Below are 115343 nucleotides of genomic sequence, written 5' to 3'. Positions count from 1 at the left end.
TTCTTCGAGCGGCGGGTCTCGGCGTACCAGGTCGGGGTGACCGGCACCGTCCGGTTCGACGACGACTTCTGACCCACCGGTACGCGCGCGGCCTGCCGCCCGGGTGCCGTGCGCGGGTCACTCGTAGCGGACCAGGTCGGCGGCCTCGGCCCGGGCCAGCCGGCCGGCGGCCAACAGACCGGCGAGCGCGCCGGCCAGGGTGGTCGCCGGCACGATCGCCGCGAGCAGCCCGGCGGAGGGAAGTTCGGCGAGACCGGGGCCGGCGCCGATGCCGACCATCACCCGGTCGGTGAGCAGCCGGAACACCAGCAGGCCGAACGGGAGGCCGACGAGCGCCGCGGCGAGGCCGAGCGCGGCACCACCGGTCGCGGACTGGGCGAGGGTCTGCCGGACGGTGAACCCGACCGCGCGGAGCACGCCGAGGGTCCGGGCCCGCTCCCGGGCGCCGGTCAGCAGCGCGGCGGCCAGGTTGGCCAGGCTGACCAGCAGGACGAGGAGGGCCAGCAGCCGCATCGCCACGGTGAACGTACCGAGGTCACCGGGATCGGTGGATCGGGCGTGCACCGTGACGGCGGGGCCGAGCCGGTCTCGCAGCGCGGCGGCCAGCGCCTCCGGGGTACCGGTCGGAGCGGCGGAGACCAGGTACGCGTCCGGGGCCACCCCCGGCAGCATCTCGGCCCGGTACATCAGCAGTTCTCCGGTGTCCTCGGTCTCGCTGTACCAGCCGACGACGGTCAACCGCAGTGCCGTGTCGCCGGCTCTGATCTCGATCGTGTCGCCGAGTTGGAGCCCGAACCGGCGCAGCAGGCCGTATCCGGCGATCGCCTCGCCGGGCGCCCGCAACGGCCGGCCCTCCCGGACCAGGAAGCGGGCGTCGGCGGGATTCCCACCGATCGCCCGGGACAGGAATGTCTGGTCGCCGAGGATGCTGCGCCGGTCGACCTGGCTGTACCAGCCGGCCACGCCCGGCGTACCGGCCAGCGCGGCGGCCACGGTGGCCGGATCGGTGCCGTCCGCCACCACGACGGCGTCGTACGGGTCACCGCTCCGGGCCGGCTCGGCGATCATCCGGTCCACGGTGGCGGTGAAGCCGACCCCGACGACCACCGCCGCCACCGCGACCGCCAGGGCGGCGGCGGTCAACGCCGAGCGCCCGGGACGGCTGAGTACGGCGCCGAGGCCGTACCGGTGGGCGGGGCCGAGCCGGAGCCGGTCGAGCATCCGGGTGGTCCGGGCCGGGGCAGAGCCGCGCGGTGGGGCGTCGCGCAGCACGCCGGAGACGGGTTGCCGGACCGCCCGCCAGGCCGGCAGTACGGTGGCGGCGGCGAGCACCGTGCCGACCAGCAGGGCGGAGCCGGCCAGCGACAGCGGGGTGATCCGCAGGCCCGGCCGGCCGAGTGCGCCGTCGAGACCGATCTGGAGGAACGGGGCGAGCAGGGTGCCGGCCACCCAGCCGGCGAGTACGCCCACCGCGCCGAGCAGCAGTGCCTCGGTGACCAGTCCGCTGATCACCTGTCCGGTGGTGTACCCGACCGCCTGGAGCAGCGCTATCTCCCGCCGCCGGGCCAGTAGCCGGGCGGTGGCGGTGCCGGCCACCACGAAGGCGGCGGCGAGCAGGACGAAGATGCCGAAGCCGGCCAGCGAGGCGCCGAAGATCCGGTCCCGGACCAGGATGTCGTCCCTGGTGTCCGGCCAGGGCTGCACTGCCCGGACCCCGGCCCGGGCACCGATCCTGGCGGCCACCGCGTCGGCCTGGTCGGGGTCGACCAGCCGGGCGACCAGCAGCGCGCCTGACCCGACCGCCCCGGACCGACCGGCCCCGGGCGCCCCGGCCGGCGCACCGGCGGCCGGCGGTGTCGATTCGGCGGCCGGCGGTGTCGGGGTGGCGGCCGGTGTCGGTACGGGCGTGGCCGGGGCAGCCAGGCTGGTCAGGGTGGCCGGATCGACGAAGAGCCGGATCGGGTCGCAGTCCGGATAGAAGCAGTCGGTCAGGTCGACCGCCGTGCCGACCACGGTCAGCGTCGCCGGCCGACCGCCGACGGTCAGCCGGATCCGGTCACCGGGGCCGATGCCGGCCTCGGTCGCGGCCGCCTGGTCGAGGACCACCTCCCCGACGACCCCGGTCGCGGGCCACCCGCCGGTACGCAGCAGCGGCCGGCCCGTCGGGGAGGTGTCGCCGGCGAGGGCGGTGATCCGGGCGTCGACCGGGTCCCGGCCGAGCGCGACCGCCGCGTCGAGGTACGGGCTCACCGGGGAGGTGGCCGCGAACGCCGAGTCCCGGCGTACCGCCTCCAGCGCCTCTGGCGTGCCGTAGACGACCAGGTCCGGGCGGCCGGCGTCGCGGTAGATCCGGTCCACCTCCGCACCGCCCTGTCCCTGCACCGACAGCCCGGCGACCACGCCCGTGGTGGCCAGCGCGGCGACCAGCACGGTGGCGATCGCGGTGGCCCGGGTGCCGGCACGCAGCCCCGAGCGGGCGAGCCGGAGGATGGCGGACACTCAGCCCTCCAGGTTGATCAGGTTGCCGAAGGCCGGCCGCCCGCCCGGGCCGGTCAGGTCCCGCTCGTCGACGATCTGCCCGTCGAGCATCGTGACCACCCGGTCGGCGGTCGCGGCGACCCGGTGGTCGTGGGTGACCAGCACGATGCTCTGACCCTCCTCGTGACGGCGGCGGAGCAGGTCGAGCACGGTTTCGGCGGCGGCCGAGTCCAACGCTCCGGTCGGCTCGTCGGCCAACAGCACGTCGGGGCGGTGCACCACGGCCCGCGCCAGGGCCACCCGCTGCTGCTGGCCGCCGGAGAGTTCGGCCGGCGCGGCGTCGGCCACCTCGGCGACGCCCAACTCGTCGAGCACCTCCAGCGCCCGGTGTCGGGCGTCGCGCCGCCCGGTGCCCTGGAGCACCAGCGGCAGTTCCACGTTGCCGGCGACCGTCATCGTCGGCACCAGGTTGAGGAACTGGAAGACGAAGCCGACGTGCCGGCGGCGCAGCAGGGCCCGCGCGCTCTCCGAACCGGTGTCCATCCGCCGGCCGGCCAGCCACACCTCGCCCCGGTCGGGACGGTCGAGCCCGCCGAGCAGGTGCAGCAGGGTGGACTTGCCGCAGCCGCTGGGCCCGGTCACCGCGACCCAGTCGCCGGCCGCCACCTCGATCGAGACGTCCCGCAGCGCGGCGAGGTCCCGTACGCCGCCGTGGTAGGTGCGTACCAGGCCGCGGGCGTGCAGCAGCGGGTCACTCATCGCCGTTCCCCTTCCAGGAGGTCTTGAGCTCGATCTGCGCCAGTTGCTGCTGGCACGCTTCCAGCCAGCGAAGCTCGGCCTGTAGGTGCAGCGCGGACGCCTGCACCAGCAGGCCGCTGACGCTGCCGGCGGCGGTACGGGACGCCTGCTGGTCGAGTGCCCGGAGCGCCTCCAGGCAGCGTTGCCGGTGGTTGGTGATGACCGTCCGGGGATCCACGTCGGGCAGCAGGGGCGCGGCCAGCCGGGCGGCGACCAGCCGGAGCAGCACGTCCGGCTTGACCAGTGGGGGATCGGAACGGGCGGAGAGCCACTCGTGCAGTACCGCCGTGCCGGGCTCGGTGAGTCGGTAGACCTTGCGGTCCCGTCGGTCGCCGCCGGACTCGGCGGTGTGTGCGACCAGCCCGTCCCGTTCCAGCCGGCCGAGGGTCACGTAGATCTGACCGATGTTCACCTCGCCGCCCGCGTCGGCGAAGAGTTCGTCGTAGCGTCGACGCAGCTCGTAGCCGTGGGCCGGGCCGGCGGCGAGCAGCCCGAGCAGAAGGTGTTTCATCCACCGACCTCCGATACCTAGCGGCTAGAGCTTAACGGTTAGGCATCGACGGTCAAGGACGCCACCCGGTCGGACGCGGCCCGCCGGAGTGGAGGGTCGGCGATAATTCCGTCGACCCGGCGCAGGCGGGGAGAGGGGGCCGGATGACGGGGACGGGTGCCGGAGGTCGACACCCCGGAGATTCACCATCCGGACAGCCGTGGCCCGACTGCTGGTCGCCCGGACGGGGTTGGATTCCAGGTCGATCCAGGAGCGGAGCCGCGCCCGGCGGCACGGCCCCGCCTCGACCGACGGGAGACGACATTGGCACGTACCCTTTCCACGCTCGGCCTGGCCGGCGCGTTGCTGGCGACCGCCGTGGCGCTGCCGGCCAGCCAGGCCGCCGCGCACGACGACCGGTCGAGGCCGGTGGCCGGTGACCGGCCGCTGGTGATCGCACACCGCGGCGCCAGCGGCTACCGTCCGGAGCACACCCTGGAGGCCTACCGGCTGGCGATCCGGATGGGCGCCGACTTCATCGAGCCCGACCTCGTCTCCACCCGGGACGGGGTACTGGTGGCCCGGCACGAGAACGAGATCTCCGGAACCACCGACGTCGCCGCCCGACCGGAGTTCGCCGCCCGGAAGACCACCAGGACCATCGACGGTACGGCGGTGACCGGCTGGTTCACCGAGGATTTCACCCTGGCCGAACTGAAGACGCTGCGGGCCAAGGAGCGGCTGCCGCAGGTGCGGGTGACCAACACCGCGTTCGACGGTCAGTTGCCGGTGCCGACCCTGCAGGAGGTCATCGACCTGGCCCGGAGCGAGAGCCGCCGGTTGGGCCGGAGCATCGGCATCTACCCGGAGACCAAGCACCCCAGCTACTTCCAGTCGATCGGGCTGCCGCTGGAGGAGCCGCTGGTGCGGGTACTCGGGCAGAACGGCATGACCGACAAGAAGGATCCGGTGATCATCCAGTCCTTCGAGACGGCCAACCTGCGCAAGCTGAACAAGCTGACCGACGTACGGCTGGTCCAGTTGCTGGACGCGGCCGGCCGGCCGTACGACTTCACGGTGGCCGGTGACCCGCGTAGCTATCTCGACCTGGTGGAGCCGGCCAACCTGCGCTGGATCGACAGTTACGCCGACGGCCTCGGGGTGCACAAGAACCTGCTGGTGCCCCGGGACGCGACCGGCAGGCTGCTCGCCCCGACCAGCCTGGTCCGGGACGCGCACCGGGCCGGCCTGGTGGTGCACGCCTGGACGTTCCGGGCCGAGAACCAGTTCCTGCCGGCCGACTTCCGGATCGGCACGGACCCGAACGCCCGCGGCGACATCATCGCCGAGTACGAACTCTGCTACGGCCTCGGCCTGGACGGGGTCTTCAGCGACCACCCGGACACCGCCGTAGCGGCCCGGGCCGGGCTGGCCTGACCGGAGGAGCGCCGCGAGCCGTACGGCGCCGGTGGGTGGCTGCCCCGGGCGGGGTCGTCGCCCACCGGTCCGCCGTTATGCCCGGGCATAGGCCGCCGGTCGTGGTATGACTGCCGAGTGACGGGGCAGATCGGGACAAGGCGGACGATCCGTGGCGGCCGGTGACCGACGCGGACACCTCGGCGACTCCAGAAGTCAGGGGCGGGCCACCTTCCTGGAGCTCTTCCTCGATCTGGTGTACGTCTTCGCGCTCACCCGGCTCTCCCAACGACTGACCGACGACTTCACGGTCAGCCGCCGGACCCTGGCCTCCGAACTGGGACAGACCCTCCTCGTCCTCCTCGCCCTCTGGCAGGTCTGGCTGCTCACCGCCTGGACGACGAGCCGGTTCGACCCTCGCCGGATCGAGATCCAGCTCGTGGTCATCGCCTCGATGTTCGGTGCCATGATCATGGCGGTGTCGTTGCCGCAGGCCTTCGGCGAGCGCGGCGTGATCTTCGCCAGTACCTACGTCGCGATCCAGATGAGTCGCCCGCTCCTGCTGGTGATGGCGCTGCGCGGGCATCCCCGCATCGCGGAGGCGATCCGGATCCTCTGCTGGTCGACGATCGCCTCGGTGGGCTGGATCGCCGGGGCGCTCAGCGGCGGCACCGGCCGGGGGATCTGCTGGACGGCGGCGGTGGTCGTGGAGTTCCTCGGTGCCGCGCTGCGCTGGCGGACACCCGGGGTGGGCCCCAGCAACGCCGGCAACTGGGTCGTCAGCGCGGAGCACCTGGCCGAGCGCTACCAGCAGGTGCTGCTCATCGCACTCGGCGAGGCGATCCTGGTCAGCGGTTTCGTGCTCAGCCCCGTCGGCTTCGCCGTCGAACGTACCGCGCTCTTCGTGGCGACCTTCATCACCACCGTGCTGTTCTGGCGGATCTACTTCTACCAACCCGGGCCCGCGCTCGCCGAGGCGATCTACCGGAGCCGTGACCAGCTCCGGTTCACCCGGGTCGCCGGATACACCCACCTGGTCATGGTCTGTGGGATCATCGCCACCGCTGTCGGCTACGGCCTGCTCATCCACGAACCGTACGCCGAGCACGACATGGCCTGGATCGGGATCATCTTCGGGGGCCCGGTGCTCTTCCTCGCCGGGCGGATGTGGGACGAGCGCGAGGCGCACCGGAAGATCGCGGCGACCCGCTGGTACTCCCTGCTGGCGTTCGCCCTGCTGACCCCGGTCGCCCTCGTACTGCCCCTGCTCGCCGCGCCGTTCCTCGCCACCGCGGTCATGGCCGGGGTCGTGGTTGCCGACGCGCTGCGCGACCCGGGGCAGTTCGCGATCGAGCCGAATCCTCCGCTCTGACCACGAGCGCGCCCCGGGGAAAGTCCAGCAGAAAGTCCAGCAGAAAGTCCAGGAGAAGGAGTCGACCATGGCGGACGAGGCACCTGACTACTTCCGTCCCGAGGGCGGGGCGGTGCTCTCCACCCTGCTGATCGTCCGGGACGTCGACCGGTCCCGGGAGTACTACCAGCGGGTGCTCGGCGCCACCTGCGTGCGGGAGCGCGAGCCCTGCGTCCTGCGATTCCACAACAGCTATCTGGTGCTCAACACCGAGGGTGGCCCGACCGACGACAAGCCGACGGTCAACGCGCAGGCTCCGGCCGACTCGAACACGCTCGGCTGCGCGATGAACATCCGGGTGACCGACGTCCGGCGGGTCTACGCCGAGTGGTCGTCCCGGGGCGGCGAGTTCCTCACCGAGCCGAAGGACCACGGCGTCGAGATCCGCTGCTATCTCCGGGACCCGGACGGCTACCTGATCGAGGTCGGTCAGGGCACCGGCATCCTGGCCGAACAGGACCGGGCGTCCCGCTGACCGCTCGGCCGGCCGCCGTGTCCGGCGGCGGTCGCGCACGGTCGACGGTAGGCACGGCGGTCAGCTCCACCTGGCAGGATCGTCGTCAGCCGACGGACGGGAGGACCGATGCTGCTGCCGGCGCTGGGTGGGGTGCTGCCGGACCGTCCGGACGCGGTCCGGGTCGACGGCGAGACGGCCTCGTGGGAGGAACTGCGCACTGCCGCCGCCGGGGTCGCCGGCCGGCTGGTCGGGGCACCGGCCGTCGCCGTGTACGCCACCGCCTCGCTCTCCGGCGTGGTCGGGGTGCTCGGCGGGCTGATGGCCGGCGTACCGGTGGTGCCGGTGCCGGCCGACGCCGGACCGGTGGAACTGGCGCACCTCCTCACCGACTCCGGAGCCGCGCTGCTGCTGGCCGAGACCCCGCCGCCGTACCCGGTGCCGGTGCCGGTCGAGCCGGTCCGCACGGCGGGACACGCACTCCCCGACGACCTCCCCGAACCACCGGGCACGGCCACCGCGCTGATCCTCTACACCAGTGGCACCACCGGGGCGCCCAAGGGCGTCCTGCTGACCCGGGACGCGATCGCGCACGACCTGGACGCCCTAGCCCAGGCGTGGGCGTGGACCCCGGACGACGTCCTGGTGCACGGGCTGCCGCTGTACCACGTACACGGGCTGGTGCTCGGGGTGCTGGGGGCGCTGCGGGTCGGCTGCCGGCTGGTGCACACCGGCCGACCCCACCCCGACCGGTACGCGGCGGCCGGCGGGACGCTGCTGTTCGGCGTACCGACGGTCTGGTCGCGGATCGCGGACGATCCCGGGTCGGCCCGGGCCCTGTCCGGCGCGCGGCTGCTGGTCTCCGGGAGCGCGCCGCTGCCCGAGCCGGTCTTCGCCCGGCTGGCCGAATTGACCGGGCACCGGCCGATCGAGCGGTACGGCATGACCGAGACCTTGATCACGGTCAGCACCAGGGCCGACGGCGACCGCCGGCCCGGACACGTCGGGTTGCCGCTGCCGGGCGTGCAGACCCGGCTGGTCGACGATGCCGGTGCCGTGCTGCCGGCCGACGGGGAGAGCATCGGGGAACTCCAGGTGCGCGGTCCGACCCTCTTCGCCGGCTATCTCGGGCTGCCGGAGGTGACCGCGGCCTCGTACACCCCGGGCGGCTGGTTCCGCACGGGTGACGTGGCGACGGTGGCGCCGGACGGCCAGCACCGGATCGTCGGCCGGGCCAGCATCGACCTGATCAAGAGCGGCGGGTACCGGATCGGTGCCGGCGAGGTGGAGAACATGCTGCTCACCCACCCCGGGGTCCGGGAGGCGGCGGTGGTCGGCGCCCCGCACCCGGACCTGGGCCAGGAGGTGGTGGCGTACGTGGTCGGCGACGGCGTGACCGCCGAGGCGCTGATCGACTTCGTCGCCACCGGGCTGTCCCGGCACAAGCGGCCCCGCCGGGTGCACCTGGTGGACGCGCTGCCGCGCAACGCGATGGGCAAGGTGCAGAAGCGGCAGTTGCTGGCCTGACCGGACCGGTAGCCGGGCTCCGCCGATCCGCCCGGATCCGGTCTCGGCGGGCCCGGGCCAGCCGGCCGCCGCGCGGATCTTGATCCACTCGCCGGGCCCGGACGGGGCGCGGGTAGCGTGGTCGGGGGCACACCGCCGAGGAGGCGGTCGCCGGCCAGCCGGTGCGGGGTGCCATGGTGACGACAGGCTCGTCGGGAGATCCGACGGCGTCGTAGCGGACCGGAGGAGCGCGCGTGCAGACCCGCACTGATCTCGTCGAGGACCTGATGGGGCGCTTCCCGCACATCCCGCGCGAGGCGATCCTCAAGGAGGACCTGCTGCGCGGCGGCATGGCGTTCGACGACTCGGCGCTGACCGACAACGAGAACGGCGAGGTCAAGCCGAAGTCGTACTTCATCTTCTCCTTCGACCACCGGACCCTGCCCGAGCTGGGTTCGGCGGCGCTGCGCCGGCCACCGGAGGAGATCGTCCTGACCGGCGGCCCGTACGAGCTGCGCCGCACCGTGGTCTCGGTGCGGGTCAACCCCGACTCGCCGTACCGGGTCAAGGACGGCGGCGACGGGGTGCTCCGGCTCTACCTGGACGACCGGCCGATCGCCGACGTCGGGCTGCCACCGATGCCGGAGTACTACCGGCACACTCTCGCCGGCGGCAAGTCGGTGATGGAGGTCGCCCCGACCATCCAGTGGGGCTACCTGATCTACCTGACGGTCTTCCGGGTCTGCCAGTACTTCGGCGCCAAGGAGGAGTGCCAGTACTGCGACATCAACCACAACTGGCGCCAGCACAAGGCGGCCGGCCGGCCGTACACCGGGGTGAAGCCGGTGGACGAGGTGCTGGAGGCGATGGAGATCATCGACCGGCACGACACCCTCGGCGCCTCGAAGGCGTACACCCTGACCGGGGGGAGCGTCACCTCCAAGGTCGACGGGCTGGCCGAGGCCGACTTCTACGGCCGGTACGCCAAGGCGATCGAGGAACGGTTCCCGGGCCGCTGGATCGGCAAGGTCGTCGCCCAGGCCCTGCCGAAGGCGGACGTGCAGCGGTTCCACGACTACGGGATCCGGATCTACCACCCGAACTACGAGGTCTGGGACAAGCGGCTCTTCGAGCTCTACTGCCCCGGCAAGGAGCGGTACGTCGGTCGCGAGGAGTGGCACCGCCGGATCCTCGACTCCGCCGAGATCTTCGGGCCGCGCAACGTCATCCCGAACTTCGTGGCCGGGATCGAGATGGCCGAGCCGTTCGGCTTCACCACCGTCGACGAGGCGATCGAGTCGACCACCGAGGGGTTGCAGTTCTTCATGTCCCGGGGCATCACCCCCCGGTTCACCACCTGGTGCCCGGAGCCGACCACCCCGCTCGGCCGGACGAACCCGCAGGGCGCGCCGCTGGAATACCACATCCGGCTGCTGGAGGCGTACCGGGCGACGATGGAGGCGAACGGCCTGAGCAGCCCGCCCGGTTACGGCCCGCCCGGGGCCGGCAACGCGGTCTTCTCGGTCAGCTCCTTCATGGACACCCTGCCGCCGAACTGACCCGCCGACCCGGCCGCCCGCCGGCCCGGGTACCTTGCCGGCTGTGGGCGGCGACCGTGCCGGCGGTGCCGGCGGTCCCGGCTCTGACGGCGGGACGACGACGGCAGCACGCTCGTGGCGATGCGGCCGGTGCGGCTCGCCCCGGCCGGCGACGGCCGGCTGCCACCGGCCCGGGAGCGGTCATTCCGAGGTGTTGGTGGTCGAGGGCACCCCGTCGGTACAGGTGATGGTCATCTGCACCTGACGGTTGCCGTGCCGGAACCTGACCATCGTGGCCGCCGCCGGCCCCGGCTCGACCTCGTCGGTCCGGTAGGGGCGGTTCGGTGTCCACGACAGCAGCCAGGCGCCGCCGTCGGTGCAGGTCGCCTGCACCGATCCGCCGTCCGAGGTCAGCGTCCTCCCGTCCGGCGCCGAGGTCGACGACGGCGGCGACTCCGGGGTCGACGGCGCCGGCTCGCCCGGTCCGGTCGGTGTCTCGCCGACCGGACCACCACTGACCGGCCCCCCACCCGGCTGCCCGCCGGGAGGAAACCCGGTCACCGGACCGGGCACGGCGCTGGGCGATGTCCCCGGGCCGCCGGCGAGTGGCGTCAGCGGCCCCGGTCCCGGCGGGGGAGTGCCGGACCCGCCACCGGTACGCCCCGGCCCGCCGGTGTCCACGGTCGGCCGGTCGCTCGGACCGGGCTCTCCGGCGCCGCTGCGCCCGCCCACCCCCGAGCCGAGCGGATCGGCGATCCAGAGCAGCAGCGCGGTGACGGCGACCGCCGCCGCCCCGGTGGCCAGCACTCCGGCGCGGAACTGGGCGCCCCGGCCGCCGGAGGCGCGGGGCACCAGCACGGTCGAGGGTTCGCCGTCGACCGCGGCCGGGGCCAGCGAGTGGGCGAGTTCGTCGTCGACGATCCGCACCCCGGCGGCCCGGGCGAGCACGGCGGCGACCTCGCGAGCCGCCGGACGTTGTTCCGGGTCCTTGTCGAGGCAGCGTCGACACAGTTCGGCGACCTTCGCCGGTACGTCCGGCAGCGGCGGCAGCGGCGCCGGTTCGACGTACACGTGCGCCCGCAGCATCTGGGTCGCGGTCTCCACGCTCCACGGCGGGCGTCCCGCCAGCAGGCGGTAGAGCAGCACCCCGACGCCGTACACGTCCGAGGCGGGCACGACGGCGTCGCCGCTGATCCGTTCCGGGGCGAGATATCCGGGGGTACCGAGGAGTTCGTCACCCCACTCGTCCGCGTCGCCCGGTCCCACCGCGGCGGCGATGCCGAAGTCGACGACCTTCGCCCCGGACGGGGTCACCATCACGTTGCCGGGCTTGATGTCGCGGTGCACCAGGCCACGGTCGTGCGCGGCGGCCAGTGCCGCCGCCACCTCGGCACAGATCCGGAAGACGACCTTCGGCGGCAGCGGCCCGGCCGCGAGACGCTGTTCGAGGGTGCCGCCCTCGACGAGTTCCATCACCACGTACGGCACGCAGGTCAGGCCGGTGACCGATTCGCCGAAGTCGTACACCTGGGCGATGTTGGGGTGCGACAGTGCGGCTGCCGCCCGCGCCTCGTGCCGGATCCGGCGTCTGGACAACGGGTCCCGGGCGTGCGGGCCGGCCAGTAGCTTGACCGCGACCGGGCGTCCGAGCACGTCGTCACGGGCCCGCCAGACCACCGCCATGCCGCCCCGGCCGAGCTGCTCTTCGAGCCGGTAGCGGCCGCCGAGTACCTGCTGCGCCTCCACGGGGACAGTCTGCTCTGTGCGGCGAGTGCCCGCCCGGCCCACACGCCGGTTCATGGCGGTGATTGTCCTCGATCGGGCAGCAACTCGACCGAACGGTCGAGGGTGGAACCGGGCGGTGGGCGACGGGGCGGACGCGATCGTCCGAGCGGCGTGTCGACGACGTCCGGGTACGACGTCTCCGGGCGCTATTCGGGTAGGTGGACCGGGACGCTGGTGACCACCACCCCGGGTACGTCCCGCAGCGCGCGACGCAGCCGCAGCTCGGTGCGGGTGTGCAGCAGTTGGTGCCACAGGTGCCGGACCACGATCTCCGGTACCACCACGGTCAGGGTGACCTCCGGACGGACCGAGTGCAGGGCCTCGACGTACTGGGCCAGTGGTGCGATCACGGTCCGGTACGGCGAGATGATCGTCTCCAGTCGCAGGTGGTCGCCCCAGGTCTCCCACTGTCGGCGGAACCGGTCGGCCTCCTCCTGCTCCGGGCTCAGGTGCACCGCGAAGGCCGGCTGCCCGAGCGACGTCGCGTACGCCAGCGCCCGCAGCGCCGCCAGGTTCAGCCGGGCCACCGGTACGACCACCAGGTGTCGTACCTCGCCCGGAGTCAGGTCGACCCGCAGGTCGCCCGGTCCACTTGTCTCGGCCACCTCGTTCGGCCGGCGGACCTGCTCCGCCCCGCCGAGCCGCTCGGCCTCGGTCCCGCCGTCCGGTCGGGCCGTTCCGGAGCCGGTGCCGGGAGTCGTGGCCGGCAGGGTCAGCGCCTGCCGCATCGCGTCGTAGTGCCACCGGATGTGCAGGCAGAGCAGCACCAGCAGCGGTACGGCGACCACCACCACCCAGGCGCCCTCGACGAACTTGGTGATCGCGGCGGTCACCAGGACCAGGGTGCAGAGCAGCGCGCCGGTCGCGTTCAACGCCGCCCGCCAGCGCCAGCCCGGTTCACGGCCTCGGCGCCAGTGCACCACCATGCCGCTCTGCGAGAGGGTGAAGGCCAGGAAGACCCCGACGGCGTAGAGCGGGATCAGCGACTGGGTGTAGCCGCCGAACGCCACGAAGATCAGGGCCGCCGCCACGGCCAGTGCGATGATCCCGTTGCTGAACGCGAGCCGGTCTCCCATGTGCAGGAACCGCCGGGGCGCGTAGCTGTCCCGGGCCATGAAGAAGAGCAGCCGGGGAAAGTCGTTGAACGCGGTGTTCGCGGCGAGCAGCAGGACCAGGGTGGTGGCGGCCTGGATCAGCGCGTACCACGGTCCGGTGCGGAAGGTCTCCCGGGCGAGTTGGGAGAGCAGCGTCTCGTCGGCCCGGGGGACCAGCCCGTTGAGGTGGATCAGGAGGGTCAGTCCGGCGAAGAGCACCACCAGGATGGCGACCATCCAGGTCAGCGTCGTCCGCGCCTGGCGCCACTCGACCGGCCGGAACGCCGGCACCGCGTCGGCGACCGCCTCGATCCCGGTCATCGAGGCCGCACCGGAGGCGAAGGCCCGGAGCACCACCAGCAGGCCGAGCCCCTCCACCGCGCCCACCGGCGGCGGTGGGACCGGTTCGAAGCCCCGGCCCGCCGCCCGGGCCACGCCGACGACGAAGAGCAGGCCGATGGCGGCGATGAAGAGGTACGTCGGCGCGGCGAAGATCTTCCCGGCCGCCCGTACCCCGCGCAGGTTGCCGGCGAGCAGTCCGGCGATCACCAGCAGGCCGAAGGGGACCGTGAACGGGGTCAGTCCGGGCAGCGCCGAGGTGATCGCCTGCACCCCGGCCGCCACCGAGACCGAGACGGTCAGCACGTAGTCGAGGATCAGCCCGGCCGCGGCGGTGAGCCCGAACCGGGGACCGAGGCTGTCGGAGGCCACCAGGTAGGAGCCGGCGCCGTGCGGGTAGGCGTAGACCGTCTGCCGGTACGACGTGCCGACCGTGATCATCAGTATCACCAGCGCGGCGGCGATCGGCAGGGAGAGCCCGAGCGCGCCGCTGCCGGCCAGCACCAGGATGGCGAGCATCGCCTCCGGCCCGTACGCCACCGAGGAGAGCAGGTCGGAGGAGAGCACCGGGAGCGCGATCAGCTTCCGCATCCGCTCCTGGAGCACCGCCGCGCTGGCCAGCGGCGGTCCGAGCAGGGCACGCCGGAGGGTGCCACCGACCCGACCGAACCGGGTGTCGGTGGTGCTCGCCGAGCCGGTCGCGGTCAACTGCCCCCGTCGCTCGGTCCGGAACATCTCGATCCGGCCCAGCCGGTGGAAGCGACTCGGCGCGGGCGGGTGCCGGTACTGCTCCAGGCTCGGATCCAGCGGCAGTACGGCGTCCCGGGGTGGGCGGCCCCGCAGGTCCGCCCGCCACCGCTGGCCGACCTGGTGCAGGGCGGCCAGTTCGGTCTCGTTCAGCGGCGGAAACTCGGCCGACGGGCTGAAGGTGATCGTCGGGTGCTCGGGCGGTGTGCCGCCGTCCCCGTTCCGCTCCTGCCGCCCCGCCATGCTCCGCCTCGTCCTGCCGCCTCCGCCTCGCACTGTCACCGATCCGGCTGGCCCACGGCACCAAAATGGCGATACTCGGCCGGAAAGTACGAGGCCCGCCGAGCTGGCCGGGACCGGCCGACAACGCGGTACGGCAACCCGACCTGGCGGCTATACGACAGTCGCTCCCGCCGGCCCCGGACCACGAGGACGGTCCCGGCACGAAGGCGGGACGCGGCTGCCGTGCCGCCGTCCCGGGCGGGTGACCCCTCCGGGGAGGTCATCGGGCCGATGCGCGCCCGTCCGTCGACCCGGGCCTGCGCTGACCTGCGACCCGGTAGTACCGGTCGGACGGGCCGTGCCCGCCCCGGATCCCGGCCACTACGCTGTTGCACCGGTCAGTAGCATCGAGCCATGCCACACCAACCCCAACTCGCGGAGTCCGACTCCACCGAGGTCATCGCGGTGACTCCCGACGGGAGGTCCCCGGGCGCACCGGCTCCGAAGCGGCGGCGACGCACCAGGCGGATAGTCCTCATCACCCTGCTGGTGTTGGCATTGCTGGGCGGCGGCGGCGCGGTCGCCGCCGGTCTCTACGTCCATTCGCTGGAGTCCGGCATCGAGCGGGTCGAGGCGTTCGACGCGGTCCCGGAGGAGTCCCGGCCGGTCAAGGTGGCGAAGGACGCCAAGAACATCCTGATCCTCGGCAGTGACACCCGTGACCCGTCCAACACCGGCGGATCGCGCAGCGACACCATCATCCTCGCCCACCTGCCGGCGGACCGGTCGAGCGCCCAGCTCGTCTCGATCCCCCGGGACACCTGGGTCAACGTGCCGAAGTCCAAGGACGGCAAGCACGGCGGCCGGGATGCCAAAATCAACGCGGCCTACGCCTGGGGCGGCATCCCGCTGATGGTGCAGACGGTCGAGAAGTTCACCGGGGTCCGCGTCGACCACGTGGCCCTCGTCGACTTCGCCGGCTTCAAGGAGATCGTCGACGCGCTGGGCGGCGTGCAGATCACCGTCGAGGAGAGCTTCACCTCGACGCACTCGCTGCTGCCGAGCGGACGCCGCGAGTTCAAGAAGGGTACCCAGGTGATGGACGGTGCGCAGGCGCTGGACTACGCTCGGGAACGTTACGCGTTCAAGGACGGTGACTTCGCCCGGATCCGGCACCAGCAGCAGGTCATCCGGGCCATCCTGGACAAGGCTGCCTCCGGCGGCACGCTGGCCAACCCGGCCAAGCTGAACTCCTTCGTCCGGGCCTCCGCCGACGCGGTCTCGGTCGACAAGACCCTCTCGATGCTCGACATGGGCATGGAGTTGCGGCATCTGCGCAGCGGCAACCTCACCTTCGTGACGAGTCCGACCCAGGGCACCGGGCAGGTCGGCAGCGAGAGCGTCGTCTTCGCCGACCGGGACAAGGCCAAGAAGTTCTACGAAGCGGTCCGCCGGGACGCGGTGCCGGAGATTCTGAACAACGCCAAGAAGTAGTCCGTACGCCAGCCGCCGTGTCTCGCAATCCACACCGGACCGGTGACCGGGAGCCAGCCCCGGTCACCACTGTGGCGCCGACGCGCCGTCGGGACACGGCCTCGACGGCGCGCACCGCCGGGTCGCCACCGGCCCGGTCGCGCCGGTCGGCGCACGGGCGGCCCTGGAAACACGCGCGGCCGGGCCGTATCCTGCTGGCGACTTCGCACGGCCTCGGGATCCCGCGACCGTGTACCGGGGGAGGTCATGGAGATGACGAGATGGCCGGCAGTGCAGCCCGGCACGGCGATGAAACGTGCCCTCAGCCACGACGCCGGTCGGCTGGCGCCGCAGCCGGTGGAGCCGTCCCGACCGGTCGAGGCTGACCACCGGACGATCCCGCGCCCTCGTGCGGCGGACGAGCCCATGGAGAGGCTTCAGCCCGGACTCGACACCACCGCCGTGCTTCCCTACGCCGGCTCGGCCACCTCGAAGCGGACCCGCAGCCTCCGGGCCTGGATGGTGACCGCTCCGGTCGACCTGGTCGCCCTGCTGGTCCCGCTGCTGCTGACGGACCGTTACTGGCGGGGGACGTTGTTCGCCGCCGGTCTCACGGTGACCATCTTCGCGGCCGGTGGGCTCTATCGCGGCCGCCGCCACATGAGCATCCTCGACGAACTGCCCACCCTCTGCGGCCGGCTGCTCGCCTCGGCCGGCACCGTGGCGATCATCGCGGCGATGCGGCACGGCTCGGTGGAGTACGTCGCGGGCTTCATGCGGGGCATCGCCCTCTCCGCCGGACTGGTCATCGTGGGGCGCACGATCACCCGCCGCGCGGTGGTGCTCGCCCGTCAGCGCCGCTGGGTGGAGCACAACGCCATCATCATCGGCAGCGGCCCCATCTCAGTGGAGTTGGCCCGCCTGCTCCGGCGCAACCCGCGGTACGGTCTCCGGTTCGCCGGGTGCGTCGACTCCACCCACCGCCACCTCCCGGGGTCGGCGCCGCTGATCGGCACCCTCGAGGACCTTGAGGATCGGATCGCGTTGACGGAGTGTGACGTCCTGATCATCGCCGATCCGGAGTGTCCGGAACCGGCGTTGATGGAGCTGTTGAGCCGCCCAGCGAGCGCCGGTTGCGACCTCTGGGCGGTGCAGCGGCTCTGGGGGTCGCGTTCACCCGGCGGGATGCCCGACCACATCGGAGCGATCCCGGTCGTGCAGATCCGGTACACCACCCTCTCCGGGCCGCGCTGGGCGGTGAAGCGTGCCTCCGACCTCGTGCTCGCCTCGGTGGCGATCGTCGTGCTCAGCCCGGTCATCCTGTTCTGCGCGATGCTGACGTTCCTCGAAGGCGGCCGGGGCATCTTCTTCCGGCAGGAGCGGATCGGGCAGTACGGCAAACCGTTCAAGGTCATCAAGTTCCGCACGATGCGTCCCCGGGACGAGCACGAGTCACAGACCAACTGGTCCATCGCGGACGACCGCCGGGTCGGCCCGATCGGCCGGTTCATGCGCCGCACGTCCCTGGACGAGCTGCCCCAGCTCTGGAACATCCTGCGCGGCGACATGACCGTCGTCGGGCCCCGCCCGGAGCGTCCGTACTTCGTGGAGAAGTTCTCCGCCGAACACCCCGACTACGCGATGCGGCACCGGGTGCCGGTCGGTCTGACCGGTCTGGCCCAGGTCAGCGGCTTGCGTGGTGACACCCCGATCTCCGACCGGGCCCGGTTCGACAACTACTACATCGAGAACTGGTCGCTCTGGCTCGACACCAAGGTGCTGGTACGGACGATCGCCGAGGTGTTCCGCGGCGGTGGTCGCTGAGCCGTCAGTGCCGGCCCGTCACGCCGCGGCCCGGAGCAGCGGCAACCATCTGCCCTGGAAGCCGTCGAGATAGCGCTCGGGTTCGGCGTCCAACACCGACTCGAGCAGGGTGCCGACGACGGTACGCAGGTCCAGGTCCGACTTGAGGTCGCCGTCGTCGAGATCGGCCAGGCTCGGCTGCTCGCCGTAGAATCCGCCGGCCACCCGGTGACCGAGCACGAAGACCGGGCCGGCGGTGCCGTGGTCGGTACCGTCCGAGGCGTTCGCCCGGACCCGCCGGCCGAACTCGCTGTAGACGACCACCGTCACCTGCCGGCCCGCATCGGTCCGGGACATCCGGGCGACGAAACCCGAGAGCGCGTCGTCGAGCCGCTTCAGCAGGCTCTCGTGGGCGCCGATCTCGTCGGCGTGGGTGTCGAAGCCGTCCAGGCTCACCGAATAGACCCGGGTCGGTACGCCGGCCTCGACACACCGCGCCACCAGCCCGAGCTGGGTACCGAGTGAACTCGTCCGGCCGGTGCCGGTGGTGAGGAGTTCGAGTTCCTGGCCGGCCGGATCTCTCGGCGCCTGCTCCGCCTCCCGGATCAGGTGCTCCACGTGCAGCAGGTCCGCGTAGGCGGACGCGGCCCGGCCGCGCAGTGCCGACTCGCCCGACTCGGACCGGCCCAACGCGGCGATCATCTCCGGCGTTATCCCGTTCGGCAGCTTGAGGCCGGCCGGGCTGACGCAGGCACCGGCCCGGCTCTCCCCGGCCAGCAGGGGCGGCAGTACGGGTTCGAAGCTCACCGCCGTCTCCGGCGGGGCCGAGGTGCCGTCCAGCCAGCGTCCCACCCAGCCGGTCGGCACCGGGCTGGTCGGCGAGGCGGTCTGCCAGATGTCCATCGACCGGAAGTGGCTGCGGTCCGGGCGGGGATATCCGACACCGAGGACGATGGCGAGCCGCTTCTCGTCCCAGAGCTTCTTCAGCCCTCGCATTCTCGGATTGAGCCCCAGCCGGTCATCGAGGTGCAGGACCTCGGCCGGATCGTAGGCCAGCTCGGGCCGGGCCGAGTGGTACGCGGGATCCGCGTACGGCACGACCGTGTTGAGACCGTCGTTTCCGCCGTAGAGGGTGACCACCACGAGCTTGCCGTCGGTGGCGGCCCGGGCGCTGTCCGCCGTGCGGAGCAGTTCGACCAGGCCGAGCGTGCCGGCACCGGCGGCCAGCGCACCGGCACCGACCACTCCCGAGGTGAGCAGGAACCGCCGCCGCGTCTGTATGTCCATCATCTCAGGCCACCAGGTATTCCGGGCTCACGAGGCCGAGGGTCAGCAGCCGGCGCGGATCGCCGGCCGCGTCGCGCAGCACCGCGTAGGTCCGGTTGGACCAGGTGTCGACGCAGAGCAGGTATGCCAGGTTCTCCGGGGTCAGTCGGTCGACCGCGGCCCGTTCGGCGATCTTGCCGGCGAGCCGGAGCCGGACCTGGGCCGCGGCGGAGGTCAGCCAGGCGCCACCGGCCCGCCAGCCGCCGACGTTGGGCGGTGCGAACGGGAGCTGACCCAGGTCTTCCAGGATCTTGAGCAGCTCGTCGTGGGTCTCCGTCGGCAGCGCCGCCGGCCGCAGCCCGAGCTGCCGCAGGGCGCCGATGAACCACTCGATCGGCTGCTTGACCATCTCGCCGTTGGTCGCCTGGAACGCGTCGTCGGAGAACATCACCTTGAGCATCGCCATCGGGATCGGGAACGCGGCGACCATCTTGTCCCGCAGCGCGTCCGGCAGCGGACGTGTCGACGACCCGTAGCGGAACCAGAGCCGGGCGGCGATGAACCGTGGGCAGGCCTCCTGAGCCAGCAGCAGGTCGATCAGGGTGGCCGCGGTGAAGTCCAGTGTCGAGCCGAGGATCGTCTTGCTGCCACCGTCGTGCTCTTCAGGGTTGAAGATGGAGCGTTCCTGGGCGAGGCTGTAACGCCACCCGGTCAGCGCCCGGCCCGCCTCCTTGACGTCCTTCTCGGTGTACTGGCCGATCCCGAGCATGAACAGCTCGAACAGCTCGCGGGCGAGGTTCTCGTTCGGCGCCCGCCGGGTGTTGCGGTTGCCGTCCAGATAGAGCGAGAGCGCCGCGTCGACCACCATCTGCCGGGCCATCGTCACGAAGTCCGTCGACTGCCGGAAGGTGCGGTGCTGCACCATCATCAGCTGTGGGCTGCGGACCTTCTTGATCGAGGTGGCCCAGTGGCCGTGCCAGAAGAAAATCAGTTTCTCCACCGCCTGGTGGCTGGCGACCGTCATCCGGTCCACCCACCACCGGGTGATCTGCTCGGTCTCGATCTCCCGGCGACGCTCGAAGGTGACCTTCTGCTCCGGGGTGGGGTCACGCTGTCCCGCGTACGGATCCCGGGCCAGCACGGGTATCGGGGCACTGGTCGCGCCGACGTCCGGGCCGGCGGGGGAGAGCAGGGCGGCCAACGTCGCCTTGTAACCGGCCTGCTTCGCCGCGGACAACTCGCTGGCGGTGGGACCGAAACCGGCCCGACGCAGCAGGAGCGCGACGACGTCGGTCATGTAGCAAACATAGGGGACGGACTCCGGTCAGGAAAACCCGGGCCGCGACCCGGCCGGGACGGCCCGCCGACCGTTCGGCAGGCCCAACAGCGCCAGGGAGTAGCCGACCATGCCCAGCGTCGACCCGACGAGATAGCCGGTCGCTCCCCACCGATGCGTCATCAGCGGCGCCGCGACCACGGTGAGGCCGAGCATGACGTACCGGGCGCGGAGCAGGACGTCGAACTCGCCCCGGACGAACCTGCTCAGCGAGCAGCCGTAGGAGAAGCCGAGCGCCGCCTTCTCCGCGCCCGCGGCCACCAGCGCGGCGCCGACCGGGATGAAGGCCAGGGCGGGCACGATCCGCCGGCCGAGAAGCACCGCCAGACCGAGCAGCACCGCACCGAGGGCCATCAGGGCCAGCGACAGCAGACCGTCGCGGAGATCCTGCCAGAGCGTCCTGGCGCTGTCGTCGCGCCGCCGGTAGATGAGCACCCGCCGGAAGGTGATCGCGACGAACGCCAGCGGAGCGAGTACCTGTTGCAGGACCCGGATCACGCCGAGCGTGGCAGCCGTACTGACGAACGCGGTGACCTGGATGGCCAGCACCGGCGTCACGCCGACCACGAAGGCGTCCAGCGAGGCGGCTCCCATGACCGCCCGACGGGACCGGATCCACCGCGGCAGGCCGCGCAGGGCCGGCCGGCGGTCGGGCTGCCGGGCGGCGACGAGGAGGAAGACGGCGTTCACCACCGCCCAGGAGAGGCAGATGCCGAGCGGCGAGCGCAGGACCGCGAAGCAGAGCGACGCCGCCACCTGGACGGCCAGCCAGAGCGCCGACTCCAGGAACGCCGGCCGGGCGGCACCGGCGGCCACCGCTGCCGAGCGGCCGATGTCGAGCGCGATCACGAACGGGATGCCGGCCGCGTAGCCGAGGGCCAGCTCCACCGGTACGTCGGGGACGGCGAGACTGGACAGAAACGCGACGACGGCGCCGAGCAGGCCGCCGGCCAGCGCGGCCGCCACCGACCACCGGCAGGTTGCCCGATCCGCCGGCCGGCCCTCGTGCGCGGTGGCCAGCAGCGTCGCTTCGGCGAGGGTACGTTGCAGGACGCCGCAGGTGAGCTGGAAGACCAGCATCGCCGGTGCGACGGCGCCGACCGCCGCCAGTCCGCCCGCGTAGCCGAGGGAGAGGCTGAAGACCAGGCTGGTGGCCATCAGCCCGAGCTGGCCCATGGTGAGGGCCGGCGTGGACCAGGACCGTCCGCCGGAGCGGGCGGTTCCGCCGGTCGTCGTCGCCGTGCCCGTCACGCGGGTTCCTCCTCCCGGGTCCCGGACCAGTCCTCCAGGGCCCGTGCGACGGCGGTCACCACGCCCTGCTCCAACCGGATCGCCGCGCCCTGACCGGGCAGGTTCGCCGGTTCCGTCTTCCCGGCGAGCAGCTCGTCGAGGGTACGGGCGGCAGCCTCCGGGTCCGCGAAGTCGGCGAAGGCGTACCGTCCACCCGAGACCGCGGCCGCCTCGGGCAGGCCGCCGACCCGGGAGACGAGCATGGGCCGGCCGTGGCTGCCGACCTCCACCACCACCCGGCCGAACGGTTCCATCCAGCTGGACGGGATCAGCGCCGCGTCGATCCGGGCGCAGAACGCCGTGACGTCCAGTTGACCGGCGAAGTCCACCTCGACCTGCTGCGCGGTGGCGAGGTCCGCCAACCGTCGCAGGTAGTCCGGCTGCCCCTCACCGGCGACGAGCATGGTGACCGCCGCGCCGGTGTTCCGCCGGTACGCGGCGGCGGTGCGGATCGCCGCCTCGACGCCCTTCACCGGGTCGACCCGGCCGAGATAGCCGAGGACCCGACGCGTCGGGTCGGGCCGGTACGCCTCCGGCGCGACCGTCGCCGCACCGACCAGCGGATAGGCCACCAGACTGCTTCCCGGGCTGGTCAGTCCGGCCCGTTGCAGCTCGTCTCGGACGAAGCCGGAGACGCAGACGGCGACCGTCCCGGGTGGCGTGGCCCGGCGCATCACCGCCGTCTTGACCCGACAGTCGGCGCAGATGTCGGCGCAGTTCGCGCTGCCCCGACGGCGTGAGCGGCGCCAGCAGGTGTCGCTCAGGTCGTGGTACGACCGCACCAGCCGGACCCCGCTCGACCGGGCCCAGCGCAGCAGCCACGGGCCGGTACGGGAGATATTCGTCGCCACCACCACGTCGGGCCGGTACGCCCGCAGCGCGCGGATCTGCCCGGACGCGACCGCCGGCAGCAGCCACGCCGTCAGCAGTTCCAGTGCCCGCCGGAGCGTCGAGTCGGCGTGTACCCGCCGGGCGTACGGCCGCCGCACGGCGTGCACGACGAGTGGCCCGTCGCGGTACACCTCGTCCGTCGGCGCCGGTACGAAGACCGTGACCTCGGCGGTCCGGGCGAGTTCCAGCGCGGCGGACCGGGCCGACCGCTCCGCCCCGCCGACCAGGTTCGGCCACCACCAGTCGGCGAGGACGGCGACTCTGGGACGGTTCATCTCGGCACCTGCACCGGGTCGACCGGCCCGGTCGACGCTGCCGCCGGCTCCGCTGGCTCGGTCGATGCTGCCGCCGGCTCTCTCGACGCGGGTGCCGGCTCGCGTGACCCCGCTGCGGCGGGGGCCTCGTCCGGCCGGGTGAGGCCCCAGATCCGGCCGCGCCAGCCGAGTACTCCGGCCAGCAGCACCACGAACGCGGCGCCGACGAACGGGATCTGCGCGCCGAGCGGCCCGCGCAACAGCCCGATCTGGCAGGCGGCGAAGATGACGGCGAGCGCGACCGGCAGGTGCGCGGGCGAGGAGTTCAGGGCCCGGTCGAGTCGCCGGGCGAGCTTGCCGTAGCAGAAGAACAGCACCACCACGCCGACCAGGCTGAACTCGACGAAGACCTCGGCCCAGAACGGCAGGGCCAGGTTCTGGAACTCGTAACCCCGGCTGTCCGCGACGACGTTCCCGGCGGGAATCGCCTTGCCCTCCCACAGCGACCTCGGCACCCAGAAGAAGAGCGCCGAGATCAGGTGGTGGCCCCAGGTGTGGCCCTGGCTGTCGACATAGAAGGCGGCGTTGACGGTCTGCTGGAACCCGTCGAAGTCCCAGGTGTAGTAGGCGTCCAGGCCCAGTCGCAGGTTGCCGCGCGACCGGTCGTTGCGGAACAGGTTGGCCAGGGGATAGAGGACGGCGAGCCCGAGCAGCATCCCGACCGAGAACAACGTCCGCCAGCGTTGCCGCCGGAGCCTGACCAGCGCCAGGCCGGCGGCGAGCATCACACTGAACGACGAGAACCGGTTCGCGGTCAGCGGATTGTTGTAGACGAGGTTCAACGCGACCGCGACGGCCGTGGCGAGGGCCAGGATCAGCCGTGCTCTCGCGTCGGCGTAGCCGCGGTTACGCCAGCAGAGCAGGCAGAGGATCAGCGCGACCACGCTGGTCGCGGCCGGCAGCGTGCTGAACAGCCCGAGGAGCGCGAGGTCCCCGCCGCCGCGCAGACCCGCCTGCTCGATGGCGCGTTGCAGGTCGTCGCGGCTGGTGAACCGGACCGCCAGCCCGCCGGTGCGGGGCAGGCAGACCACCGCCATCACCAGGGCCAGCCCGGTCAGCACGATCGCCTTCTCGACGGTGACCCGGAGCCGGCCCGACGAGATCTGCCGGGGCTCGGGCAGCCGGCGGGCGTAACCGGCCCAGTAGGCGGTGACGGCCAGGATGAGGATCACCTGAGCCGTCACGTAGTGCTGGTAGAGCGGCAGGTCGGGCCAGGGGAGCCGGCGGTCCCGGATCTGCAACAGCGGCGCGAAGCCGACCCACACCCCGACGAACGCCCAGAAGGTCACCGCCACGGGTGCGAAGGACTCGGCGACGGTGGCGTGGTAGAGCGCGGCCAGGCAGATCCCCACCACGACCAGGCCGAGCGCCCCGGCCACGGTGGGCCGGGGGAGCACGGTGGTGACGCCGAGGAGCACGACCAGCGCGGCCCCGGCGGCCGAGGCGACGACCGGGGCGGTACGCCAGCGGGCGGCGCGGAGGGCCACGCCGGAGTCGGTGTCCCGGTCAGCGCGCTTCATCGGTGACCCACGACGTCACGTTGGTCGCGAACACGTCCGCCGAGAAGGCGGTGGCGCGGGCGGTGATCCGGGACGGGTCCAGCTCGTCGAGACGGTGCAGCGCGTCGGCGTACCGGCGCGGGTCGGGGGAGTCGAGCAGGAAGCCCGTCTCCCCGTCGACGACGGTCTCCAGCAGACCGCCGCGCCGGACGCCGAGTACCGGCGTGGCGCAGGCCATCGCCTCGACCGGGATGATGCCGAAGTCCTCGTGCGCGGGGAAGAGGAGTGCCCGGGCACCCCAGTACAGTTCGCGGAGCCGTTCCTGGGACGGGCGGTGCGCGAAGCTGACCGGTACCCGTACCCGGGCGGCGGCCCGCCGCAGCGACTCCTCCGCCGGCCCGGAACCGGCGATGACCAGCGGCAGGCCGGCGGCGTCGGCGATCTCGATCATCAGATCGAAGTTCTTGTACGGAATCCACCGCCCCACCCCGAGCAGGTAGTCGCGGTTCTGCCGGCGCTGCGGCTCGGGCGCGTCCCGGTAGTAGTCCACGTCGACCGGTGGGTTGATCACTCGGGCGTCCCGCCGCCAGAACCGCTGGATGCGCGAGCGCACCTCGGCCGAGTTCGCGGCGTAACTGTGCACGTGGCGGCTGAGTCGCCGGTCGGTACGGCGCAATGCGGTACGGGGCAGCGCGAGGAGCCCGCCGGAGCCGCGCCCGTCGAAGTCGGGACTCCACAGGTAGCGGGCCGGCGAATGCACGTAGCTCAGGTAGCGGGTGTCCCGGTCCTGCCGCAGCTTCACGGTGTGCGCGAACGCGTGGCTGGACGAGATGACGACGTCGAACCGTTCCCGGGTCAGGGTACGCCAGGTGAGCGGCATCACCGGCAGGGCCAGCGCCTTCGCCCGGCGCAGCGGCGTACGGGCGAGCCAGGACTCCCGGAACTCGAGCCCACGCCGGGCGTCCCGGTCCCGCCAGAGGACGAAACCGGTGGCGTGCGGGAGTATCCCGTGTAGCGAGAGGAAGACGTTCTCCGAGCCGCCCGTCGCGCCGAACCACTCGTGTACCAGTGCGACGGAGCGTCCCGCCAACGGTGTGGTCCGGGCTCCTGATGTCTCCGCAGATGACGCCGCGATCTCCGTTCCTCCCCTCGAACCCCCGGGCACGGCCGCGCAGCCGTCGGCGAGCCGTCCGGGGCACATCCCGGCACCGGTCGCGCCGGCGTCGTGGCCGTAGCCGTGGTGCGGCGCTGGCGTGGCCGTGCGGCGAGCCGCGCCAGATAGTAGTACAGGCGCTCACTGCGGCACGGGCCTCACCGGTACCGGTCCGGTTCCACTCCGTCCGGTACCGGCGACTCTCGCGGTCGCTAGCCCGTAGTTCCGACGGTCGCGGTCGTCGACGACCCGGCGGATGTGGGTTCGTCGCCAGGCGGTTCGTCGGCAGGCGGGTCGGAGGCCGCCGACTGCGATGCCGGCGGCTCGGCGGGCGGCGGCTCGGCGGGCGGCGGGGCGTCGGGCGGCGGGGCGTCGGGCGGCGGGGCGTCGGCGGGGCTCGGGGAGCCGGGTGGAGCATCCCCTTCCGGCGGCGCGGTCGACCCGGCGGTCGAGCGGACGGTCGAACCTGCTGTCGAGGCTCTGCCCCGGGCGAACCGCCGGACGCGGCCGGCGGCGACGACGAGCAGGACTCCGACCGCCGCCGAGAGCAGATAGCGAAGCCACTGCGCGGAATTCTCGACCGCGTCCCCGTCGACATCGAGCCGGTGCTGTGCCCGTTCCCGGTACGTCTGCGCGGAGCTGTGCGAGGGCGCCACTCGGAGGAGGTCGTCGAACCGGCGGATCGCCGTCGAGAACTGTCCCGCGAAGTAGGCGTGCAGCGCCTCCCGGTAGGCGCGGTCGACCTCACTCAACCGGTTCGCGACTCCGGTACCGGCGAGCAGTTCGGCGACAGCCGTCGCGGGGACGAACCGCCGGGTCCGGCCATCGGCGGCCGACGGGTCGCTGTCGGCGATGGCGAGGAGTCGACCCTCGGCGTCCAGCACCGGGCTGCCCCGGAAACTCGGCCCGAGGCCCTCGCCGGCCAGCCGATCCGGCGCAGCGGCGGCGACCTCGACCGGTCGGGCCCGCTGCCGGTACTCGTCGGAGCCGGTGTCGGGCTCGTCCGGACCGTATCCCAGGATCACGACCTGGCTGCCCGGTTTCGGGTCGGCACCGGCGTGCACCTCGATCGCCGACAGGCCCGTCCGGGACATCTTCACCAGAGCGAGGCTCCGCTCCACGCCCAGCAGGGTGGTCCGGATCGCTGGCGTGGCGGTGCTGCCCGGCCGGGCGACGCCGAGCTGTCCCCAGAGGGTCGACGAGGGTTCCTGGCCGGGGCGCAGACCGGTGAAGGTGGCCGTCTCGCCGATGCTCCGGACGAAACCATCCACCCCGTCGGCGGGCAGTCGCGCGGATTCGACGAGGGTCTGTGCCAGCGCGTACCGGGCGTCGGTCAGCAGTTCCCGCTCGTCGGGCCGTACGCAACCGCTGGCGGTGACGACGTGCCCGTCCGGGTTAACGATCACGCCACTGCACCGGCGGTGTACGGTCACCCGCTCCTGGCGGCTCGTGCCGTCCGGTTCGGTGTACCGCAGATAGCCGGTGAACGTCGCCTCCAGATAGGCGGTGCTCCGGCCGGCCACCGCGGTTGCCGGCTCGTTCGGGGTGAGCCCCGGCGCCGCGCTCGCGGGTGGACCGGCCATGGCGACCGTGACGAGCGCGACCGCCGCCGCCGATGCCATCGCCGCCCTGCTCGGCCGAGCCGACCCGGGGACGCTAACCCGGGGGATTCGCCGCCGCCCCGACCAGCCGCGCCGGCCGGCGTCGGTGTCCCGGTGAGACGAGGTCTGCTCTGCGCCGCGATGGACGTCTCTGCTCACTGCCGGCCCGAATCCGTTCTCGGCTGCGCACGGGTGCGATTCGAAGATCGTCGATCTTCAATTCAGAAGATCAGCGTATCACGGAGGTAGTTCGCCACCCGACGGATCTGGCCGGCGCCGTCCACCGGCGAGGTCATCCGGAGCACGATCTGGCGGTCGACATCGGCACCGGTGCGGTAGTACCCGATCAGCACCAGGCCGTAGCGTCGCTCCGGCGTCCCCTCAAGATGGAACGACTCGGCGTAGAGGGCGGACCCTCCGGCCCGGTTCCATTGCAGCCCCCAGGCCTCCTCGGCCAGGCGCATCCGGTACCGGGAGTCCCCGTCGCACGGCGAGCAGGACCGGACCACCAACTCGCCGCCGATCTCCGGCCCCGAGCCCGGCGGTACGCCGCAGTTGTACTTCGCGTACCCCTCGGCCTGTCCGGCCGGGGTGCACTGCCAGGCCTGCGGAGTCTTGAGCGGGAAGCCGAGCCCTTCGAGTTCGAGGGTGTGGAAGGGGAAACTCGGACTGAACTTCGGCCAGTCCGCCGGCCACTTCACCTCCTTCGGCGGCTCCTTGCCCGGAGCGACCGGCGGGGCGGTCGGGATCGCCACGGCGGACGGGGTGGGGCTGACCGACTCCGGGGCAGCGGTCGGGCGCGGCTCGGGATCGTCGCCGTTGGCGGCCAGGGCGAAGATCGTCCCACCGCCGGCCAGGAGCAGCACGACGAGTGCCGCGATGCCGATCCAGAGCCGGTTGCGGCGCGGTTTCGGTTCGGAGGGAACGATGTGCCGCACCGGCGAATAGAGCGGGTCGGGTCCGGGCGTGCTCGGCGACAGGTCGGCCGGATACGCCTGCGGCATCTCGGGGAGCGGCTGCGGCGGCCCGGAGACGGAGTCCGGCGGTACCGAGACCTGGTAGGGCGGCGCGGAGTTCTGGTACGGCGGTGCCGAACTCTGGTACGGCGGCGCGGAACTCTGCTGCGGCGACGCCGAACTCTGGTACGGCGGATGGGAGGTCTGGTCCGGCGGCGCGGAGGTCTGGTGTGGCGGCGCGGACGTCTGGTGCGGCGGCGCGGAGGTCTGGTGTGGTGGTGCCGACGTCTGGTGCGGCGGCGCCGACGTCGGGGCGGCGTTCACCGGTGGCGTCGACTGTGGTGGCCCGGCCTGCCAGGGGGTGGGAGGCGGCACGCCCGGGGTGAGCCGGGTGGTGGGGCTGGCCAGTTCGTCGTCGGTCGTCGCGGCGCCCGCCGTCGAGCCGGTGGCGTTCGGCGCGACGGCGGCGGTCTTCACGGTCGGCGACTCGCCGTCCCCGAGCTGCTCCTGAGCGGGTCGGCACTCCATGCCCAGCGCCGCGAACAGCCGCTCGGCGCCGTCGGCCTCGCTGGCGGCGTAGGCGACCCAGGGCGCGGGGGCGGCGAACTCGGCGTGCACGTAACGGGGGCCGCCCGAGCCGGGCTGCGCCAGTGCGTGCGCGGTGCCGACGAAGGCGTCCCGCCAGCGCTGGTCACTCGCGACGGCGGCGTCCAGCACAGCCACCGTGTACGAGTTGCCCTGCCCGTCGATGGCGGACCAGACGCTGCCGACCTGGCAGAGGCTGACCGCCTCGATGAACTGGTACGGACCCACTGGCTGCATCCCAACCCACTTCCGCTTCGCCCTGTGCGGATCCTAGCGAGGCGAGACCAGTGCGCCCGAGGCCCCTCCACAGGGGGTCGGTGGTCGTGTAGTGCCCGCCGCAGTCGTCCGGTGATAGTACATGAGTACTGACTCAGCGTGTTCGGCGCGACGGGGACGAAGTGGACAGTGCCGGGACGAGCGGTATGCCCGGTCCGGTCCCGGGGCGGATCGGGTCGTCAGCGGATCGGGTCGTCAGCGGCCCATCGCGGCCAGCAGCTCGCCGCAGGCCCGTTCGGCGACCCGGCACGCCTCGGCGCAGATCCGGCAGTGCTCGTGCATCTTGGCGTGCCGCTCGCACTCCTCGGCACAGGAGCGGCAGGCGGTCGCGCACGCCTCGAGCAGGCTGCGGCTGAGGTTCGCGTCGTAACCGGTGTGCCGGGACAGTACCCGCGCGGTGGCGGAGCAGACGTCGGCGCAGTCGAGGTCGGTCCGGATGCACTTGACGAGCTGGGCGACGTCCGCCTCGCTCAGGCAGGCGTCCGCGCACGAGGTGCAGGCCTGGGCGCAGGCGAGCAGCGCGTCGATCGACCGGGCCAGCAGGTCGCGATCGAGGTTGATCTCTCCGGGGTAGGTGGCCAGCATGGGCCGGGTGGCGGCAGTCATCTCCGCGTCTCCTCGCCTCGGCGGTCGGCTCCGCGTTCGTGGGCCGTCCACCCGCCGATACCCGGTGCCACCCGGGTTCATTCGGGCCGCGACCGGCCGAGCCTGCGGCCTCGCTCGGTTGCCCGGTCACCACGTCGGCCGCCCCGCCTAGAATCGGGACCGGACCGCGATGTTCCGTGCCGAGCTGTCGAGCAGACCCCGCGGAGGACCGGATATGGACGTCGCAAGCGGTGCTGACGACGACAGACCGCCCGGACCCGCCCCGGAGGGCGGCGCACCGTTCCTGATGAGCGCCTGCCTGGCCGGTACCCGGTGCGCCTACGACGGCGGCGCCGCGAAGGAGGAGGTCGCGCCCGCCGCCGACGCGCGGGTCCGGCTGGTCTGCCCGGAGGTGATGGGCGGGCTGCCGACCCCGCGCGACCGTGCGGAGATCGTCGGCGGGGACGGCTTCGACGTCCTGGACGGCCGTGCCCGGGTGTTGACCCACCGGGGCGAGGACGTGACCGAGGAGTACCTGGCGGGTGCCCGGCGGACCCTGCGGATCGCCCGGGCCACCGGAGCGGCAGGGGCGGTGCTTCAGGACTACAGCCCCTCCTGCGGCTGCCGGCAGATCAGTGACGGGACGTTCCGGCGCAACCGGGTGGAGGGCCAGGGCGTCACGGCGGCCCTGTTGCTGCGCAACGGGTTCCGGGTCGTGGCACACCACGAGTACGACGCCTCGGCGCCGTTCCCGCCCGACCCGGCGACATCCGGGGGCTGAGCGCCGAGGTCCCGGGGACTGAGCGCCGGTCCCGGAGGCTGAACGCCGAGGTCCCGGAGGCTGGGCCGTCGAAGCCATTGACACCGACCGTTCGCCGTACCGGACCGACCGCTCGACGCCTCGGCGCACGACCTGCGGATTCCGCGTCTCCCGTTACTGAAGCGTTACGGTGTACGGTTTGACTGCTCCAATGTTAGCGGTAACACTCGGCTCGCGACGTGATCGCGACCAGACCGTCGGGGCTGGCAGGAGCCATGCCCCAAGTAGGAGAGGTGGACATGCCGCCGGCCACGCATCCGCAGATCTGGTTCCTCACCGGCAGCCAGCACCTGTACGGTCCGGAGACCCTCGACCAGGTCGCGTCCCAGTCGCAGCAGATTCTGCGTACGCTCACCGGCTCGGGTCAGATCGTCGCGGACATCGTCTGGAAACCCGTCCTCACCGAGGCGTCGGCGATCCGCGCGATCCTGCTGGAGGCGAACGCCGACCCCGGCTGCCTCGGCGTGATCGCCTGGATGCACACCTTCTCGCCGGCCAAGATGTGGATCACCGGCCTGGACGCGCTGCGCAAGCCCCTGCTGCACCTGCACACCCAGCTCAACGAGGCGCTGCCCTGGGAGTCCATCGACATGGACTTCATGAACCTCAACCAGGCCGCGCACGGTGACCGGGAGTTCGGCTTCATCCAGACGCGACTCGGACTGGCCCGCAAGACCGTCGCCGGGCACGCCTCCGACCCGACCGTGGTGACCCGGATCGACGAGTGGGCCCGCGCCGCGCTCGGCTTCGCGCACCTGCGTAACCTCCGGTTGGCCCGGTTCGGCGACAACATGCGTGACGTAGCCGTCACCGAGGGCGACAAGGTGGAGGCGGAGCTTCGCTTCGGCGTCTCGGTGAACACCTACGGGGTCAACGAGCTTGTCGAGGTGGTGGACCGGGTCGCCGACCAGGAGGTCGAGCGCCTGGTCGGCGAGTACGCCGACACCTACCGGCTCGCCCCGGAACTGGCCAAGGACGGCGACCGGCACGAGTCGCTGCGGTACGCGGCCCGGATCGAGGCCGGCCTGCGGGAGTTCCTCGTCGACGGCGGGTTCGGGGCGTTCACCACGAACTTCCAGGATCTCGGCGGGCTACGGCAACTTCCCGGACTCGCCGTACAGCGGCTGATGGCCGACGGCTACGGTTTCGGCGGCGAGGGCGACTGGAAGACCTCGACCCTGCTCGCCGCGGTCAAGGCGATGGGTGTCGGATCGCCCCGGGGAACCTCGTTCATGGAGGACTACACCTACCACTTCGGGCCGGGTGAACCGAAGATCCTCGGCGCGCACATGCTCGAGGTCTGCCCGAGCATCGCTGGCGCGCGCCCGTCCTGCGAGATCCACCCGCTCGGCATCGGTGGCCGCGAGGACCCGGTCCGGCTCGTCTTCGACGCCACCACCGGTCCCGGCGTGGTGATCGGGATGGCCGACCTCGGCGAGCGGTTCCGCCTCGTCGCCAACGAGATCGAGGTGGTGCCGCCGGACGAGCCGATGCCCCGGCTCCCGGTCGCCCGGGCGGTGTGGAAGCCCGCGCCGTCGCTGAGTACCTCGGCCGAGTCGTGGCTCACCGCCGGGGGACCGCACCACACGGTGCTGACCCAGGCGGTGGGTTCGGCCACGCTGCGCGACTTCGCGGACATGTTGCACACCGAGCTGGTGCTGATCGACGAGCGGACCACGACCACCGACTTCCGGGACCGGCTGCGCTGGAACCAGGCATACCACCGACTCGCCCAGGGTCTGCCCGGCCGGGGCTGACCCGCACCCCCACGCCCAGTAGCTCTGAGGTGTAAGGAAGGGCCCCTTCCTATACAGAATGCGATAAGAAGGGGCCCTTCCTTGCATCCGCAGGAAATGGAGGACCAGATGAAATTCGTTCGGCTCGCGGCGGTGGCCGGCGCCGCCACGCTCGCCGTCGCGCTCACCGCGTGCGGATCGAGCACCAAGACCGTGGACCAGGAGGCCGGCTCCAGCGACAACGCCGGGGCGCTCGTCGGGGTCACCATGCCGACGAAGTCCTCCGAGCGGTGGATCCACGACGGCAACAACGTCAAGGCGGGCCTGGAGAAGCTCGGCTTCAAGGTCGACCTCCAGTACGCCCAGGACGACATCCCCACCCAGGTGGCCCAGATCGAGAACCAGATCACCAAGGGCGCCAAGGTGCTGATCATCGCCTCGATCGACGGCACCGCCATCACCACCCAGTTGCAGAACGCGGCGGACAACAAGATCCCGGTCATCGCGTACGACCGGCTGATCCGCAACAGCCCGAACGTCGACTACTACGCCACCTTCGACAACTTCAAGGTCGGGGTGCAGCAGGCGACCTCGCTGCTGGTCGGGCTGAAGCTGAAGAACGAGGACGGCAGCGACGGCACCGCCAAGGGTCCGTTCAACATCGAACTCTTCGCCGGCTCGCCCGACGACAACAACGCCACCTTCTTCTTCAACGGCGCGATGTCGGTGCTCCAGCCGTACATCGACAAGGGCACCCTGGTGGTCAAGAGCGGGCAGAAGGACTTCAAGACCGTCGCGATCCTGCGCTGGGACGCTGGCACCGCGCAGCGTCGGATGGAGGACCTGCTGACCAAGACGTACAGCGGCGGGGTCAAGGTCGACGGGGTGCTCTCGCCGTACGACGGGCTGTCGATCGGCATCCTGTCGGCGCTGAAGAGCAACGGCTACGGCACCGCCGGGCAGCCGTACCCGATCGTGACCGGGCAGGACGCCGAGGTCGCCTCGGTGAAGTCCATCATCGCCGGCGAGCAGTACTCGACCATCTACAAGGACACCCGGCAGCTCGCCGAGGTGGCGGTCAAGATGGCCGACGCGGTGCTCAAGGGGAGCAAGCCCGAGGTCAACAACGAGAAGGACTACGACAACGGCAACAAGGTCGTGCCCTCCTTCCTGCTCGACCCGGTGATCGTCAACAAGGCCAACTACAAGGCGACGCTGATCGACACCGGCTACTACAAGCCGGAACAGATCCAGTAGTACGGTCGCGGCGGTCGCCCCGGGTAGATCCCCGCGAGGCGGCCGCCGCACCATGCCGGCCCGACGCCGGCGACCCCGGTCCACCCACCGACCCAGGAGGCGATCCGTTGGCATGACCGACGACATTCTGCGGATGCGGGACATCACCAAGACCTTTCCCGGGGTACGCGCGCTGCACGAGGTCAGCCTCTCGGTGCGCCGGGGTGAGATCCACGCGATCTGCGGCGAGAACGGCGCCGGGAAGTCCACCCTGATGAAGGTGCTCTCCGGGGTCTACCCGCACGGCTCGTACTCCGGGGAGATCTCCTTCGACGGCGAGCCCTGCGAGTTCGCCGACATCCGGGACAGCGAGCGGCGCGGGATCGTCATCATCCACCAGGAGCTGGCGCTCTGTCCGCAGCTCTCGATCGCCGAGAACATCTTCCTCGGCAACGAGCGGGCCAGTCGTGGACTGATCGACTGGAACCGGACCAACCACGAGGCCGCCGCGCTGCTGGCCCGGGTGGGGCTCTACGAGAACCCGGTGACCCAGGTCAGCGACATCGGCGTGGGCAAGCAGCAGCTCGTCGAGATCGCCAAGGCGCTGGCCAAGCGGGTCCGGCTGCTCATCCTCGACGAGCCCACCGCGGCGCTCAACGACCGGGACTCGGCGCACCTGCTCGACCTGCTGCGCGGCCTGCGCGACCAGGGCATCACCTGCGTGATCATCTCGCACAAGCTGAACGAGATCGCGGCGATCGCCGACCGGATCACCATCCTGCGGGACGGCCGGACGATCGAGACCCTGGACCCCGCCACCGACGTGGTGACCGAGGACCGGATCATCTCCGGGATGGTCGGCCGGGACCTCGACCACCGCTTCCCGCCGCGCGAGCCGCGGATCGGCAGCGAGGTGCTGCGGATCGAGGACTGGACGGTGCACAGCCCCAACCAGCACGGCCGGGTGGTGGTCTCGAACGCCAACCTCACGCTGCGGCGCGGCGAGATCGTCGGGCTGGCCGGGCTGATGGGCGCCGGCCGTACCGAGCTGGCGATGAGCGTCTTCGGGCGCTCGTACGGGACGGACATCTCCGGCCGGCTGGTCAAGGACGGTCGGGAGATCACCGTACGGTCGGTGCGGGACGCGATCCGGCACGGCATCGCGTACGCGACCGAGGACCGCAAGCGGTACGGCCTCAACCTGATCGAGGACATCAAGCGGAACGTCTCGGCCGCCGGGCTGAGCCGGCTGGCCAGGCGCGGCTGGGTCGACGACCACCGGGAGTTCCAGGTCGCCGACGGGTTCCGGGCCAGCATGAACATCAAGGCGCCGAGCGTGCTGAGTGTGACCGGCAAGCTCAGCGGCGGCAACCAGCAGAAGGTCGTACTGTCGAAGTGGATCTTCACCAATCCCGACGTGCTGATCCTCGACGAGCCGACCCGGGGCATCGACGTCGGCGCCAAGTACGAGATCTACTCGATCATCAACCGGCTCGCCGACGAGGGTAAGGCCATCCTGGTCATCTCGTCGGAGCTGCCCGAACTGCTCGGCCTCTGCGACCGCATCTACACCCTCTCCGCCGGCCGGGTCACCGCCGAGGTGCCCCGCGCGGAGGCGACCCAGGAACACCTGATGCGGTACATGACCAAGGGCCAGGCCGACCACGGCGACGCCCGCACCACCTCGGACGACCCGGGCCCGGCGGACGCCGCCGGCCGTCCGAGCGGACCGACGAACGGACAGGAGTAGACCTCGATGAGCGCCACCGCACCCACCAACGCCGATGTCGCGGTGAGCGGACCCGGTCTCGGTGAACCGTCCGCCCCGGCCGGCGGTCCCGGTCGCCGGCTCTCAATCAACCTGCGGCAGAGCGGCATCTACGTCGCCTTCGCGTTGATCGTGCTGCTCTTCTCGGTGCTGACCGACGGGGCCCTGCTCCAGCCGCAGAACATCTCCAACATCGTCGTGCAGAACTCGTACGTGCTGATCCTGGCGATCGGCATGATCCTGATCATCATCGCCGGGCACATCGACCTCTCCGCCGGCTCGGTGGTGGCGGTCACCGGGGCGGTCGCGGCCGTGCTGATGGTCGAACACGACGTACCATGGCCGCTGGCCCTGCTGATCACCCTCGTCGTCGGCGGGCTGATCGGTGCCTGGCAGGGATTCTGGATCGCCTACTTCGGCATCCCGGCCTTCATCGTGACCCTGGCCGGCATGCTGCTCTTCCGGGCGCTCACCCTGACCGTCCTCGGCAACCAGGGCATCGGGCCGTTCCCGGACCCGGTGCGTACCCTCGCGAACGGCTTCACCGAGGGCTACCTGGGCAACGTCGGGCTCGGCCCGCTGGGCGGCGCCGACCTGTTCAGCCTGCTGGTCGGGATCGCCGCGATGGCCGGCATCGTACTGGTGCAGTGGCGCGGCCGGATGGCCCGGCTCGGCTACCAGCAGACCGTCGAGCCGCTGCCGATCTTCGTCCTCAAGCTCGCCCTGGCCGGCGTCGTGGTGATGACGGTGATCGTGCAGCTGGCCCGGTTCAAGAACCTGCCCTGGGTGCTGATCCTGCTCGCCGGCCTGATCCTGGCGTACTCGCTGCTGACCAACCGGGCCGTCTTCGGCCGGCAGATCTACGCCGTCGGCGGCAACCTCCAGGCCGCGACCCTGAGCGGTGTCAAGGTCAAGTCGGTGATCTTCTGGATCTTCGTCAACATGGGCGTACTCTCCGCGCTCGCCGGGATCATCTTCGCCGGCCGGCTCAACCAGGCCGGGCCGACCGCCGGCAACGCCTTCGAACTCGACGCCATCGCGGCGGCGTTCATCGGCGGTGCGGCCGTACAGGGCGGCGTCGGCAAGGTGGTCGGGGCGATCACCGGTGGTCTGATCATGGGCGTCATCAACAACGGCATGTCGCTGATGGGCGCGCCGAGCGAGCGGGTGATGCTGGTCAAGGGCGCCGTGCTGCTCGCGGCGGTGGCCTTCGACGTCTGGACCAAGCGGCGCGCCGGAGCCGCCCGGTAACTCGCCCAGCACGACCGGCCATCCGCGACGGTGCCGGCCCGGCGAGCCGTACGGACCTGAACCTCGTTGGCGCATACGGTAGATATCCGGACGAATTCGGGTCAGGTTCGTGTCGAGGCGCCGGGCGCCCCGCTGCGGCCCCGAACCCGGCGCAGAGTCAGGAGGCAGGTCCATGGTCGATCCGGTATGCGCCCCGGCGACCGGGCCGGACCGGCGCGTCCCGGCGGTCGGCCGCGCCGGCTGAAATGGACTGGGCGGGATGGGCACTCTTCGGGGTGGTGGCCACCGCCGCGCTCACCGCGGCGATGACCGCCGCGCAGCTCGCCGGGCTCACCCGCGTCGACCTGCCGCTGATCCTCGGCACCCTGGTCACCGAGGACCCCGACCGGGCCCGGGTGGCCGGCTTCTTCATCCACCTGCTGGCCGGTCAGGGCTTCGCGCTCGGCTATGCCGGGACGTTCGCCCTGCTCGGCCGGGCCACCTGGTGGATCGGCGCGCTGCTCGGCATGGTGCACGTCGGGATCGCGCTGACGGTGCTGCTGCCGCTGCTGCCCGGCGTACATCCCCGGATGGCCTCGCCCCGGGCCGGCCCGGCCAGTACGGCGGTACTGGAGCCGCCCGGCCTGCTCGCCCTGAACTACGGGATGCAGACACCGGTGGTCACGGTCGCCGTGCACCTCCTCTACGGGGCCGTCCTCGGGCTGCTCCTCCAGGCCCGATGAGCCCGGCCGGCGCCGCCGAGCCACCACCGCCGATCGCGGACTACGGGCTGCTCGGCGACACCCGCACGGCGGCCCTGGTCTCCAGCGCCGGTGCGATCGACTGGATGTGCGTACCCCGCTTCGACGGCCCGCCCCTGTTCGGCCGGCTCGTCGGCGGCCCGGCGGCGGGCACGTACCGGATCGGCCCCGCCCGAGCGGCCGAACCGGTCGAGCGGCGGTACCGGCGGGACACGACCACCCTGCGGACCACCTGGGCGATCGGCGGGCGACGCCTCACCCTCACCGAGGGGATGGTCGCCGAGGTCACCGGTCGACTGCTGCCGACGACCCTGCTGGTCCGGCGACTCCAGGCCGAGGGAGGCCCCGCCGACGCCGTCGTCGAGTTCGATCCTCGGCTCGGTGCCGGCCACCGGCCGCCCCGGGTACGCCGGCACGGGACGGTCTCCGTCTGCGAGTGGAATGCGCTCGCGGTGTCGCTGAACGGCGCTCCCGGGCCGGTCGTCGAACCCGGCCGACCGACCCCGATCACCGTCCACCCGGGCCGGCCGGTCACCTTCGTACTGGTGGTGGCGCACCGGGAACCACTGATCCAGGTGGGTCCGGAGGCGGCCTGGGAGCTGCTGCGCGCCGACGAGGCGTACTGGCGGGCATGGGTCGCCGACCTCGACCTCGACCTGCCGTTCCGGGACGTCGTGGTGCGCAGCCTGCTCACCCTGCGCCTGTTGACCTATTCGCCGTCGCACGCTCCGGTCGCGGCGCCGACCACCTCGCTGCCGGAGCAGCCCGGCGGGGCACGGAACTGGGACTACCGCTACGTCTGGCCCCGGGACGCCAGCATCGGAATCGCCGCCTTTCTCGGGGTCGGCAAGCCCGACCAGGCCCGTGGTTTCCTCGCCTGGCTGTTGCGGGCGAGCCGGTTGCAGCGGCCGCGCCTGCCGGCACTGTTCACACTCGACGGCCTGCGGGTACCGGTCGAGCGGCGACTCGGCGGCTGGCCCGGCTACGCCGACAGCACCCCGGTACGCGTCGGCAACGGTGCCGCCCACCAGCACCAACTCGACGGCTACGGCTGGGTCGTCGACGCAGCCTGGGTGTACGCACAGGCCGGACACCGCCTCGACGGGGAGACCTGGCGGACGGTACGCGGCTTCGCCGACGTGGTCGCCCGGCGGTGGCCGGAACCCGACGCCGGCATCTGGGAGCTGCGCCACCCCACCCAGCAGGTGCACTCCAAGCTGATGGGTTGGCTCGCGCTGGACCGGGCGCTGCGGATCGCCCAGACCCATCCGCTCCCGGACCGGCAGCGGCGACGCTGGCGCGACGCCCGGCAGGCGATCGTCGACGACGTGCGGGTGCACGGCGTCGACCCCGACCGGGGCAACTACGTCCGCGGCTACGGATCCCGGGAGGTCGACGCGGCGCTGCTGGTACTGCCGCTGCTCGGCATCGAGGATCCCGACTCGCCCCGGGTGGAGCGCACCATCGCGGCGATCCGGAGCGACCTGGGCGCCGGCGGCGCCCTGCTCTACCGCTACCCGCCCGGCCGGGACGGCCTGCCCGGCTCCGAGGCGGCCTTCCTGCCCTGCTCCTTCTGGCTGGTCCAGGCGCTCGCTGGCACCGGGCGGCGGGCCGAGGCGGTCGAGCTGTTCCGAGCACTCCTCGACCGGGCGAGCCCGTTGGGTCTCTACGCCGAGGAGATGGACCCGGTGACCGGTGCCCACCTCGGCAACTATCCGCAGACCCTCACCCACGCCGCGCTCGTGCAGGCCGTACTCGCGATCCGGTCGGCACCGGTCCGCTAGCCGGTCGGTCCGGGAGCGCGGGGCCGGGTGGCCGGCACGCACGAGCGGGGACCTGGCGGAGGTGCGCGGCTTTCGTACGATTCCCAGCGTCCGGCGACCCCTCGTCCTCGATCGGAAGGTAGGCCGTGGACTCGTCTCTCGCGCTCCTCGTCGGCGCCACCGCCGTCTGTGCCGGCGCCGTCGGCTACCTGGTCCAGCCGCGCGCCCTCGGGCCACGCCGCGCCGTCGTGGCCGCCGTGGGCGTGGCGGTCGGCGTCACCGCGAGCTTCCTGCTGATGCTCTACCTCGCCAGCCTGGCGCTTCCGGCGGTGGTGGGATTCGTCGCCCTCTTCACCGCCGCCGTCGGCTATCCGGTCTTCCGGCGCGACCTCGGTCCCCGCCGGGCCGGTGTGGCCGCCGCAGGCTCGGCGGCCGTCGTCACCGCGAGCTTCCTCTTCGTGGTCTACCTCGCCGTGATCGCCTTCATCGCCGCCATCGGCGTCTACCTGTTGCTCCGGGACCGGGTCCGGATCGCTCCGGCACTGATCATGACAGGTACCACCCTCGGCGGGCTGCTCGCCGCCTCCGCGCTCGTCTTCTGGGTCAGCTTCACGTACGTCATGTGACACCGCTTCGCACCGTCCGAGGGATCAACTGCCCGGAAGGTCGGTACGCCGCTCTCGGCCGACATCCCGGCACCGCTGAAGCCGACGAGCCGACGAGCCGACGAGCCCGGGCGAACAGCCCGGCGGCGTCGGGCGGCAGGACCCGCTCCGTCCGGTAGATCCTGCCACCGGCAGAGCGGATCGGCGCCCGTCCGTGCGCCACCACCCCGGGCGCGCCGGGCCGCTCCCTTCACCGTGCCCGCTCCTGCACCGCCTCCCGGTAGAGCCGCAACAGCGCCCGCCCGTGCGCCGCCCAGGACCGGGGAGCGACACCGGCCGCCGCCGGGGGTGGGCCGGCGGCAACCGACTCGTCGATCGCCCGGGCGGTCGCGGCCACGTCGTCCGGGTCGACCAGCCGCGCCGCCGCGCCGAGCAGCTCGCGGTAGGTGGGAATGTCGGCGGCGACCACCGGCGCCCCGGCAGCCAGCGCCTCCAGCGGCGGGAACCCGAAGCCCTCGCTCGCCGAGAGGCTGACCACGGCGCCGGCCCGCCGGTAGAGCGCCTGCAACACGCCGTCGTCGACCGCGCCGAGCAGCACCGCGTCGGCGCCGACGGCATGCTCGGCAACCTGCTCGGCGCCGGTAGCGCCGGGCGCGAAGTCGCCGCCGACCAGGACCAGCGGTACGCCGCGACGCCGGCTGGCCGTCCGGGCGTACGCGTCCAGCACGGCGCCGATCCGCTTGTGCGCCCGAGCCAGCCCGACGTAGAGGACGAACTCGGGCAGCGACGGTACCGCCCCGTCCGGCGGTGCCGGTGCGGCCAGCAGATGGTCGCTGCCCCACGAGCTGACCCGCAGTGGTGCGTCCGCCCGTACGTTGGCGCGGAACTGCCCGGCGACCGTCTCGGTCGGTACCACGATCCGGGCCGCCGTCGCCGCGAGGTGCGCCATCATCAGGCCGTAGTACTCCTCGTGTGCGGAGGCGGGTCGCGCCCGGGCGGCCGGTGCCGGCGGGGTCAGGGTGCGCAGTTCCGCCGCCGCCCGGCGCAGCGCCGCGAGGTCGGCGGCACCGAACCGCGCGGCGAACGCCGGATCCGAGTAGCAGAGGCCGGGATCGAGCAGCCGGACGACGTCGTGCACGGTCACCACCAGCGGGATGCCGGGATCGGGCCACGGGATCCGGTAGTCGAACAGGTGGATCACTTCCGCGTCGACCCGGCGGGCGGCGTCGAGCAGCTCGTCCGCCTCCGCCGAGCCGTACCGGGGTGTTCCGGTCGGCGCCAGGACGTCGAGCCGGATCCGATCCGCGGACCGCAGCGCCGCGACCGTGCAGCGGGTGTAGCGCCCGATGCCGTCGGGGGCGTCGATCCGCCCGTCCACCAGCACCCGGATCACCGCTGCCACCTCACTGGACATGGTGTCGACATCTATGACCGCCTATCCTTCCATGACATGGGGCCGGATCGCGCCAGCACCGCCCGCCCGGTGAGCGCCGCCGGCTCTCCGGTGCTCGTCACGGGCGGGGCCGGCTTTCTGGGCATCGCCGTGGTCCGCCGGCTGCGTGCCGCCGGCCAGTCGGTCGCGATCCTCGACGACGGCAGCGCGGGCACGCTGCGCCGGCTGCACGTGTTCGCCGACGACGCCGAGGTGGTGCACCACCGGACGAGCGTCTGCGACGCCGACGCGGTGGCCGAGCTGCACCGTGCGGTGCGGCCGTGGGCCGTGGTCCACCTGGCGGCGAAGCATTTCATACCGGACTGCGAACGCGATCCGGAGGAGACCGCGCGGGTGAACGTCGCCGGTACGGCCAGCCTGCTCGCCGCCTGGCGGACCCACCGCCCGCAGCGGTTCGTCTTCGCCTCCTCCGCGGCCGTCTACGCCGACTCCACCGGGCCGCTCTCCGAGCGATCCCGGTGTGCGCCGTGCACCGCCTACGGGCAGACCAAGCTCGCCGGGGAGCGGATGGTGCACCGGGACGCGGCCCGGCGCGGAGTGGCCGCGCTCTCGGTGCGGCTGTTCAACCTCTACGGGCCGGGCCCGACCGCCGACCATCTGGTCCCGACGACGATCGCCCAGGCCCGGGCCGGTGGCGTGCTGCACCTGGGGGACCTGCGGACCGTACGCGACTACGTCTTCGTCGAGGACGCCGCCGACGCGGTCGTGGCGCTGCTCGCCCGGGGCGCCACCGGTCGGGTGAACGTCGGCACCGGGCGGGGCACCGCCGGCCGGGAGGTGGTGGCGGGGATTCTGGAGGTGCTCGGTCTGGCCGGCACGGTCGCGCTCGATCCGGCCCGTACCCGGGTCTCGGACAGCCCGGCCGTGGTCGCCGACATCCGCCGGCTCCGCGCGCTGCTGCCGGCGTGGCGACCGGTTCCGCTCCGCGAGGGCCTGGCGCGTACGGTACGGCTGCCAGCGGTCGAGCCTCGGCACGGCGCTGTCAGCGGTGCGTACCGGACGGCATCGGATCCGGCGGCGGCAGCCAGCTCAGCAGCTCCGGCCGACGGGTCCGCAACTGCGCCGCCAGCCGTTGCGCGGCCACCGACCGGCGCTGGTTGAGCAGGTCGAACCGGCGTCGGGCCAGCATCAGCGGCAGCAGCCGGTCGAGCTGCTCGTGGTCGACCCCCGCACCGTAACCGGCGACCGCCGACTCGACGGTGCCGCCGAGACCGAGGTCGACCGCGATGCACCAGGCCAGGTCGAGCATCGGCGGGCCGACCTGGATGGCGCCCGGGTCGAGCACGGCTCGCAGCCGGCCACCGGTGAACAGCACGTTGTGTCCGACCGCCATGTCGCCGTGGATCGCCGTCATCGGCGCTCCTCGGCAGGCCCGGTCGAGTGCCGCCACCAGGCGCAGTGCGCACGCGGGGTCGCGCAGCCGGATCTCGCCGAAGAACATCGCGGCGGTGCCCGGGGCGTCCAGCCGACGCCCCACGGCCGGTGCACGGTCGTGCCAGCGGCGCATCGCCGCGCAGACCAGGCGCTGGCGTCGGGGCAGCAGCGGACCGCCGCCGCCGTGCGACCCCGGTACCCGCTCCAGCACCGTCCACCACCGGCGTTCGCCGCCGGCCAGGATCTCGCCGTGGTCGAGCAGGGCGGGTGCCGGAATGCCGGCGGCGACGCGTACCCGCTCGTAGCCGAGGCAGACCGCCAGCGTCTCGTGCCGACGGTGCTGCACCTTGATCACGGTACGGCGCCCCGGCACCACCGCCGCGCCGGCAGCTTCCGGTTCCGGACCGTCGTAGGCCTGGCTTCGTGCCGCCGCCCGGACCAGCGCGTCGACCACCTCGCCGGGCAGTTCGCCGGCCGACGGCGTCGCGGCGTCGCTCAGGTCGAGCGGTCCGCAGCGCGCCGTGCCCGTCCTCCGCTCGCCCGCGCCCGCCCGCGGCTCGTCCACGTGCGGGTCGCCAGCCTGCCGCTCGTCCACCTGCCGCTCGTCCACCTGCCGCTCGTCCACCCGCTGCTCATCCACCTTGTTCGGCCGCTGCACGCCGGGCCCGGAGCATGCGCAGCGGTCCGCGCCAGCGTTCCCGGGCCAGCTTGGCCGAGTCGTACCATCCGACCGCCGCGAAGTCGTGCAGCTCGTCGTCCCCGAGCCACAGGCCCGCGACCGCCGCCCACACCGGTGGGGCGAGCTGGTCGGCCCGGGCGTCGGCGGCGAGCGCGGCCGCCGCGGTCCGGGCCAGCTCCGGGCGGTCGGTCGCGAGCGCCGCGAGTACCGTGATCGCGTCGACCGGCAGCAGTTGGCCGACCACCCCGGACTCCTCGGTCAGCCGGTGGGCGCGGGCGAGCAGCTCGTCCACCTCCGCGCAGTCGCCCCGGGCGGCGGCCGCGACCGCCGCCGCGAGGTCGCACTGGGCGAGCCCGATCAGGTCACCCAGCGACTGGTTGAGTTCCCGGGCCTCCGGCAGCATCGACGCCGCGAGTTCCGGGTCGGTCCACATGGTGGCCAGGGCCAGGTGCCGGGCGGCCCGCGCCCCCCACAGCGGCGCGCCGGTGGCCCGGGCCTGGTCGAGGGCCTGCCGGAAGAAGCCGGCCGAGCGGGTGAAGTCCCCGCCGTGCTGGTAGACGTGGCCGAGCAGGTCCCAGGTCCGGGCATCCTCCAGCGGCTGGCCGGCCGACGGGGGCGCGTAGCCGAGCACCTCGGCCAGCCGGCTGCGGCGCAGCGCCACCCCGGCCCGACCCCACGCACCGGCGCTGCGCAGCAGCGGACCGGCCTGCTCGAGGGAGGCGAAGAACGCGTCGCCCTCCGCGTGGTGGCCGGTCGACTGGGTCAGCGAACCGAGTTCGTAGGCGACGTACGCGTCGTAGGGGTGCTGCCACGGCTCCTGCGCCAGCGTCTTGAGGCGCTGGTATCTGGGGCGGGCGTCGACCTGGGCGGTGGACGCCAGCCGGGCCGCCTCGACCAGCCGGCGCAGTGCCGGCGCGGCACCGTCGGCCGGCGGCAGCGCGGCCAGCACCTGCCAGTGTCCGAGCTGGCTGAGGGTGTAGGTGAGGTCACCCAGTCGGTCGGGGAGCAGCTCGTGCTCGACCGCCGCCTGTAGGACCAGCAGCATCGCCGCCACCGCGCACTGGCTGCGGTGGGCGGAGACGACGGTGTCGCCGTCGTCGGGGCGCCAGACCTCCAGGCCCAGTTCGGTGACCCGGGCCGTCGCCCGGGCCGCCCGCTCGGCGCGCTCGGCGCCGACCCAGCCGTCGTCGGTGTACTCGTCGCAGGCGTTGATGCTCTGCCGGAGGGTCTGGTGGATCCGGTACTCCGGCCAGGTGCCCGCCGCGTGCCGGACGAAGCTGTTGGTGAGGAACCGGTGGATCGTCGCCATCGCCACGTCCGGCAGTACCGCGCGGAGGATGTCGGCGTCGAACGCCGCCAGCAGTGCCGAGGCGCGCAGCAGGTTGCGTTCGGCGGGGGAGAGGTCGCGCATGATCCGCAGGACCAGTTCGGGCAGCGGGCCGCCGAACTGGGCCGGGTCCGGGCGCTCACCGCGCAGCGCCGCGCTGCGGTACTGGCTGACCGACAGTTCCAGGTAGAGCGGGGAGCCCGCCGAGGCGTCGACGATGCGGCGGCGTACCGCCTCGTCGATCGCCGGTTCCCCGTCGGCGACCGTCAGCCGCTCCCGCAGGAAGGTGTCGGCGTAGTCGGGGGTGAGCCCGGCGAGGGCGTGCTGGTCGCTGCGCCCGTCCGCCCCGGCGAGGCGCGGCCAGCGCTGGGTGCCGCCGTAGGTCAGGGTGACCGCGCGGACCGGGTCGTGCCAGCGCAGCGGGCGCCGGCTGGTCACCACGAAGAGCACGTTGGGCATGAGGTAGACCATCCGGGCGAGCAGGTCCTCCAGCAGCCCCTTCTCCCTGGGCAGCCCCTGGACGGCCTCGAAGGTGTCCAGGTGGCAGACGGCCAGCGCCGGCCGTCTGGCCCGGATCCGCTCGATGTCCCAGGCGAGCAGGATCGGCAGGTAGCCGAGCATCCGGTCCGGGTCGTTCTCCTTGAGGATGAGGGCGAAGGGCGGGAACTCGCGCTGGAGCCGGCGTACCTCGGTGGCCTCGCGTAACCGGCGTACCAGTCCGGAGGCCATCCGGTAGCCGACCTCCACCACGGCCACCGAGCCGAGCAGTTCGTCGACGACGCCGGCGATCTGCTGCGCCGTCTGCTCCCGGTCCTCCTGGCCGAGGAAGCCGCTGCGTTCCACGAAATCGGTCAGGCTGACGCCGGGGTGCTTGAGTTCCCAGTAGACCGACAGGCCGGTGTCGAAGGCGGTGAACGGCCGGCCGAGCCTGCCCAGCGCCGCGCGGACCCGCAGGACGACGGTCTCGAAGCCGAGGTTGCTGCCGTCGGCGAAGTCGAAGCTGGCCACCACCCGCCGCTTCGGCAGCTCCGGCGCGGACGAGCCGGTCAGCTCGGCGCAGAACTGGTTGACCAGTGTGGTCTTGCCGATGCCACCCTGGCCGTGAACCACGATCACGTTCTGCGCGGGGCGGCCGAAATCGAGCAGGTCCGCCGTGGCGAGCGGCTCGGCGGCCAGGTCCCGGGCCCGGTTCAACAGCATCCGGGTGTAGTCCTCCCGGTCGGTGAACACCTCGTTGCGACGGTAGGGTCCGGCGGCACCGAAAACGAAGTAGTCGTCTAGGTCCACTTCGTCATGTAATCATCTGACTACATCGGTCGACATCAACTGATCCGGTGGAGACGCGGGCGCGGGGGAGGTGGCATGACGCGAGTCCTTGTCGATGTTCGCGCCAACCAGCAGACCGGCATCGCCCGCTACGGCACCAACCTGCTGCGCGAGCTGGCCGTGTCGGCCGGCACCGGCGGTACGCCACGGCTGACCGCCTTCGTCGACCCGGTGCAGGTCACGGCGGCGCAGGAGGCGATCGGGACGGCACCGGTACGGCTGGTCGTGGCCACCGAGTCGGACGGCTTCGTACGCCGCAGCGCCGAACTGCGCGGGCTGCTGGAGACGGGCGGGTTCGACCTCTACCACACCACTCACTACACGGTGGATCGGCACTGTCCGATTCCGTACAGCTTCACCGTGCACGACCTGACCCGGCTGCGCTTCCCCGAGCACGACTACGGCCGGGAACAGTTCGTCCGGCACTTCGGCGCCGCGCAGTGGACGGCGCTGCGGGCCGAACTCGCCGCGCTGACCGACTGGGACGACGGGCGCGGCGGCCCGTTCCAGCGCTACTTCCGGGCGCTGAACCGGGTCCTCGCGGCGGGTGCCACCCGGATCGCGGCGGTGTCCCGGGCGACCGGTCACGACCTGGTGCAGTTGCTCGGTGTCCCGGCCGACATGATCGACCTGGTGCCGTGCGCGGTACGCGCGGAGACGTTCCACCGGCGCCCCGTCGCCGAGGTGGCCGCCGTACGCGCCGAGTACGCCCTCTCCGGCCCGTACTGCCTCTACGTCGGGCTCGCCGGACCGATCAAACGGTTCGACTGGCTGCTCGCCCGATGGCTGGACGCCGTGCCCCGGTTCCCGACCGGTGCCCGGCTCGTCGTGGTCGGCGGGTACGCCGAGGCGCGCGCGGAGGTGGCGGCCCTGCTCCGCGACACGCCTGCGGCGGGCTCGGTGGTCTTCACCGGCAGGGTCCACGACGACACCCTGGCCGCGCTCTACTCCGGCGCTGCCGCCCTGCTGGTCGCCTCCCGTAACGAGGGCAACCACCTCGGCCCGCTGGAGGCGCTGGCCTGCGGTTGCGAGGTGATCTGCACCGACATCCCACCGCTGCGCGAGACGGTCGACGGGCATGCGCACTTCTACCCGTTGACCGACTCCGCCCGGCTGACGGGACTGGTCGACGCCGCGCTGCGCGGTACGCTGCCCCCGGCCGCCGCCGGCTTCACGGTGCCGCGCTGGTCCGACTCGGGCCGGGCGCTGGTCGACTCGATGCGCCGATCGCTGGGCGAACGTGCCGTCGGCGAGCCGTACCGTGAGTCGGCACCCGGACCGTTTCAGCTCGGCAACCTCGGGTAGCTTTGATCACAATCACGACCTGTACATCCCGGTCTACCCGTGACCAGGTCCAGCGGGGTCACGGCTGGGCCGAGAAGGAGCTGCGGAATGCGCGTGACCATGACGCTGTCGCTCCCGCGGCATCCGTCCTCGGTGACCCGCGCCCGTCATGTCCTCACCACCCTGCTGAGCCTGACCGACGCGGCCGAGGAGGCCTGCGGGCACCTCGCCGTGCTGATCAGCGAGGCGTGCGCCAACGCGGTGATGCACGCCGAGCCGGAGAGCACGGTCGACGTCACCATCGTCATCGACGACCACGCCTGCCTGATCGAGGTCGGCAACCGTGGCACCACCCCGGACCACGCGGGGCTGCACGCCGGTCTACCCGACCCGCTCACGGTCGGCGGCCGTGGACTGCCCCTGATCACCGCGCTCGCCGACACCGCCGTCTTCGTCCCCGGCCCACCCGATCGGGTGCTGCTGCGCATCACCAAACACCTCACCGCGGTACCGGCACCACCGCTGGCCTGATCGACTGCCCCGGCCGGCGGCGCGAACGTCGCCGCCGGCTGGGTCGCTGCGGGGTTGGCCTATTGACATTCGATAGGTAGCGAGTGATAGTCGATGCATGCTTGCCGAACATCGAGCGGTCGCCCCACTCCGAGTCCTCCTGGTGTTGCTGTTCGGAGTGCTGGTCATGTTCCAGACCTTCTCGCTGCCCGGACAGTTCGCGTACATGGCCGAGGAGTCCCCGGAACTCGCGTACCTGAGGTGGCCGATGACCGCCATCTCGATCTTCTGGGTGCTCTGCGTCCAGGTGGTGATCGTGGCCACCTGGAAGTTGCTCACCATGGTCAAGAACGACCGCATCTTCAGCGAGGCGTCCCTGGCCTGGGTGGATGCGATCCTCTGGGCCATCGCCGCCGCCTGGATCGTCCTCGTCGGGGTGCTCCTCTACGTCGGTTTCAAGTCGGACGACCCCGGGCTACCTCTGCTGCTCTTCCTGATGTCGATCGGTGTGGCCGTGCTCGGGCTGCTGATGGTCGTGATGCGTGCCCTGCTGCGGCAGGCCACCACGCTGCGGACCGACATGGAAGCGGTGATCTGATGCCCATCGTCGTGCGCATCGACGTCGAACTGGCCAAGCGCAAGATGAGCGTGGGTGAGTTCGCCGAGCGGGTCGGCCTCACCCCGGCGAACGTGGCCGTGCTGAAGAACGGCCGCGCCAAGGCTGTCCGGTTCAGCACCCTGGAGGCCATGTGCCGGGTGCTCGGCTGCCAGCCCGGTGACCTGCTCGAGTGGGTCGAGGAATGAGCCGTCCTGCCGCGCCCCACGCGCCACGCACCGACCACGTCGACCCGCTCGCCGCCGGGATCGGCGGAGGGTCCGACCCTGGAACGGAGAACCCATGAAGTACGTCCTCGTCGTCGTCGCCCTGCTCGTCGTCGCCCTCGGCGTCGCCGCCGTGCTGTACGGAGGAGCCGACGACTCGCCCGGCCTCCAGCTCATCGGCGTGCTGCTCGTCGTCGGCACGATCGCCTACGGCGTGCGGGTCGCCCGGCGCAGCAGGTAGCGTACGACCGCCTCACCGGTCAGCCCGGCGGCCGCCCGGCGCCGTGCCGGAGGCCGGTGCCCACCAGTGCGGCCAGCTCGTCCTCGCGGCCGGTCAACAGGTCGAAGTCGTGGAAGGTCCGCAGCGCCCCCGGACCCATGGTGCGGAGGGCACGCGCGACCAGCGGAGTCTCCAGGCGTGCTGCCAGCCGCGCGGCGGTGGCCGGCCAGGTGCCGCGGAGTACCGTTCCCATCGCCACCGCCGTCTGCCAGAGCGCGTAGAGGTGCCGGTCGCCGATCTCGGCGCGCACCGTGTCGCCGGCCGGGATCTCGTCGACGGCGGCCTGGTAGGCGCCGGTCAGCCCGGCCTCGTCCCAGCCCTCGGCGGCGAGTACCCGGCCGGTGGGCAGCCGGGTCGAGTAGGAGCCGTCCGTGGTGTCGATCGTGGTGGCGGTGCCGTCGGTCCAGGCCAGGAAGGGCAGCATCGCCGGCACGTCCAGTACCGGTCCGCGCAGTGGCGCGGTCTCGTCGGCCGGCCCGGGACCGTCCGGAAGGAGGCAGGCGGAGAGCCGCACGCCGTGGCCGTGGTTGCCGATCAGGCTGGACCGGTCGTCGTGCTCGACAAGGTTGGGCACGGTCACCAGGCACGGCACCCCGGCCCGGCGGAGGAACTCCAGCGCCAGTTCGTCGTCGGCGCTGCCGGTCTCGGGCTGGGTCGAGAGGAAGGCCGCGAACTCGCGCGCCGTGTCGGCCGGTAGCGCCAGTGCCTGGGTCGGCACGTACGGATTCACCATCGGAACCCAGGAGGCACCGGTCAGCGCCGCGAACCGGACCAGCGAGGCGGTCCGCGAGCCCCACTCGACGAAGTAGCTGACCGCCGCCCGGGGCTGTCGGGCCAGGCTCTGCCGTGCGGCGGCCACGAAGCCGGCCGGCAGCCGGACGTCGTCCTGCACCACGAGATGGTGGGTGGCCTCCGGCGATACCGCGGCGTAGGCCAGCCGGGCACTGCGGACCGTGCTCGGCGGCCCGTCCGGGTCCGGGTCGACGGCGAGCGCGGCATCCAGCGGGGCGAGACCGGCCGCGACCGCGCGGGCCTGCGGTAGCCGCCTCGGGTGTGTCATCACGGCGGCCGACAGGACGGGCTCCTCGGCGACCGACAGGGCGAGCGCCTCGGCGGTGGGCCCGGGGGACTTCCGATCATCGACGGCCATGTGACCGGAGCTTAACGCATGGACGGACGTCGAACGGGGTACATAGACTCGCATAGATCGTCTCGGTGTTGCCGCCGACGCCGGTCAGGCAGTCGCGCGGGTGTCACGGGGGAGCGTGAGACGGGTGTGCGACGCACCATGGCTGTGCCCACCGGCGGTGGGCCGATGAGCCCGAAGGTCCTACAGATCTCGGTGCCGCGCGGCGGCTCCAACGCGGTCGCCCGGATGATGGGCCAGAGCCCGGACGTTGCTGCGGTACTCCGGTCGCGGCTGCTGGAGGACGGGCGGGACGGGTTGTTCCGGGCCCTGCGCGAGGTCGAGCGGGAGGCGCCGGGCCGGTTGCCGTACGTCAAGGAACAGGCCGCCTTCCTGCCCGAGCATCCGGACGAGCTCTTCGCCCCGTACGACCGGTTCCTGGTCGTGGTCCGGGACCCGGTGCAACAGGTCGCCTCGGAGCTGCTCGCCGTGCTCGGCAACCGGGAACTGCTCCGCGACAAGCTGGTCGAACGTACCGGCGTCCCGGTCGGACGGCGGGAGACGGCCCGGTTGCTCGACCGGTACGCGGTCGCCGCCTGCGCCGACTTTCCGATCGTCCGGTCCGGGGTGCGCGGCTGCTGGCAGGACGTACTGGCCTACCTGCGGCGTACCCGCGACTTCCGCCCGGTGCACCGGCTGATCGACGATCTCTACGACGTGCAGCCGCACCGGCAGGGCTGCGCCTCGGACACCGAGTGGTTCAACCGGGCCATCTTCCGGGTCGGCGTGCTCTGCTGGCTGCGCGCGGTCGACCTCGTCTCCGCGTTGACGGCGGCGGGCGTCCGCCGGCTGGCCGTGGTCGACTTCGGCGACCTGCAGAACCGGCCGCGACGGATCGCCGAGGTGTGCGACCGGCTGGCGGTCCGCTTCGACGAGCGGATGGTGACCGGACCGTGGCAGCCGCCGGGCCGCTGGTTCGAGGAGGGCCTGGACCGCGACGAGGGACGCCGGTGGGTCGGCCGCGCCTGGACGGCGACCCGCCTCTACGCGTCCCGCCCGGTGCCGTGCGATCCCCGGTCGCTGCCGCCGGTCGCCCGGGACGCGGTCTCGTCCAGTATGGAGAGTTACCGCGCCCTGTTGAGCCATCCGGCCTGCCTCTCCCCGGAGGACCCGGTCGCCTGGGGCGGTGCGGCGGCGGCGCCGGCAGGTCGGGGCACGGCGCGGCGATGACGGTGAGCGGATCGCCGGTACCCCCGCACGCCGCGCCGGTGAACGCGGTGCTGCGGCGGATCCGGGGCTGGACCTGCCTGGCCGGCCTGCTCACACCCGAGCTGGCGGCCCGGCTGCGCGACCACGGCGAGGTCGCGGAGCTGCTGGCGGGTGCGCGCGGCGAGGCGGTCGTCCGGGTACCCGACGCGCGCGTCGCCGCCGACCTGTTCGTGCTGCTCGACCAGCTTGCCCTGTACGGCGGCCGGCAGCTTTTCGTGACGCCCCGGGGCGACTGGGAATACCGGCTCAGCGACGCCTCGACGGTGGCCCCGGCGCTGCCCCGGTCGCTCGTGCACGATCTCGCGGACCAGGTCGTGCCGGGGCGGGTGGTTCCCTACCAGCCCTGGCCGGGGCGGATCGACCGGATCGCCGTGATCACCCACGACCGCCCCGACACCCTCGCCGGCTGCCTGGCCGCCCTGCACGACAACCTGCGCCGCTTCGGCCGGCAGCACGTCGACGTGGTGGTCTACGACGACTCCGGTCCGGCGCACCGGCCCCGGGTCCGGTCGGTGGTGCGGGAGGCCGGCTCGGCGGGCCTGCGGATCCGCTACGTGGGGCCGGCGGAGAAGCACGCCGTGCGGGCGGCGTTCGAGCGGAGCCTTGCCGACGGGGATGTCGACCGGCCCGTCCTGGACCGGCTGCTCGGCGCCTGGCGGGCCGACGGGAGCTGGGCGGGCTCCGCCGCCGAGCAGCGGAACTGGGCGATCCTCTCCGCCGCTGGCCGGCGGGTACTGGTCTGCGACGACGACGTACGGCCGGCGGCGCTCGACGTTCCGCTCCCCGCCCAGCGCGTCGCCGCCGAGACCGTGGTGCGGGACGTCGAGCCAACCGCCCGGCCGGACGCCGGGACGGCCACGACCGGCGAGCGGGATGCCCGACTGCCGGCCGGGCGACTGCTCGCCGGGCACCTGACCGGCCGGTCGACCCGGGCGGCGCTGCGGCCGTACCCCACCGACCTGCTGGGCATCCTGGAGGAGACCGAACCGACCCTGGTGTCGGCCGCGTACACCGGGCATCCGGACCGGCGCAGCGCCCTGCTGCTGGAACGGTTCTTCGTGGCCTCGGAGCGCAGCATCGACGTCTGCGACAGCGATCCGCCGGTGCGGCACGTCCGGCAGGCGGCGCTCGCCGGTGGGCCCCGGAAGTTCCGGGGTGGCGCGTTCGTGACCAGCGGCACCGACCAGGGGGTCGAGTTCGCGGTCCGGCACGGGCGCAACGAGGACTTCGCCCTCGCGCTCAGCCTGGTCGTCAGCACCGGGGGACGGCTGCGGCCGCGCGAGTCCGGTGCGGCCTTCCTGCTGCACGAACGGGGACCACGGCACTCCGGCCCGTTCCTGGCGCACCGGGAGGAGCGGGAGGGCGACCTGGTCAACGGGTTGCTCGGCGACCTGCGGCGCGGGTACGCCGAGACCGCACCGGACCGCTTCGACCCGGATGCCTTCCGCCGCTACGGCCTGGCCCGGCTCGACGAGAACCTGCCCGACGCGACCGCGCGGCTCGCCGCCGAGCTGTTCCGGGACGGGTTGGCGTACCGGGGGCGGGCCGTGGCGCACCTGCGGTTCCTCTCCACCGTCGAGTCCCGGATCGGCGGGCCGGCGGCCGGGCGGGCGCTGGCCAGGCTCCGGTCCCGCTGGTACGCCGACCAGGCCACCCCGGCCGCCGCGCTGCTGCGCGCCGCCGCCCGGCTCCTGCGGGAGCGCCGCCCGCTGCCGGCACCGGTGCTCAGCGCCTGCGTGCAGGTACTCGTCCCGGAGGGAATCATCGCGTTCATGGACGTCAGGTCGACCCGGCGACGACTGCGTACGCTGACCGCCGAGGAGCGGGCCGCCGCGATCGCCGTACTCGAGCGGGAGGCCGGCTGGTCCGGCGGCGGCTGGGCCGCTCCGCTCCTCGCGGACGCTCCGGTGACGGCGGCCGAACTCGCCGCCCGGGTCACCGCGAAGGCGGCCCGGACCCGTCGGCTGATCAGCGAGATCGACAGCGAACTCGGGTTGGCACCGGTGCCCGCCGACCGACCACCCGACGAGCGGAGCCGGGCCGCTGCGGTTACCCGGTTCGCCGACGCCGTGCACACGCGGGTACGCGACGAGGTGCGGCTGTTCCTCCGGGCGCTGCCGTACGCCTACCGGTTGCGCTCGGCGTTGCCGGCGCTGGACGGGGTGACCCGGTGAGCTGGCGGGCGGAGGCGGTCCGGCCGCGTCTGCTGCTCCTCGGCGAGCTGCGGTCGGCCGGCCCGGGTCTGGTCGGCGCCCTGATCGGCGTCAACCTGGCCCTCGGGGTGCTGCCGGTGGCGTTCGTCGTCGCCAGCAGCGTCATGGTGGGTCGGCTTCCGGCGGCGATCGACGCCGGCTCGGGTTCACCGGCCGCGGCCCGCCTGCTCTCGGCGTTCGCGGTGGCGGCGGTCCTGTTCCTGGCCCAGCAGGCCCTCACGCCGGTGCAGGTCGCGCTCGGCGAACTCGTCCGGCTGCGGGTGGACGGTGCCGTGCACGACCGGGTCATCGGTACGGCGCTCGGCGGCGCCGGGATCGCCCGGATGGAGGATCCGGCGGCGTTGGACGCGCTCGCGGACGCGGCCCGCCGGCTGGAGAGCAACTGGGAGACCCCGGGCATGGGCTGCGCCGGGCTGCTCGCCCTGCTGGCCCGGTACGTCCGGCTGGCCGGATTCGCCCTGCTCGTCGGCGCCGTGGTCGGCTGGCTCCCGGCGGTGCTGCTGGCGCTCACCACGCTGCTGTTCCGGTACGGACAGCGCGGCGGCCTGCGGAAGTACTCACAGGTGTGGGTGGCGGTGACCCCGCTGATCCGCCGGGGGCGTTACCTGCGCGGGCTCGTCCTCGGGCCGGGTGCCGCCAAGGAGCTGCGGGTGTTCGGGCTCGGCACCTGGCTGGCCGAACGCTACGAGCGCACCTACCGGGACTGGCTGGCACCGGTGTGGCGGGCCCGCCGCCGGGTCTACCTGTGGCCCTATCTCGGGTACACGGCGGTCGGTCTGGTGATCGGCGTCGGGGTCTTCACGGCCATCGCGGACGCCGCCACCGCCGGGATCACCCTCACCGAGCTGGCCCTCGCCCTCCAGGCGACGGTCGCGGCGCTGCTGCTCGGCGAGTACTACCCCGAGGCGGACTCGCCGAGCCAGTTCGGCATGCTCGTCGCCAGTGCCGTGGCGCGGTTCGAACACGCGATGCGGCCGACCGCCCTCCCGCCCGTCGCCGCCCCGACCGCGCCCGCCCGCGCCCGCGCCGACCGCCCTCGCACCGACGGGCCGGATCGCGCCGACCGGCCGGATCGCGCCGACCGGATCGATCCGGCCGACCTGCCGGAGCCGACGGTCCGGTTCGACCACGTCACCTTCCGCTACCCGGGTGGCGGTCACGACATCCTCGCCGACCTGGACCTGACGTTGCCGGCGGGCCGCTGCACCGCCCTGGTGGGCCTCAACGGAGCCGGCAAGACCACCCTGGTGAAGCTGCTCGCCCGACTGCACGAACCGACCGCCGGGACCGTCCGGTTCGGCGGCGTCGACATCCGCGACTTCGACGTCGCGGGCTGGCGCCGGCAGCTCAGCGTCGTCTTCCAGGACTTCGTCCGGTACGAGCTGTCGATCGCCGACAACGTCGCCTTCGGTGCCGTACACGCACCGCGCGACCCGGACCGGATCCGGCGGGCCCTGCACCGGGCCGATCTCGCCGAGCTGCTCGACGGGCTCCCCACCGGCCTGGAGACGCCGCTGTCCCGCACCTACCCGGACGGCGTCGACCTGTCCGGCGGACAGTGGCAGCGCGTAGCGATCGCCCGCGCCCTTTACGGCGTGGAGTGCGGGGCCCGGCTGCTCGTCCTCGACGAGCCGACCGCCGCGCTCGACGTGCGGGCCGAGGCGGCGTTCTTCTCCCGGTTCGTGGCGCTGACCCGAGGGGTGACCTCGCTGCTCATCTCGCACCGCTTCTCCAGCGTGCGGCACGCCGACCACATCGTGGTCCTGGCCGACGGCCGGGTGGTGGAGGAGGGCGACCACGAGACGCTGGTCGCCGCCGGTGGCCGGTACGCCGAGCTGTTCCACCTTCAGGCCGAACGCTTCGCCGCCGAGCCCAGCGCGACGGCACCGGACGGCGGTGACCGGTGATGACCGAGACGGTGCGCGGCTGCCTCGAACTCGTCCGGCTCTCCTGGCGGCAGCGGCCGGCCAAGCTGATCCTGGCGGTACTCCTCAAACTGGCCGAGGCCGCCGCGTTGCCGCTGGTCGCCGCCGCGCTCGGGACGCTGACCGACGCGGCGCTGCGCGGCGACCGGCCGACCGCCGTACTCGCCGGCTGCGCCGCGGCGGCCGGGACGGTCGCGGCGCTCACCCTGGGCCACTTCGCGCACATCGCCTACTTCGAACTCGGCGAGGTCAACCTGCTCACCAAGGACCGCCAGCTCATCGACGTGGTCACCGGCTCCCCGTCGATCGAGCACCACGAGCGCCCCGACTACGCGGACCGGATGCAGACGCTCACCCAGGAGTTGCAGCGGGTCGGCTGGCGCAGCATGGAATCGCTGCTGTCGGGGCTCGGCACCGCAGTCGCGGTGGCCATCACCGCCGTACTGCTCGCCCGGCTCCATCCGGCGCTGCTCCTGCTGCCGCTGGCCGCCGTACCGCCGATGCTGCTCGGGCAGCGGGCGGAGATCCTGCTGTCCCGGGCCCGGGACGCCACGGCCGAGACCTCCCGCCGCGCGCGGCACCTCTTCGACCTCGCCACGGACCCGCGCTCCGCCAAGGAACTGCGGGTCTCCGGGATGACCGCCGAGATCCGGCGCCGGCACCGCACGCTGTGGCGGGCCACCATCCGCGAGCTGTGGCCGGCCGAGATCAGGGCGGCACTGCTGCGCACGGCCGGCCAGTCCTGCTTCGCCCTCGGGTACGCCGGTGCCGCGCTGCTGGTGCTGCGCGACGCGGCGGCCGGGCGGCGCAGCGTCGGGGACGTGGTCCTCGTCATCGCGCTGGCGGCGCTGGTCAACCAGCAGGTGAGCGCGATGGTGGGCCTGCTGCGGGACCTGCAACGGGTGGCGCTGGCCCTGGCCGGCTTCCGCTGGCTGCGGGAGCTGACCGCCCGGGCGCCCCGGCCGGTGCCGGACGCCGCCGTACCGGAGCGGCTGCGGCACGGGATCCGGCTGCGCGAGGTCGGGTTCGACTATCCGGGCACCGGGCGTACCGTCGCCGACGGCGTGGACGTGCTGCTGCCGGCCGGCTCGACGGTGGCCCTGGTCGGTGAGAACGGCGCCGGCAAGACGACCCTGGTCAAGCTGCTCAGCCGGATGTACGAGCCGGACCGTGGCCGGATCGAGGCGGACGGCGTCGACATCTCCCGGTTCCCGCTCGACGACTGGCGGGCCCGGATCGCGGTGGGCTTCCAGGACTTCGTCCGGTTCGAACTCGCGGCCCGGCAGGCGGTCGGCGTCGGGGACCTGCCCCGAATCGACTCCGACGAGGCCGTGCTCGCGGCACTGGACCGGGCCGAGGGTGCGGATCTGGTGGACGAACTGGACCGGGGACTGGACACCCCGCTCGGCGGTTCGCACCGCGACGGGCGGGAGCTGTCCGGAGGACAGTGGCAGAAGATCGCGCTGGGCCGGGCGATGATGCGGCCGACACCACTGCTGCTGGTTCTCGACGAACCGACCGCGGCGCTGGACGCCGAGGCCGAACACCGGCTCTTCGCCCGCTACGCCGCCAGCGCCGGCCGGGCCGCCGCGAAGACCGGAGCCGTCACGGTGCTGGTCTCGCACCGGTTCTCCACGGTGCGGATGGCCGACCTCATCCTGGTGCTGTCGGCCGGTCGGCTGGTCGAGGCGGGCGACCACGACGCGCTGATGGCGGCCGGTGGCCTCTACGCCGAGTTGTACACCATCCAGGAACGCTCCTACCGCTAGGAGCCGGGGGATCACCGGCGCAACAGGTCGGCGGCGGCGATCCGGACCAGGGCCCGTGGGCCGAGCAGGGTCAGCAGGTTGCGCGGAGAACGGAACCGGGACATCGGAACGGCCCCGGAGAGTACCCCGAGGAACTGGTCAACGGCGGCCGGGCGTTCGCTGAGCGCGACGAAGAGTTCCCGGTCCACCGCGCGGGGCGGCCGGAAGGAGGCCAGGTCGAGGGTGAGGTCGTACATCGGGAGGGCGGCGGCGTCCCGACGGGCCCGGTACCCGGCGAGTTCGGCGTCGAGGCGGTCGCCGCTGTCCAGGCCGGCGGCGACCGCCTCGACCAGCAGTTCGACGTCCCGGAAGGCGTTGCCGATGCCCTGACCGGTGATCGGGTCCATCACCAGGCCCGCGTCGCCGACCAGTGCCCAGCCCGGACCGTGCGGCACCCGGAACGCGTTCGGCACGTCCGGCGTCAGCCGGAAGCGTTCGGCCCGCTCGCCGGCCCGGACCCGGGCGCCGAGATCGCCGCAGTCGTCCAGGGTGGCAAGGTAGTGGCTCTCGACGTCGGCCCGGAACGCCGGGAAGTCGGTGGCCCGGCCGGCGACGTAGGCGATCGTCAGGCCGTCGTTTGTGGGAAAGACCGCCACGGTACGGCCGGGGCGCTGGTAGAACTCTCCGCCGGCCAGGGCGACCCCCGACCAGTACGTGTAACAGGCGAACGTACTCGCCGGTCGCTCCCGGTAGGCGGCTGCCCGCACCCTGGCGGCGACCATGGAACGCTTGCCGTCGGCACCGATCACCAGTGCCGCGGTCTCGGTCACCGGGGTACCGCCACGCTGCCGTCCGCGTACCCCCACCACCCGGTCCCGGTCCCGGACGAGTTCGTCGACGTCGAACCCCTCGCGCACCTCGACACCTGCCTCGCGGGCCGCGTCGACCAGCAGCGCGTCCAGCAGGGTGCGGCGCGGGCTGTAGAGCGCGTCGACGCCCTGGTAGCCGGGATAGCGGCCGGCGAGTACGACGTCACCGGTGTCGAGCCGGATCTCCCGGGAGGCCGGAGTGCCGGCCGCCGCCAGCCGTTCCAGCAGGCCCCACCGGTGCAACCGGGCGACCCCTGGCACCTGGACCTGGTGCGTCGAGAGGGTGTCGCTGGGGAACCGCGCCCGGTCGACCGCCAGCACCCGCAGGCCCCGGCGGCCCAGCAACATGGCGGTCGCCGCACCGGCCACCCGGCTGCCGACGACGATGACGTCGTACCCCCGTGCCGGCACTGGGTGTCACCTTCCGCGAGATGGTGGGCGGCCGGAGCGGGGCGCCGGCCGATGGACCGGCTCACCGGGACGGGCGCTGCCCCGGCTCCAGCTCAGAGATCCGGGCGACGTTCCCGACCTCGTCGGGGTCGGGTCGGGGTGCGGCAAAGAACGCCTGGGCGACCTCGACGGCGACGTCCGGGGCGAGTCGCTTCAGGCTCAGCGCGAGCACGTTCGCGTCGTTCCAGAGCCGCGCGCCGGTCGCGATCCAGGGCTCCCAGGCGAGTGCCGCCCTGATCCCGGGAATCTTGTTCGCCGCGATCGCGGTGCCGGTGCCCGTCCAGCACATCACGACGCCGAAGTCCGCCCGTCCCTCGGTCACCGCCCGGCCCACCTCGGCGCCGATCGTGGGCCACGGGGCGTCGCCACCGACCCGAACCACCTCTCCGAGCCCGGAAAGGTAGTCCAGCACCGCTCTGGTCACCTCGTTCTCGTCGTCGGCGCCGAAGGCGATTCGCATCCGCTCAGCATAGGACCGCGGCACCGTGAGCGGGTGCCCGGCGATGACCGGACAGGGCGGCGGGGCCGGCGGCGCACTGAACCGCCCGGAAGCGGGGGGCACCGGCCGGCGGAAGGTTTCTGCTAGGTGGCCAGCGGGCACTGCTTGCCGGTCAACGTCACGCGAAGGAGATTCAGTATGGAGATCGGCGGCATCCTCAGCGCGCTCATCATCGGTCTGCTCATCGGCGCCCTCGGCCGACTCGTCCTACCCGGCAGGCAGAACATTCCGATCTGGCTCACCCTGGTCATCGGCATCCTCGCCGCCCTGCTCGGCACGGTCTTCGCCGCCGCCTTCGGCGTCGCCGAAACCCCCGGCATCGACTGGATCGAACTCGTCCTCCAGGTCGGTCTCGCCGCCGTCGGCGTCAGCCTGGCCGCGGGTCTCTACCGGCGCCGCGTGTAACACGCGGCAGTCGCGGTGCGCCTCCCAGGACGGTCGGTCCACCGTCAACGACGGACCACTGCCGGTGCCCGGGACCGGGTGCGCTGGATCAGTACGACGCAGGCCAGTACCAGCAGTGCGGCCCCGATGGAGGCCGGGGTGACGGTCTCGCCGAGCAGCAGTGCCGACCAGGCGAGGGTGAGCACCGGCTGGGCTAGCTGGAGCTGGCCGACCTGCGCGATGCCGCCCCGGGCCAGGCCCGCGTACCAGGCGAAGAAGCCGAGGAACATGGAGACCAGCGTGAGGTAGCCGAAGGCCGACCAGTTCACGGCGTCGGCGTTCGGGGGATCGGCCACGGCGGCGACGACCGTGACGGGGCCGGTGACGGGCAGCGAGAGCAGCAGGGCCCAGCAGATCGTGCGGGCGCCGCCCAGCTCGCGGGCGAGCGCGCCGCCCTCGGCGTAACCGAGGCCGCAGAGCACGACCGCGGCGAGCAGGAGAAGGTCGGCCAGGGAGAGGGCGCCGTGCACCGCACCGCTGGCGGCGAGGAACGCCAGCACCGCCAGCAGCCCGGCGGTGCTGGCGAGCCAGAAGAGCGGCGGGGGACGCTCGCCGGCCCGCAGTACCGCGAAGACGGCGGTCATGGCGGGCAGCACCGTGATGACGACCGCGCCGTGCGCGGAGGTCTGGGTGACCAGCGCCAGCGACGTGCAGAGCGGGAAGCCGACGACGACGCCGAGGGCGACGACCGACAGCCGCCGCCACTGGTCGGGGGTGGGGCGCGGCGCGGCGATGATTCGCAGGTACGCCCAGGCCAGCAGCGCCGCGCCGACCGCCCGGCCGAAGGCGACGAACCACGGGTCGAGCTGACCCACCGCGACCCTGGTGGCCGGCAGCGACATGCTGAAGGCGAGCACCCCCAGGGCACCGAGGGCGAGGCCGACCAGCCGCTCCGCCGTTATCGTGCCGGTGGTAGTAACGCTACTCTGTCCTCTCATGAATTACGGTAACGCTGCCGAGCGGGTTATCCAAGATCTGCGCCAGCTCGTGACTGTCGCGGCCCCCGGCAGCCGGCTGCCCTCGGTACGCGAGCTGACCGCCCGGCACCAGGCCTCGCCGGTCACCGTCGCCCAGGCGATCCGGCAGCTGGTGGCGGAGGGGCTGGTCGAGGCGCGATCCGGCCGGGGGACCTTCGTCGCCGAACCGCCGCAGCGGCGGGCCGCCCCCGACCTCTCCTGGCAGACCGTCGCGCTCGGCCCCCGCCGGCCGGGTGAGGCGGAGATGCAGGCGCTACTGGCGTTACCGCCGGCAGGCGCGATCCCGCTCTCCGGCGGCTACCTCGACGCGGACCTTCAGCCCACCGCCGCGCTCGGCGCCGCGCTCACCCGCGCCGCCCGGCAGCCCGCCTCCTGGCAGCGCGGACCGGCGCAGGGGCGTGCGGACCTGCGCGCCTGGTTCGCCCGGGAGGCCGGGGGTGGGCTGCACGCCGACGACATGGTGATCTGCCCCGGGGGGCAGGCGGCGCTGTCGACGGCGCTGCGCGCACTCGGCACGCCCGGCGACACCCTGCTCGTCGAGTCGCCGACCTACCTGGGCGCGCTGGCCACCGCCCGGGCGGCCGGCCTGCGGGTGGTGCCGGTACCCGCCGACGTCGACGGCGTACGTCCCGACCACCTCGCCGCGGCTTTCGCCCGTACCGGTGCCCGGCTGTTCTACTGCCAGCCGCTGCACGCCAACCCGCACGGGGCGACACTGGCGGCGCACCGCCGAACCCGGGTCGCCGAGGCGGTACGCGACGCGGGAGCGTTCCTGATCGAGGACGACTACGCCCGCGACCTCACCATCGACGGGGAGAGCCCACCGCCACTGGCCGCCGACGATCCCGACGGACACATGGTCTACCTGCGCTCACTGACCAAGTCGACGGCTCCCGGACTGCGTGTCGCCGCCATCGGCGCCCGTGGCCCGGCCGGCACCCGGCTGCGTACGGCCCGGTTGCGTGACGACCTCTTCGTCGCCGGCCCGCTGCAACAGGCCACAGTGGAGTTCGTCAGTGCCCCCGTCTGGGTACGGCACCGCCGCGCCCTGCGTACCGCCTTGCGGATCCGCCGGGAGGCGCTGTTGAGCGCGCTCCGTCGGCATCTGCCGGAACTCGCCGAGCAGCCCGTCCCGCGTGGCGGCATGCACCTGTGGACCCGGCTGCCCGAGGGCACCGACGACGTCGCGCTGGCCGTCGCCGCGGCCGCCGAGGGGGTCGTCGTCTTTCCCGGCCGCCCCTGGTATGCCGCCGAACCCCCGGCCGCGCACCTGCGCCTCAGCTACGCCGCCGCCCCGCCCGAGCTGATGGACGAGGCCGTCCGCCGCCTGGCCCGCGCCTTCCGATCCTCCTGACCGCCCCCTCCGCCGGGTCCTGCCGGTGCGGGCCGTCGACCTTCCCGGCGTCGCCCCCGCACCGCAGTCGCGTCCCGGTCGCGGCGGTGCCGTCCTCACCCGTCCAGTTGAAAGTGCCAGACGACCACGCTGGGTGTGTCGTCGACGGCGGCAGCCGCCGCTGCCGGCACGATCGGCAGCAGCGACCAGGGCCAGGTGTCCCACGGCCCGGTCACGACCTCGGTGGCGGGTCCGGGGTCGCCGGCATCGACCCGGATGCGCGGCTCCGCACAGCGGCGTACCCGAAGGCCGAGCGGCAGCGCCGCCTCGAGGTAGTCACTGGCCCGGTGCCGGTACGCCGGCAGCAGGCCGGGTTCCCCGGTGCCGGAACGCGTCCGCGGGACCGAGCCCAGCGCCACCCGTTCCTGGTGGGCGTCGGAGATCACGAGGTGTCCGCCGGCGCGGAGGACCCGGGCGAATTCCGCGAACACCGGTCCCAGATCGGGCAGGTGGGTGAGTGCCAGGGCACAGACGACGAGGTCGACGTGGTCGTCCGGCAGCGGCAGCCGGCGCAGGTCGGCAAGCTGGAACGCCGCCTCGGGGACCCGTTCGCGGGCCCGGGCGAGCATTTCGGCGGAGCTGTCCACCCCGAGCACCCGGTGCCCCTTGCCGGCCAGATAGCCGGTGTGCCGGCCGGTGCCGCAGCCGGCGTCCAACGCGGTGCCGGGCGGCAGTGCGTCGAGGATCTCCCGCACGATCGGTTCCTCGACCTCGAACAGCCCGTTGCCCGGCCGGTCGTAGGTCGCCGACCAGACTCGGTACCCGTCGACCGTGTCGACCCGGGATGCGCCGACGCCCTCGGCGGCGAGGTCGGGGCTGTCGAGCAGGTGGCGGATCTCGCGGATGCGCGCCTCGGTGAACTCGCGGTCGTACTCCCCGGCGAACGCCCGAAGCAGGGCGACACCTTCCAACCCGAGCAGGTACGCCAGGGGGCGCTGGTAGATCATCGGGGCAGCCCGATCCCGCCGGGCCGGCGCGTCCACCTCGCAGTGTCGACAGGGGAGCCCAGCCGCCGACGGTCACGTCGCCGTGCCGTCCGGAACACCGTCCCGCCCATCAGGCCGGCCGGGTCTCGCGGAGGAAGTCCAGGATCAGCGCGGTCGTCTCGGCGGGGCGTTCCAGGCTGGGCAGGTGGCCGGCCCAGGCGAGTTCGAGGTGCCGGGCGTCGGGCAGCAGCGTGGGCAGCCGGGCGGCGATCTGCCGGAAGTCCGGCAGGTCGTACCGGCCGGAGAGGGCGAGACAGGGTGCGGTGATCTTAGCGAGGTCGGGTTCGCCGAGATCGAGGCGCGGGAAGTCCTCGGCGGCGGCGAGTTGGACGTCGAAGGCGTGCCGCTGCATCTCGCGTACCCGATTCCGGGTCGCCTCGTCGGCCTCGGGGCCCAGCCAGGTCCGGACGTTGAGTTCGACGGCCCCGGTGACGTCGCCGGCCTCGATCAGTTCGTCCTCCTGTCGGCCGAACTCGCGCAGTTCGGGGCCGGGCACGTGGCCCGGCATGCCGGCGCAGAGCAGTGCCAGCCTGGCCACCCGGTCCGGCCATCGGGCGGCCAGCTCCAACCCGACCCGGCCGCCGAACGAGGCGCCGACCAGTGCGACCCGGTCGACCCGCAGCGCGTCCAGCAGGTCGCGGACGTCCTGGGCCTCGGCGTAGGGGCGGTCCGGCACCGGGGTCTCGCCGAAGCCCCGGAAGTCGCAGCGGATCACCTGGTAGCCGGCGTCGAGCAGGGCGGCCCACTGCGGGTCCCACATCCGCCGGTCGCAGACGGAGGAGTGCAGCAGCAGGACGGCGGGGCCGTTTCCGGCGACATCGTGTGCGAGCGTCATCGCGGCCACCCTAGGCCCGGCCCGTACGGCCCACCATCGAATATCGCGGGTTGGCGGCCGCTGCCGGCGCGGGGAATTACGCCATCCCACCGGCGTGGCGGGGACGGACTGGATAGGCTGACCGAGGCCGGCAAATTCGACAATTCGTGCAATTGTCGCCGGAGGGCGTTACTGCCGCCGGTCGACGCGGCCGCCGTGCCCGGCGGGCGAACCACGGGGAAGGGGAGAGTCGGGTGCCCTATCTGACTGTCGGCGTGGAGAACTCCGCGCCCATCGATCTGCACTACGAGGATCACGGCGCCGGGCAGCCGGTGGTGCTCATCCACGGCTTCCCGCTCAGCGCCGCGGCCTGGGAGAAGCAGATCAACCCACTGCTCAACGCCGGTTACCGGACCATCACCTACGACCGGCGGGGATTCGGCACGTCGAGCCAGCCGGCGATGGGCTACGACTACGACACCTTCGCCGCCGACCTGAGCATCCTGATGAACGAGTTGGACCTCACCGACACCATCCTGGTCGGCCACTCGATGGGTACCGGCGAGGTGACCCGGTACATCTCCAACTACGGCTCCGCCCGGGTGAACCGGGCGGTCTTCATCTCGCCGATCCCGCCATTCCTGCTCAAGACCGAGGACAACCCGGAAGGCGTCGACCAGAGCCTCTTCGACGGATTCATGCAGAGCGTGATCACCGACCGGGCCAAATACCAGACGTCGTTCCTGCACGACTTCTACAACCTCGACGAGAACCTCGGCAAACGGGTCAGCGACGAGGTGGTCCGAATGAACTGGAACGTCGCGGTGAGCGCCTCGCCGATCGGCACCCTGGCCTCCATCCCCGCCTGGCTGACCGACTTCCGGCAGGACCTGCCCCGGATCGACGTACCGGCACTGATCATCCAGGGCGACGCGGACCGGATCCTGCCGTACCCGGTGACCGGGCAGCGGATGCACGCGGCGATGCCCAACAGCCAGCTCGTCACCCTGAAGGGCGCCCCGCACGGCATTCCGTGGACCCACGCCGACGAGATCAACCAGGCGCTGCTGGACTTTATCCGGACCCCGGTCGACGCGCTCCTCTGACCAGGTCCGGCCCGACCGGCGGCAGGCCGTCGGCCGGCCGGGTCGACCGTCCGGCGCCACCCGAGCGCCGGACGGTCCGCGTCACGCCTCGGGTGCGATGAGTCGGTGGTCGTCCGCGTCCCGCACCAGGATCGCCTCGACCGGGCAGGACTCGGCCGCGTCGACCACCAGGTCGGCCGGGTCGACGGTCTCGGCCAGCGGGGTGGAGAGCCCGTCGACGAGCCGGAAATGGTCGGGCGCCATGCCGGCGCAGATCCCGGCGCCGATGCAGCGGTGCGGGTCGACGCTGACCCGCCAGGCGCCGCTCACCAGGCCACCGGAAGGGCGAGCGGTCCGCGTACCAGCAGGCCGCTCTTCCACGGCACCTCCGGCTCGGGCACCGCCAGCCGCAGCCCGGGCAGGCGAGCGACCAGGGTGCCGATCGCCACCTGCAACTCCATCCGGGCGAGCTGCGCGCCGACGCAGTGGTGCACACCGTGGCCGAAGCCGACGTGCGGATTGACCTCCCGGCCCAGGTCGAGCCGGTCCGGGTCGGCGAAGACCGTACCGTCCCGGTTGGCCGAGCCGATCGCCGGCAGTACCGGCTCGCCGGCCCGGACGAGCACCCCGCCCAGCTCGATGTCCTCCGTTGCGTACCGGGGGAAGGCGGAGGCGGCGCCGAGCGGCACGTAGCGCATCAGCTCCTCGACGGCGGTCGGGATCAGCGCAGGATCGGAGCGGAGTCGGGCCAGTTCCGAGGGGTTCTGCAACAGCACGTAGACGAAGTTCGGGATCTGGGTCACCGTCGTCTCGTGCCCGGCCGCGAGCAGGCCGGCGGCGAGCTGCACCAGCTCCTGTTCGGTGAGCCGGTCCTCGTTCTCGTCCCGGGCCCGCACCATCGCGCCGAGCAGGTCGTCGATCGGCTCGCGACGGCGGACCGCGACCAGGGCGCCGATGTAGCCCCAGAGGCTCTCCAGATATTCCTGGATCTTCTCCGGGCTCAGCGAGGTCGTCGAGACGATCGCCTCCGACCAGGTGTGGAAGCTGTCCCGGTCGGCGAACGGGACACCGAGCAGCTCGCAGATGACCTGGATCGGCAGCGGGGTGGCGAAGTGCTCGACCAGGTCGGCCGGGGGACCGGCCTCGACCATCTGGTCGACCAGCCCGTCGGCGATCTCCTGGGCGCGGCTGCGCAGCAGTTCCACCCGGCGGGCGGTGAACGCCTTCGCCACCAGCCGGCGCAGCCGGGTGTGGTCGGGTGGGTCCATGCCGAGCATGCCGAGATCCGGTTGCCGGGGCATGGTCCGGGGCTGGTCGCGTCCGACCCCGGCGGCCCGGCTGAACCGGGCGTCGCCGAGCACGACCCGGACGTCGGAGTAACGGGTGGCGAGCCAGGTCTCCTCGCCGAAGGGCAGTTGCACCCGGATCAGCGGCTCGTCGCGGCGCAGCCGGGCGTAGTGCGGGTCGAGGTTGAGCCGGTCGGGGGCGGCGAACGGGTAGGGGCGGGCGGTCACCTGCCGGCTGTCCGTCATCTCGGATCCCTCCGTCGAGCGGGCGCGGTCGGCGCGACGATCGGCTTGACCGTGGTGATCCGATCGGGTCATCGGCGCCGGGTAAGGCACTGATGGCGGATAGTAGCGAATTACGCTGATCAATTCCATTGGTCACATTGGACGGTGTCAGGCGTTGAGGTACGCCAACACCGCCAGTACCCGCCGGTTGTCGTCCTCCGACGGCGGCATGCCCAGCTTGCTGAAGATGCTGTTGATGTGCTTGCTGACCGCCTTCTCGGTGACGAAGAGCCGGCCCGCGATCGCCGCGTTGGACCGGCCCTCCGCCATCAGGCCGAGCACCTCCCGCTCCCGGGGGGTGAGCGCGTGCAGCGGCTCGACGCCGGAGCGGTTGGCCAGCAGTTCGGCGATGACCTCCGGGTCCATCACCGTGCCACCGGTGGCCACCCGCCGGACCGCGTCGACGAACTGGCCCACGTTGGAGACCCGGTCCTTGAGCAGATAGCCGATGGCACCGCTGCGGTCGGCCAGGAGTTCCCGGGCGTAGAGCTGCTCGACATGTTGCGAGAGCACGAGTACGGGCAGGCCCGGAATCCGGGCACGGGCCTCGATCGCCGCCTGGAGCCCCTCGTCGGTGAAGGTCGGCGGCAGCCGTACGTCGACCACCGCCACGTCCGGGCGGTGCTCGACCAGCGCCGGCAACAGCGCCGGACCGTTGTCGACCGCGGCGACGACCTCGAAGTCGAACGCCTGGAGCAGCCGGGTCAATCCGTCCCTGAGCAGGGCGAGGTCCTCGGCGATGACAACTCGCACGGCAGCTCCATGGTCACGGTCGTGGGCCCGCCGGGCGGACTGGCCACGAACATCGTGCCATCAAAGGCGGCGAGCCGGCGCTCGATCCCCCGCAGGCCGGTCCCGCCGGCCGGGTCGGCCCCGCCGGCACCGTCGTCACCGACCACCAAGACCAGCCGACCGTCAGCGTGCCGCAGCCGTACCCAGGCATTGCCCGCGGCGCTGTGCTTGACGACGTTGGCCAGCAGCTCGGCGGCGGTGAAGTAGACCGCCGACTCGACCGGGGCCAGCGGCCGGCCCGGGAGTTCGACGTCGACCTCGACCGGCAGCGGCAGTTTCAGCGCGAGCGCCCGGATCGCACCGGCCAGCCCGCGTTCGGCGAGTACCGGCGGATGGATGCCCCGGACCAGGTCCCGCAGCTCGCCCAGGGCCTGCCCGCTGGCCTGGCGGGCCTCGGCCATCAGCCGCCGGGCCGCCGCCGGATCGCGGCTGATCAGCTCCTCGGCCAGCCCGATGCTCATGCCCAACGCCACCAGCCGGGCCTGGGCCCCGTCGTGCAGGTCCCGCTCGATCCGACGCAGCTCGGCGGCCTGCGCGTCGACGGCCTGCGACCGGCTCTCGGTGAGCTGCCGGACCCGCCGGTGCAGCGCCGCCGACCGGGTCGGCGCCAGCAGCGCCCGGATGAAGGTGGCGTGCAGCCGGTGCACCTGTTCACCGGCGACACCGCCGAAGAGCAGGATCAGGGCGCCCTGCGGCAGCGCCAGCAGGGACTTGCCGAGGGTGTCGGCCGGCCAGACCGCGCCGTAGCCGTACCAGGCGTCGAGGGCCCAGAGCAGCACCGGCACTCCGAGCAGCCCCTCCAGGCCGTAGACCACCAGGCAGACCGGCAACAGCCCGAGCACCAGCCCGACCGGTATCGAAGCGAGCAGCCAGAGCAGGTCCCGCCAGGTGGCCGGGTCGGTCACCACCCACCGGTACCGGGCCCAGACGGTCATCCGCCCCGGCGCCGGCCGGTACGGGCTCGGCACCTCCCGGCCGGTCCACCGCCCCGCGATCCTGCGGTTCAGCCCGGCGACCTGGCGTACCACGGCGGTCACCGCGGGAAAGGCGATGAGGCCCACTCCCAGCACCGTGAAGACGAGGGCGAGCACCGAGAGCACCACCAGGACGATGTTGGCGCTGACCGAGAGTACGGCCAGCAGCAGCGCCTCGCCGCCCTGGGTGAGCCGGCGCCGGAGCCGGAGCCACGGTGGTGGCCGGGTGCTGGTCGCGGGGTCCATGCCGCCATTCTGGTCGACCCGCCCGATCCCGATCTGTGGTGCTACGACCACCACCTTCCGGGACGTGCCACCCCTGCCGGCGGCCGGCGGCCCGGAGGTTGAAGAGCCGGGCGTACGCCCCCGCCCGGTCGAACGCGTCACGTCGGTGGCTGCCACCGGGCCCGCCGACGGTGCTCCACCCGACCGGGTTCGTCGCCGGCCGGCGCCCGGGGCGAGTTACCGGACGGGTTTGACCAGGGCGACGATGTCCTCGGCCGCGGTCGTCAACATGCCCAGGACCAGGCCGGTGATGCCGGCGATCACCGCGTACGCCGGATCGAGGGCGGCCCCCGTCGACAGTCCGAGCACGCCCAGCGCCGCCACGCAGATCAGGGTCAGGTTCCGCGCCAGGTGTGGGATGCCCAGCGGGGTGCTGGAGGCACCGAAACACCGGCAGGGGGCGCGGTTGCCCCTGGCCAGGGCCAGTCCGATCACGACGGTGAAGGTGCCGAGCAGACCGATCGCGAGCGCGAAGCCGAGGAGGCCCACCACACGCAGCGGCACCAGAAGCAGCGCGGCGGCGAGCGCCTCCGCCGTCACCGTCGCGACCGCCGCCGGCCGTACCGCACCCTCCGGCAGTTGCCTCAACGCGCGCAGCGACCGGACGAAGTCCCGCCAGGCGGCCCTGGTCACGACCTTGTTGGCGACGGCCACCACGAACACCGCGGCGACGAGTACTCGGCAGCCCACCTCCAGATACCGCACAACGGGGAACCTATCGGCTCGGTCGTCGTACGCCAACCGCCGCGACCCGCCCACACCGGCGACGGGTCAGGTGCCCGGCCTTCGGAACTCAGCCCGTGCGGCGCTGCCGGGACGCCTCGTAGAGGGCGACGGTGCCCGCGGTCGCGGCGTTGAGCGAACTCGCCGATCCGGTGATCGGGATCCGGAGCATCCGGTCGCAGGACTGCCGCCATGCGGCGCTGAGCCCGGAGGTCTCGTTGCCGACCAGCAGCACGGTGGGGCCGGTGAGGTCGTGCTCGGCGATCTCGACCTCGCCGGCCTCGTCGGTGCCGACGATCTGCACCGGCAGCCCGCGCTCGCGCAGCGCGGCCACCCAGTCGAGTACGTCCCGGTGCGAACCGGTGCGGACCACCGGCAGCGCGAAGAGCGAGCCGGTGCTGGCCCGGACCGCTCTCGGGTCGTACGGGTCGGCGGCGTGCCCGACCACCACCAGCCCGGCGGCGCCGAACGCGTCGGCGGAGCGGACCAGGGTGCCGATGTTGCCCGGTGCGGTCGGCCGGTCGAAGACCACCACCAGTGCGTCGGGCCCGACCGGGATCCGGTCGAGCCGATCGGCCGGCAGACCCACCACGGCGACCAGTTCCGGCTGCTCCTCGTCCTTGCCGCCGAGTTCCCGCAGCAGGTCGGGCGCGACCGCGACCCGGCTGCCGGTGGTCTGGTCGAGCAGGTCCCGGGCCCACCGGGACAGCGGCACGCCCTCCGGGTGCAGCAGCGCGTGCACCGGCCAGCCCCGCCGCACCGCCACGGTGATCGGCCGGACACCCTGCACGAGGAACTCGCCGGCCCGCTGCCGCTTCGTCCGGTTGGTCAGCAGGGCCGACCACTGCTGGAAGCTGGCGTTGCGGGTGGTGACCCGCAACGTCCGGGGCACCCGGGTGGAGCCGCCGACACTGTCCGTACGCACCGCACGACGATACCGCCGACCGGATCCGGTGCCGCCGCTGGCCGGCCGGGCCGCCGGCCCGGCTACTTCGTCGCCCCGCTGGTGAAGCCGTTGTAGATGAAGCGTTGCAGCAGCAGGAAGACGATCAGCGTCGGGACGATCACCAGGATGACCCCGGCCGAGATGACCTCCCACTGCGCCCCGAACGGCCCCTTGAAGCGGAACAGCGAGGTGGAGATGACCCCGAGGTCGCGGTCGGGCATGTAGAGGAACGGGATGTAGAACTCGTTGTACATGGTGATCCCCTTGATGATCACGACAGTCGCGATCGCCGGCTTCAGCAGGGGAAGGATGATCCGGAGATAGATCGTGAAGTGGTTGGCGCCTTCGAGGGCGGCGGACTCGTCCAGCTCCCGGGGTATCCCCCGGAGGAACTGCTGGAAGATGTAGATCGAGATGATGTCGGTGCCGAGGAAGAGCAGGATCGCCGACCACCTGGTGTTGAACAGGCCGAGACCGTTCACCACCTGGAAGGTCGCCACCTGGGTGGTCACCCCGGGCACCAGGGTGGCCAGCAGGAACAGCATGATGATGGTCTTGCGGAACCGGAACTCGAACCGGTCCAGGGCGTACGCCGCCATCGAGCCGATCAGCACGGTACCGGCCAGCGACACGGCCAGGATGACCGAGGTGTTGACGAAGGCCCGCGCCATCCCGCCCTGGGTGAACGCCGTGACGTAGTTGTCGAGGTTGAACCAGTTGCCGGGCGGGTCGAACGGCGCCCCGTTGATGAACTCGTCGTTGGTCTTCAGCGAGGCCATCAGCAGGACCAGCAGCGGCGCCACTACCACCAGGGAGGCGACGACCAGGGAGACGTACTTGAGGGTCAGCGCGACCCGGGCGCCGAGCGTACTGCCGGCCCCGGCCCGTCGCCGGGGTGGCGTGCCGGGGGAGCGGAGGGCGGTCAGGCTCACGTCAGGTTCACCTTCTCGTCGGGCACGATCCGGCGCTGGATCCAGGTGAGCAGCAGGATGATCACGAGGAGTACCACGGCCATCGCCGAGGCCAGCCCGACCTTGTAGTACTTGAACGCCATGTCGACGGTCTGGATCACGAACGTCTCGCTGCCGTTCGCGCCGCCGGTCATGATGTACGGGATCTCGAAGACCGAGAGCGACCCGGAGATCGCCAGGATGGACGAGAGTCCGACGATCGGTCGGATGCCGGGCAGGATCAGGTAGCGGAACTGGTGCCACCGGTTCGCCCCGTCGATCTCCGCCGCCTCGTAGAGCTGGGCCGGGATCGACTGGATCGCGCCGAGGAAGAGTACGAAGTTCAGCCCGAGGTAGCGCCAGACCGACGTACCGGCGAGCGAATAGTTGATCACGTCGGGGTCGCCGAGCCACTGCTGCGACAGGTCGCCGAGGCCGAAGACCCGCAGTGCCGAGTCGAGGGTGCCGCCGGGCTGGAAGAAGTAGAGGAAGACCATCGCGATGGCGACGCCGTTGATCAGGTACGGGAAGAAGATGATTCCCTTGAAGAGGTTGCGGAACCTGACGTTGAAGCTCAGCACGGTGGCGAAGTAGAGCGCCAGCGCGATCTGCAGCACCGACGCGCCGATGTAGTAGAGGCTGACCCGGAGTACCTCGAATAGTTCGGGACGGGTCGCGATCTCGACGTAGTTGCCGGCACCCACGAACTCCCTGGTCGGGCTCAGGCCGTTCCAGGAGGTGACGCTGTAGCCGAACATGTTGACGACCGGCACGTAGGTGAAGACCGCGAGCAGCGCCACCGGCACGAGCAGGAAGAGGTAGGGGGTGAGGGTCTTCCGTCGGCGCGGCACCGGCCGGCGCGGGCCGATGGGTCCGAGCCGCTGCCGGAGCGGCGTGCCGGCCGACCCGGAGAACCGGCTCGCGGTGTTCGTCGGAGTTGCCATGGGAACGCAAACCTTCCGGGTGGAGCCGGACCGTACGTCGTCGTGCCGGTGGCCCGGGGCGACCGGGTGACACCGTCACCCGCCCGCCCCGGGTGGTACGCGGAACAGAGGGCAGCGCTACCGGACCTTCGACCTCGTCTCCGCCCACTTCTTGTTCAGGTCGGCGAAGATCTGCTCCTTGGTCTCCTTCTTCGCGCCACGGGCCGCGTCGACGATCCGCTGCCGGTACGTGCCGTCCCAGAGCGCGATCTCGGCGGCATTGCCGATCTTGTCGGCCAGCCCCTCCTCGCCCTTCGGCGCCGGGTTGTACTCGATGAACTCGGTGCCCGCGGCGGTCAGGTCGGCCAGGGTGCCCGGCATCGCCTGGCTGATCACCGGCGAGATGCCGCCCTGGTCGACCGCGTAGTTGGACTCCTCGGCGAACCAGTCGACCCAGGCCCGCGCGGTCGCCTTGTTCTTCGAGTTGATGTTGATGCCGTTGTCGTAGTCGCCGCTGATGACGGTGTGGAACCTGCCGTCGACCTGGGTCGGGAACGGCAGGTAGCCGATGTCCGCCTTGTCGGTCGCCGCACCCTGCATCTGCACGATCGACCAGGAGCCGAGCATCATCGTGGCGACCTTGCCGGTGCCGAGCATGCCCTTGGACTGCTCCCAGTTGGTGGTGGTCGGGTCCGGCTCGGTCAGCCCGCGCTGCACGGCGTCGAAGAGCAGCGAGTCCATGATGTGGTGTTCCTTGCCGGGTGCCCACGGCGCGTCGTCCTTGGCCAGCTTGATCGCCGCGTCCGGGTCGCCGCTGATCCCGCCGCGGTTGCCCTCCCACTGGCCGAGCGGCCACTTGTCCTTGTAGTTGGTGTAGAGCGGGATCGCGTCGGTCTTCTCCTTGATCGCGGCCAGCGCGCCGAGGAACTCCTCCGGCGTCTTCGGCGGCGCGGTGATCCCCGCCTGCTGCCAGACCTTCTTGTTGTAGACGAAGCCCTGCGCGTTGCCGGTGATGGTGAGGCCGTAGACCTTGTCGTCGAGGCGCTGCTCGGTGCGGACGAAGCGGTATTTCTTCTCCAGGTCGGCCACGGTGCCGAGCGGCTCGAAGAAGGTCGGCAGCAGGTCGGTGGTGACCGAGTTCGGGATGAGGAGCACGTCGCCGTACTCCTTGGTGTTCATCCGGATCCGGACCTCGCCCTCGTAGTCCGTGATCGCCTCGAACTTCACCGTGGTGCCGGGGTACTTCGCCTCGAACTTCTTCTTGTAGTCCTGGAAGACCGTGTCGACGATGTCGGTGCGCTGGGTCAGCACCGTGATCTCACCGGTGACGGCGCCGTCGGTGCCGCTCCCGTCGTCGCCCCCGCCGCAGCCCGTCGCCAGGGCCAGCGCGAGCACGAGGGCGGCGCCGGCCAATCCGTGTTTTCTCATATGCGCGTCCCACCTTTCGGTGTCCACATTGACATTGCGCGATGCGTAGTGGCGCGCCTCGGGGAGGGTGGGATAGGCGTCGCGACTTGCAGGGAACGTACACGCGGGTTACAGCGGTGTCAACGACGTCACAACCCCTTGCCGGAGCTGAACCGTTAAGCGGGTAAACCGGTTCAGGCGGAACGTCGGGTGTGCACCCGGTGACCAGGAGCGGAATGCCGGGGACGCCGGTCTGCGCGGTGCCGCAGCGTCGCCCGTGAACCGGTTTAGGACCGGCCGGTCCGCCGGCTCGCCCGACGGCCCGGAGAGTGCCGCCGCGGATACCCGTACTCAGCGACGGCCGACGCTATGTCTTTGCCGGTAACGGCGACGACGACAAGACGCCCGTTCGGCTGGCTAATGTGCAGTGTCGGTGTCGGCGTACCCGTCCCGGAAGTGATGCCGAATGATTCGTCGAATCGTCCGGCGGGCCGCGATGTGGACGCTTGCGTCAGCCGGCACCGGGACGGTTCGGCGGGCCGGTTCGGCGGGCGCGGCGACGGCCGGGCGCACCCGGCGGGTGGTCGGCTGCCGAGCCGCTACCGGCCCCGCCGCTCGCGCCAGGCGTCGACGACCCGCTCGACGTCGAAGGTCGGCAGCACCACCGGCGGCCCGTCGACCAGGCCGCGCCGGGCCAGCACGATCCGTTCGTTGAGCGCGGTCACGACGGCCCGGACCGCCGACTCCGAGGACTCCCGGGCCAGCCGCTGCGGCAACTCCTCGGCCTCCTTGCGGATCTTCAGCGAGACCGGCCCGATGTCGGTCAGGTTCTCCCGGCGTACCCAGTCCCGGATCCACCAGTTCTCGTCATAGGTGTCGCCGTGTCCCGGTAGCGGCTTGCCGGCCCCGGGGAGGTTGTCGAACTCGCCGCGCTCCTGTGCCTCGCGGATCTGGCGTTCGATCCGAGACTCGTACCTGCTCGGCATCGATCGTCCTCCTCGTCCGCCCCGCCGGCCTGCGCGGATGTCTCCGGTACCGATTCTAGGCCGACGTCGCGCGGCGCCCCTCGCTGTGGCGGCGCTCAGCAACGTGGTCGAGGCGGCTCCGCCCGTGTCATGCTGCACCCACCGGCGGCGCGGACGTCGTCGGCGGGGCCGGAGCACCGGCCGAGGCGAGCTGAGGAGTTCCCGCTGTGGCAGCCAGCGAAGCGGCACCCGCGGTACCGGTCGTGCCCGCCCGGCGGTTGCTGCGACCCCTGGTGTTCGGCCTGACCCTGACCGCCGTCCTGGCGCTGCTGTTCGGCGTGCCCTGGTGGACGCTGGTCGCCGCCGGGGCGCACTGGCCCACCGGAGTCTTCGCCGCCGGCACGGTGCTCTTCGCGGTGGCCCTGGCCGCGTTCCCGGTGCTGATGTACCTCGGGCACGGCCGGGGGCGGGACTGGGCGGCCCGGACCGGCGACACGCTGCTCGGCGTGGTCTGGGTGCTCTTCGTCTGGGCGGTGCTCGGCAACCTGCTGCGGGCCGGGCTGGCGGCCGGCGGCGTCGCCGATCCCGCCCGCTCCCGGATCACCGCCGGAGCGGTCGCGGCCGTCTCGGTGGTGCTGCTGGCCTGGGGGTATGTCGAGGCCATGCGACTGCCCCGGATCCGCCGCGTCGACGTGCCGATCGGTCGACTCGGCGCCGGGCTGGACGGTCTGCGGGTCGTCCTGCTGACCGACACCCACTACGGGCCGATCGACCGGGCCGGCTGGTCGGCCCGGGTCGTGGCGGCCGTCAACGAACTCGACCCGGACCTGGTCTGCCACACCGGTGACATCGCCGACGGCACCGTCGCGCAACGCCGGGCCCAGGCCGCGCCGCTCGGCGAGGTGCGCGCCCGGCTCGCCCGGACGTACGTGACCGGCAACCACGAGTACTTCGGCGAGGCGCAGGGCTGGCTCGACCACATGCGGGACCTCGGGTGGGAGCCGCTGCACAACCGGCACGTGGTCGTCGAGCGGAACGGCTCCCGGCTGGTGGTGGCCGGGGTCGACGACGCCACCGCCGGATCGTCGGGACGTCCCGGACACCGCCCCGACCACGCCGCCGCACTGGCCGGCGCCGATCCGGACCTGCCGGTGGTGCTCCTCGCCCACCAGCCGAAGCAGGTCGGCGCGGCGGTGGCGCACGGCGTCGACCTGCAACTGTCCGGACACACCCACGGCGGGCAGATCTGGCCGTTCAACCTCCTGGTCCGGCTGGACCAGCCGACCGTGCAGGGGCTGACCCGGCACGGTGAGCGGACCCGGCTCTACACCAGCCGCGGCACCGGGTTCTGGGGTCCGCCACTGCGGATCTTCGCGCCGAGCGAGATCACCCTGCTGACGCTGCGCCGCGGCTGAGCCGCCGAGGGCCCGGCATGAGGGGTGGCTCCCCGGGGTAGGAGTCGCGCTGACCGATCTCGATCGTTCCGGAGGTGCCCTCGTGCCCAGTCGCATCACCCAGTGGACCCTCGACGTGCGCGACGTCGACCTGATGGCCCGGTTCTGGTCCGAGGCGCTGGGCTATCGGATCGAGCCCCGTGAGGACGGCAGCGCGAAGCTCTGGCCGCCGGACGAGGCGCCGGTCACGGCACCGAGCATCTGGTTGCAGCCCAGCGCGCCGGAGAAGGTCGGCAAGAACCGGTTGCACGTCGACCTCGGGATGGATCGGGGCGATCCGGCCGAGGAGGTGGAGCGGTTGATTACTCTCGGTGCGCGTCGGGTTGACGTGGGGCAGCGTGGGACGGAACCGTTCGTCGTACTCGCCGATCCGGAGGGGAACGAGTTCTGCCTGCTGGACCGTCCCACCCGCCGCGCCTGAGGTGGGTGTCCGTCCGGGGGCCGCCGAATTGCCCAGACATTGACGCTGGTGTATTTTCCCTGGCAGGATCCGACCGGTTTGGGCGGGCCCGGCGGAGGGAGCGGTCATGTCCGCATTCGGTACATCCACCCTACGGCGGGGACTCTCCGTGTTCGCACTGGCGGTGGTCTGCGCCTGGAGCCTCGCACCGCAGCAGCCGGTCTCCGCCGCCGAAGAGTCGGCGCCCACCAGCTCCGCCGACTCCGGTGACACGCTGTATGCGACCCTGCTGCCCGCCGTCGGGGAGGCCGACACCCCGCAGCTCGCCGTACGCTGGCAGGGCCGCCCCGGTGCGGCGCTGAGCGTCTCCCAGCACGCCGCCGGACGGGACACCCCGCTGATGGCCGGCCGGCCGCTCGACACCGGGGCGAACCTGGTCCCGCTGCCGCTGCCCGCCGAGGCGGCCGGCGCCCTCCGGCTGCGGGTCCGGGACGCCGCCGGGAAGCTGCTGCACACCTCCACCCGGGACCTCGACGCGCTCCGCCGGACCTCCGGCTTCGGCTGGTCGACCGGTGACGCCCGGGCGGCCGCCGCTCCCGGCCTGTACGCCGGCGGCACCTTCACCCGGGCCGGCGGCGCCGCCGTCGACCACCTCGCCACCTGGAACGGCTCCGCCTGGTCCCGGCCGGGCGGCGGATCGGGCGCCGGACCGGACGGTTCGGTCACCGCACTGGTCGTCTACGACGGCGACCTGATCGCCGGCGGCAGCTTCCTGAACGCCGGTGGGGTACGGGTGAACGGCATCGCCCGTTGGGACGGCACCGCCTGGGCCCCGTTGACCGGCTCGTCCGGCACCGGCGTGATGACCAACTCGCTGGACTTCGTCGACGCGCTGGCCGTCTTCGACGGGGACCTGATCGTCGGCGGGCAGTTCCTCCGGGCCGGCGGGGTCACCGTCAACCACATCGCCCGGTGGGACGGCGCCGAGTGGCGGGCGCTGGCCGGACCCGGCGGCACCGGTGTGGACGTACCCTCGGTCTGGGACCTGGCCGTGCACGACGGCGCGCTGATCGTCGGCGGCGGGTTCAGCCAGGCCGGCGGCACGGCGGCGAACGGGATCGCCCGGTGGAGCGGCGGTGCGTGGTCGACCCTCGGCACCGGCTTCAACGGCGACGTGCTGGCGCTGGCCGTGCACGACGGCGCGCTGGTGGCCACCGGCGGGTTCACCCAGGCCGGCGGCACCGCCGCGAACTACGTGGCCGAATGGACCGGCAGCGCCTGGGTCGCGCTCGGCGCCGGGCTCAACGCCGAGGGGCGGGCACTGGCCGTCTTCGGCGCGGAGCTGGTCGTCGGCGGCACCTTCACCCAGGCGGGCGGGGCGGCGGCGAACTACGTCGCCCGGTGGGACGGTTCCCGGTGGGCCGCGTTGGGTGGCGGCACCGAGGACATCGTGCTCGCGCTGGCCGTGCAGGGTGGCCGACTCGTCGCCGGTGGGTTCTTCGCCCGGGCCGGCGGGGTGGCGGTGAACCACGTCGCCGCCTGGAACGGCAGCGCCTGGTCCGCCCTGGGCGGCTCGGCCGGGGTCGGCACCGACGCCGGGGTGTACGCGCTGCACACCGTCGTCTGACGGCCGGTCGACGGGTTCCGGCACCCCGTCAGCGGCGCGCGGCTACGCTCTCCGGCACCCCGTCGACGTACGCGTCGACGAGTTGCCGCTCGGCGGTCCGCAGGTAGTCGTCGAGTACCGCGTGCGCCCGTTCCACCTCGCCGTCGCGGATCAGCTCCAGCAGCTCCCGGTGCCGCTCCAGATAGGGCTGGTGGAAGGTCTGCGGCGCGGCCATCACGTGGAACGCCAGCCGGATCTCGGCCAGCGCCTGCCGCATGATCTCCTCGATCCGGGGGCTGCCGGCCAGGCCGGCGATCGCCTGGTGGAACTGCATGTTGGCGGTGCCGACGTCGAACCACCGCTGCTGCGCCGCCGCCTCCTCGCCCTCGACCAGCGCGGCCTCGATCGCGTCCATCGCCTCGGCCGGGCTGTTGGGGGCGTTGCTGACGGCCGCGCACTCCAGCACGCGGCGGACCCGGTAGATGTCCACCACGTCCTGCACGTCGAGCACCCGGACGAAGACTCCCCGGTTGAGTTCGTGCACGACGAGCCGCTCGTGCATCAGTAGCCGGAACGACTCCCGCAGGGTGTTGCGGGAGACCCCGAGCGCCGCCCCGATCATCTCCTCGGAGAGCCGGGTGCCCGGTAGCAGGGCTCCCTCGGTGATCCGCGCCCGCAGTATCTCCGCCACCCGCTGCGCGGTGCTCGCCCGGGTGATCAACGAGCGGTCGTCCTGGAGCTTCGCCAGCCACGTCACGCGGTCATTGTCCTTCATACCGTCGGGCCCACAATCGAGAGAAGGTCCATGCTACGACGAGGTTACAAGTCAACATGACCATTGACGGATTGTTCAACAGTCTGCCAACCTGAACCCACGGCTACACCACGTCCCGCAGGAGGTGCGATGTCGGTCATCCTCGATCTCAACAGTGACCTCGGCGAAGGCTTCGGCGTCTGGGAGTTGGGCGACGACATGGCACTGCTCTCCGTTGTGACCAGCGCGAACGTCGCCTGCGGCTTCCACGGTGGCGATCCGACGATCATGCGCCGGGTCTGCGCCGAGGCGATCAGCCGGGACGTCTCCATCGGCGCCCACGTCGGCTACCGCGACCTGGCCGGCTTCGGCCGCCGCGCCATCGACATGGAACCCGACCGGCTCTCCGACGACGTGCTCTACCAACTCGCCGCGCTCGACGGCATCGCGCGCAGCGAGGGCGGCCGGGTCCGGTACGTCAAGCCGCACGGCGCGCTCTACAACCGCACCGTCACCGACCAGGCGCAGGCAGCAGCCGTGGTCACCGCCGTCTCCGCGTACGACCCGAGTCTGCCGATCCTCGGCCTGCCCGGGTCACAACTGCTGCGCCAGGCCGCCGAGGTGGGACTGAAGGCCGTCCGGGAGGCGTTCGCCGACCGCGGTTACCGGTCCGACGGCAGCCTGGCGAAACGCGGCAGCCCCGGTGCGCTGGTCACCGATCCGGACGCCGTCGCCCGGCGCTGCGTGAAGATGGCCACCACCGGACAGGTGGCCGCGGTCGACGGCGCCCCGGTCTCGGTACGCGCCCGGTCGATCTGCGTGCACGGCGACACCCCGGGCGCCGTGCAGTTGGCCCGCCAGGTGCGCACCGCCCTACAGGAGGCGGGCGTCAGCCTCGCCTCGTTCGTCTGATCCTCCGGGAAACACCGGCACCACCGCTGGACCGGCGACCGCGGCCGGGCTGCCACCCGGCCGACGGTCACCGGCTCTGCGCACCTCAACGGCTGCCGCCCGATGCCACGGGCGGCCGCTCTCCACCCCCCAGTGATGCGCCGACTCCGCCCTCCGGATGGCCTCCAAGCACGGAAGCGGCGCGCTATCGAGGAAAGGCCGAAGATCACCTTGGATGTGCAGAAGTTGACTGAGAGTGTACGTGGCCGGCTGAAGCTGCTCACCGCCACCGGCATCGGTGCCGCCCTGCTGCTGATGCCGGGCACCGCCGTGGCCCAGCCGGCCGGGCCCGCCGGACCGGCGGGGGAGTGCTACGACCGCACCCTCCCGACGACGTACGAGGAGACCCGGATCGACACCCCGGCCCAGCCGGGCGGCGTACAGGTGCCGAACACGCTGATCGAGGTCGGCGGCTTCACCCCGTTCGTCACCCGGCTCACCGCCGAGCTGTGCGGGGCACGGTCGGTCGGCCAGGCCGACAAGCTGCTCCGGTCCCGTGGCGCCGAACTGTGGCGTACCGCCGTCGAACGGGCCCAGGGCAAGCGCTGGATGGGCAGCATCGAACGGTACGACGACCGCCCGCTCTACTGGTCGCGGCTGACCGCCATCCGCGACCTCCGACAGTGGACGCCCCGGTTCCGGCTCACCGACACCGCCCGGGCGGCCCTGCTGAAGACCTTCGAGTACGCCTCCCGGGGCATCTCCTCGACCGACTTCTCGACCAGCCGTTCGGTGACCCGGGTGCTGGTCAGCGGCTTCGACCCGTACCAGCTCAACGGGGAGATCCGCCGCTCCAACCCGTCCGGCGCCTCCGCGCTGCAACTGGACGGGCAGGAATACCGGGTCGGCGACCGGACGGTGCAGATCCAGGCGGTCTCGCTGCCGGTGACCTGGAGCGGCTTCGACCTCGGCTACGTCGAGGACGCCTTCGGACCACACCTGACCCGGAACAGCCGGGAACGCGCCGACCTGATCATGACGATCAGCCAGGGCGGCCGGGCCCGGATGGCCATCGAACAGTGGGCCGGCGCCTGGCGCGGCGGCAGCCCGGACAACAACAACGAGGGCACCCCCGAACTCGTCCCGCAGGTGACGAACTGGCCGCAGCCGGCCACCAACCCGGAGTTCATCGAGACGACCCTGCCGTACCAGCAGATGATCGACGCCGGCACGACGCCCTGGCCGACGGCGCTCAACCCGCGGATCTGCGAGTGGACCGGCAACACCCGGCCGGACCCGACCAGGGTCTCCTGCCACGACAACGGCCCCTCCCCGGACGCGCAGGCCCAGGCCGGCGGCGGCGGGAACTACCTCTCCAACGAGAGCATGTACCGGTCGAACCGGCTCCGGCTCGCCCTCGGCGCCACCGACGTCCCCGGCGGACACCTGCACATCTCCTCGCTCGTCTACCCGCAGAACCCGCTGGACATCATCGACCCGCCGTTCGCCTCCGACCGCGCGCAGACCATCGAACAGACCGTCGCCCTGGTCAAGGCCGCGGGCGCGGCCGTCTCCGGAGTCGGCGACCGGGCCCGGGGGGCCGGCAACCCCCGGGCCCGGCCGACACACCCGCATCCCGAAGACCCCGTTGCGCGCCCCGAGAAGGACGGCGCCGGGCCTTCGCCATCGTCTTCGCGTAGAAAGGCCTGACCATGCGCAGGATCACCAGCGGCGCGGCCGCTCTCGTCCTCGCCGCCGCGCTCGCCGGCTGTGGCGGATCCGACGGCGCCGGTAGCACCGACGAGGTCAAGCTCGCCGGTCTCTGGCCGCTCAGCGGTCCCAACGCCACCCAGGGCACCGACGTGCTGCACGGCGCCGAACTGGCCGTGGACGTCGTCAACAACGACCATCCCGGCCTGGACCTGCCGCTCGGACCCGGCAAGGGACTGCCCGGGCTGGGCGGTGCCCCGGTGAAGCTGATCACCGGTGACACCCAGGGCAAGCCCGAGGTCGGCGCCGGAGAGGTCGACCGGCTGGTCACCGGCGAGAAGGTCGCCGCCGTGATCGGCTCGTACCAGTCCGGCGTGACGCTGACCGCGAGCCAGCGGGCCGAGCGGCTCGGCGTACCGTTCGTCAACGAGGCCTCCTCGTCGGTGGCGCTCACCGAGCGGGGCCTGAAGTGGTTCTTCCGGACCGGGCCGACCGACGAGACCTTCGCCCGGTCGATGTTCGACTACCTCAAGGCCCGGCAGGCGGCCGGCGCCCAGATCCGTTCGGTCGGCGTCTTCCACAGCAACGACCAGTTCGGCAACGACGGCGCCGGGGTGACCGAGAAGGTCGCCGCCGAGGCCGGCCTGCCGGTCACCGTCAACGTCGGGTTCGACCCGACCGCGGCCGACCTCGGCTCGCAGGTGGCGCAGGTGCGGAGCAAGGGTCCGGACGTGCTCTTCGTGCTCGCCTACACCGACGCGGCGATCAAGCTGATGAAGACGCTGGACCAGTTGGACTACTACCCGCCGGCGCTGCTCGCCTACGGCACCGGGTTCGCCGACCCGGCCTTCGCCACCGGGCTCGGCGCGCTGGCCGACGGCGCCTCCACCCGGGCGGCCTGGTCCGGTGAGATCGCCGAGAAGCGGCCGGCCGCCAAGACCGTGGCGGACCTGTTCCAGCAGCGGTACGGCGCCCCGATGACCGAGAACTCGGCGCGGGCCTTCACCGCCGTACTGACGCTGGCGCAGGCGATCGACACCGCCAAGTCGGTCGAGCCGGCGAAGATCCGCGACGCGCTGCGCGGACTGGACGTCCCCGGCGAGAAGACGATCATGCCCTGGACCGGGATCAAGTTCGACGACAAGGGACAGAACACCGGTGCCGCCGGAGTGGTCGAGCAGATGATCGAGGGGAAGTACCGGGTCGTCTTCCCGGCCGACCTCTCCTCGGTCCAGCCGATCTGGCCGATGAACCAGGCCCGGCGATGAGCCGGCGGACCGGCGGGCACCCGAGGGGGGCCGCGCCATGACCGACCTGCTCCAGTCCGTGGTCAACGGGCTGCTCATCGGCGCGGTCTTCGCACTGGTCGCGGTCGGCCTGACCCTCATCTACGGCGTGATGGACGTGATCAACTTCGCGCACGGCGAGATGGTCATGCTCGGCATGTACGCCTCGTTCTTCGCCTGGTCGCTGCTCGGCCTCGACCCGCTGCTCTCCATCCCGCTCGCCGGGGTGTCGATCGCGCTCACCGGCGCGCTGATGTACTTCGGCGCGGTCGGCCGGGTGCTCGGCAAGTCCCCGCTGGCCCAGGTGATCGTCACCTTCGGACTACAGGTCTTCCTGCGCGGGCTGGCCCAGTTCCTCTGGACCCCGAACACCCGGACCGTACCCCGGCCCTGGGCCGCCGGGCTGCGCTGGGAGATCGGCCCGGTGGTGATCGGCGGACCGCAGGTCATCATGGCCGTCGGCGCGCTGCTCGCCACCGGCGCGGTCGCGTACTTCATGAACCGGACCCGGCTCGGCGGCGCCGTACGGGCCGCCGGGGAGGACCCTGCGGCGGCGTCGCTGATGGGCATCGACCCCCGCAAGATGTACGCGCTCTGCTGGGTGATCGCCGGCCTGGCCACCGGCGTCGCCGGAGCGCTGCTGATGAACTCCTACTCCGCCTCGCCGACCGCCGGGGTGAGCTTCGTGCTGATGGCCTTCGTGGTGGTCGCCTTCGGCGGCTTCGGCAGCATCACCGGGGCGGCCCTGGCCGGCCTGCTCGTCGGCGTCGCCCAGGGTGTCGTCGGGCTGTACGCCCCGAGCTACACCCTGGCCGCCGCGCTGGCCCTCTACCTGGTGGTCGTGCTGGTACGGCCGCAGGGACTGCTGGGGACGAGATGACCAACCCGATCGAGGGGGGACGATGAGCGCCCCGACCGTACTGCGCCAGCCGGCACCCGCCCGGCTCGGCACCCCACCGGCCCGGCGGCTGCCGGCCTGGGGGACCGCCGGGCTGATCCTGGCGGTGCTGGCCGGGTACCCGCTGGTCTTCGCGGACTCGGCGGCACACAACATCGGCATCCTGGCGCTGACCTTCGGGATCGCGGCGACCGGCTGGAACCTGCTCGGCGGCTACACCGGGCAGATCTCCTTCGGGCACGCGCTCTACTTCGGCACCGGCGCCTACACCACCGCGCTGCTGGTCCGGCAGGGCTGGTCGCCGTGGCTGGCGATCGCGCTGTCGCTGCCGCTGGCCGCGCTGCTCGCCGCCGCCGTCGGCTGGCCCTGCTTCCGGCTGCGGCACCACTACTACTCCATCGCCACGATCGCGGTCGCCGAGATCGTCTTCATCCTGGTCACCAACCTGCCCGGGCTCGGCCAGGCGAACGGCTGGGAGCTGCCGGTGGTCGAGCCCTCGCTGGCCAACCTCCAGTTCTCGCTGCTGGACAAGCGACCGTACTACTACGTGGCGCTCGGCTTCTTCTGCCTCGCCGCGCTGGCGGTCTGGCTCTTCCTGCGCGGCCGGGCCGGCAACTACGTACGGGCGATCCGGGACGACCAGGAGGCCGCGGCGGCGGTCGGAATCGACGTACACCGCTACAAGCTCGCCGCCGCCGCGCTCTCCGGCGCGATCACCGCGCTGGCCGGCGGCTACTACGTGATGTACGTGCTCTTCGTCGACCCGCCCTCCGGGCTCGGCCTGGACCTGTCGGTGTCGTTCACCCTGATGGCGGTGCTCGGCGGGGTCGGCCGGTTCTGGGGGCCGCTGCTCGGCGCCTGGGTGCTGGTCTTCGTCCAGGACGTCACCCGGCAGGAGTTCTCCGGCAGCGGCCGCTCGATCGACCTGCTGCTCTACGGCGCGCTGATCGTGCTCGTCTCGATCACCGAGCCGGGCGGCCTGCTCGCCATCGGGCAGCGGCTCTGGGCGCCGGTCGCCCGGCGGCTGTCCCGCAAGCCTGCCGGAAAAGCCGGTTCGGAACCGGCCGGATCTGCTGAGGTGAAGGCATGACCGCGCGCGAGGAGGCCAGGACCGGGACGCTGCTGAGGATCGACAACCTCTCCTGCCGGTTCGGCGGCCTCTGGGCCAACCGCGACGTCAGCTTCGACGTGGCGCAGGGGGCGATCGTCGGGCTGATCGGGCCGAACGGCGCCGGCAAGAGCACGCTCTTCTCGATGGTGGCCGGCGCCCAGCGGCCCACCTCCGGCCGGTTGGAGTTCGACGGCCGGGACGTCACCGGCTGGGCACCGCACCGCGCGGCCCGGGCCGGGGTGGGACGGACCTTCCAGTTGATGCGGGTGTTCGGCTCGATGAGCGTGCTGGACAACCTCACCACGGCAGCGTTCGCCCGGCATCCCCGACTGCGGGACGCCCGGCGCCGGGCCGGCGAGGTCGCCGAGCTGACCGGGCTCGGCCCGGTGCTCGACTCGCCGGCCGGGTCGCTCACCGCCGCGTGGAAGAAGCGGCTGGAGATGGGGCGGGCGCTGGCCACCGAGCCGAAGCTGCTCCTCCTCGACGAGGTGCTCTCCGGGCTGACCCCGACCGAGGCGCGCGAGGCGGTCGAGATCGTCCGGAGCATCAACCGGGGCGGCGTCACCATCCTGATGGTGGAACACGTAATGGAGGTCATCATGCCGCTCTGCCACCGGGTGGTGGTGCTGCACTACGGGCAGAAGATCAGCGAGGGTACCCCGGAGCAGGTCGCGCACGACCCGACGGTGGTCGAGGCGTACCTGGGGAAGGCGCTGTAGATGCTGACCGTACGGGATCTGCACGTGGACTACGCCGGGGTCGTCGCGCTGCGCGGCGTCGACCTGCGGGTCGAGGCGGGCGAACTGGTGGCGCTGGTCGGCGCGAACGGGGCCGGCAAGAGCACCCTGCTGGCGGCGGTCTCCGGGCTGCACCGACCGGTACGCGGCAGCGTGACCTTCCTGGACGAGGACGTGAGCGGGCTGCCGGCGTACCGGATCGCGCGCCGGGGCGCGGTGCTGGTGCCGGAGGGGCGGCGGCTCTTCGGCCACCAGACGGTGTTGCAGAACCTGCTGCTCGGCGGCTACCACCGCAGCGCGACAGAGCGGGAGGCGGACCTGACCCGGGTCTACGAACTCTTCCCGGTCCTCGCCGAGCGGTCCGGCCAGCGCGCCGGCACGCTCTCCGGCGGCGAGCAGCAGATGGTGGCGCTCGGCCGGGCGTTGATGAGCCGGCCGAAGCTGCTGATGCTGGACGAGCCCTCGCTCGGCATCTCACCGAAGTTCACCAAGATGATCTTCGAGGTGCTGGCCGAGATCCGCCGCGACGGCACCACCATGCTGCTGGTCGAGCAGAACCTGCGGGCCGCGCTGGAACTGGCCGACCGGGCGTACGTGTTGCAGACCGGCGAGGTGGTGATGGCCGGCCCGGCCGACGAGCTGGCCGCCTCCGACGAGGTACGCCGCTCGTACCTCGGGCTGTGAGCCGGTACGACGGGGCGGACGCGACGGTGCGGATCATTCCGGTGGGGCTGCGCGCACTCCTGGTCGAGGTGACCGAGCCGGCGCAGACCGCCGCGCTGGTGGCACAGCTGCACCGGTGGCGGGACCGGGGTGAACTGGCCGGCGTGCAGGACGTCGTACCCGGAGAACTCACCGTGCTCGTCGACGGGCTGGACGATCCGGCGGAGCTGACCCGGCGGCTCGCCGGCTGGCGACCGGGCAGGGCCCGCCCGCCGGACGGGCCGCTGGTCGAGATACCGGTCCGGTACGACGGCGCCGACCTGGCCGAGGTGGCCCGGCACTGGGGAGTCGCCGAGGAGGAGGTGGGGCGGATCCACAGCGCACCGGAATACCGGGTCGCGTTCTGCGGCTTCGCCCCCGGCTTCGGTTACCTGACCGGCCTGCCGGAGCGCTACCACCTGCCCCGGCGTGCGGTGCCGCGGACCCGGGTGCCGGCCGGCTCGGTCGCACTGGCCGGTGGCTACGCCGGGATCTATCCCCGGGACTCGCCCGGCGGCTGGCAACTGCTCGGCAGCACCGACCTGGTCCTCTTCGACCCGGACCGGGACCCGGTCGCGCTGCTCACCCCGGGCGCCCGGGTCCGGTTCCGGGACGTCGACGCCGTCGACACCGACGCCGCCGGCGGGCGGGGCGGGCGGACCGGCCGGGGCGGTGTGCGGGCGCGGCACGGCGCCGGGCGCGGCGAGGCGCCGGCATGACCGAGGGCCGCTTCGTCGAGGTGGTCAGGTCCGGCGTGCTCAGCACCGTGCAGGACCTCGGCCGACCCGGGCACGCGCATCTCGGGGTACCCCGCTCCGGCGCCCTCGACCTGCCGGCGCACCTGCTGGCGAACCGGCTGGTCGGCAACCCGCCCGAGGCGGCGACGATCGAGACCACCGTCACCGGCGTCTCCGTGCGACTCGGCCGGGCCGGCACCGTCGCGGTGACCGGAGCCTGGGCGCCGGTCACCGTGGACGGCCGGCCGGCGAGCTGGTCGGCGCCGGTCTCGGTGCCGGCCGGGGCCCGCGTCGAGGTTCGCGCCGCCCGGCGCGGCCTGCGCTGCTATCTCGCCTTCGCCGGTGGGATCGCGGTACCGCCGGTCCTCGGCAGCCGCTCGACCGACCTGCTCTCCGGGCTCGGCCCCGCGCCGCTGGCCGCCGGGGACCGGCTGCCGCTCGGCGAGCCGCCCGGGCCGCCCGCCCCGGTCGATGTCGCCCCGACCGGGACCCTCGCCGAGGAGTTGACCCTGCGGGTCCTGCTCGGCCCCCGAGCGGACTGGTTCACCGACGACGCGGTACGCATCCTCGGCAGCGAGCGTTACCGGGTCTCCACGCTGAGCAACCGGATAGGCGTACGCCTCGAAGGGCCGGCGCTACCCCGTCGGATCGGCGGGGAGCTGCGCAGCGAGGGGGTGGTGCTCGGCGCGGTGCAGGTACCCTCGGCCGGCTCGCCGGTGATCTTCCTGGCCGACCATCCGACCATGGGCGGCTACCCGGTGATCGGGGTACTGCACCCGGACGACCTCCCGCAGGTCGCCCAGGCCGCCCCCGGCAAGCCGGTACGGTTCCGGGTCGTCGAGCCCGGCCGCCGCCCGTCGGAACAGCCGTAGGAGGGCGCCACCCCTTACCTCGGCCCCGCAGAAACGATCATGCTTGGATGGTGGGAGAGGCCGGGCGCGCCCCGGCGGAGAGGAGCAGACGATGACCGTGGCCACCCGTCCCGGCTTCCACCTGGCGATCCCGGTCGACGACCTGGCGCGGGCCCGCGCCTTCTACGGCGGGGTGCTCGGCCTCGCCGAGGGACGGTCCGCGCAGGCGTGGGTCGACTGGGACTTCTACGGCCACCAGGTGGTGACGCACGTCGTACCGGCGGCCCGGCAGGCCGACGCGGGACGCAACCCGGTGGACGGGCACGACGTACCGGTGCCGCACTTCGGGCTCATCCTCCCGATCGACGACTTCCACGCCCTCGCGGACCGGATCCGGGCCGCCGGTGCCGAGTTCGTGATCGAGCCGTACCTGCGGTTCGCGGGCGAGCCGGGCGAGCAGTGGACGATGTTCTTCCGCGATCCGGCCGGCAACGCCCTGGAGTTCAAGGCGTTCCGGGACGAGTCCCAGATCTTCGCCAAGTGAGGCGTAAACCGCTGGACGGCGTGCCGCCACCGGCCTAGCGTCTGCCGCGTCCGTGCGATGCCTACGTGTGAAGAGGTGCATTTCATGAGGGTCCAGCCCGCCCCGACCACCAACTCCGGGACGACCGCACCAACCCCCATGACCTCTTCACACGTTAGGAAACTCAGAAGTGGACCTACCACGTAGCTTCACCATCCGGGAGAGCAGCCACCGCATCCACAACCCGTTCGACAGCCGCAAGCTCGCCACCCTGGGTGCGGCACTGCGACTCCCGCCCGGCGCCCGGCTGCTCGACCTCGCCTGCGGCTCGGGCGAGATGCTCTGCACCTGGGCCCGCGACCACGGCGTCGTCGGCACCGGGGTGGACATCAGCACGGTGTTTCTCGGCCGGGCCGAGACCCGGGCCGCCGAACTCGGCGTCGCCGACCGGGTCGGGTTCGTGCACGGCGACGCGTCCGGGTACGTCGCCGACACCCCGGTCGACGTCGCCGCCTGCGTCGGCGCGACCTGGATCGGCGGTGGGGTAGCCGGCACGGTCGCACTCCTGCGGCGCAGTCTCCGCCCCGGCGGGATGATGCTGATCGGCGAGCCGTACTGGCGGCGCGAGCCGGTCGACCAGGCCTGCGTCGAGGCCTGCCACGCGACCAGTCGGGACGACTTCCTGTCGCTGCCCGAGACGGTCGAACGGTTCGCCGCGCTCGGTGCCGACGTGGTGGAGATGGTCCTCGCCGACCAGGACGGCTGGGATCGCTACGTCGCGGCGCAGTGGCTCAACCTCCGGCGCTGGCTCGACGAGAACCCGGACGACGAACTGCACGCCGAACTGCGCGCGGAACTCGACACGGCGCCCGTCCAGCACGTCAGCTACCTGCGGGAGTACCTCGGCTGGGGCGTCTTCGTGCTGGTCGACCGCTGAGTCCGGGCGGGCCGTGCTCCGCTCGGCGGGGCACGGCCCGTCGGTCGGGCGCCACGCCCGGGCACCGTTGCGGGTACGACAGATATTGACCGTCCGGTACGTACCGGGGTTACATGATTCGGTGACCTCGTTCGAGGTGGTCAGCATGGGGCGGGTGGGGGTGGACATCTATCCACTCCAGACCAACGCCCGGCTGCCCGACGTCGAGACGTTCGGAAAGTTTCTCGGCGGCAGCGCCACCAACGTCGCGGTGGCGGCGGCCCGGCACGGCCGGCGGGTGGCCCTGGTCACCCGGACCGGTGCCGACCCCTTCGGCGAATACGTGCACCGCGCGCTGCGCGACTTCGGGGTGGACGACCGCTGGGTGAGCCCGGTCGCCGGGCTGCCGACCCCGGTCACCTTCTGCGAGATCTTCCCGCCCGACGATTTCCCGATCTACTTCTACCGCTACCCGAAGGCGCCGGACCTGGAGATCCGCCCGGAGGAACTGGACCTGCCCGCGATCCGGGCGGCCGGGGTCTTCTGGTTCACCGGCACCGGCCTCTGCGAGCTGCCGAGCCGGGACGCGCACTTCGCCGCCCTCGGCGCCCGGGGGCGGGCCGCGAACACCGTCTTCGACCTGGACTACCGGCCGGGTTTCTGGTCCTCCCGGGAGGAGGCCCGGGCGGCGTACGAGTCGGCGCTGCGGTACGCCACCGTCGCGGTCGGCAACCTCGACGAGTGCCGCACCGCCGTGGGGGAGCGGGAGCCGCACGCCGCGGCCGAGGCGCTGCTGGCCCGGGGCGTACGGCTGGCGGTGGTGAAGCGGGGACCGGCCGGTGTGCTCGCCCGGACCGCCGACGAGGTGGTGGAGGTACCGCCGGTGCCGATCGAGGTGGTGAACGGACTCGGCGCCGGGGACGCCTTCGGCGGGGCGCTCTGCCACGGGCTGCTCGCCGGGTGGCCGCTGGACCGGACCGTCCGGTTCGCCAACGCGGCCGGCGCGCTCGTGGCGTCCCGGCTCGCCTGCTCCGCCGCGATGCCGACCAGCGCCGAGGTCGACGAGATACTCGCCGGACCCCGGCACCCGGTCGGCTGACCGGTCAGGGCTCGGCGCGCAGCCCGGCCGGGTCCGCGAGCCGCTCCCGGAACGAGGCCGTCGTGTTCAGCAGCGGGAAGGGTTCCGCCGGCACGTCGACGCCGAGGAACTCGCAGAGCGGCTCCCAGCCCTGCGCCACGTCGAACTCGCCGAGCCGGTCGGCCGGTACGGTGGCCCGCACCTCCGCGAGGTGCTCCGCGTAGACCTTGAGGGCGTGCTCCCGGTCCTCGAACCGGCCGCCGAAGGTGCCCTGCCAGATCAGCGTCTCCGTCAGCCTCGGCTGGTCCAGCAACTCCGGACGGGTCTCGAACGCCTGCCGCAGCCCCGGCGGCGCCGACTCCACGTCGAGGGTCCGGGACTGGTAGATGGTGCTGCGGACGCTGTCGTACCAGCGTTCCGGGTCGCGTACGGTCAGCAGCACCTTCGCCTCGGGGTAGACGTCGATCAGCTCTCGCCAGAAGTACACGCTCGGCCAGTCCACGGTGGAGTGGTAGCCGTCGAGCAGCCGTGACCAGTCCACCGGCCCGCCCTGGGCGGCCCGTAGCCAGTCACCGATCGTCTCCGGATGTTCGAACAACTCCGCCATGTGGTGGCACGGGCCGAAGCCGAGCAGTTCCAGCGCCTCCTTCGTCGACCTGGTGCCGGTACGCCCGAAGCCCACCCCGATGACCCGCAACTCGCCGCCTCCCTCTCCCTATCGTCCGGTCCCAGTCAACAGGGTCGGCCGGCCGGGCGGAACAACCGGCGCCGCGCGATTTCAGGGTGCCGGCCGGTCGGCCAGCTCGGCGGGATCGAGACCGAGGGTCGCGAGCAGACCCGCGTGCCGGACGCTGTCGACCCGGCCCGGCAACTCCCGGTCGATCCAGTCGGCCCTGACGTCCTGGCCGCGACTGCGCAGCCATTCGACGATTTTCACTTTGTCGATTTCCATCGGTCCCTCTCCTCGCACGCGATTCCGGTCGGCTGCCGTAGGTCATTGGCCGGATCCTCGCCGGCCCCGCCGATGGCCTGCCGTGCAGCCTGATCGCCTGGGTGGCGACTCCGACGTTCCGTCGCGTCGGGGCGCGCGTCGGTCGACGGGCCAACCCCAAACAGTACGCGGTGCCGGAGCGTCCACGGGCGGCACGGATCCGCCGACGGTGGGGCACCGGTTCCGGCGAGCACACCACACCGCGCCCGGGCGCGTACCCCCGATCGACGCGAATCCCGAATTCACCGGCTCGTTCTCCGGCGGGCGGGGAATTCCGACATCGTGCGCGTAGGGGAAATTGATTCAGGGCTAGACTGAAACTGTTCTTGGACCCCGGCGCTACGGGTTTACGGACTCCGCGTACCACCGCCGAGATGAGGGTCCAGCGATGACAGGGTCTGCCAGCCCGGTGTGGCCGACCGGACGCCCGAACGGCACCGATTCCGCTCCCTGAGTCGTATACCGTCCGTCGACTCGCTGAGCGCGTTGCCAGCCGTCGGCGGAAGCCCGTCTCGCCGGCCGTTCCGTCTCGGCAGTTCCCGCCATCGCGACTGCCGACCACCGGCGGCCCACAGCACCGGCCCGGATGCAGCACGCCAGCCGCCCGGGCCGGACGGTACGGGATCCTGGGCCCCGGTTCGAGGCCCAGGATCCCGCCACCTTCGTCGAACCGCACCCGCGCCGGGGCAGCGACCGCGCGGCGACGCCGGCATCCCGGCGGCGGGACGACGGCACCACGTCTGCCGGGCGCGCAAGACGCCCGGCCACTCCGGGCCGGTGCCGGGACGACCGTCCGGGTACCGGCCGAACGCCCCTCCGCCCACCCCCCGGTCCAGGAAGGATCACTGATCATGCTCACCGCAGACCAACGCGCCACGAGGATCCCGTCGGCGCCGCCCTCGCAGCCCCGCCTGTCACTTCCCCCGGCCCGCGCCAACGGGGCGGTTCTGGACGGTGCCTGGTGGCCCCGGTCCTGGGATCCGCTGGCCGAACTCCCCGGACTTGTGGTGACTCTCTCCGCCCGCTACGGACGGATCCGCAACGTGGTACTCAACAGTGGCGCCTGGGACGGGCGGTTCCGCCGGTTCGTGGCCGGCGACGACGTGGTCCGAGCGGGCTGGTTCAGCTCGCTGGACGCCGCCCTGCTGATCGCCACCACCGAGGGCGGAGACCAGATCGACCTGCTCGTCGTACCGCCCTCCACCACGGCGGCGGCGGCCGAGCGGGCGATGACCATGGCGGCCGACCCGGCCAACACCCTGCGGGCACCGGCCATCATCGCCGCCGACGGGAGTGCCCGAATGGAGAGCACCGGGCAGCCAGCCCGGTGACCCGCCGCGCGGACCACGACGGGTACCCCATCGAGCCCGTCACCGCCTGACGACCGGCGTCGCCGTCCCGGCTGTCCGGTCGGTCGTCCGCATCGCGATGTCGAGCGGCGGCCGTCGGCTCCGTCCGTCCACGAGAACGTTCCACAGGACGGAGACGACGATGAGCAAAGTGTTCTTCACGGTGGGCATGTCCCTGGACGGCTATTTTGCCGGTCCGAACGCCGGGCCGGGCAACCCGCTCGGCGACGGCGGTGCCCGGATCCACCAATGGGTCTACCGGACCGCGACCTTCCGGGAGCGGCTGCGGTTCGGCGGCGGGGGCGGCGAGACCGGCCGCGACGACGACCTGGTCCGGAACACCTTCGCCCGGACCGGGGCCAACGTGATGGGCCGGCGGATGTTCGACGAGGGCGAGGTCGCCTGGCCCGAGGAGGCGCCGTTCCGCTGCCCGGTCCTCGTGGTCACCAACCGGGCCCGCGACCCCTGGGTGCGTCCGGGCGGCACCACCTTCACCTTCGTGACCGACGGCATCGAGAGCGCCCTGGCGCAGGCCCGGACGGCGGCCGGGGAGCGGGACGTCCGGATCTCCGGAGGTGCCGACCTGATCCGGCAGTACCTGGCCGCCGGGCTGGTCGACGAGTTCGACATCGACCTGGCGCCGGTGCTGCTCGGCGGCGGCGTCCGGCTCTTCGACGGCCTCCCCGGCGCGGCAGGGCTCCGGCTCCGGGCCACCGAGGCGGTCGCCCACCTGCGCTACCGCCTCGCCAACTGACCTCGGATCCGGACACCGGAAGGAGTACGACGAGACGACGAAGACCGGCACCCTGGACGTACCGGGGGCGACGCTGTACCACGAGGTGCGCGGCGGCGGTCCGGTGCTGCTGCTGATCTGTGGCGGGGTGTACGACGCCGCCGGCTACACCGCCCCGGCCGAGCTGCTCGCCGACCGGTACACGGTACCGGCTGCTCACGGCGGACTGAGTCGGGCCGGGCGCCGTGCGGGAGCGCCCGACGTGGCAGGCTGTCCGAGTTCGTCACGTGACCGTCCCGGATCCGACCAGCGACCCCAGAACGGACCGGAGCATGGAGATCATTCAGAGGCCGGACCCGCCGACCGGACTGCGCCGCCGGTTGTGGCGGCTGCCGATCTGGCTCTACCGGATGCGGCTCGGCCGGCTGCTGGGTGATCGGGTCATGCTGCTCAGCCACGTCGGCCGGGTCTCCGGCACCTGGCGGCAGGCGGTCATCGAGGTCGTCGAACACGATGGGCACGGCTACGTGGCCGCCTCCGGTTTCGGCCCGCGCGCGGACTGGTACCGGAACGTCATGAAGACCCCGGCGGCCACCGTCCAGGTCGGCAACCGGAGGATCGAGGTGACCGCCACGCCGATCCCCGCCGACGACGGTGCGGAGATCATGGCCAGGTACGCGCCCCGTCACCCGGCAGCCGCGCGAAGGCTGTGCCGGATCATGGGGTTCGGGGTGGACGGGAGCGTCTCGGACTATCGCGAGGTGGGCAGGCGGATTCCCTTCGTGCGGTTCACGCCGCGAGGCTGACCCGCCCGCACCCCCTGCGCCCCGTCAGGACCACCCGTCCCCGGCCGGGTCGGTCAGCAGCTCCGTCGCGCCGGCCCGGTCCGCCAGCCGGGCACAGCCGGCCGGGTCGCGTTCGCCGTCGGCTACCACGACGTCGTAGCGGAGGTGCAATTCCGTGCCGGGTGCGAACGGGTACTCCCGGTCGAAGAACGGGGCCGGGCCGAGGCAGGCGTACGGCTCGGTGCGGACGAACCACCGGGTGGGTGCGCCCGGATTCGTCGGATCGTCCCGGAACACCAGCGTCGACGCGAGGGTCTCGGCCGGCCCGAGACCGTCGTGTCGGCCGACGAAGCCGAGCCACGGCCCCCGCCAGCCCATCAGCTCGTCCGCGCCGGTCCCGGCCGGGGTCACCACCCGGCCGCCCCGGAACGAACGCGGCCCCTGCCAGAGCAGTCCGCCGTAGCCGGCGTTCTCCCGCCCCTGGGTGGTCGGGCTGCCGATCGTGATCACCGTGTCGCCGTCGTTGCGGAGTACGGTCTCGAACCGCAGCCGCCACGCGCTCTGGTTGGCCCAGACCGCCACGGCCAGCCGCCGCCGTTCCGAGACGACCCGCCGGCCGTCGCGGGCCACCCAGCGCAGCCGTTCGACCAGGCGTACGGCGTCGGGGTCGCAGCGCAGCACCGGGAAGTCGAGGTGTTCGACCATCCCGATGTTGTCGAGCCTGCGGTATCCCTGGCCGCGCAGATAGGTCGACCCGCCCCAGAAGTTGTCCGGCCCGAAGTTGGAGATGCCGAAGCAGAGTCCCTTGTGCCAGAGGTGGTCGTGCGGCCGGTAGAGACTGACGACGTTGCCGGCGAGGGTCCGCAGCGGGTGGAAGTAGGGTCGCGGCGCCTCCTCCCGGGGCTCCTGCGGGCGGTAGACGTAGTGGAACAGCTCCGCGCCGCGCCAGCCGACCCGTACCGACCGGGCGACGTCGTGGCTGACGGCCAGCCCGTTTCCCGCAGCACCGGCCGCCACGCCGTGCTCCGGGACGCCCCCGGCGGGCAGCGGCGGACGGGCCGACGGCACGGGTACGGCCGGCGGTGGCGTTGCCGCGGCCGGCACCAGTGGACCACCGTTCACCATCGCGGACCGTCCCCCTGCATCCGCCGGTAGAACGGCGAGTCCTCGCCCAGCTCGTCCGGGCGGACCGGCCGGCGGGTGAACGCCGACGCGTAGACCCCGGCGACCAGTCGCATGGTCCGCCGGGTCTCCGTCGAGGTGACCGGTGGCGGACTGCCGGCCCGCAGGCTCCGGAGCACCTCGGCGAACTGCGCCCCGTGGCTGCTGCGCACCCCGGCAGCACCGGTCCGCCAGGCCGCAAGGACCTCGTCGGCGTACTCCGGTGCCGGGGTGATCCGCCAGTCGTCGTCGCCGTAGCCGTACAGGTGGGTCAGCTCGACCGTGGCCCGCTCGAAGTCGAACCGCAGGTAGCTCTCCTCGCGGATCGACAGCAGGCTGTTCACGACGCTGGCCACCGCCCCGTTGGCGAAGCTGACGTGGGCCATGCTCAGATCCTCGGTCTCGGACCGCCGGGCCTGCTGTCGGGCCAGGGCGGAGACCTCGGTCCAGTCGCCGAGGATCGCGCAGAGCAGATCCATCTGGTGGATGCCGTGCCCCATCGTCGGACCGCCGCCCTCGGTGTCCCAACGCCCCCGCCACTGCACGTCGAAGTAGGACTGCGGGCGGAACCAGGTGGTGTGGCAGACCGCCATCAGCGGCCGGCCCAGGACTCCGGCGTCGAGCAGGGCGCGCAGCCGCAGCGCGCCGGTGCCGAACCGGTGCTGGAAGACGGTGGCCAGCGCCGCTCCGTGTCGCCGCTCCGCCTCGACCAGCTCGTCCAGCTCGCCGAGGTTCAGCGTCGGCGGCTTCTCGACCAGCACGTTGGCGCCGGCCCGCAGGCAGGCGAGGGCCAGCTCGTGGTGCGCGCCGGGCGGGGTGCAGACGTGCACCAGCTCGGGCCGCTCCTTCTCCAGCAGGCTGGCCAGGTCGGGATGCCGGGCCGGTACGTCGTACCGGTCGCAGAACGCCGACAGCCGGCCGCCGTCGGTGTCGACGGCGCCGACGAGGCGTACCTCGTCGCCGAGCTGCCGCAGCGCCTCGGCGTGCAGTCGGGCGATGTTCCCGGTCCCGACCACGGCGGCGCGGATGGGTTCCACAGGTGCTCCTTAGCGAGGTGGTGCCAGGGGTACTCAGTCGCGCCGGGCGCGGAGCGGGTCGTACGGGGAGAGGAAGCCGCACATCCCCAGGGTCGTCTGCTCGGGTTGGACGATCCGGGTGACGGTGGCGTCGGCGAGGTGGCTGTGGTCGCCGCGCCGCAGCGCGTCGAGTTGTTCCCCGGTCTGCCGGCTCGCCGCCGCCGGCCCCTGCTCCCAGCGCTCCTGCCAGGCGTCGAGCTGTGGGCGTACCAGGGCGGCGGCGGCCGCGTAGAAGTCGTCGAGCGCGGCGGTGTCCCCGGCCGCGCACCGGCGGCGGAGTTCGGCGAACCCCTCGATGGCGAGGTCGCGGCGGGCCCGGGCCCGTGCTGCGGTGGGCGGGTCGGAGCCGTCCGGCCCGGTCAGCGAGACCGCCCGCCGGTACGTCGCCGGATCGGCGAGCTGTTCCGGCGGCAGCGTGAGTACGGCGTCGCCGGCCTCCGGCAGTCCACTGTTCTGCATGATCACGACGACCTGGAGGGCGCCGTCGTCGTTGACCGCCCGGTGGATGGTGCCCGGGGTGAACCAGAGCACGTCGCCGGGGGCCAGCGGTGATTCCTCGAAGCCCCGCCGGGTCAGGGTCTGCAACCGGCCCCGGCCGCCGACCACCACGTAGCACTCGGTGCAGCAGAGGTGCACGTGCGGGGTGCCGCCGTGCAGGCCGTCGTCGGTCTGCCAGGGATAGACCCGCAGGTTGGTGATGCCGACGGCGCCGGGAAAGGGCGGTGGCGTGCTGTCCTCGCCGGTCACGGCGCGTGTTCCGCGGCGAACGCCTCGATCTCGGTCCGCTGCCAGGCACGGTCGGCGAAGACCACCCGGTGGGCGAGCCGGAGGCTGTCGTCGGGCGCGAGCACCACCTCCTCGTCGAAGGCGGGGGAGGGGTTGACGGCCGGGAACGGGGTGTTGCGGACGAACCACTTGATCGGTACGGCCGCGCTGGAGGTACCGGCGAAGACGAGTACGGTGCCGCCGCCGTCGACCTCGTCGTGCTGCCCGGTGTACGCCAGCCAGGGGGATCGCCGGCCCATGCTCTCCGGCCCGCCACCACCGTCAGCGGTGATGATCTCGCCATCGGTCCAGCCGCGCGGTCCCCGCCAGAAGAATCCCGTGTAGCCGGCGTTCGGCCGGCCGTGCGTGGTCGGACTGCCGACCCGCAGCTCCGCGCCCCGGATGTTGCGCAGTTCGGTGCGGAAGTCGAGCATCCAGGTGCCGCGCGCGGGGTTCACCCCGTGGATCCGCAGTTGCCGTCGCTCGGCGACCCAGTGTTCGTCGGTCGAGGTGATCCAGGTCAGCGACTCCCGCAGGGTCAGCTCGGTCGGGGTGACGTCGACCAGGTCGAAGCTGTCGTGCCGCATCCGGCCTACGTTGTCGCGTACGAGGTAGCCCTGGCCGTGCACGTACGAGTTGCCGCCCCAGAAGTTCTGCCCGGACAGGTGCGAGATCGTCATCTGGAGGCCCTTGTGCCACCGGTGGTCGTTCGGCCGGTACGCCGAGACGAGGGCGCCGTCGAGCGTGCGCAGCGGGTGCAGGTAGGGCTTGGGTGCCTCGAAGGCCGGCACCGGGGCGTCGTACACGTAGGTCGCGATGTCCACGCCGTCCGCGTTGACGACGATCTGGTGGCCGTGTTCGTGGGTGACGGTGATCCGGCCGGTGGTGTTCCCCGCGGAGGTCATGGAAGCGACGGTGCCTTTCGTGGCGTGGCGGTAACCGCTTTCCCGAGCTAACCGCCTTCCACCTGCAACGTCAAGATCCAACACGATCTGAAAGACTTTCGGCCGTCGTGTCGCCGTGCGGGCCACTGCGACCGGCGCCGTCGGACGGGTGGTGTGACGGGGAACCGGTCCCCCGCACCGGGGGAGGGGCTGTTCGGTCGCGCCGTCACCACTGTGGACCGGGTCGGGCCGGGGCGACGGTAGGGTGCGGATGCCGGGCGGGTCACCGGCCCGGACGCCACACCGACACCTTCTCGGGGCCGCCACCATGACCAAACGATCGTCCGGAACCGTCACGCTGATGGACGTGGCACAGGAGGCCGGGGTCTCGGTGGCGACCGCGTCCCGGGTGCTCAACGGCAACGGCAGCCGCCAGGTGCGGGCGGACCTGATGGACCGGGTGCTCGCCGCCGCCACCGCGCTGAACTACTCGGCGAACGCGCCGGCCCAGGCGATGGCCCGGGGGCGGACGAACCTGGTCGGGCTGCTGGTGCACGACATCGCCGACCCGTTCTTCTCGTCCATCGCGGCCGGCGTGATGCACGCCGCCGAGCGGCACGGCAGCATCGTGACGATGTACAGCACGACCGGCCGGGCCGAGCGGGAACTCGACTACCTGGCGACCCTGCGCGGCCAGCGGCCCCAGGCGGTCATCCTGGCCGGCAGCCGGACCGCCGACCGGGCGCTGCGGGAGCGGCTCGGGGCACGGTTGCGCAGCCTTGAGGAGGCGGGCGCCCGGGTCGCCCTGATCAGCCAGCACGTCCTGCCGATCGACACGGTGCTGCTGGAGAACCGGGACGGGGCCCGGCTGCTCGCCCGGCGGCTGGTCGAGCTGGGGCACCGGCGGTTCGCCGTACTCGCCGGGCCGCGGCATCTGCTCACCGCCCGGGACCGGCTCGCCGGGTTCCAGGCCGGGCTCGCCGACGCCGGCATCGCGCTGCCCAGGGCGCAGGTGGCGTACGGCGACTTCACCCGGGACGGCGGTTACCTCACCATGCGGGACCTGCTCGCCCACGACCTGCGGGCCAGTTGCGTCTTCGCGGTCAACGACGTGATGGCGGTCGGCGCCATCTCGGCGCTGCGCGACCACGGGGTGCCGCTGCCCGGCGGAATGGCGGTGGCCGGCTTCGACGACATCGTCACGCTCCGGGATGTCACACCGTCGCTCACCACGGTACGGCTGCCGCTGGAGGAGGTCGGCGCCGCCGCCCTGGAACTCGCGATGCAGCCCCGGGCCGAGCGGCCCCGGCTGCGCCGGATCCGGGCCGAGGTGGTCATCCGGGACAGCACGCCCGCGCTGCCCTGACCGTTCCGACCGGCGGCGCGGATTGGTCGGGACCGGGAGGCCCGGTCAGAGTCGCCGCCACCAGGTCTGCTCCACCAGGTCCTGACCGAAGCTGTGGTGCGGGGCCTGGTCGCGCAGCTCGAAGCCGGCCTTCTCGTAGATCCGCCGGGCGTCGGCGAGTACGTCGTTGGTCCAGAGCATGATCTCCCGGTAGCCGGCCCGGCGGGCGAAGCGCAGGCACTCGTCGACCAGCCGGCTGCCGATGCCCAGCCCCCGGGCCTCCGGCTCGACGAGCAGCAGGCGCAACTGGGCCACCTCGTCGTCCCGGCGGACGCAGAAGACGGAGCCCACCGGCGCGCCGTCCAGCTCGGCGATCCAGGCCTCCTCGCGGCGGGGGTCGCGGCCGTCGACGTAATCGGCGACGATCCGGGCGATCAGGGCCTCGCAGGTGATGTCCCAGCCGTACTCCTCGGCGTAGCGGACGCCGTGCCGGTGCACCACCCAGCCGAGGTCGCCGGGGCCGACCGGCCGCAGCAGGTACGCCCGGGGCGGCGGCGTCCCGCCGAGCAGGCGACGGATCGTGCACATCGCCTCGACCAGCCGTTCCCGATCCGTGCCGGAGAGCCGGGTCAGCAGGCTCTCGATCTCGTTCTGGGTCCGCTCGTTGAGCAGCTGGTACGCGGCGCGCCCGGCGTCGGTCAGCGCGACCACCTGCCGGCGCCCGTCCACCGGCGACTGGCTGCGCTCGACGAGGCCGTCGGTGACGAACCGGGACAGGATGCGGCTCAGGTAGCCGGGGTCCAGTCCCAGTTCGCGGCGGAGCGCCGGCACCTCGGTGGCCGGGCGCTGGGCCAGCTCGTAGATCACCCTGCCGTCGGTGAGCGAGAAGGGCGTGCGGACCACCCCTTCGTCGAGCACGCCGATGATCCTGGTGTAGAAGCGGTTGAAGTCGCGTACCGCGTCCGCCTGCGCTGCCAGCGGGGAAGTCATCTGCCTATTTCAACAAATCCTTTGCCATTGTCAAGGGTTTTAGACCGGGTCGCACGGCAGGTCTGGCCAACGCACGGACGGCCGGTCAGCTCCGGCCCGGCCGGTACTCAGGTCTCCGCGCCGCGATAGTTGTAGAGCTCGTCGACGAACCGGCGGCGCAGCGGCGGCAGCCGGCTGGTCACGCTGAAGTATCCGCGCGCGGCCAGCATGGCGAGCCGGCCGATCACCGGCTTGTAGATCGGGTCGTCGCCGTTGGTGCCGTTGGTACGCAGCGAGTCGGCGACCCGGGCGAAGCCGTAGCGGATCATCTCCGTCTCGTAGTCCGCGATGCTGCCGAGCAGCGGCTTGGCGCCGGCCGCCGCCGCGACCAGTTGCCGGTGCAGCAGCGCGGCGTCCCGCAACGCGGTGTTGGCGCCCACCCCCCGGCCCGGCGTCATCGTGTGGATCGCGTCGCCGAGCAGGGTCACGTTGCTGGCCGGCCACGGCTCGACCGGTACCGAGGTGGCGACCTTGATCGGGATGACGCTGCCGGTGTCGCTGTGCCGCAGCAGTTCGCGCAGGTTCGGATGCCAGTTCCGGGTCAGGTCCCGGGCGACCTCGGCGAGGCGCTCGCCGCGCAACTCCATCACGTCCGACGGGAAGCGACTGGCCGCGCTCCAGATGATCAGGTTGATGCAGTCCCGGGTGTTGTCGAAGAGCAGTCCCGGCCACTGCCCGATCAGCCGGGCGTCGGTGACCCCGACCCCGGGCTTGACCGAGCCGCGCTGGTCCCACTTGAACTCCATCACGTGCAGTACGCCCATCACGCCGCCGGCACCGAAGATCAGCGAGATGCCCCGGTGCATCTCCTCGGTGAGCAGGGCGCGGGTCTGCTCGGTCAGCGGGATCTTGCTGGCGATGTTGATGCTGCCGGCGTCCCTGACCTCGGCGTGCGGCAGGTACTGCCGGCGTACCGCGGAGTGCGTGCCGTCGGCGGCGACCAGCAGGTCCCCGGTGGCCGAGGTGCCGTCGGCGAAGTACGCGGTGACCCGGCCGTCGTCGTGCTGCGCGTAGTGCGTGAACGTCTTGCCGAAGTGCACCACGTCGTCCATGCCGGTGAGCAGTACCTGGCGCAGCGTCATCCGGGAGACCGACTGGTCGATGCTGGTCGGGTCGGCCTCGGGGCGCAGCGCGAAGGAGGCCGTCCGGTGCAGTCGCTCGGTGAGCACGTTGAAGTACCCGGGCGGCCGGGCGCAGGTGGCGAGGAACGTGGTGAACAGTTCCGGCGGCAGGCACTCGCGCAACGCCCGGGACCCGGTCGGGTTGATCCCGACCCGGTAGCCGAGCAGGCCGTCGCCACGGTCGCGGTACCGCTCGTAGACCGCGACGCTGATGCCGGCCCGCCGAAGGCCGTGCGCCAGGCACATGCCGCCGGTACCGGCACCGATGACGATCACATGTAGCGGTCTGGCGGGCATCGAACCCCCTAGTTGGGGCGGCCGGCCGGGCTGGCCGGCGGCATCGCGACCGTCGCACCCGGGCCGTCCCAGCGGTAGAAGCACCGGGCCATCGCGTCGCGCGGCGACCGCCAGTTCGGCGAGTACGGCGAGATGTACTGCCCGAGCCGCTGCGTCACGCTGACGAAGAGCGGATGCCGGTTCGCCTGCTCCAACCGGGACGGCCCGGAGTCGTCCGTCTCCATCAGGTGCAGGCAGAGGTCGTCGAGGTGGTAGAGCGAGCGGTGCCGCACACCGGTGACGGTGTGCAGGTCCGTGTCGTCGGACTCCGCGAAGATCTTGGCGATCTCCTCCTCGGTCCCCGGAACGATCCTGCCCACGATCAGCACGCGATTCATCTCGTCTCCCCACTGGCTGGCTACGGCTCGGCTGGCTGCCCGTCCCGGATCCGTCCGGACCGGGTCCGGCGGGCGCCCGGACCCGGTGCGGCCCGGACGACCTGCCGGCCGTCCGGTCGGGCCCGATCACCATGCCGACGGTGACGTCACCCGACCGTCACCGGCCGGCGCCGTCGCGGTGCTCCTCCGGTGACGGCGCGGTGACGCCCCCGTGGTGGCCTCGGGCAGCCTGCCGACCGCAGCGCCACGCACGGAGCGGATGGACCACGCGCGGAGCGGTCGGACCACGAACGGATCCTGCCGACGACTTCGGCCGGACAGTGGCGGGGGACCGGATCAGCGCCGCACCGGCATCGCCGGCAGCGCCGGCCGGCCGGGGTACTCCGTGCGCCCCGCCAGCGGCCGGGAGCGCGCCCCCGGCGGCCGGGAGATCGGCGCGAGCAGGTCACTGAGCAGGCCGCACATCGTCTCGGACGGTTCCAGTTGCAGCTCGCGCAGCAACAGGTCGCGGTAGACGTAGAAGGCCTGGAGCGCCTCGTAGGCGTTCCCCTCGTCGAGGTGGATCTCGACGATCAGGCGGTGCGGCGTCTCCCGCAGCGGCTCGGCGCGGACCGCCTCCAGAGCGGCCTGCAACGCCTCGCCGTGCTGTCCCGCGTGCAGGTGACCCCGGGCGATGTCCTCCAGCATGTGCAGCCGGAGCTGGCGCAGCCGCTCCCGCTCCAGCAGAACCCACTCGTCGTACCAGCCGGGGAGCAGGTCGTGCCGTCCGGCGCCACGGATCCTCGCCGCCCAGCGAGGGTCGCCGCCGTCGCGTACCCGCTCGGCGGCTCGGACGAGGTCGTCGATGTCCAGCCGTACCGCCGGGTCGAGCCGCACCGTGTCGCCGGAGGTGAGCACCGGGCAACTGCCCTCCTGGCGCAGCCGCCACAGCGCCGTACGCAGGGAGGACATCGCCCGCTCCTCCGGAGTGTCCGGCCAGAGCAGACCGGCCAGGTGCGCCCGGGTCGCCCCCGGCCGCAACCCGACCAGCGCGATGATCCGTTGCAGTCCACGCGGTACGACCACCGGCGTCCCGTCGTGCAGCAGGCTGAACCCGTCCAGCAGGAACAGGTGGACCGCCCGGTCGGGCTGGCGCTCGGACGGATGGGCCGGTGCCTGGTGCGCCCCGTCGTGTGGCGCGCTCTCCTGAGGAGTCACGGCCCACCCTCCTGCACCCGGAACCCGTGTCCCGAAGTCCGCTCTGCCCGGACCGCCCCGTCCCAGCCCCCCGATATGCCGACGCCGCTGCGCACGTCGGGCCCCGACTGGGGGACCGACAACGCAAAGCGTGACGAAGGTTATCAATCGCCGTTACGCTCGGTCAATCCGCCGGTCGACAATCCGACCTGGCCGTTCGGCCGCTAAACAACCGCTCTGACCTGCGCATAAGCCGACCCGATCGATCGCCTTGGCGCCGCTGCCGGGCTCTTCCACCGACCCGCGACCGGGCATTGTGCCGGTACGCCGTCACCGGAGCGTCACCACGCCGGGGGGCGGTCGTACGCGATCAGGTGACATTCCGTTGACACCCGATCGGCAGGGTGGTCACCAGCCGTTCGGACGAGGTCGCAGTCGGGGGAGAAGCCGGGGGAGAGGCTCTTTGTCGCGACCGGGTGCCGGTGTCACCCAACCGGAGCGCGGGAACCGCCAGGGAGGCTGCGCCATGGATCGCTCACTGATCGTCGCCAGGGTCGTACCGGCCGCCGAGGGGCAGGTCGCGCAGATCTTCGCCGAGTCGGACCGGACCGACCTGCCCCGGCTGGTGGGCGTACGGCACCGCTCGCTCTACCGACTGGACGACCTGTACGTGCACCTGATCGAGACCGAGAGCCCGGGCTCCGCCGCGGTGGAGAACGCCCGCCGGCACCCCGAGTTCGTCCGGGTCAGCGAGCGGCTCGCCCCGCACGTCACGCCGTACCTGGCGACCTGGCGGGTGCCGGCGGACGCGATGGCCCGCTGCTTCTACCGCTGGGACGCCCCGACCGACCGCGCCGGAGTACGGCGATGACCGGGGGGATGCCGGCCGGCACGATCGTGCGCCGCGGCGGGTACGCCGAACTCGACCAGCAGCCCTGGATCCGCTGCCGTTCCTGCCCGGCGCTGCTCTACCGCAAGCGGCTGCGGCGCAACCTCGACGTCTGCCCGGAGTGTGGGGACCACCGCCGGCTGGACGCTCCCGAGCGGATCGCCCAGCTCGTCGACCGGGACACGTTCCGGCCGTTGCCCGGCCCGGTCACCCAGGTCGACCCGATCGGGTTCGTCGACTCGGTGCCGTACCCGCAGCGGCTCGCCGCCGCCCGCGCGGAGACCGGCCTGGCCGAGGCGGTCCTCTGCGGTACGGCGACGCTCGGCGGGTACGGCCTGGTGCTCGCCGTGATGGACTTCCGGTTCCTCGGCGGCAGCCTGGGCTCGGTCACCGGTGAGCTGATCACCCAGGCCGCCGAGCACGCCCTGGCCAACCGCCTGCCACTGCTCCTGGTCACCGCCTCCGGTGGCGCCCGGATGCAGGAGGGCGTGCTGGCGCTGATGCAGATGGCGACGATCAGCCAGGCGATCGCCGCGCTGCGCGAGGCGGGACTGCTGACCGTCAGCCTGGTCACCGACCCCACCTACGGCGGAGTGGCCGCGTCCTTCGCGACCTGCACGGACATCGTGCTGGCCGAGACCGGTTCCCGGCTGGGCTTCGCCGGCCCCCGGGTGATCCGGGAGACCATCCGGCAGACGCTGCCGCCCGACTTCCAGACCACCGACTTCCTGCTCCGGCACGGCCAGGTCGACATGGTGGTGCAGCGACGGGCGTTGCGGGCCAGGCTGCGCTGGCTGCTCGCCGCCGTCGCGCCGCCCCCGGACCGTCCGTCCGGCACGGCGGCCACACCGGATCCGGAACGCCCGACCGGAGCACTGCCGCCGCCCGGCCCGGACGACCGGACCGATGCCTGGCGGATCGTCCGGTCCGCCCGACACGCCGGCCGACCCACCACGCTGGACTACCTGGCCACCGCCTTCGACGGCTTCGTCGAGCTGCACGGTGACCGGCTCGGCGTCGACTGCGCGGCGGTCGTCGCCGGGCTGGCCCGGCTCGGCGACCGGTACGTCGCGGTGGTCGGGCACCAGAAGGGACACCAGCCCCGGGAACTGCGGGCCCGCAACTTCGGCATGGCCAGCCCGGCCGGCTACCGCAAGGCGATCCGGGTGATGCGGCTCGCCGCCAACCTGGGCCTGCCGGTGGTGACCCTGATCGACACCCCGGGCGCCTACCCGGGGGTCGAGGCGGAGCAGCAGGGCCAGGCCGCCGCGATCGCCGACAGCATCCTCGTGATGACCGGGCTGCCGACCCCGGTCGTCGCGGTCATCATCGGCGAGGGAGGCAGCGGCGGGGCACTCGCGCTGGCGGTGGCGGACCGGGTGCTCATGCTGCGCAACGCGGTCTACTCGGTGATCAGCCCGGAGGGCTGCGCCGCGATCCTCTGGCACGACCGGGCCGCCGTGCCCCGGGCCGCCGACGCGCTCCGGCTCACCGCACCCGACCTGCTGCGGCTCGGGGTCGCCGACGAGATCGTCGCCGAGCCGCCCGGTGGCGCGCACCGGGATCCCGTCGGGGCGGCCCGGTCGCTGCGTCGGGCGCTGCTGGAGAACCTCGGGCCGCTGCTCGACGTACCCGCCGGGGAGCTGGTCCGGCGTCGCCGGCGGCGGTTCCGCGGGTACGGCGGTGCGGCCAGCGTGCTGCGCTCGGAAGCGGGTCCCGAGTGACCGCCGCGACTCTTCCCGGACAGCCGGGCCCGACCGGACCGGTAGGACCGGAGACGGAAGAGCGGGCCGACGGCGAACTCGCCGAGCTGTGCCGGCAGGCGGGCCGGCTGCTGTCCGAGACGGCCGGGCCGGTACGCCGGCTCCACCTGCGCAGCGGTGACACCGTGCTGGAGATCGAGTGGCACGGCCCGCCCGGTTCGGCGGAACCGGGCGGACCGGCCGGGCACACCCCGGCCGGCCTCGCCGCCGCCGCTCCGGCCGACGCCGCCAACCGTGCCAGCCGACCCGCCGAGGACGACGGTGCCGGCCGACGGACCGTGTCCGCGCCGATGGTCGGCACCTATTACCAGGCCGCCGAGCCCGGTGCTGCCCCGTTCGTCGAGGTCGGCGACAAGGTGGAGCCCGGTCAGGTGGTCTGCATCGTCGAGGCGATGAAGCTGATGAACGAAGTGGTCGCCGACCAGCCCGGCCGGGTCGCCGAGGTACTCGTCCGGGACGGCGAGCCGGTCGAGTTCGGGCAGCCACTGATCGCCCTGCTACCCGCGTGACTTCCAGGACGGTGCGGCGGTGTTCGAGAAGATCCTGATCGCCAATCGTGGCGAGATCGCGCTCCGGGTCGCCCGGGCCTGCCGGGAGCTGGGCGTACGTACCGTGGCGGTGTACTCGGTCGCGGACCGGGACTCGGCCGTCGTCCGGCTGGCCGACGAGGCGGTCTGCATCGGGCCGCCGGAGGGCCGGCAGAGCTACCGCAACGCCGCCGCCATCGTCGAGGCGGCCCGCCGGACCGGGGCGCAGGCCGTGCACCCGGGTTACGGGTTCCTCTCCGAGGACGCCGACTTCGCCGAGATCTGCGCCGACAACGGGCTCGTCTTCATCGGACCCCCGCCGGAGGTGATGCTCGCCCTCGGCGACAAGGCACGGGCCCGGGCGCTGATGCGGGACGCCGGTCTGCCGCTGCCGGCGGGCAGCCTGGCCACGGTCGGCACGGCGGCGCGGGCGCGGGAGATCGCCGACGAGATCGGCTACCCGGTGATCATCAAGTGCGCCGCCGGAGGTGGCGGACGCGGGATGACCGTGGTCCGGTCCGCCGACGAGTTCGGCACGGCGTACGAGAAGACCAGGATCGCCGCGCAGACGGTCTTCGGCGACGACCGGGTCTACGTCGAGCGGTACCTCACACACGCCCGCCATGTCGAGGTGCAGGTGCTCTGTGACGGGTACGGCAACGGCGTACACCTCGGCACCCGGGACTGCTCGGTGCAGCGCCGGCACCAGAAGCTGGTCGAGGAGGGCCCGGCGCCGGCCCTGTCGGCCGGTACCCTCGACGCGCTCGCCGAGTCCGCGCTGCGCGGCGCGCTGCGGGCCGGCTACACCGGGGCCGGAACCTTCGAGTTCCTGGTCGACGAGGCCGAACGTTTCTCGTTCATCGAGGTGAACTGCCGGATCCAGGTCGAACATCCGGTCACCGAGATGATCACCGGGATCGACCTGGTGCACGAGCAACTGCACATCGCCGCCGGGGTGCCACTGCGGCTGCGCCAGTCCGACGTGCGGATCTCCGGCGTCGCGGTGGAGTGCCGGGTCAACGTGGAGGACCCCGACCGGGGGTTCGCGCCCACCCCCGGCCGGCTGAACAGGTTCGTCCCGCCGAGCGGGCCGTTCACCCGGGTCGACACGCACGGCTATCCCGGCTATCTGGTCGGGCCGTACTACGACTCGCTGCTCGCCAAGGTGGTGGTCTGGGCACCCGACCGGGATCTGGCGCTCGGCCGGATGGAGCGGGCGCTGTACGAGTTCGACGTCGACGGGCCCGGCGTACGCACCACCATCCCGTTCCTGCGCCGGGTGCTCGACGACCCGGGTTTCCGCAAGGGCCGGTACTCGACCGGGCTGGTCGACCGGCTGCTCGGCAGCGCCGACTCGCCGGCCGACCGGGACCAGGCCCGTTGCGCCGCCCCGTCCAGCACCGCCAACCTTCCGAGGAGGACCAGATGAGTGTCAGGCACGAGGAACCGGCGTTGACCGGGCCGACCCAGCGGGAGCCGGTGCCGTCGCCGGTGACGGCGGCGGAGATCACCGCGATCCTGGTCCGGCACTGCGGGCTGGACGCCGACGCGACGGCCGCCGCCCCCGGCGCCTCCCTGGAGGAACTCGGGATGGACTCGCTCGCGCTGCTCGAACTTCAGGCGGTGGTCGCGGACCGCTACCGGGTCCAGCTTCCGGAGGAGGCCGGGCGGCTCAGCGTCGCGGAGGTGGCCGAACTGGTGGCTCGGCAGAGCGAGCCGAGGGATGTCCCCGGCGGGGCCGGTCGGCCGGGTCACACCGAGAACAGTGTGCTGATCGCCGCCCCGTTGCCGCTGGTGTGGGACCTGACCAACGACGTCGCGGGCTGGACCGGGCTCTTCACCGAGTACCAGTCGGTGGAGATCATCGAGCGGAGCGGCGACACCGTACGGTTCCGGTTGACCATGTATCCGGACGAGAACGGGGTCACCTGGAGCTGGGTCAGCGAGCGTACCGCCGATCCGGTCCGCCGGGAGGTGCACGCGCACCGGGTGGAGACCGGGCCCTTCGAGTACATGCGGATCCACTGGCGCTACGCGGAGGCGCCGGGCGGTACCCGGATGACCTGGACCCAGGACTTCGAGATGCGTCCGACGGCACCGGTGAGCACCGCCCAGATGACCGACCGGATCAACGCGAACAGCCGGATCCAGCTGGACATCATCCGGGACAAGATCGAGCGGATCGCCGCCGAGATGGAGGGGGCCGCGCCGGCACCGGCCGGGGTCGGCGATGAGTGAGCCGGGCCGCCGGTTGGTGGCTGCCCGCGACATCGCCCCGGACCGCCGCCGGGGTGGCGAGATCCGGGTACTGCTCGGCCCCCGCACGGTGGGCAGCGGATCGGGTTTCCTGGGGGTGGCGAACCTCGCCCCCGGTGAGCGGATCGCCGAGCACTACCACCCGTACAGCGAGGAGTTTCTCTACGTCGCCCGGGGTGCGATCGTGGTGGACCTGGACGACGAGCCGGTGCCGGTCGGCACCGGGGAGGCGCTGTACGTGGCGGTGAACGTCCGGCATCGGCTGCGCAACGTGGCCGACGAGCCCGCCGAGGTGGTTTTCCAGCTCGGACCGTTGGCCCCACGCCCGGAACTCGGGCACGTCGACACCGAGCCGTCCACCACCGAGCCGTCCGCCGCCGCCTCGGGAGCCGGTCGATCCGGGACCGGCGTACCGGTGACGCGGCAGGATGGCGCGGACCGGGCGGCGGCGGGCGCGGTGGCCGGCGGGCCGGAGGCCGGCCCGTGACCCGGCGCCGTGCCGTGGTGACCGGGATCGGAGTGGTCGCGCCCGGCGGGGCGACCCGGGACGAGTTCTGGGCGACCATCACCGCCGGCCGCACGGCGACCCGACGGATCAGCTTCTTCGACCCGTCGCCGTTCCGTTCGCAGGTGGCCGCCGAGTGCGACTTCGACCCGGTCCGCGCCGGACTGGGCGTCGTCGAGCGGCAGCGCGCCGACCGGTACGTCCAGTTCGCGCTCGCCGCGTCGATCGAGGCGCTGGCGGACGGCGGACTGGAGCTGACCGACGCCACGCGGGAGCGCACCGGAGTGGTGCTCGGCTCGGCGGTGGGCGGCACCATGCTGCTGGAACGGGAGTACGTGCAGGTCAGCGACTCCGGTGCGGACTGGTTGGTGGATCCGAACCGGGCCGGCCCGTTCCTCTACCAGGCGCTGATGCCGAGCAGCCTCGCCGCCGACGTCGCCTGCCGGCACGGCGTGCACGGTCCGGCCCAGGTGGTCTCCACCGGCTGCACCTCCGGGATCGACGCGATCGGCTACGGTCAGCAACTGATCGAGGACGACGAGGCGGACGTGGTGCTGGCCGGCGCCTCGGACAGTCCGATCTCGCCGGTCACGGTCGCCTCGTTCGACGCGATCAAGGCGACCACTCCGGACAACGACGATCCGGCGCACGCCTCGCGGCCGTTCGACCGGGACCGGCACGGGTTCGTCCTCGCCGAGGGGGCCGCGGTGCTGGTCCTGGAGGAGGCGGAGCACGCCCGGCGGCGCGGGGCGCGGATCTACTGCGAGGCGGCCGGTTACGCCAACCGGAGCAACGGCTACCACATGACCGGGCTGCGTCCCGACGGTGTCGAGATGGCGCTGGCCATCGACGACGCGATGGCGCAGGCCCGGTGCGACCCGGCCGACGTGTCGTACGTCAGCGCGCACGGCTCGGGTACCCGGCAGAACGACCGGCACGAGACGGCGGCCTTCAAACGGGCGCTCGGTCCGGCGGCGTACGGGGTGCCGATCAGCTCGATCAAGTCGATGGTCGGGCACTCGCTCGGTGCGATCGGCGCGATCGAGATGGCGGCCTGCGCGTTGGCCATCGCGCACGGGGTGGTGCCGCCGACGGCCAACTGGGCCAACCGGGACGACGAGTGCGACCTCGACTACATCCCGAACACCGCCCGGGAACTGCCGGTGCGGGTCGCCCTCTCCGTCGGCAGCGGCTTCGGCGGCTTCCAGTCGGCGATGGTCTTCACCCGGTTCGACGGGCCGGACCGGTGACCGGGCGGGCGGGTGGGGACGGATCGCGGCGCCGGGCCGTGATCACCGGTATCGGTGTGGTGGCGCCGAGCGGGATCGGCGCGGAGGCGCACTGGAAGTGCGTACTGGCCGGGCAGAACCGGATCGGCCCGATCACCCTCTTCGACCCGGAGCGCTATCCCAGCCGACTCGCCGGCGAGGTGGCCGACTTCGACGCGCTGCACTACGCCGACAGCCGGCAGTTGGTGCAGACCGACCGGTGGACGCACCTCGGGTTCGCGGCGGCCCGGCTCGCGCTCGCCGACGCCGGGCTGCCGGAGACGGCCGACGACCCCTACGGGTACGCGGTGACCCTGGCCAGTTCCTCCGGCGGCAACCTGTTCGGGCAGCGGGAACTGCAACGGCTCTGGCGCGGCCCGGCGCGGACCGTCGGGGCGTACCAGTCGATCGCCTGGTTCTACGCGGCGAGCGTCGGCCAGCTCTCGATCCGGCACCAGTTCAAGGGCCCGTGCGGGGTGCTGGCCGCCGAGTCCGCCGGTGGGCTGGACAGCCTCGCCCACGCCGCACGGATGGTCCGGCGCGGTACTCCGGTGGTGCTGGCCGGCGGCACCGAGTGCCCGTTGAGCCCGTACGCGCTGACCTGCCAGCTCCGGGGCGGACTGCTGAGCACCTGTCCGGAGCCGGCGTTGGCGTACCGGCCGTTCGACGTGGCGGCCAGCGGTTACGTGCCGGGGGAGGGCGGGGCGGTCTTCGTGGTGGAGGATCTGGCCCACGCCCGTGCCCGGGGGGTGCGCGGCTATGCCGAGGTCGCCGGCTGGGGCGCCAGCCACGACGCCCGGCACACCGACCGGCGTGCCGCCGGTGACCCGGCGCAGTACGCCCGGGCGATGCGGCTCGCCCTCGACCGGGCCGGTGTGCGGCCGACCGAGGTCGACGTGGTCTTCCCGGACGCGCTCGGCGTCTCCCGGTACGACCGCAGCGAGGCCGAGGCGCTCCGGGCGGTCTTCGGGACGCGGCCGCCGCCGGTGACCACCCAGAAGCCGCTGATCGGTCGGGCACACCAGGGCGGGGCGGCGCTGGACGTGGCGACCGCGCTGCTCAGCCTCCGGCACGGGGTGCTGCCGCCGACGGCCGGGCTGGACCGGCCGGCGCCCGGCTGCGAGCTGGACTTCGTCCGGGAGTCCGGATCCCGGCGGGTGGACGTGGCCCTGGTCGGGGCGCGCGGGTTCGACGGTTTCAACAGCGCCGTGGTGGTCCGGCGCGGCCCGGCGTAGGCCGGTGGAGAGCGGAGAGGAGGACGGGGCGATGTCGAAGGCAAGGGTGCTGTTCCTGATCCGGGTGCCGCGTGAGCGCACCGAGGACTTCCTGAAGGCGTACGAGCAGATCCGCTACCAGGTCGCCGAGGGGGTGCCGGGGCATCTGGTGGACCAGGTCTGCGAGGCGTCGAGCGATTCCGAGCAGTGGCTGATCACCAGCGAGTGGGCGTCGCTGGCCGACTTCGAGGCGTGGGAGCGCAGCCCGGGGCACCGTGAGCTGGCGGCGCCGCTGCGCGCCTGCATCACCGAGGCCAGGTCGATCCGGTTCGTGGTTCGGGAGGAGACCTCGGCCCGCCGCTCCTGACGCCGGACCCGCTCGAGCGGGCCGGCGCGCCGGACGGCTTCCAGATCGATGGAGTTGGATGTAAGTTGAATCCATTCATCTGGGAGCGCCGGTGGCGCCCGGCGCGAGGGAGAAGCCATGCCCGCCCCGTCCTCCCGCCGGGCCGCGTTGGCGGCATCACTCGTCGTCGGGGTCGTCGCCGCGCTGGTTCCGCCGGCCCCGGCCGTCGCGGCGGCCCCGGGGGTGACCCGGCTCGGCGACACCCAGCTCGATCCCACCGCGCTCTACTTCGTCTCCTACGACGGCCTGGTCAACAACAACTCGTACGGCGACGGCATCGTCAGCCACGCCGGCTACCAGTACGCGGCCTGGTACACCTCGACCCGGAACGCGGTGCTCGCCCGCCGGCAGTTGCCGTCCGGGGCGTGGCAGACCCTCCAGCTGTCGCACCGGTTGAGCACCAACGACTCGCACAACTCCATCGCGCTCGGCATCTCACCCGGCGACGGCCGGCTGCACGTCGCGATGGACACCCACGACAGCGAGATCTACTACCTGAGGTCCGAGGCCGGGCTGGTCTCCGCGCCGGGCTCGCGGAGCTGGGAGGCCGGCCGGTTCGGCGCCGTGCAGCGCAGCCTGGACGGGGTCGGACTGGGCGCGATGACGTACCCGCAGTTCCGGGTCGCGCCCGGCAACCGGCTCCAGTTCAGCTACCGGACCGGACGCTCCGGCAACGGCACCAACGAACTCGCCGAGTACGACGGCTCCACCTGGCGCAGGCTCGGCCGCTGGCAGTCGGCGACCGGCTCGTACAGCGCGAACGGCGCCACCAGCACCACCCGGAACATGTACCTGCACGGCCTGACCTACGGTCCCGGCGGCCGGTTGCACGCCGCCTTCACCTGGCGGGAGGGCAACTCCGCGGTCACCTGCGACAGCGGCGGCCTGACCAATCACGACACCGGCTACCTCTACAGCGACGACCAGGGCCGGACCTGGCGCAACAACGCCGGTGCGGTGGTCGGGACCACCAACTCGGGCAACCTGGTGTCGATCTCCAGCCCGGGACTGGTGGTCGACCCGTTGCCGCCGAACTACGGGCTCATCAACCAGGAGAGCCAGGACGTCGACTCGACCGGCAACCCGCACGTGATCATCAGCTACGTACCCGGCCGGTTCACCTCCTGCGTCACGTCGTACGCCTCGGCGCGCCGGGCGAACGGCCGGGCATTCCACCTCTTCCGCAACTCCTCCGGAGTCTGGCGCAAGACCGAGATCCCGGTGCCGTTGAACGCGACCGGCCGGTCCCAGATCGTGCTCGACGCGGCCGACAACGCCTACGTGGTGCTGCCGTACGGCCGGATCGTCACCGCCAGCCGCGCCAGCGGCTACACCGACTGGACCGTACGCTTCGACGGCGCCGGGCTGAACGCCTTCGGCGAGGTGATCGTGGACCGGACCCGGGTGGAGGGCGACGGCGTGCTCTCCGTCCTCTACCAACGCGCCTCCAGCGGCACGACACCCTCGCCGATCCGGGTGGTCGACTTCCGGCTCGGCTGATACCCGGCCCGGCAGGCACCGGGGCGACCCGGCGACGCCGGGCGGCTCCGCCTGGCTCCGGACGGATCCGGACGGATCCGGACGGATCCGGACGGCTCCGGGGCGGCGACGGCCGGCCGCCGGGGAGGATCGGGGCCGGTGCCGGGTCACCGTACGCCGCCCGGCGCGGAGGGTCCGCTCGCCCGTTCGGCGCACCTGGGGGCGCGTTCGCCGCTCAGATCTGCGTCCGGCCGTCCCGGTTCCGGGCCTGACCCTTCAATAGATTCAATCGAAGATTGTGGATGCATTGGAAGGTGGGTCCCATGTCGACGACCACACGTCGGTGTGCCGGCGCACTGCTGGCGGTCGTACTGGTGACCGTCGCGATCCTGCTGCACTCCGGCCAGCGGGTGGAGGCGGCGGCCGGGGTCCGGGTACTGCCACTCGGGGACTCGATCACCGACGGCTTCAACGTGCCGGGCGGGTACCGGATCGACCTGTGGCAGAAGGTGGTGGCCGGCGGCTACACCGTCGACTTCGTCGGTTCCCAGGCGAACGGCCCGGCCAGCCTCGGCGACCGCGACCACGAGGGCCACTCCGGCTGGCGGATCGACCAGATCGACGCCAACATCGTGAACTGGCTCAACACCTACCAGCCGCGCACCATCCTGCTGCACATCGGCACCAACGACATCTTCCAGAACCGGGACCTGCCCAACGCACCGAACCGGCTGGCCGCACTGATCGACCGGATCACCACCACCGCACCGGAGGCGAAGCTCTTCGTCGCCACCATCGTCCCGGCCGGGTCGGCGAGTACCGACGCACAGGTGCGTAGCTTCAACGCCGCCATACCGCAGATCGTGCAGACCCGGGCGAACGCCGGTCGACAGGTGTACCTGGTCAACATGTACGCCGCGCTCACCGCCGCCGACCTGGCCGACGGCGTACACCCGAACGCGACCGGCTACAGCAAGATGGCCACGACCTGGTACAACGCCCTCCTGGCGGTGCCCGGCAGCCTCACCGACGGCGGCACCACCCCGACCCCCACCGGCACGCCCGGCACGCCGCCGACCGGTGGTCCCACGAACCCGCCGACCAACCCGCCGACGAACCCGCCGACCGGCTGCACCGCCGCGGTCTCGCTCAACTCCTGGACCGGCGGCTTCGTCGCGACCGTACGCGTCACCGCCGGATCCGCCGGCACCACCGGCTGGACGGTCGACGCCACCCTGCCGTCCGGCACCACGATCACCAACGCCTGGAACACCCAGCGCAGCGGCAGCAGCGGCGCCGTCCAGTTCGGCAACGTGAGCCACAACGGACGGATCGCCGCCGGGCAGTCGACGGAGTTCGGCTTCCAGGGCACCGGCAGCGGGGCCGGCCTCACGCCGAGCTGCACCGCCCGCTGACCGCCGCGCGAGGCGCCGCGCACCGGTTCCGGACCGCTCAGCCGGACCTCGTCCGAGCCGAACCGTGGTCGATCGCGACCCGCCGGCGCCTCGACCCGACCCACCTGTCCCGGGCAGCAGCACCCGGGGCAGGTGGGTCGTCCGGGCAGGTGGGTCGTCCGGGCAGGTGGGTCGTCCGGGCACGCTGGTGCACCGGTCCGGGGCACCGGCGGTGGCCTGCTCGCCTTGCAACGTCAGGAAGCCCGCGGTGCCGCCCCGTAGAGCGCGTGGTCGACCAGCCGCGCGACGATCGACTCGTCGAACGCCACCTTGAGCACGAGCAGCCGGTGGTAGCAGGCACCCCAGAGCTGGTCGACGATGATGTCGAGATCGGCGTCCTCGCGCAGCTGGCCCTGCCGCTGGGCGGTCCGCAGGCGGGTGCGGGCGAGTTCGCGACGGGGCAGCGCATAGCTTTCGGACCAGGCCTGGGCGAGCGCGGGGTCCAGTTGGGCCGCGCCGACGAGTTCCGCGACGGGCTTCTCCGCGCCTTCGTCCTTCAGTAGCCGAACGAAGGCGCTGAGCTGTGCGATCAGGTCGGCGCGAAGATCACCTGTGTCGGGGAAGTCGAGCGTGCTCCGGCTCTGCGTGAAGTACGCCTCGGCCGCGAGCGCACCCGGGGACGGCCACCACTTGTAGAGGGTCATCTTGCTCGCGCCCGCCTCGGTGGCGACGCGGTCGAACGTGACCGCTCGCATGCCGTCCCGCAACAGCAGGCGCCCCGCCGCGGCGAGTACGGCGGCGCGCACCTCGGCAGCCGGTCGGCGGCCGCGTCCCCGTCGGGTCGCAGCGGTCTCGGACATCCCAACTCCCCGTTTGTGGACTGGTTGTACATTTCTGTGCGTGGCCGTAGTGTACAGATAGTACATATATCTGGGGAGGCAGCTCATGCAGTGGTCTGACCCGCGACGCCTTCGTCCGAGGTCTCGACGAAACCGGCACGTCGGAGCCGAGGCCATGGCCGTCCAACTGGGGAAACCCGCCGTGCACCGGCGCTCGCGATGGCGCGGGGCGGTCGTCGCCGCGTCGATCGCGGGAGCGCTGAGCGGATGCACGGACTCGTCCGGCGAGTCGAGGGGGACACCTCTTCGGGCGGTGCAGCCGAGCACCGCACCGGCGGCCGGAACCGCGACCCTGGGCGAGCCGGTCGAGCTGGTGACCGGCCTGGACGCGCCGTGGGGACTCACCTTCCTGCCCGACGGGTCGGCGCTGATCTCCGAGCGCATCA

At 72.6% G+C, this 115343-nt stretch carries 104 protein-coding genes and 1 pseudogene (2 of these 105 running past the window's edge); 60 read left to right on the top strand and 45 right to left on the bottom strand.

All coding sequences use genetic code 11. The features are described 5' to 3' along the window. Positions 1-72, top strand: the final stretch of a protein-coding gene (locus V1634_RS14540) for a ribonucleotide-diphosphate reductase subunit beta (RefSeq protein ID WP_331208315.1). It extends 924 nt beyond the left edge of the window; only the last 72 of its 996 coding nucleotides appear in the window; the start codon falls outside the window, past its left edge; the stop codon is at positions 70-72. A 45-nt stretch (positions 73-117) separates the two neighbouring features. On the opposite strand, the gene V1634_RS14535 is transcribed toward V1634_RS14540, so the two are convergent. The 3 genes from V1634_RS14535 to V1634_RS14525 are packed head-to-tail and all read right to left on the bottom strand — an operon-like array spanning position 118 to position 3787. After that, complete coding sequence (locus V1634_RS14535; RefSeq protein WP_331208314.1) at positions 118-2499, bottom strand: ABC transporter permease; 2382 nt, start codon at positions 2497-2499, stop codon at positions 118-120. Then, on the bottom strand, positions 2500-3237 hold the full coding sequence (locus tag V1634_RS14530; protein ID WP_331208313.1) for an ABC transporter ATP-binding protein: 738 nt from the start codon (positions 3235-3237) through the stop codon (positions 2500-2502). It lies immediately after the preceding gene. Next, positions 3230-3787 carry a PadR family transcriptional regulator gene (locus V1634_RS14525; RefSeq protein ID WP_331208312.1) on the bottom strand — a complete coding sequence of 186 codons (558 nt, stop codon included), beginning with the start codon at positions 3785-3787 and terminating at the stop codon, positions 3230-3232. The genes V1634_RS14530 and V1634_RS14525 overlap by 8 nt, the downstream gene beginning before the upstream one ends. Before the next feature lie 303 nt (positions 3788-4090). Here V1634_RS14525 and V1634_RS14520 point away from each other — a divergent pair, with 303 nt between their 5' ends. From V1634_RS14520 to V1634_RS14500, 5 genes are all read left to right on the top strand, one after another. Beyond that, a complete protein-coding gene (locus tag V1634_RS14520) occupies positions 4091-5203 on the top strand; it encodes a glycerophosphodiester phosphodiesterase (RefSeq protein ID WP_331208311.1) in 1113 nt (370 codons plus the stop codon). Between the two features lie 151 nt (positions 5204-5354). After that, positions 5355-6554, top strand: a complete 1200-nt coding sequence (locus tag V1634_RS14515; protein WP_331208310.1) for a low temperature requirement protein A — start codon at positions 5355-5357, stop codon at positions 6552-6554. A gap of 67 nt (positions 6555-6621) precedes the next feature. Next, the gene (locus V1634_RS14510) at positions 6622-7068 is read left to right on the top strand and encodes a VOC family protein (protein WP_331208309.1); all 447 of its coding nucleotides are present in this window, start codon (positions 6622-6624) and stop codon (positions 7066-7068) included. A 108-nt stretch (positions 7069-7176) separates the two neighbouring features. Next, entirely contained in the window at positions 7177-8574 is a 1398-nt protein-coding gene (locus tag V1634_RS14505; protein ID WP_331208308.1) for an acyl-CoA synthetase, read from the top strand. Positions 8575-8807: 233 nt separating this feature from the next. Continuing rightward, on the top strand, positions 8808-10112 hold the full coding sequence (locus V1634_RS14500) for a radical SAM protein (RefSeq protein WP_331208307.1): 1305 nt from the start codon (positions 8808-8810) through the stop codon (positions 10110-10112). A 180-nt stretch (positions 10113-10292) separates the two neighbouring features. On the opposite strand, the gene V1634_RS14495 is transcribed toward V1634_RS14500, so the two are convergent. Together V1634_RS14495 and V1634_RS14490 are read right to left on the bottom strand one after the other, a co-directional pair. Further along, positions 10293-11837 (bottom strand): serine/threonine-protein kinase, encoded by a 1545-nt coding sequence (locus V1634_RS14495; RefSeq protein ID WP_331208306.1) that lies wholly within the window; start codon positions 11835-11837, stop codon positions 10293-10295. A gap of 185 nt (positions 11838-12022) precedes the next feature. Continuing rightward, entirely contained in the window at positions 12023-14299 is a 2277-nt protein-coding gene (locus tag V1634_RS14490; RefSeq protein ID WP_331208305.1) for an APC family permease, read from the bottom strand. 393 nt (positions 14300-14692) lie between these two features. On the opposite strand from V1634_RS14490, the gene V1634_RS14485 reads away from it, so the two are divergent. Together V1634_RS14485 and V1634_RS14480 are read left to right on the top strand one after the other, a co-directional pair. After that, positions 14693-15772, top strand: a complete 1080-nt coding sequence (locus V1634_RS14485; RefSeq protein WP_331208304.1) for an LCP family protein — start codon at positions 14693-14695, stop codon at positions 15770-15772. Positions 15773-16177: 405 nt separating this feature from the next. After that, positions 16178-17575 (top strand): sugar transferase, encoded by a 1398-nt coding sequence (locus V1634_RS14480; RefSeq protein WP_331208303.1) that lies wholly within the window; start codon positions 16178-16180, stop codon positions 17573-17575. 18 nt (positions 17576-17593) lie between these two features. Here V1634_RS14480 and V1634_RS14475 read toward each other — a convergent pair whose 3' ends face one another. From V1634_RS14475 to V1634_RS14435, 9 genes are all read right to left on the bottom strand, one after another. Next, positions 17594-18844: a DUF1501 domain-containing protein gene (locus tag V1634_RS14475; RefSeq protein WP_331208302.1), complete on the bottom strand. Its 1251-nt coding sequence runs from the start codon at positions 18842-18844 to the stop codon at positions 17594-17596. Between the two features lies 1 nt (position 18845). Beyond that, complete coding sequence (locus V1634_RS14470) at positions 18846-20117, bottom strand: DUF1800 domain-containing protein (RefSeq protein WP_331208301.1); 1272 nt, start codon at positions 20115-20117, stop codon at positions 18846-18848. A 27-nt stretch (positions 20118-20144) separates the two neighbouring features. Next, a complete protein-coding gene (locus V1634_RS14465; protein ID WP_331208300.1) occupies positions 20145-21407 on the bottom strand; it encodes an MATE family efflux transporter in 1263 nt (420 codons plus the stop codon). Beyond that, entirely contained in the window at positions 21404-22612 is a 1209-nt protein-coding gene (locus tag V1634_RS14460; protein WP_331208299.1) for a glycosyltransferase family 4 protein, read from the bottom strand. Before V1634_RS14460 ends, V1634_RS14465 begins: the two co-directional genes overlap by 4 nt. Continuing rightward, positions 22609-24171 carry a hypothetical protein gene (locus tag V1634_RS14455; protein WP_331208298.1) on the bottom strand — a complete coding sequence of 521 codons (1563 nt, stop codon included), beginning with the start codon at positions 24169-24171 and terminating at the stop codon, positions 22609-22611. Before V1634_RS14455 ends, V1634_RS14460 begins: the two co-directional genes overlap by 4 nt. Then, entirely contained in the window at positions 24158-25240 is a 1083-nt protein-coding gene (locus tag V1634_RS14450; RefSeq protein ID WP_331208297.1) for a glycosyltransferase, read from the bottom strand. Before V1634_RS14450 ends, V1634_RS14455 begins: the two co-directional genes overlap by 14 nt. 275 nt (positions 25241-25515) lie before the next feature. After that, complete coding sequence (locus V1634_RS14445) at positions 25516-26925, bottom strand: trypsin-like peptidase domain-containing protein (protein WP_331208296.1); 1410 nt, start codon at positions 26923-26925, stop codon at positions 25516-25518. A 200-nt stretch (positions 26926-27125) separates the two neighbouring features. Next, positions 27126-28682, bottom strand: a complete 1557-nt coding sequence (locus tag V1634_RS14440; RefSeq protein ID WP_331208295.1) for a hypothetical protein — start codon at positions 28680-28682, stop codon at positions 27126-27128. A 234-nt stretch (positions 28683-28916) separates the two neighbouring features. Continuing rightward, positions 28917-29327, bottom strand: coding sequence for a four-helix bundle copper-binding protein (locus V1634_RS14435; protein WP_331208294.1), 411 nt, complete (start codon positions 29325-29327; stop codon positions 28917-28919). 214 nt (positions 29328-29541) lie between these two features. Between V1634_RS14435 and V1634_RS14430 the strand changes: the two genes are divergently transcribed. From V1634_RS14430 to V1634_RS14395, 8 genes are all read left to right on the top strand, one after another. Beyond that, on the top strand, positions 29542-30087 hold the full coding sequence (locus tag V1634_RS14430; protein ID WP_331208293.1) for a DUF523 domain-containing protein: 546 nt from the start codon (positions 29542-29544) through the stop codon (positions 30085-30087). A 254-nt stretch (positions 30088-30341) separates the two neighbouring features. Continuing rightward, positions 30342-31883 carry an L-arabinose isomerase gene (gene araA, locus V1634_RS14425; RefSeq protein WP_331208292.1) on the top strand — a complete coding sequence of 514 codons (1542 nt, stop codon included), beginning with the start codon at positions 30342-30344 and terminating at the stop codon, positions 31881-31883. A 108-nt stretch (positions 31884-31991) separates the two neighbouring features. Next, positions 31992-33119, top strand: a complete 1128-nt coding sequence (gene chvE, locus V1634_RS14420) for a multiple monosaccharide ABC transporter substrate-binding protein (protein WP_331208291.1) — start codon at positions 31992-31994, stop codon at positions 33117-33119. Between the two features lie 112 nt (positions 33120-33231). Beyond that, a complete protein-coding gene (gene mmsA / locus V1634_RS14415) occupies positions 33232-34848 on the top strand; it encodes a multiple monosaccharide ABC transporter ATP-binding protein (protein WP_331208290.1) in 1617 nt (538 codons plus the stop codon). A 6-nt stretch (positions 34849-34854) separates the two neighbouring features. Then, positions 34855-36117: a multiple monosaccharide ABC transporter permease gene (mmsB, locus tag V1634_RS14410; RefSeq protein WP_331208289.1), complete on the top strand. Its 1263-nt coding sequence runs from the start codon at positions 34855-34857 to the stop codon at positions 36115-36117. A 245-nt stretch (positions 36118-36362) separates the two neighbouring features. Then, positions 36363-36839, top strand: a complete 477-nt coding sequence (locus tag V1634_RS14405) for a hypothetical protein (protein WP_331208288.1) — start codon at positions 36363-36365, stop codon at positions 36837-36839. Continuing rightward, positions 36836-38641, top strand: a complete 1806-nt coding sequence (locus V1634_RS14400) for a glycoside hydrolase family 15 protein (protein WP_331208287.1) — start codon at positions 36836-36838, stop codon at positions 38639-38641. The genes V1634_RS14405 and V1634_RS14400 overlap by 4 nt, the downstream gene beginning before the upstream one ends. Positions 38642-38766: 125 nt before the next feature. Then, complete coding sequence (locus V1634_RS14395) at positions 38767-39246, top strand: hypothetical protein (RefSeq protein WP_331208286.1); 480 nt, start codon at positions 38767-38769, stop codon at positions 39244-39246. Positions 39247-39475: 229 nt separating this feature from the next. On the opposite strand, the gene V1634_RS14390 is transcribed toward V1634_RS14395, so the two are convergent. Next, the gene (locus V1634_RS14390) at positions 39476-40639 is read right to left on the bottom strand and encodes a glycosyltransferase (RefSeq protein WP_331208285.1); all 1164 of its coding nucleotides are present in this window, start codon (positions 40637-40639) and stop codon (positions 39476-39478) included. A 36-nt stretch (positions 40640-40675) separates the two neighbouring features. Here V1634_RS14390 and V1634_RS14385 point away from each other — a divergent pair, with 36 nt between their 5' ends. Beyond that, the gene (locus V1634_RS14385) at positions 40676-41779 is read left to right on the top strand and encodes an NAD-dependent epimerase/dehydratase family protein (RefSeq protein WP_331208284.1); all 1104 of its coding nucleotides are present in this window, start codon (positions 40676-40678) and stop codon (positions 41777-41779) included. Here V1634_RS14385 and V1634_RS14380 read toward each other — a convergent pair. Together V1634_RS14380 and V1634_RS14375 are read right to left on the bottom strand one after the other, a co-directional pair. Next, positions 41661-42677, bottom strand: a complete 1017-nt coding sequence (locus V1634_RS14380; protein ID WP_331208283.1) for a phosphotransferase — start codon at positions 42675-42677, stop codon at positions 41661-41663. The genes V1634_RS14385 and V1634_RS14380 overlap by 119 nt on opposite strands. 7 nt (positions 42678-42684) lie before the next feature. Continuing rightward, complete coding sequence (locus V1634_RS14375) at positions 42685-45345, bottom strand: tetratricopeptide repeat protein (RefSeq protein WP_331208282.1); 2661 nt, start codon at positions 45343-45345, stop codon at positions 42685-42687. A gap of 75 nt (positions 45346-45420) precedes the next feature. Between V1634_RS14375 and V1634_RS14370 the strand changes: the two genes are divergently transcribed. The 5 genes from V1634_RS14370 (at position 45421) to V1634_RS14350 (ending at position 48241) form a co-directional block, all read left to right on the top strand. Beyond that, on the top strand, positions 45421-46689 hold the full coding sequence (locus V1634_RS14370) for a glycosyltransferase (protein ID WP_331208281.1): 1269 nt from the start codon (positions 45421-45423) through the stop codon (positions 46687-46689). An 87-nt stretch (positions 46690-46776) separates the two neighbouring features. Continuing rightward, positions 46777-47199 (top strand): ATP-binding protein, encoded by a 423-nt coding sequence (locus V1634_RS14365; protein ID WP_331208280.1) that lies wholly within the window; start codon positions 46777-46779, stop codon positions 47197-47199. Positions 47200-47341: 142 nt separating this feature from the next. Continuing rightward, positions 47342-47776 (top strand): DUF2975 domain-containing protein, encoded by a 435-nt coding sequence (locus V1634_RS14360; RefSeq protein WP_331208279.1) that lies wholly within the window; start codon positions 47342-47344, stop codon positions 47774-47776. Continuing rightward, complete coding sequence (locus V1634_RS14355; RefSeq protein ID WP_107256509.1) at positions 47776-47982, top strand: helix-turn-helix domain-containing protein; 207 nt, start codon at positions 47776-47778, stop codon at positions 47980-47982. The genes V1634_RS14360 and V1634_RS14355 overlap by 1 nt, the downstream gene beginning before the upstream one ends. Before the next feature lie 94 nt (positions 47983-48076). Then, the gene (locus V1634_RS14350; RefSeq protein WP_199853278.1) at positions 48077-48241 is read left to right on the top strand and encodes a hypothetical protein; all 165 of its coding nucleotides are present in this window, start codon (positions 48077-48079) and stop codon (positions 48239-48241) included. Positions 48242-48260: 19 nt separating this feature from the next. Here V1634_RS14350 and V1634_RS14345 read toward each other — a convergent pair whose 3' ends face one another. Continuing rightward, on the bottom strand, positions 48261-49430 hold the full coding sequence (locus tag V1634_RS14345; protein ID WP_331208278.1) for a hypothetical protein: 1170 nt from the start codon (positions 49428-49430) through the stop codon (positions 48261-48263). A gap of 165 nt (positions 49431-49595) precedes the next feature. Here V1634_RS14345 and V1634_RS14340 point away from each other — a divergent pair, with 165 nt between their 5' ends. The 4 genes from V1634_RS14340 to V1634_RS14325 are packed head-to-tail and all read left to right on the top strand — an operon-like array spanning position 49596 to position 56582. Next, complete coding sequence (locus V1634_RS14340; RefSeq protein ID WP_331208277.1) at positions 49596-50636, top strand: hypothetical protein; 1041 nt, start codon at positions 49596-49598, stop codon at positions 50634-50636. Next, positions 50633-52849 carry a hypothetical protein gene (locus tag V1634_RS14335; RefSeq protein WP_331208276.1) on the top strand — a complete coding sequence of 739 codons (2217 nt, stop codon included), beginning with the start codon at positions 50633-50635 and terminating at the stop codon, positions 52847-52849. The genes V1634_RS14340 and V1634_RS14335 overlap by 4 nt, the downstream gene beginning before the upstream one ends. Further along, positions 52846-54795 (top strand): ABC transporter ATP-binding protein, encoded by a 1950-nt coding sequence (locus V1634_RS14330; RefSeq protein ID WP_331208275.1) that lies wholly within the window; start codon positions 52846-52848, stop codon positions 54793-54795. Before V1634_RS14335 ends, V1634_RS14330 begins: the two co-directional genes overlap by 4 nt. Continuing rightward, entirely contained in the window at positions 54795-56582 is a 1788-nt protein-coding gene (locus V1634_RS14325) for an ABC transporter ATP-binding protein (protein WP_331208274.1), read from the top strand. The genes V1634_RS14330 and V1634_RS14325 overlap by 1 nt, the downstream gene beginning before the upstream one ends. Before the next feature lie 11 nt (positions 56583-56593). Here the strand turns inward: V1634_RS14325 and V1634_RS14320 are convergent, their stop codons facing one another. Both V1634_RS14320 and V1634_RS14315 read right to left on the bottom strand, forming a co-directional pair. Further along, complete coding sequence (locus V1634_RS14320) at positions 56594-57841, bottom strand: NAD(P)/FAD-dependent oxidoreductase (protein ID WP_331208273.1); 1248 nt, start codon at positions 57839-57841, stop codon at positions 56594-56596. Between the two features lie 61 nt (positions 57842-57902). Then, positions 57903-58340: an RpiB/LacA/LacB family sugar-phosphate isomerase gene (locus tag V1634_RS14315; protein WP_331208272.1), complete on the bottom strand. Its 438-nt coding sequence runs from the start codon at positions 58338-58340 to the stop codon at positions 57903-57905. Between the two features lie 177 nt (positions 58341-58517). Here V1634_RS14315 and V1634_RS14310 point away from each other — a divergent pair, with 177 nt between their 5' ends. Then, positions 58518-58784 carry a GlsB/YeaQ/YmgE family stress response membrane protein gene (locus tag V1634_RS14310; RefSeq protein WP_331208271.1) on the top strand — a complete coding sequence of 89 codons (267 nt, stop codon included), beginning with the start codon at positions 58518-58520 and terminating at the stop codon, positions 58782-58784. A gap of 44 nt (positions 58785-58828) precedes the next feature. On the opposite strand, the gene V1634_RS14305 is transcribed toward V1634_RS14310, so the two are convergent. Continuing rightward, entirely contained in the window at positions 58829-59761 is a 933-nt protein-coding gene (locus tag V1634_RS14305; RefSeq protein WP_331208270.1) for a DMT family transporter, read from the bottom strand. Here V1634_RS14305 and V1634_RS14300 point away from each other — a divergent pair. Beyond that, positions 59760-61154, top strand: a complete 1395-nt coding sequence (locus tag V1634_RS14300; RefSeq protein WP_331208269.1) for an aminotransferase-like domain-containing protein — start codon at positions 59760-59762, stop codon at positions 61152-61154. The two genes, V1634_RS14305 and V1634_RS14300, sit on opposite strands and share 2 nt — an antisense overlap. 95 nt (positions 61155-61249) lie before the next feature. On the opposite strand, the gene V1634_RS14295 is transcribed toward V1634_RS14300, so the two are convergent. Then, positions 61250-62140 (bottom strand): class I SAM-dependent methyltransferase, encoded by an 891-nt coding sequence (locus tag V1634_RS14295; RefSeq protein ID WP_331208268.1) that lies wholly within the window; start codon positions 62138-62140, stop codon positions 61250-61252. Between the two features lie 109 nt (positions 62141-62249). Continuing rightward, a complete protein-coding gene (locus V1634_RS14290; protein WP_331208267.1) occupies positions 62250-63014 on the bottom strand; it encodes an alpha/beta fold hydrolase in 765 nt (254 codons plus the stop codon). A gap of 233 nt (positions 63015-63247) precedes the next feature. On the opposite strand from V1634_RS14290, the gene V1634_RS14285 reads away from it, so the two are divergent. Then, positions 63248-64099: an alpha/beta fold hydrolase gene (locus V1634_RS14285; RefSeq protein WP_331208266.1), complete on the top strand. Its 852-nt coding sequence runs from the start codon at positions 63248-63250 to the stop codon at positions 64097-64099. A gap of 81 nt (positions 64100-64180) precedes the next feature. On the opposite strand, the gene V1634_RS14280 is transcribed toward V1634_RS14285, so the two are convergent. The 10 genes from V1634_RS14280 to V1634_RS14235 form a co-directional block, all read right to left on the bottom strand. Further along, complete coding sequence (locus tag V1634_RS14280; RefSeq protein ID WP_331208265.1) at positions 64181-64408, bottom strand: ferredoxin; 228 nt, start codon at positions 64406-64408, stop codon at positions 64181-64183. Beyond that, a complete protein-coding gene (locus V1634_RS14275) occupies positions 64405-65610 on the bottom strand; it encodes a cytochrome P450 (RefSeq protein WP_331208264.1) in 1206 nt (401 codons plus the stop codon). The genes V1634_RS14280 and V1634_RS14275 overlap by 4 nt, the downstream gene beginning before the upstream one ends. Before the next feature lie 147 nt (positions 65611-65757). After that, positions 65758-66402: a response regulator transcription factor gene (locus V1634_RS14270; RefSeq protein WP_331208263.1), complete on the bottom strand. Its 645-nt coding sequence runs from the start codon at positions 66400-66402 to the stop codon at positions 65758-65760. After that, positions 66354-67661, bottom strand: a complete 1308-nt coding sequence (locus V1634_RS14265; RefSeq protein ID WP_331208262.1) for a sensor histidine kinase — start codon at positions 67659-67661, stop codon at positions 66354-66356. The genes V1634_RS14270 and V1634_RS14265 overlap by 49 nt, the downstream gene beginning before the upstream one ends. A gap of 216 nt (positions 67662-67877) precedes the next feature. Next, on the bottom strand, positions 67878-68405 hold the full coding sequence (locus V1634_RS14260) for a MauE/DoxX family redox-associated membrane protein (protein ID WP_331208261.1): 528 nt from the start codon (positions 68403-68405) through the stop codon (positions 67878-67880). A gap of 88 nt (positions 68406-68493) precedes the next feature. Further along, a complete protein-coding gene (locus V1634_RS14255; protein ID WP_331208401.1) occupies positions 68494-69315 on the bottom strand; it encodes an RNA methyltransferase in 822 nt (273 codons plus the stop codon). 95 nt (positions 69316-69410) lie between these two features. Further along, positions 69411-70301, bottom strand: coding sequence for a carbohydrate ABC transporter permease (locus V1634_RS14250; protein WP_331208260.1), 891 nt, complete (start codon positions 70299-70301; stop codon positions 69411-69413). After that, positions 70298-71263, bottom strand: a complete 966-nt coding sequence (locus V1634_RS14245) for a carbohydrate ABC transporter permease (RefSeq protein WP_331208259.1) — start codon at positions 71261-71263, stop codon at positions 70298-70300. The genes V1634_RS14250 and V1634_RS14245 overlap by 4 nt, the downstream gene beginning before the upstream one ends. Positions 71264-71380: 117 nt before the next feature. Continuing rightward, positions 71381-72670, bottom strand: coding sequence for an ABC transporter substrate-binding protein (locus V1634_RS14240; protein WP_331208258.1), 1290 nt, complete (start codon positions 72668-72670; stop codon positions 71381-71383). 578 nt (positions 72671-73248) lie between these two features. Next, positions 73249-73635 carry a DnaJ family domain-containing protein gene (locus V1634_RS14235; protein WP_331208257.1) on the bottom strand — a complete coding sequence of 129 codons (387 nt, stop codon included), beginning with the start codon at positions 73633-73635 and terminating at the stop codon, positions 73249-73251. Between the two features lie 206 nt (positions 73636-73841). Here V1634_RS14235 and V1634_RS14230 point away from each other — a divergent pair, with 206 nt between their 5' ends. From V1634_RS14230 to V1634_RS14220, 3 genes are all read left to right on the top strand, one after another. Next, positions 73842-75029, top strand: coding sequence for a metallophosphoesterase (locus V1634_RS14230; RefSeq protein ID WP_331208256.1), 1188 nt, complete (start codon positions 73842-73844; stop codon positions 75027-75029). An 82-nt stretch (positions 75030-75111) separates the two neighbouring features. Beyond that, positions 75112-75489, top strand: coding sequence for a VOC family protein (locus V1634_RS14225; RefSeq protein ID WP_331208255.1), 378 nt, complete (start codon positions 75112-75114; stop codon positions 75487-75489). A gap of 148 nt (positions 75490-75637) precedes the next feature. After that, positions 75638-77095, top strand: a complete 1458-nt coding sequence (locus V1634_RS14220) for a hypothetical protein (RefSeq protein WP_331208254.1) — start codon at positions 75638-75640, stop codon at positions 77093-77095. A gap of 28 nt (positions 77096-77123) precedes the next feature. Here the strand turns inward: V1634_RS14220 and V1634_RS14215 are convergent, their stop codons facing one another. After that, positions 77124-77831: a GntR family transcriptional regulator gene (locus V1634_RS14215; RefSeq protein WP_331208253.1), complete on the bottom strand. Its 708-nt coding sequence runs from the start codon at positions 77829-77831 to the stop codon at positions 77124-77126. Positions 77832-77978: 147 nt separating this feature from the next. Here V1634_RS14215 and V1634_RS14210 point away from each other — a divergent pair, with 147 nt between their 5' ends. The 12 genes from V1634_RS14210 to iolC all read left to right on the top strand — a co-directional run bounded on the left by V1634_RS14210 (position 77979) and on the right by iolC (position 89289). Further along, on the top strand, positions 77979-78740 hold the full coding sequence (locus V1634_RS14210) for a LamB/YcsF family protein (RefSeq protein WP_107256459.1): 762 nt from the start codon (positions 77979-77981) through the stop codon (positions 78738-78740). A gap of 225 nt (positions 78741-78965) precedes the next feature. Continuing rightward, the gene (locus tag V1634_RS14205; protein ID WP_331208252.1) at positions 78966-80429 is read left to right on the top strand and encodes a hypothetical protein; all 1464 of its coding nucleotides are present in this window, start codon (positions 78966-78968) and stop codon (positions 80427-80429) included. 2 nt (positions 80430-80431) lie between these two features. Then, on the top strand, positions 80432-81697 hold the full coding sequence (locus V1634_RS14200) for an ABC transporter substrate-binding protein (protein WP_331208251.1): 1266 nt from the start codon (positions 80432-80434) through the stop codon (positions 81695-81697). 37 nt (positions 81698-81734) lie between these two features. Continuing rightward, on the top strand, positions 81735-82595 hold the full coding sequence (locus V1634_RS14195; protein ID WP_331208250.1) for a branched-chain amino acid ABC transporter permease: 861 nt from the start codon (positions 81735-81737) through the stop codon (positions 82593-82595). Between the two features lie 22 nt (positions 82596-82617). After that, on the top strand, positions 82618-83703 hold the full coding sequence (locus tag V1634_RS14190; RefSeq protein WP_331208249.1) for a branched-chain amino acid ABC transporter permease: 1086 nt from the start codon (positions 82618-82620) through the stop codon (positions 83701-83703). Beyond that, positions 83700-84443, top strand: coding sequence for an ABC transporter ATP-binding protein (locus tag V1634_RS14185; protein ID WP_331208248.1), 744 nt, complete (start codon positions 83700-83702; stop codon positions 84441-84443). Before V1634_RS14190 ends, V1634_RS14185 begins: the two co-directional genes overlap by 4 nt. Then, positions 84444-85145, top strand: a complete 702-nt coding sequence (locus V1634_RS14180) for an ABC transporter ATP-binding protein (RefSeq protein WP_331208247.1) — start codon at positions 84444-84446, stop codon at positions 85143-85145. Continuing rightward, complete coding sequence (pxpB, locus tag V1634_RS14175) at positions 85142-85882, top strand: 5-oxoprolinase subunit PxpB (RefSeq protein WP_331208246.1); 741 nt, start codon at positions 85142-85144, stop codon at positions 85880-85882. The genes V1634_RS14180 and pxpB overlap by 4 nt, the downstream gene beginning before the upstream one ends. Next, a complete protein-coding gene (locus tag V1634_RS14170) occupies positions 85879-86772 on the top strand; it encodes a 5-oxoprolinase subunit C family protein (RefSeq protein WP_331208245.1) in 894 nt (297 codons plus the stop codon). Before pxpB ends, V1634_RS14170 begins: the two co-directional genes overlap by 4 nt. A 91-nt stretch (positions 86773-86863) precedes the next feature. Beyond that, positions 86864-87295 carry a VOC family protein gene (locus tag V1634_RS14165; protein WP_331208244.1) on the top strand — a complete coding sequence of 144 codons (432 nt, stop codon included), beginning with the start codon at positions 86864-86866 and terminating at the stop codon, positions 87293-87295. Positions 87296-87464: 169 nt separating this feature from the next. Continuing rightward, positions 87465-88211 carry an SAM-dependent methyltransferase gene (locus V1634_RS14160; RefSeq protein ID WP_331208243.1) on the top strand — a complete coding sequence of 249 codons (747 nt, stop codon included), beginning with the start codon at positions 87465-87467 and terminating at the stop codon, positions 88209-88211. A 121-nt stretch (positions 88212-88332) separates the two neighbouring features. Continuing rightward, positions 88333-89289, top strand: a complete 957-nt coding sequence (iolC, locus tag V1634_RS14155) for a 5-dehydro-2-deoxygluconokinase (RefSeq protein ID WP_331208242.1) — start codon at positions 88333-88335, stop codon at positions 89287-89289. A 4-nt stretch (positions 89290-89293) separates the two neighbouring features. On the opposite strand, the gene V1634_RS14150 is transcribed toward iolC, so the two are convergent. Then, positions 89294-89965, bottom strand: coding sequence for a sulfotransferase family protein (locus V1634_RS14150; RefSeq protein WP_331208241.1), 672 nt, complete (start codon positions 89963-89965; stop codon positions 89294-89296). A gap of 81 nt (positions 89966-90046) precedes the next feature. Further along, positions 90047-90220 (bottom strand): hypothetical protein, encoded by a 174-nt coding sequence (locus V1634_RS14145; RefSeq protein ID WP_331208240.1) that lies wholly within the window; start codon positions 90218-90220, stop codon positions 90047-90049. Between the two features lie 890 nt (positions 90221-91110). On the opposite strand from V1634_RS14145, the gene V1634_RS14140 reads away from it, so the two are divergent. From V1634_RS14140 to V1634_RS14130, 3 genes are all read left to right on the top strand, one after another. Next, a complete protein-coding gene (locus V1634_RS14140) occupies positions 91111-91590 on the top strand; it encodes a DUF5994 family protein (RefSeq protein ID WP_331208239.1) in 480 nt (159 codons plus the stop codon). Between the two features lie 160 nt (positions 91591-91750). Beyond that, positions 91751-92362 carry a dihydrofolate reductase family protein gene (locus V1634_RS14135; protein WP_331208238.1) on the top strand — a complete coding sequence of 204 codons (612 nt, stop codon included), beginning with the start codon at positions 91751-91753 and terminating at the stop codon, positions 92360-92362. A 311-nt stretch (positions 92363-92673) separates the two neighbouring features. Beyond that, positions 92674-93147 (top strand): nitroreductase family deazaflavin-dependent oxidoreductase, encoded by a 474-nt coding sequence (locus V1634_RS14130; protein ID WP_331208237.1) that lies wholly within the window; start codon positions 92674-92676, stop codon positions 93145-93147. Between the two features lie 24 nt (positions 93148-93171). Here V1634_RS14130 and V1634_RS14125 read toward each other — a convergent pair whose 3' ends face one another. Genes V1634_RS14125 through V1634_RS14110 form a run of 4 tightly spaced genes read right to left on the bottom strand, consistent with a single transcriptional unit; the run spans position 93172 to position 97033 of the window. After that, positions 93172-94251, bottom strand: coding sequence for a DUF6807 domain-containing protein (locus V1634_RS14125; RefSeq protein WP_331208236.1), 1080 nt, complete (start codon positions 94249-94251; stop codon positions 93172-93174). Then, positions 94245-95324: a Gfo/Idh/MocA family protein gene (locus V1634_RS14120; RefSeq protein ID WP_331208235.1), complete on the bottom strand. Its 1080-nt coding sequence runs from the start codon at positions 95322-95324 to the stop codon at positions 94245-94247. Before V1634_RS14120 ends, V1634_RS14125 begins: the two co-directional genes overlap by 7 nt. A gap of 33 nt (positions 95325-95357) precedes the next feature. Continuing rightward, positions 95358-96110, bottom strand: a complete 753-nt coding sequence (locus V1634_RS14115) for a cupin domain-containing protein (protein WP_331208234.1) — start codon at positions 96108-96110, stop codon at positions 95358-95360. Further along, positions 96107-97033: a DUF6807 domain-containing protein gene (locus V1634_RS14110; RefSeq protein WP_331208233.1), complete on the bottom strand. Its 927-nt coding sequence runs from the start codon at positions 97031-97033 to the stop codon at positions 96107-96109. The genes V1634_RS14115 and V1634_RS14110 overlap by 4 nt, the downstream gene beginning before the upstream one ends. 340 nt (positions 97034-97373) lie before the next feature. On the opposite strand from V1634_RS14110, the gene V1634_RS14105 reads away from it, so the two are divergent. Continuing rightward, the gene (locus V1634_RS14105; protein WP_331208232.1) at positions 97374-98378 is read left to right on the top strand and encodes a LacI family DNA-binding transcriptional regulator; all 1005 of its coding nucleotides are present in this window, start codon (positions 97374-97376) and stop codon (positions 98376-98378) included. Positions 98379-98423: 45 nt separating this feature from the next. On the opposite strand, the gene V1634_RS14100 is transcribed toward V1634_RS14105, so the two are convergent. The 4 genes from V1634_RS14100 to V1634_RS14085 all read right to left on the bottom strand — a co-directional run bounded on the left by V1634_RS14100 (position 98424) and on the right by V1634_RS14085 (position 102291). Continuing rightward, on the bottom strand, positions 98424-99347 hold the full coding sequence (locus V1634_RS14100) for a bifunctional helix-turn-helix transcriptional regulator/GNAT family N-acetyltransferase (RefSeq protein ID WP_331208231.1): 924 nt from the start codon (positions 99345-99347) through the stop codon (positions 98424-98426). A gap of 107 nt (positions 99348-99454) precedes the next feature. Continuing rightward, positions 99455-100804 (bottom strand): FAD-dependent oxidoreductase, encoded by a 1350-nt coding sequence (locus V1634_RS14095; protein ID WP_331208230.1) that lies wholly within the window; start codon positions 100802-100804, stop codon positions 99455-99457. 8 nt (positions 100805-100812) lie between these two features. Then, complete coding sequence (locus V1634_RS14090; RefSeq protein ID WP_331208229.1) at positions 100813-101181, bottom strand: TcmI family type II polyketide cyclase; 369 nt, start codon at positions 101179-101181, stop codon at positions 100813-100815. Between the two features lie 336 nt (positions 101182-101517). Then, positions 101518-102291, bottom strand: coding sequence for an AfsR/SARP family transcriptional regulator (locus V1634_RS14085; RefSeq protein WP_331208400.1), 774 nt, complete (start codon positions 102289-102291; stop codon positions 101518-101520). A gap of 592 nt (positions 102292-102883) precedes the next feature. Here V1634_RS14085 and V1634_RS14080 point away from each other — a divergent pair. From V1634_RS14080 to V1634_RS14030, 11 genes and pseudogenes are all read left to right on the top strand, one after another. Next, the gene (locus tag V1634_RS14080; protein WP_331208228.1) at positions 102884-103228 is read left to right on the top strand and encodes a TcmI family type II polyketide cyclase; all 345 of its coding nucleotides are present in this window, start codon (positions 102884-102886) and stop codon (positions 103226-103228) included. Between the two features lie 8 nt (positions 103229-103236). Further along, entirely contained in the window at positions 103237-104970 is a 1734-nt protein-coding gene (accA, locus tag V1634_RS14075; RefSeq protein ID WP_331208399.1) for an acetyl-CoA carboxylase carboxyl transferase subunit alpha, read from the top strand. Further along, on the top strand, positions 104967-105518 hold the full coding sequence (gene accB / locus V1634_RS14070) for an acetyl-CoA carboxylase biotin carboxyl carrier protein (RefSeq protein WP_331208227.1): 552 nt from the start codon (positions 104967-104969) through the stop codon (positions 105516-105518). The genes accA and accB overlap by 4 nt, the downstream gene beginning before the upstream one ends. Positions 105519-105537: 19 nt before the next feature. Next, complete coding sequence (locus tag V1634_RS14065) at positions 105538-106965, top strand: acetyl-CoA carboxylase biotin carboxylase subunit (RefSeq protein ID WP_331208226.1); 1428 nt, start codon at positions 105538-105540, stop codon at positions 106963-106965. Then, positions 106962-107774, top strand: coding sequence for an SRPBCC family protein (locus tag V1634_RS14060; protein ID WP_331208225.1), 813 nt, complete (start codon positions 106962-106964; stop codon positions 107772-107774). The genes V1634_RS14065 and V1634_RS14060 overlap by 4 nt, the downstream gene beginning before the upstream one ends. Further along, positions 107767-108168, top strand: a pseudogene (locus tag V1634_RS14055) (cupin domain-containing protein); the annotation flags it as partial. The gene V1634_RS14060 and the pseudogene V1634_RS14055, both read left to right, overlap by 8 nt. A 107-nt stretch (positions 108169-108275) precedes the next feature. Beyond that, entirely contained in the window at positions 108276-109547 is a 1272-nt protein-coding gene (locus V1634_RS14050) for a beta-ketoacyl-[acyl-carrier-protein] synthase family protein (protein ID WP_331208224.1), read from the top strand. Further along, a complete protein-coding gene (locus V1634_RS14045; RefSeq protein ID WP_331208223.1) occupies positions 109544-110800 on the top strand; it encodes a beta-ketoacyl synthase N-terminal-like domain-containing protein in 1257 nt (418 codons plus the stop codon). Before V1634_RS14050 ends, V1634_RS14045 begins: the two co-directional genes overlap by 4 nt. Before the next feature lie 31 nt (positions 110801-110831). After that, positions 110832-111146: an antibiotic biosynthesis monooxygenase family protein gene (locus V1634_RS14040; protein WP_107267142.1), complete on the top strand. Its 315-nt coding sequence runs from the start codon at positions 110832-110834 to the stop codon at positions 111144-111146. Between the two features lie 117 nt (positions 111147-111263). Beyond that, positions 111264-112685, top strand: a complete 1422-nt coding sequence (locus tag V1634_RS14035; RefSeq protein WP_331208222.1) for a BNR repeat-containing protein — start codon at positions 111264-111266, stop codon at positions 112683-112685. Between the two features lie 302 nt (positions 112686-112987). After that, entirely contained in the window at positions 112988-114079 is a 1092-nt protein-coding gene (locus V1634_RS14030) for a GDSL-type esterase/lipase family protein (protein WP_331208221.1), read from the top strand. A 233-nt stretch (positions 114080-114312) separates the two neighbouring features. On the opposite strand, the gene V1634_RS14025 is transcribed toward V1634_RS14030, so the two are convergent. After that, positions 114313-114918, bottom strand: coding sequence for a TetR/AcrR family transcriptional regulator (locus tag V1634_RS14025; RefSeq protein WP_331208220.1), 606 nt, complete (start codon positions 114916-114918; stop codon positions 114313-114315). Positions 114919-115210: 292 nt separating this feature from the next. Between V1634_RS14025 and V1634_RS14020 the strand changes: the two genes are divergently transcribed. Beyond that, positions 115211-115343, top strand: partial view of a PQQ-dependent sugar dehydrogenase gene (locus V1634_RS14020; protein WP_331208219.1) — the 5' end (the start) only. Its footprint extends 893 nt past the window's final position; only the first 133 of its 1026 coding nucleotides appear in the window; it begins with the start codon at positions 115211-115213; the stop codon falls past the right edge of the window.

Source organism: Plantactinospora veratri, assembly GCF_036421995.1.
In the GTDB taxonomy this organism is placed as follows: domain Bacteria; phylum Actinomycetota; class Actinomycetes; order Mycobacteriales; family Micromonosporaceae; genus Plantactinospora; species Plantactinospora veratri.
This window is presented reverse-complemented; position numbering and strand designations above follow the sequence as displayed.

Coding starts and splice junctions, on each gene's coding strand:
- V1634_RS14530 (WP_331208313.1), bottom strand. CDS start 3,237: ATGAGTGACCCGCTGCTGCACGCCCGCGGCCTGGTACGCACCTACCAC.
- V1634_RS14525 (WP_331208312.1), bottom strand. CDS start 3,787: ATGAAACACCTTCTGCTCGGGCTGCTCGCCGCCGGCCCGGCCCACGGC.
- V1634_RS14510 (WP_331208309.1), top strand. CDS start 6,622: ATGGCGGACGAGGCACCTGACTACTTCCGTCCCGAGGGCGGGGCGGTG.
- V1634_RS14505 (WP_331208308.1), top strand. CDS start 7,177: ATGCTGCTGCCGGCGCTGGGTGGGGTGCTGCCGGACCGTCCGGACGCG.
- V1634_RS14490 (WP_331208305.1), bottom strand. CDS start 14,299: ATGGCGGGGCGGCAGGAGCGGAACGGGGACGGCGGCACACCGCCCGAG.
- V1634_RS14485 (WP_331208304.1), top strand. CDS start 14,693: ATGCCACACCAACCCCAACTCGCGGAGTCCGACTCCACCGAGGTCATC.
- V1634_RS14480 (WP_331208303.1), top strand. CDS start 16,178: ATGGAGAGGCTTCAGCCCGGACTCGACACCACCGCCGTGCTTCCCTAC.
- V1634_RS14475 (WP_331208302.1), bottom strand. CDS start 18,844: ATGATGGACATACAGACGCGGCGGCGGTTCCTGCTCACCTCGGGAGTG.
- V1634_RS14470 (WP_331208301.1), bottom strand. CDS start 20,117: ATGACCGACGTCGTCGCGCTCCTGCTGCGTCGGGCCGGTTTCGGTCCC.
- V1634_RS14460 (WP_331208299.1), bottom strand. CDS start 22,612: ATGAACCGTCCCAGAGTCGCCGTCCTCGCCGACTGGTGGTGGCCGAAC.
- V1634_RS14455 (WP_331208298.1), bottom strand. CDS start 24,171: ATGAAGCGCGCTGACCGGGACACCGACTCCGGCGTGGCCCTCCGCGCC.
- V1634_RS14445 (WP_331208296.1), bottom strand. CDS start 26,925: ATGGCATCGGCGGCGGCGGTCGCGCTCGTCACGGTCGCCATGGCCGGT.
- V1634_RS14440 (WP_331208295.1), bottom strand. CDS start 28,682: ATGCAGCCAGTGGGTCCGTACCAGTTCATCGAGGCGGTCAGCCTCTGC.
- V1634_RS14435 (WP_331208294.1), bottom strand. CDS start 29,327: ATGACTGCCGCCACCCGGCCCATGCTGGCCACCTACCCCGGAGAGATC.
- V1634_RS14430 (WP_331208293.1), top strand. CDS start 29,542: ATGGACGTCGCAAGCGGTGCTGACGACGACAGACCGCCCGGACCCGCC.
- araA (WP_331208292.1), top strand. CDS start 30,342: ATGCCCCAAGTAGGAGAGGTGGACATGCCGCCGGCCACGCATCCGCAG.
- chvE (WP_331208291.1), top strand. CDS start 31,992: ATGAAATTCGTTCGGCTCGCGGCGGTGGCCGGCGCCGCCACGCTCGCC.
- mmsA (WP_331208290.1), top strand. CDS start 33,232: ATGACCGACGACATTCTGCGGATGCGGGACATCACCAAGACCTTTCCC.
- mmsB (WP_331208289.1), top strand. CDS start 34,855: ATGAGCGCCACCGCACCCACCAACGCCGATGTCGCGGTGAGCGGACCC.
- V1634_RS14405 (WP_331208288.1), top strand. CDS start 36,363: ATGGACTGGGCGGGATGGGCACTCTTCGGGGTGGTGGCCACCGCCGCG.
- V1634_RS14400 (WP_331208287.1), top strand. CDS start 36,836: ATGAGCCCGGCCGGCGCCGCCGAGCCACCACCGCCGATCGCGGACTAC.
- V1634_RS14390 (WP_331208285.1), bottom strand. CDS start 40,639: ATGTCCAGTGAGGTGGCAGCGGTGATCCGGGTGCTGGTGGACGGGCGG.
- V1634_RS14385 (WP_331208284.1), top strand. CDS start 40,676: ATGGGGCCGGATCGCGCCAGCACCGCCCGCCCGGTGAGCGCCGCCGGC.
- V1634_RS14370 (WP_331208281.1), top strand. CDS start 45,421: ATGACGCGAGTCCTTGTCGATGTTCGCGCCAACCAGCAGACCGGCATC.
- V1634_RS14365 (WP_331208280.1), top strand. CDS start 46,777: ATGCGCGTGACCATGACGCTGTCGCTCCCGCGGCATCCGTCCTCGGTG.
- V1634_RS14355 (WP_107256509.1), top strand. CDS start 47,776: ATGCCCATCGTCGTGCGCATCGACGTCGAACTGGCCAAGCGCAAGATG.
- V1634_RS14350 (WP_199853278.1), top strand. CDS start 48,077: ATGAAGTACGTCCTCGTCGTCGTCGCCCTGCTCGTCGTCGCCCTCGGC.
- V1634_RS14345 (WP_331208278.1), bottom strand. CDS start 49,430: ATGGCCGTCGATGATCGGAAGTCCCCCGGGCCCACCGCCGAGGCGCTC.
- V1634_RS14340 (WP_331208277.1), top strand. CDS start 49,596: ATGAGCCCGAAGGTCCTACAGATCTCGGTGCCGCGCGGCGGCTCCAAC.
- V1634_RS14335 (WP_331208276.1), top strand. CDS start 50,633: ATGACGGTGAGCGGATCGCCGGTACCCCCGCACGCCGCGCCGGTGAAC.
- V1634_RS14325 (WP_331208274.1), top strand. CDS start 54,795: ATGACCGAGACGGTGCGCGGCTGCCTCGAACTCGTCCGGCTCTCCTGG.
- V1634_RS14315 (WP_331208272.1), bottom strand. CDS start 58,340: ATGCGAATCGCCTTCGGCGCCGACGACGAGAACGAGGTGACCAGAGCG.
- V1634_RS14310 (WP_331208271.1), top strand. CDS start 58,518: ATGGAGATCGGCGGCATCCTCAGCGCGCTCATCATCGGTCTGCTCATC.
- V1634_RS14300 (WP_331208269.1), top strand. CDS start 59,760: ATGAATTACGGTAACGCTGCCGAGCGGGTTATCCAAGATCTGCGCCAG.
- V1634_RS14305 (WP_331208270.1), bottom strand. CDS start 59,761: ATGAGAGGACAGAGTAGCGTTACTACCACCGGCACGATAACGGCGGAG.
- V1634_RS14295 (WP_331208268.1), bottom strand. CDS start 62,140: ATGATCTACCAGCGCCCCCTGGCGTACCTGCTCGGGTTGGAAGGTGTC.
- V1634_RS14290 (WP_331208267.1), bottom strand. CDS start 63,014: ATGACGCTCGCACACGATGTCGCCGGAAACGGCCCCGCCGTCCTGCTG.
- V1634_RS14275 (WP_331208264.1), bottom strand. CDS start 65,610: ATGACGGACAGCCGGCAGGTGACCGCCCGCCCCTACCCGTTCGCCGCC.
- V1634_RS14265 (WP_331208262.1), bottom strand. CDS start 67,661: ATGGACCCCGCGACCAGCACCCGGCCACCACCGTGGCTCCGGCTCCGG.
- V1634_RS14245 (WP_331208259.1), bottom strand. CDS start 71,263: ATGGCAACTCCGACGAACACCGCGAGCCGGTTCTCCGGGTCGGCCGGC.
- V1634_RS14240 (WP_331208258.1), bottom strand. CDS start 72,670: ATGAGAAAACACGGATTGGCCGGCGCCGCCCTCGTGCTCGCGCTGGCC.
- V1634_RS14235 (WP_331208257.1), bottom strand. CDS start 73,635: ATGCCGAGCAGGTACGAGTCTCGGATCGAACGCCAGATCCGCGAGGCA.
- V1634_RS14210 (WP_107256459.1), top strand. CDS start 77,979: ATGTCGGTCATCCTCGATCTCAACAGTGACCTCGGCGAAGGCTTCGGC.
- V1634_RS14200 (WP_331208251.1), top strand. CDS start 80,432: ATGCGCAGGATCACCAGCGGCGCGGCCGCTCTCGTCCTCGCCGCCGCG.
- V1634_RS14195 (WP_331208250.1), top strand. CDS start 81,735: ATGACCGACCTGCTCCAGTCCGTGGTCAACGGGCTGCTCATCGGCGCG.
- V1634_RS14190 (WP_331208249.1), top strand. CDS start 82,618: ATGAGCGCCCCGACCGTACTGCGCCAGCCGGCACCCGCCCGGCTCGGC.
- V1634_RS14185 (WP_331208248.1), top strand. CDS start 83,700: ATGACCGCGCGCGAGGAGGCCAGGACCGGGACGCTGCTGAGGATCGAC.
- V1634_RS14180 (WP_331208247.1), top strand. CDS start 84,444: ATGCTGACCGTACGGGATCTGCACGTGGACTACGCCGGGGTCGTCGCG.
- V1634_RS14170 (WP_331208245.1), top strand. CDS start 85,879: ATGACCGAGGGCCGCTTCGTCGAGGTGGTCAGGTCCGGCGTGCTCAGC.
- V1634_RS14165 (WP_331208244.1), top strand. CDS start 86,864: ATGACCGTGGCCACCCGTCCCGGCTTCCACCTGGCGATCCCGGTCGAC.
- V1634_RS14145 (WP_331208240.1), bottom strand. CDS start 90,220: ATGGAAATCGACAAAGTGAAAATCGTCGAATGGCTGCGCAGTCGCGGC.
- V1634_RS14140 (WP_331208239.1), top strand. CDS start 91,111: ATGCTCACCGCAGACCAACGCGCCACGAGGATCCCGTCGGCGCCGCCC.
- V1634_RS14135 (WP_331208238.1), top strand. CDS start 91,751: ATGAGCAAAGTGTTCTTCACGGTGGGCATGTCCCTGGACGGCTATTTT.
- V1634_RS14130 (WP_331208237.1), top strand. CDS start 92,674: ATGGAGATCATTCAGAGGCCGGACCCGCCGACCGGACTGCGCCGCCGG.
- V1634_RS14125 (WP_331208236.1), bottom strand. CDS start 94,251: ATGGTGAACGGTGGTCCACTGGTGCCGGCCGCGGCAACGCCACCGCCG.
- V1634_RS14110 (WP_331208233.1), bottom strand. CDS start 97,033: ATGACCTCCGCGGGGAACACCACCGGCCGGATCACCGTCACCCACGAA.
- V1634_RS14105 (WP_331208232.1), top strand. CDS start 97,374: ATGGACGTGGCACAGGAGGCCGGGGTCTCGGTGGCGACCGCGTCCCGG.
- V1634_RS14100 (WP_331208231.1), bottom strand. CDS start 99,347: ATGACTTCCCCGCTGGCAGCGCAGGCGGACGCGGTACGCGACTTCAAC.
- V1634_RS14095 (WP_331208230.1), bottom strand. CDS start 100,804: ATGCCCGCCAGACCGCTACATGTGATCGTCATCGGTGCCGGTACCGGC.
- V1634_RS14090 (WP_331208229.1), bottom strand. CDS start 101,181: ATGAATCGCGTGCTGATCGTGGGCAGGATCGTTCCGGGGACCGAGGAG.
- V1634_RS14080 (WP_331208228.1), top strand. CDS start 102,884: ATGGATCGCTCACTGATCGTCGCCAGGGTCGTACCGGCCGCCGAGGGG.
- accA (WP_331208399.1), top strand. CDS start 103,237: ATGCCGGCCGGCACGATCGTGCGCCGCGGCGGGTACGCCGAACTCGAC.
- V1634_RS14060 (WP_331208225.1), top strand. CDS start 106,962: ATGAGTGTCAGGCACGAGGAACCGGCGTTGACCGGGCCGACCCAGCGG.
- V1634_RS14040 (WP_107267142.1), top strand. CDS start 110,832: ATGTCGAAGGCAAGGGTGCTGTTCCTGATCCGGGTGCCGCGTGAGCGC.
- V1634_RS14035 (WP_331208222.1), top strand. CDS start 111,264: ATGCCCGCCCCGTCCTCCCGCCGGGCCGCGTTGGCGGCATCACTCGTC.
- V1634_RS14030 (WP_331208221.1), top strand. CDS start 112,988: ATGTCGACGACCACACGTCGGTGTGCCGGCGCACTGCTGGCGGTCGTA.
- V1634_RS14025 (WP_331208220.1), bottom strand. CDS start 114,918: ATGTCCGAGACCGCTGCGACCCGACGGGGACGCGGCCGCCGACCGGCT.